The organism is Mesorhizobium sp. B3-1-7, assembly GCF_006439385.1.
Taxonomy (GTDB): domain Bacteria; phylum Pseudomonadota; class Alphaproteobacteria; order Rhizobiales; family Rhizobiaceae; genus Mesorhizobium.
In genome coordinates this window covers 1-112,275 of the sequence record NZ_VFTL01000017.1, presented here as the reverse complement: position 1 = coordinate 112,275, position 112,275 = coordinate 1, and the positions used below count along the sequence as shown (strand labels likewise).

Annotated in this window: 103 protein-coding genes and 2 other RNA genes (1 of these 105 only partly in view); 64 read left to right on the top strand and 41 right to left on the bottom strand. The window is 64.3% G+C overall.

Features of this window, described 5'->3' with window-relative positions; translation table 11 throughout:
• A protein-coding gene (locus tag FJ417_RS16015; RefSeq protein WP_140784122.1) for a CaiB/BaiF CoA-transferase family protein crosses the window boundary here: on the bottom strand, positions 1 to 900 show its 5' portion. Its footprint begins 273 nt before the window's first position; only the first 900 of its 1,173 coding nucleotides appear in the window; its start codon is at positions 898 to 900; its stop codon lies off the left edge, out of view.
• Positions 901 to 981: 81 nt separating this feature from the next.
• Positions 982 to 1,914: an alpha/beta hydrolase gene (locus FJ417_RS16010; RefSeq protein WP_140784121.1), complete on the bottom strand. Its 933-nt coding sequence runs from the start codon at positions 1,912 to 1,914 to the stop codon at positions 982 to 984.
• 249 nt (positions 1,915 to 2,163) lie between these two features.
• On the opposite strand from FJ417_RS16010, the gene FJ417_RS16005 reads away from it, so the two are divergent.
• Positions 2,164 to 3,174, top strand: coding sequence for a ribonuclease (locus FJ417_RS16005; protein ID WP_140784120.1), 1,011 nt, complete (start codon positions 2,164 to 2,166; stop codon positions 3,172 to 3,174).
• Positions 3,175 to 3,205: 31 nt separating this feature from the next.
• On the opposite strand, the gene FJ417_RS16000 is transcribed toward FJ417_RS16005, so the two are convergent.
• Positions 3,206 to 4,483: a GGDEF domain-containing protein gene (locus FJ417_RS16000; protein WP_140784119.1), complete on the bottom strand. Its 1,278-nt coding sequence runs from the start codon at positions 4,481 to 4,483 to the stop codon at positions 3,206 to 3,208.
• Positions 4,484 to 4,747: 264 nt separating this feature from the next.
• Between FJ417_RS16000 and ettA the strand changes: the two genes are divergently transcribed.
• The 4 genes from ettA (at position 4,748) to FJ417_RS15980 (ending at position 9,079) form a co-directional block, all read left to right on the top strand.
• Entirely contained in the window at positions 4,748 to 6,397 is a 1,650-nt protein-coding gene (gene ettA, locus FJ417_RS15995) for an energy-dependent translational throttle protein EttA (protein ID WP_140647586.1), read from the top strand.
• Between the two features lie 40 nt (positions 6,398 to 6,437).
• Entirely contained in the window at positions 6,438 to 7,205 is a 768-nt protein-coding gene (tam, locus tag FJ417_RS15990; RefSeq protein ID WP_140784118.1) for a trans-aconitate 2-methyltransferase, read from the top strand.
• A 230-nt stretch (positions 7,206 to 7,435) separates the two neighbouring features.
• Positions 7,436 to 7,771 carry a hypothetical protein gene (locus tag FJ417_RS15985; RefSeq protein WP_140784117.1) on the top strand — a complete coding sequence of 112 codons (336 nt, stop codon included), beginning with the start codon at positions 7,436 to 7,438 and terminating at the stop codon, positions 7,769 to 7,771.
• A gap of 186 nt (positions 7,772 to 7,957) precedes the next feature.
• Positions 7,958 to 9,079, top strand: coding sequence for a beta-ketoacyl-ACP synthase III (locus tag FJ417_RS15980; RefSeq protein ID WP_140784116.1), 1,122 nt, complete (start codon positions 7,958 to 7,960; stop codon positions 9,077 to 9,079).
• 143 nt (positions 9,080 to 9,222) lie between these two features.
• Here the strand turns inward: FJ417_RS15980 and FJ417_RS15975 are convergent, their stop codons facing one another.
• Positions 9,223 to 9,789, bottom strand: coding sequence for an isoprenylcysteine carboxylmethyltransferase family protein (locus FJ417_RS15975; protein ID WP_140647582.1), 567 nt, complete (start codon positions 9,787 to 9,789; stop codon positions 9,223 to 9,225).
• A gap of 180 nt (positions 9,790 to 9,969) precedes the next feature.
• Between FJ417_RS15975 and FJ417_RS15970 the strand changes: the two genes are divergently transcribed.
• Positions 9,970 to 10,599, top strand: coding sequence for an MOSC domain-containing protein (locus FJ417_RS15970; RefSeq protein ID WP_140784115.1), 630 nt, complete (start codon positions 9,970 to 9,972; stop codon positions 10,597 to 10,599).
• A 40-nt stretch (positions 10,600 to 10,639) separates the two neighbouring features.
• Here the strand turns inward: FJ417_RS15970 and FJ417_RS15965 are convergent, their stop codons facing one another.
• From FJ417_RS15965 to tsaA, 3 genes are all read right to left on the bottom strand, one after another.
• The gene (locus tag FJ417_RS15965) at positions 10,640 to 11,482 is read right to left on the bottom strand and encodes an SDR family oxidoreductase (protein ID WP_140784114.1); all 843 of its coding nucleotides are present in this window, start codon (positions 11,480 to 11,482) and stop codon (positions 10,640 to 10,642) included.
• Positions 11,483 to 11,750: 268 nt separating this feature from the next.
• Positions 11,751 to 12,065, bottom strand: coding sequence for a DUF2293 domain-containing protein (locus tag FJ417_RS15960; protein WP_140647578.1), 315 nt, complete (start codon positions 12,063 to 12,065; stop codon positions 11,751 to 11,753).
• Complete coding sequence (gene tsaA, locus FJ417_RS15955) at positions 12,062 to 12,568, bottom strand: tRNA (N6-threonylcarbamoyladenosine(37)-N6)-methyltransferase TrmO (RefSeq protein WP_140784113.1); 507 nt, start codon at positions 12,566 to 12,568, stop codon at positions 12,062 to 12,064. The genes FJ417_RS15960 and tsaA overlap by 4 nt, the downstream gene beginning before the upstream one ends.
• 140 nt (positions 12,569 to 12,708) lie before the next feature.
• On the opposite strand from tsaA, the gene FJ417_RS15950 reads away from it, so the two are divergent.
• Positions 12,709 to 13,716, top strand: a complete 1,008-nt coding sequence (locus FJ417_RS15950; RefSeq protein WP_140784112.1) for a metalloregulator ArsR/SmtB family transcription factor — start codon at positions 12,709 to 12,711, stop codon at positions 13,714 to 13,716.
• Positions 13,716 to 14,633, top strand: a complete 918-nt coding sequence (gene metF / locus FJ417_RS15945) for a methylenetetrahydrofolate reductase [NAD(P)H] (protein WP_140784111.1) — start codon at positions 13,716 to 13,718, stop codon at positions 14,631 to 14,633. The genes FJ417_RS15950 and metF overlap by 1 nt, the downstream gene beginning before the upstream one ends.
• 370 nt (positions 14,634 to 15,003) lie before the next feature.
• Here metF and FJ417_RS15940 read toward each other — a convergent pair whose 3' ends face one another.
• A complete protein-coding gene (locus FJ417_RS15940; RefSeq protein ID WP_140784110.1) occupies positions 15,004 to 15,924 on the bottom strand; it encodes a DMT family transporter in 921 nt (306 codons plus the stop codon).
• 215 nt (positions 15,925 to 16,139) lie between these two features.
• Here FJ417_RS15940 and FJ417_RS15935 point away from each other — a divergent pair, with 215 nt between their 5' ends.
• Complete coding sequence (locus FJ417_RS15935) at positions 16,140 to 17,360, top strand: alanine racemase (protein WP_140657476.1); 1,221 nt, start codon at positions 16,140 to 16,142, stop codon at positions 17,358 to 17,360.
• A 183-nt stretch (positions 17,361 to 17,543) separates the two neighbouring features.
• On the opposite strand, the gene FJ417_RS15930 is transcribed toward FJ417_RS15935, so the two are convergent.
• Entirely contained in the window at positions 17,544 to 18,722 is a 1,179-nt protein-coding gene (locus tag FJ417_RS15930; RefSeq protein WP_140647572.1) for a lytic murein transglycosylase, read from the bottom strand.
• A gap of 183 nt (positions 18,723 to 18,905) precedes the next feature.
• On the bottom strand, positions 18,906 to 19,697 hold the full coding sequence (locus FJ417_RS15925; protein ID WP_140784109.1) for a GH25 family lysozyme: 792 nt from the start codon (positions 19,695 to 19,697) through the stop codon (positions 18,906 to 18,908).
• A 232-nt stretch (positions 19,698 to 19,929) separates the two neighbouring features.
• Between FJ417_RS15925 and FJ417_RS15920 the strand changes: the two genes are divergently transcribed.
• On the top strand, positions 19,930 to 21,312 hold the full coding sequence (locus FJ417_RS15920) for a serine hydrolase (RefSeq protein WP_140784108.1): 1,383 nt from the start codon (positions 19,930 to 19,932) through the stop codon (positions 21,310 to 21,312).
• Between the two features lie 25 nt (positions 21,313 to 21,337).
• Here the strand turns inward: FJ417_RS15920 and FJ417_RS15915 are convergent, their stop codons facing one another.
• The 5 genes from FJ417_RS15915 to FJ417_RS15895 all read right to left on the bottom strand — a co-directional run bounded on the left by FJ417_RS15915 (position 21,338) and on the right by FJ417_RS15895 (position 27,685).
• Complete coding sequence (locus tag FJ417_RS15915) at positions 21,338 to 21,646, bottom strand: HigA family addiction module antitoxin (protein ID WP_140657469.1); 309 nt, start codon at positions 21,644 to 21,646, stop codon at positions 21,338 to 21,340.
• 8 nt (positions 21,647 to 21,654) lie between these two features.
• Positions 21,655 to 21,951, bottom strand: a complete 297-nt coding sequence (locus tag FJ417_RS15910; RefSeq protein ID WP_140784107.1) for a type II toxin-antitoxin system RelE/ParE family toxin — start codon at positions 21,949 to 21,951, stop codon at positions 21,655 to 21,657.
• Between the two features lie 103 nt (positions 21,952 to 22,054).
• Positions 22,055 to 22,720 carry a class I SAM-dependent methyltransferase gene (locus tag FJ417_RS15905; RefSeq protein ID WP_140784106.1) on the bottom strand — a complete coding sequence of 222 codons (666 nt, stop codon included), beginning with the start codon at positions 22,718 to 22,720 and terminating at the stop codon, positions 22,055 to 22,057.
• Complete coding sequence (locus FJ417_RS15900; RefSeq protein ID WP_140784105.1) at positions 22,717 to 24,015, bottom strand: DUF3419 family protein; 1,299 nt, start codon at positions 24,013 to 24,015, stop codon at positions 22,717 to 22,719. Before FJ417_RS15900 ends, FJ417_RS15905 begins: the two co-directional genes overlap by 4 nt.
• Before the next feature lie 43 nt (positions 24,016 to 24,058).
• Entirely contained in the window at positions 24,059 to 27,685 is a 3,627-nt protein-coding gene (locus FJ417_RS15895; protein WP_140784104.1) for a hydantoinase B/oxoprolinase family protein, read from the bottom strand.
• 176 nt (positions 27,686 to 27,861) lie between these two features.
• On the opposite strand from FJ417_RS15895, the gene FJ417_RS15890 reads away from it, so the two are divergent.
• The 7 genes from FJ417_RS15890 (at position 27,862) to FJ417_RS15860 (ending at position 31,831) form a co-directional block, all read left to right on the top strand.
• The gene (locus FJ417_RS15890; RefSeq protein ID WP_140784103.1) at positions 27,862 to 28,074 is read left to right on the top strand and encodes a hypothetical protein; all 213 of its coding nucleotides are present in this window, start codon (positions 27,862 to 27,864) and stop codon (positions 28,072 to 28,074) included.
• Positions 28,075 to 28,206: 132 nt separating this feature from the next.
• Complete coding sequence (locus tag FJ417_RS15885; RefSeq protein ID WP_140784102.1) at positions 28,207 to 28,926, top strand: DnaJ family molecular chaperone; 720 nt, start codon at positions 28,207 to 28,209, stop codon at positions 28,924 to 28,926.
• Entirely contained in the window at positions 28,923 to 29,699 is a 777-nt protein-coding gene (locus FJ417_RS15880) for an N-acetylmuramoyl-L-alanine amidase (protein WP_140784101.1), read from the top strand. The genes FJ417_RS15885 and FJ417_RS15880 overlap by 4 nt, the downstream gene beginning before the upstream one ends.
• Positions 29,700 to 29,875: 176 nt before the next feature.
• On the top strand, positions 29,876 to 30,580 hold the full coding sequence (locus tag FJ417_RS15875) for a transglycosylase SLT domain-containing protein (RefSeq protein WP_140784145.1): 705 nt from the start codon (positions 29,876 to 29,878) through the stop codon (positions 30,578 to 30,580).
• A gap of 126 nt (positions 30,581 to 30,706) precedes the next feature.
• An RNA gene (gene rnpB, locus FJ417_RS15870) (RNase P RNA component class A) lies at positions 30,707 to 31,103 on the top strand.
• Positions 31,104 to 31,256: 153 nt separating this feature from the next.
• Complete coding sequence (locus FJ417_RS15865) at positions 31,257 to 31,541, top strand: type II toxin-antitoxin system ParD family antitoxin (RefSeq protein ID WP_140630896.1); 285 nt, start codon at positions 31,257 to 31,259, stop codon at positions 31,539 to 31,541.
• Positions 31,538 to 31,831, top strand: coding sequence for a type II toxin-antitoxin system RelE/ParE family toxin (locus tag FJ417_RS15860; RefSeq protein WP_140784100.1), 294 nt, complete (start codon positions 31,538 to 31,540; stop codon positions 31,829 to 31,831). Before FJ417_RS15865 ends, FJ417_RS15860 begins: the two co-directional genes overlap by 4 nt.
• Positions 31,832 to 31,840: 9 nt before the next feature.
• Here FJ417_RS15860 and FJ417_RS15855 read toward each other — a convergent pair whose 3' ends face one another.
• On the bottom strand, positions 31,841 to 32,956 hold the full coding sequence (locus FJ417_RS15855; RefSeq protein ID WP_140784099.1) for a cystathionine gamma-lyase: 1,116 nt from the start codon (positions 32,954 to 32,956) through the stop codon (positions 31,841 to 31,843).
• Positions 32,957 to 33,352: 396 nt separating this feature from the next.
• Between FJ417_RS15855 and mraZ the strand changes: the two genes are divergently transcribed.
• The 21 genes from mraZ (at position 33,353) to FJ417_RS15750 (ending at position 59,369) form a co-directional block, all read left to right on the top strand.
• Positions 33,353 to 33,811 (top strand): division/cell wall cluster transcriptional repressor MraZ, encoded by a 459-nt coding sequence (gene mraZ / locus FJ417_RS15850; RefSeq protein WP_140644023.1) that lies wholly within the window; start codon positions 33,353 to 33,355, stop codon positions 33,809 to 33,811.
• Positions 33,808 to 34,824 carry a 16S rRNA (cytosine(1402)-N(4))-methyltransferase RsmH gene (rsmH, locus tag FJ417_RS15845; protein ID WP_140784098.1) on the top strand — a complete coding sequence of 339 codons (1,017 nt, stop codon included), beginning with the start codon at positions 33,808 to 33,810 and terminating at the stop codon, positions 34,822 to 34,824. Before mraZ ends, rsmH begins: the two co-directional genes overlap by 4 nt.
• Positions 34,825 to 34,828: 4 nt before the next feature.
• Positions 34,829 to 35,224, top strand: coding sequence for a hypothetical protein (locus FJ417_RS15840; RefSeq protein ID WP_140657445.1), 396 nt, complete (start codon positions 34,829 to 34,831; stop codon positions 35,222 to 35,224).
• Entirely contained in the window at positions 35,221 to 36,945 is a 1,725-nt protein-coding gene (locus FJ417_RS15835; RefSeq protein WP_140644032.1) for a penicillin-binding protein 2, read from the top strand. Before FJ417_RS15840 ends, FJ417_RS15835 begins: the two co-directional genes overlap by 4 nt.
• A 54-nt stretch (positions 36,946 to 36,999) precedes the next feature.
• Positions 37,000 to 38,454, top strand: a complete 1,455-nt coding sequence (locus FJ417_RS15830) for a UDP-N-acetylmuramoyl-L-alanyl-D-glutamate--2,6-diaminopimelate ligase (protein WP_140784097.1) — start codon at positions 37,000 to 37,002, stop codon at positions 38,452 to 38,454.
• Positions 38,451 to 39,884, top strand: a complete 1,434-nt coding sequence (locus FJ417_RS15825; RefSeq protein WP_140784096.1) for a UDP-N-acetylmuramoylalanyl-D-glutamyl-2,6-diaminopimelate--D-alanyl-D-alanine ligase — start codon at positions 38,451 to 38,453, stop codon at positions 39,882 to 39,884. The genes FJ417_RS15830 and FJ417_RS15825 overlap by 4 nt, the downstream gene beginning before the upstream one ends.
• Before the next feature lie 27 nt (positions 39,885 to 39,911).
• Positions 39,912 to 40,994, top strand: a complete 1,083-nt coding sequence (gene mraY / locus FJ417_RS15820; protein WP_140784095.1) for a phospho-N-acetylmuramoyl-pentapeptide-transferase — start codon at positions 39,912 to 39,914, stop codon at positions 40,992 to 40,994.
• A 9-nt stretch (positions 40,995 to 41,003) separates the two neighbouring features.
• Entirely contained in the window at positions 41,004 to 42,407 is a 1,404-nt protein-coding gene (gene murD / locus FJ417_RS15815; RefSeq protein ID WP_140784094.1) for a UDP-N-acetylmuramoyl-L-alanine--D-glutamate ligase, read from the top strand.
• Complete coding sequence (ftsW, locus tag FJ417_RS15810) at positions 42,407 to 43,558, top strand: putative lipid II flippase FtsW (protein ID WP_140644047.1); 1,152 nt, start codon at positions 42,407 to 42,409, stop codon at positions 43,556 to 43,558. The genes murD and ftsW overlap by 1 nt, the downstream gene beginning before the upstream one ends.
• Before the next feature lie 6 nt (positions 43,559 to 43,564).
• Positions 43,565 to 44,689 (top strand): undecaprenyldiphospho-muramoylpentapeptide beta-N-acetylglucosaminyltransferase, encoded by a 1,125-nt coding sequence (murG, locus tag FJ417_RS15805; protein WP_140784093.1) that lies wholly within the window; start codon positions 43,565 to 43,567, stop codon positions 44,687 to 44,689.
• On the top strand, positions 44,686 to 46,092 hold the full coding sequence (murC, locus tag FJ417_RS15800) for a UDP-N-acetylmuramate--L-alanine ligase (protein WP_140784092.1): 1,407 nt from the start codon (positions 44,686 to 44,688) through the stop codon (positions 46,090 to 46,092). The genes murG and murC overlap by 4 nt, the downstream gene beginning before the upstream one ends.
• A complete protein-coding gene (gene murB, locus FJ417_RS15795) occupies positions 46,089 to 47,054 on the top strand; it encodes a UDP-N-acetylmuramate dehydrogenase (protein WP_140784091.1) in 966 nt (321 codons plus the stop codon). The genes murC and murB overlap by 4 nt, the downstream gene beginning before the upstream one ends.
• 312 nt (positions 47,055 to 47,366) lie before the next feature.
• Positions 47,367 to 48,293, top strand: a complete 927-nt coding sequence (locus FJ417_RS15790) for a D-alanine--D-alanine ligase (RefSeq protein WP_140784090.1) — start codon at positions 47,367 to 47,369, stop codon at positions 48,291 to 48,293.
• The gene (locus FJ417_RS15785; RefSeq protein WP_140784089.1) at positions 48,281 to 49,225 is read left to right on the top strand and encodes a cell division protein FtsQ/DivIB; all 945 of its coding nucleotides are present in this window, start codon (positions 48,281 to 48,283) and stop codon (positions 49,223 to 49,225) included. Before FJ417_RS15790 ends, FJ417_RS15785 begins: the two co-directional genes overlap by 13 nt.
• On the top strand, positions 49,222 to 50,529 hold the full coding sequence (ftsA, locus tag FJ417_RS15780; RefSeq protein ID WP_140784088.1) for a cell division protein FtsA: 1,308 nt from the start codon (positions 49,222 to 49,224) through the stop codon (positions 50,527 to 50,529). Before FJ417_RS15785 ends, ftsA begins: the two co-directional genes overlap by 4 nt.
• Positions 50,530 to 50,596: 67 nt before the next feature.
• Positions 50,597 to 52,258, top strand: a complete 1,662-nt coding sequence (gene ftsZ, locus FJ417_RS15775; RefSeq protein WP_140784087.1) for a cell division protein FtsZ — start codon at positions 50,597 to 50,599, stop codon at positions 52,256 to 52,258.
• A 376-nt stretch (positions 52,259 to 52,634) separates the two neighbouring features.
• Positions 52,635 to 53,582 (top strand): UDP-3-O-acyl-N-acetylglucosamine deacetylase, encoded by a 948-nt coding sequence (lpxC, locus tag FJ417_RS15770; protein ID WP_140784086.1) that lies wholly within the window; start codon positions 52,635 to 52,637, stop codon positions 53,580 to 53,582.
• A 201-nt stretch (positions 53,583 to 53,783) separates the two neighbouring features.
• Positions 53,784 to 54,653, top strand: coding sequence for an outer membrane protein assembly factor BamD (locus FJ417_RS15765; protein ID WP_140705943.1), 870 nt, complete (start codon positions 53,784 to 53,786; stop codon positions 54,651 to 54,653).
• A gap of 8 nt (positions 54,654 to 54,661) precedes the next feature.
• The gene (gene recN, locus FJ417_RS15760) at positions 54,662 to 56,335 is read left to right on the top strand and encodes a DNA repair protein RecN (RefSeq protein ID WP_140784085.1); all 1,674 of its coding nucleotides are present in this window, start codon (positions 54,662 to 54,664) and stop codon (positions 56,333 to 56,335) included.
• Positions 56,336 to 56,469: 134 nt separating this feature from the next.
• Positions 56,470 to 58,677, top strand: coding sequence for an NAD-dependent DNA ligase LigA (gene ligA, locus FJ417_RS15755; RefSeq protein ID WP_140784084.1), 2,208 nt, complete (start codon positions 56,470 to 56,472; stop codon positions 58,675 to 58,677).
• A complete protein-coding gene (locus FJ417_RS15750) occupies positions 58,677 to 59,369 on the top strand; it encodes a TIGR02453 family protein (RefSeq protein ID WP_140784083.1) in 693 nt (230 codons plus the stop codon). The genes ligA and FJ417_RS15750 overlap by 1 nt, the downstream gene beginning before the upstream one ends.
• 24 nt (positions 59,370 to 59,393) lie before the next feature.
• Here the strand turns inward: FJ417_RS15750 and FJ417_RS15745 are convergent, their stop codons facing one another.
• Positions 59,394 to 60,152: an SDR family oxidoreductase gene (locus FJ417_RS15745; RefSeq protein WP_140784082.1), complete on the bottom strand. Its 759-nt coding sequence runs from the start codon at positions 60,150 to 60,152 to the stop codon at positions 59,394 to 59,396.
• A 369-nt stretch (positions 60,153 to 60,521) separates the two neighbouring features.
• Here FJ417_RS15745 and FJ417_RS15740 point away from each other — a divergent pair, with 369 nt between their 5' ends.
• Both FJ417_RS15740 and FJ417_RS15735 read left to right on the top strand, forming a co-directional pair.
• On the top strand, positions 60,522 to 61,250 hold the full coding sequence (locus FJ417_RS15740; protein ID WP_140644082.1) for an AzlC family ABC transporter permease: 729 nt from the start codon (positions 60,522 to 60,524) through the stop codon (positions 61,248 to 61,250).
• Positions 61,247 to 61,543 (top strand): AzlD family protein, encoded by a 297-nt coding sequence (locus tag FJ417_RS15735; protein ID WP_140784081.1) that lies wholly within the window; start codon positions 61,247 to 61,249, stop codon positions 61,541 to 61,543. Before FJ417_RS15740 ends, FJ417_RS15735 begins: the two co-directional genes overlap by 4 nt.
• A 123-nt stretch (positions 61,544 to 61,666) precedes the next feature.
• Here FJ417_RS15735 and FJ417_RS15730 read toward each other — a convergent pair whose 3' ends face one another.
• The 3 genes from FJ417_RS15730 to FJ417_RS15720 all read right to left on the bottom strand — a co-directional run bounded on the left by FJ417_RS15730 (position 61,667) and on the right by FJ417_RS15720 (position 65,043).
• A complete protein-coding gene (locus tag FJ417_RS15730; RefSeq protein ID WP_140784080.1) occupies positions 61,667 to 63,511 on the bottom strand; it encodes an aminopeptidase P family protein in 1,845 nt (614 codons plus the stop codon).
• A gap of 75 nt (positions 63,512 to 63,586) precedes the next feature.
• The gene (locus FJ417_RS15725) at positions 63,587 to 64,459 is read right to left on the bottom strand and encodes a 50S ribosomal protein L11 methyltransferase (protein ID WP_140784144.1); all 873 of its coding nucleotides are present in this window, start codon (positions 64,457 to 64,459) and stop codon (positions 63,587 to 63,589) included.
• Positions 64,459 to 65,043 (bottom strand): SCO family protein, encoded by a 585-nt coding sequence (locus FJ417_RS15720; RefSeq protein WP_140644089.1) that lies wholly within the window; start codon positions 65,041 to 65,043, stop codon positions 64,459 to 64,461. Before FJ417_RS15720 ends, FJ417_RS15725 begins: the two co-directional genes overlap by 1 nt.
• 230 nt (positions 65,044 to 65,273) lie before the next feature.
• On the opposite strand from FJ417_RS15720, the gene FJ417_RS15715 reads away from it, so the two are divergent.
• The 3 genes from FJ417_RS15715 (at position 65,274) to FJ417_RS15705 (ending at position 67,170) form a co-directional block, all read left to right on the top strand.
• Entirely contained in the window at positions 65,274 to 65,702 is a 429-nt protein-coding gene (locus FJ417_RS15715; protein ID WP_140644341.1) for a CreA family protein, read from the top strand.
• A gap of 60 nt (positions 65,703 to 65,762) precedes the next feature.
• Positions 65,763 to 66,404 carry a DapH/DapD/GlmU-related protein gene (locus FJ417_RS15710; RefSeq protein WP_140784079.1) on the top strand — a complete coding sequence of 214 codons (642 nt, stop codon included), beginning with the start codon at positions 65,763 to 65,765 and terminating at the stop codon, positions 66,402 to 66,404.
• Positions 66,405 to 66,738: 334 nt separating this feature from the next.
• On the top strand, positions 66,739 to 67,170 hold the full coding sequence (locus FJ417_RS15705) for a low affinity iron permease family protein (RefSeq protein WP_181182615.1): 432 nt from the start codon (positions 66,739 to 66,741) through the stop codon (positions 67,168 to 67,170).
• Between the two features lie 103 nt (positions 67,171 to 67,273).
• On the opposite strand, the gene FJ417_RS15700 is transcribed toward FJ417_RS15705, so the two are convergent.
• On the bottom strand, positions 67,274 to 68,140 hold the full coding sequence (locus tag FJ417_RS15700; RefSeq protein WP_140784078.1) for an SDR family NAD(P)-dependent oxidoreductase: 867 nt from the start codon (positions 68,138 to 68,140) through the stop codon (positions 67,274 to 67,276).
• Positions 68,141 to 68,361: 221 nt separating this feature from the next.
• Here FJ417_RS15700 and FJ417_RS15695 point away from each other — a divergent pair, with 221 nt between their 5' ends.
• The gene (locus FJ417_RS15695) at positions 68,362 to 68,643 is read left to right on the top strand and encodes a hypothetical protein (RefSeq protein WP_140644096.1); all 282 of its coding nucleotides are present in this window, start codon (positions 68,362 to 68,364) and stop codon (positions 68,641 to 68,643) included.
• A 3-nt stretch (positions 68,644 to 68,646) separates the two neighbouring features.
• Here the strand turns inward: FJ417_RS15695 and FJ417_RS15690 are convergent, their stop codons facing one another.
• Positions 68,647 to 69,222: a TMEM175 family protein gene (locus FJ417_RS15690; protein ID WP_140784077.1), complete on the bottom strand. Its 576-nt coding sequence runs from the start codon at positions 69,220 to 69,222 to the stop codon at positions 68,647 to 68,649.
• A 140-nt stretch (positions 69,223 to 69,362) separates the two neighbouring features.
• Between FJ417_RS15690 and FJ417_RS15685 the strand changes: the two genes are divergently transcribed.
• Complete coding sequence (locus FJ417_RS15685; RefSeq protein WP_140784076.1) at positions 69,363 to 70,571, top strand: MFS transporter; 1,209 nt, start codon at positions 69,363 to 69,365, stop codon at positions 70,569 to 70,571.
• 7 nt (positions 70,572 to 70,578) lie between these two features.
• Here FJ417_RS15685 and FJ417_RS15680 read toward each other — a convergent pair whose 3' ends face one another.
• The 3 genes from FJ417_RS15680 to FJ417_RS15670 form a co-directional block, all read right to left on the bottom strand.
• Complete coding sequence (locus FJ417_RS15680; protein ID WP_181183221.1) at positions 70,579 to 72,042, bottom strand: MATE family efflux transporter; 1,464 nt, start codon at positions 72,040 to 72,042, stop codon at positions 70,579 to 70,581.
• 106 nt (positions 72,043 to 72,148) lie between these two features.
• On the bottom strand, positions 72,149 to 73,630 hold the full coding sequence (locus FJ417_RS15675) for an esterase-like activity of phytase family protein (protein ID WP_140784075.1): 1,482 nt from the start codon (positions 73,628 to 73,630) through the stop codon (positions 72,149 to 72,151).
• 159 nt (positions 73,631 to 73,789) lie between these two features.
• Positions 73,790 to 74,815: a LacI family DNA-binding transcriptional regulator gene (locus FJ417_RS15670; RefSeq protein ID WP_140784074.1), complete on the bottom strand. Its 1,026-nt coding sequence runs from the start codon at positions 74,813 to 74,815 to the stop codon at positions 73,790 to 73,792.
• Positions 74,816 to 75,012: 197 nt separating this feature from the next.
• Between FJ417_RS15670 and FJ417_RS15665 the strand changes: the two genes are divergently transcribed.
• The 5 genes from FJ417_RS15665 (at position 75,013) to FJ417_RS15645 (ending at position 80,003) form a co-directional block, all read left to right on the top strand.
• Entirely contained in the window at positions 75,013 to 76,044 is a 1,032-nt protein-coding gene (locus tag FJ417_RS15665; RefSeq protein ID WP_140784073.1) for a Gfo/Idh/MocA family oxidoreductase, read from the top strand.
• Complete coding sequence (locus FJ417_RS15660; RefSeq protein WP_140784072.1) at positions 76,041 to 76,949, top strand: sugar phosphate isomerase/epimerase; 909 nt, start codon at positions 76,041 to 76,043, stop codon at positions 76,947 to 76,949. The genes FJ417_RS15665 and FJ417_RS15660 overlap by 4 nt, the downstream gene beginning before the upstream one ends.
• A gap of 109 nt (positions 76,950 to 77,058) precedes the next feature.
• Positions 77,059 to 78,072 (top strand): substrate-binding domain-containing protein, encoded by a 1,014-nt coding sequence (locus FJ417_RS15655; RefSeq protein WP_140644115.1) that lies wholly within the window; start codon positions 77,059 to 77,061, stop codon positions 78,070 to 78,072.
• Between the two features lie 87 nt (positions 78,073 to 78,159).
• Complete coding sequence (locus FJ417_RS15650; protein WP_140644117.1) at positions 78,160 to 78,957, top strand: ATP-binding cassette domain-containing protein; 798 nt, start codon at positions 78,160 to 78,162, stop codon at positions 78,955 to 78,957.
• Positions 78,954 to 80,003: an ABC transporter permease gene (locus FJ417_RS15645; RefSeq protein ID WP_140784071.1), complete on the top strand. Its 1,050-nt coding sequence runs from the start codon at positions 78,954 to 78,956 to the stop codon at positions 80,001 to 80,003. Before FJ417_RS15650 ends, FJ417_RS15645 begins: the two co-directional genes overlap by 4 nt.
• 9 nt (positions 80,004 to 80,012) lie before the next feature.
• On the opposite strand, the gene FJ417_RS15640 is transcribed toward FJ417_RS15645, so the two are convergent.
• From FJ417_RS15640 to FJ417_RS15630, 3 genes are all read right to left on the bottom strand, one after another.
• The gene (locus tag FJ417_RS15640; protein ID WP_140784070.1) at positions 80,013 to 82,649 is read right to left on the bottom strand and encodes a UvrD-helicase domain-containing protein; all 2,637 of its coding nucleotides are present in this window, start codon (positions 82,647 to 82,649) and stop codon (positions 80,013 to 80,015) included.
• A 55-nt stretch (positions 82,650 to 82,704) separates the two neighbouring features.
• The gene (locus tag FJ417_RS15635; RefSeq protein ID WP_246687468.1) at positions 82,705 to 83,985 is read right to left on the bottom strand and encodes an FAD-dependent oxidoreductase; all 1,281 of its coding nucleotides are present in this window, start codon (positions 83,983 to 83,985) and stop codon (positions 82,705 to 82,707) included.
• Positions 83,986 to 84,215: 230 nt separating this feature from the next.
• Positions 84,216 to 85,856 (bottom strand): helix-turn-helix transcriptional regulator, encoded by a 1,641-nt coding sequence (locus FJ417_RS15630; RefSeq protein WP_140784141.1) that lies wholly within the window; start codon positions 85,854 to 85,856, stop codon positions 84,216 to 84,218.
• A 234-nt stretch (positions 85,857 to 86,090) separates the two neighbouring features.
• Here FJ417_RS15630 and FJ417_RS15625 point away from each other — a divergent pair, with 234 nt between their 5' ends.
• Both FJ417_RS15625 and FJ417_RS15620 read left to right on the top strand, forming a co-directional pair.
• Entirely contained in the window at positions 86,091 to 88,403 is a 2,313-nt protein-coding gene (locus tag FJ417_RS15625; protein ID WP_140784069.1) for a glucose/quinate/shikimate family membrane-bound PQQ-dependent dehydrogenase, read from the top strand.
• 614 nt (positions 88,404 to 89,017) lie between these two features.
• Positions 89,018 to 89,218, top strand: coding sequence for a hypothetical protein (locus FJ417_RS15620; protein WP_140705889.1), 201 nt, complete (start codon positions 89,018 to 89,020; stop codon positions 89,216 to 89,218).
• A 368-nt stretch (positions 89,219 to 89,586) separates the two neighbouring features.
• On the opposite strand, the gene FJ417_RS15610 is transcribed toward FJ417_RS15620, so the two are convergent.
• Positions 89,587 to 90,024, bottom strand: coding sequence for a hypothetical protein (locus tag FJ417_RS15610; protein ID WP_140784067.1), 438 nt, complete (start codon positions 90,022 to 90,024; stop codon positions 89,587 to 89,589).
• A gap of 231 nt (positions 90,025 to 90,255) precedes the next feature.
• Here FJ417_RS15610 and FJ417_RS15605 point away from each other — a divergent pair, with 231 nt between their 5' ends.
• Entirely contained in the window at positions 90,256 to 91,158 is a 903-nt protein-coding gene (locus tag FJ417_RS15605; protein WP_140784066.1) for a dienelactone hydrolase family protein, read from the top strand.
• Positions 91,159 to 91,435: 277 nt separating this feature from the next.
• Here FJ417_RS15605 and FJ417_RS15600 read toward each other — a convergent pair whose 3' ends face one another.
• The gene (locus FJ417_RS15600; protein ID WP_246687467.1) at positions 91,436 to 92,275 is read right to left on the bottom strand and encodes a DMT family transporter; all 840 of its coding nucleotides are present in this window, start codon (positions 92,273 to 92,275) and stop codon (positions 91,436 to 91,438) included.
• A gap of 182 nt (positions 92,276 to 92,457) precedes the next feature.
• Between FJ417_RS15600 and FJ417_RS15595 the strand changes: the two genes are divergently transcribed.
• A complete protein-coding gene (locus tag FJ417_RS15595) occupies positions 92,458 to 92,934 on the top strand; it encodes an Lrp/AsnC family transcriptional regulator (protein ID WP_140655065.1) in 477 nt (158 codons plus the stop codon).
• Between the two features lie 32 nt (positions 92,935 to 92,966).
• On the opposite strand, the gene FJ417_RS15590 is transcribed toward FJ417_RS15595, so the two are convergent.
• Positions 92,967 to 93,164 carry a hypothetical protein gene (locus tag FJ417_RS15590; protein WP_027168755.1) on the bottom strand — a complete coding sequence of 66 codons (198 nt, stop codon included), beginning with the start codon at positions 93,162 to 93,164 and terminating at the stop codon, positions 92,967 to 92,969.
• Positions 93,165 to 93,309: 145 nt separating this feature from the next.
• Positions 93,310 to 93,795 carry a thioesterase family protein gene (locus FJ417_RS15585; protein ID WP_140655068.1) on the bottom strand — a complete coding sequence of 162 codons (486 nt, stop codon included), beginning with the start codon at positions 93,793 to 93,795 and terminating at the stop codon, positions 93,310 to 93,312.
• 163 nt (positions 93,796 to 93,958) lie between these two features.
• Here FJ417_RS15585 and FJ417_RS15580 point away from each other — a divergent pair, with 163 nt between their 5' ends.
• Positions 93,959 to 95,374, top strand: a complete 1,416-nt coding sequence (locus tag FJ417_RS15580) for an FAD-linked oxidase C-terminal domain-containing protein (RefSeq protein WP_140655071.1) — start codon at positions 93,959 to 93,961, stop codon at positions 95,372 to 95,374.
• 15 nt (positions 95,375 to 95,389) lie between these two features.
• Here FJ417_RS15580 and FJ417_RS15575 read toward each other — a convergent pair whose 3' ends face one another.
• Positions 95,390 to 96,358 carry a Dyp-type peroxidase gene (locus FJ417_RS15575; RefSeq protein ID WP_140784064.1) on the bottom strand — a complete coding sequence of 323 codons (969 nt, stop codon included), beginning with the start codon at positions 96,356 to 96,358 and terminating at the stop codon, positions 95,390 to 95,392.
• A 195-nt stretch (positions 96,359 to 96,553) separates the two neighbouring features.
• On the opposite strand from FJ417_RS15575, the gene FJ417_RS15570 reads away from it, so the two are divergent.
• A complete protein-coding gene (locus tag FJ417_RS15570; RefSeq protein ID WP_140784063.1) occupies positions 96,554 to 100,498 on the top strand; it encodes an AsmA family protein in 3,945 nt (1,314 codons plus the stop codon).
• Positions 100,499 to 100,535: 37 nt separating this feature from the next.
• On the opposite strand, the gene FJ417_RS15565 is transcribed toward FJ417_RS15570, so the two are convergent.
• Positions 100,536 to 100,964: a helix-turn-helix domain-containing protein gene (locus FJ417_RS15565; protein WP_140644149.1), complete on the bottom strand. Its 429-nt coding sequence runs from the start codon at positions 100,962 to 100,964 to the stop codon at positions 100,536 to 100,538.
• A 171-nt stretch (positions 100,965 to 101,135) separates the two neighbouring features.
• Here FJ417_RS15565 and FJ417_RS15560 point away from each other — a divergent pair, with 171 nt between their 5' ends.
• Positions 101,136 to 102,938, top strand: a complete 1,803-nt coding sequence (locus FJ417_RS15560) for a chloride channel protein (RefSeq protein WP_140784062.1) — start codon at positions 101,136 to 101,138, stop codon at positions 102,936 to 102,938.
• A 3-nt stretch (positions 102,939 to 102,941) separates the two neighbouring features.
• Here FJ417_RS15560 and FJ417_RS15555 read toward each other — a convergent pair whose 3' ends face one another.
• The 4 genes from FJ417_RS15555 to FJ417_RS15540 form a co-directional block, all read right to left on the bottom strand.
• Positions 102,942 to 103,169, bottom strand: coding sequence for a ribbon-helix-helix domain-containing protein (locus FJ417_RS15555; RefSeq protein WP_140705873.1), 228 nt, complete (start codon positions 103,167 to 103,169; stop codon positions 102,942 to 102,944).
• Between the two features lie 9 nt (positions 103,170 to 103,178).
• Positions 103,179 to 103,376: a DUF4169 family protein gene (locus FJ417_RS15550; RefSeq protein ID WP_140705871.1), complete on the bottom strand. Its 198-nt coding sequence runs from the start codon at positions 103,374 to 103,376 to the stop codon at positions 103,179 to 103,181.
• A gap of 8 nt (positions 103,377 to 103,384) precedes the next feature.
• Positions 103,385 to 103,915: an SspB family protein gene (locus FJ417_RS15545; RefSeq protein ID WP_140784061.1), complete on the bottom strand. Its 531-nt coding sequence runs from the start codon at positions 103,913 to 103,915 to the stop codon at positions 103,385 to 103,387.
• Positions 103,916 to 104,031: 116 nt separating this feature from the next.
• Entirely contained in the window at positions 104,032 to 104,715 is a 684-nt protein-coding gene (locus tag FJ417_RS15540) for a TetR/AcrR family transcriptional regulator (RefSeq protein ID WP_140644159.1), read from the bottom strand.
• Between the two features lie 208 nt (positions 104,716 to 104,923).
• Here FJ417_RS15540 and FJ417_RS15535 point away from each other — a divergent pair, with 208 nt between their 5' ends.
• Positions 104,924 to 106,129 carry a multidrug effflux MFS transporter gene (locus FJ417_RS15535; RefSeq protein WP_140784060.1) on the top strand — a complete coding sequence of 402 codons (1,206 nt, stop codon included), beginning with the start codon at positions 104,924 to 104,926 and terminating at the stop codon, positions 106,127 to 106,129.
• Between the two features lie 45 nt (positions 106,130 to 106,174).
• Here the strand turns inward: FJ417_RS15535 and FJ417_RS15530 are convergent, their stop codons facing one another.
• Together FJ417_RS15530 and ssrA are read right to left on the bottom strand one after the other, a co-directional pair.
• Positions 106,175 to 106,735: an AAA family ATPase gene (locus FJ417_RS15530; protein WP_140784059.1), complete on the bottom strand. Its 561-nt coding sequence runs from the start codon at positions 106,733 to 106,735 to the stop codon at positions 106,175 to 106,177.
• A 100-nt stretch (positions 106,736 to 106,835) separates the two neighbouring features.
• Positions 106,836 to 107,196, bottom strand: a transfer-messenger RNA (tmRNA) gene (ssrA, locus tag FJ417_RS15525).
• A 168-nt stretch (positions 107,197 to 107,364) separates the two neighbouring features.
• Between ssrA and FJ417_RS15520 the strand changes: the two genes are divergently transcribed.
• A complete protein-coding gene (locus FJ417_RS15520; protein WP_140644165.1) occupies positions 107,365 to 107,676 on the top strand; it encodes a DUF2853 family protein in 312 nt (103 codons plus the stop codon).
• Between the two features lie 141 nt (positions 107,677 to 107,817).
• The gene (locus FJ417_RS15515; RefSeq protein WP_140784058.1) at positions 107,818 to 108,612 is read left to right on the top strand and encodes a thymidylate synthase; all 795 of its coding nucleotides are present in this window, start codon (positions 107,818 to 107,820) and stop codon (positions 108,610 to 108,612) included.
• Positions 108,613 to 108,625: 13 nt separating this feature from the next.
• On the opposite strand, the gene FJ417_RS15510 is transcribed toward FJ417_RS15515, so the two are convergent.
• Entirely contained in the window at positions 108,626 to 108,835 is a 210-nt protein-coding gene (locus tag FJ417_RS15510; RefSeq protein WP_140784057.1) for a molybdopterin-binding protein, read from the bottom strand.
• A 167-nt stretch (positions 108,836 to 109,002) separates the two neighbouring features.
• Here FJ417_RS15510 and modA point away from each other — a divergent pair, with 167 nt between their 5' ends.
• The 4 genes from modA to FJ417_RS15490 all read left to right on the top strand — a co-directional run bounded on the left by modA (position 109,003) and on the right by FJ417_RS15490 (position 112,063).
• Entirely contained in the window at positions 109,003 to 109,797 is a 795-nt protein-coding gene (gene modA / locus FJ417_RS15505) for a molybdate ABC transporter substrate-binding protein (RefSeq protein WP_140784056.1), read from the top strand.
• Between the two features lie 22 nt (positions 109,798 to 109,819).
• A complete protein-coding gene (gene modB, locus FJ417_RS15500) occupies positions 109,820 to 110,524 on the top strand; it encodes a molybdate ABC transporter permease subunit (protein ID WP_140644173.1) in 705 nt (234 codons plus the stop codon).
• The gene (gene modC / locus FJ417_RS15495; RefSeq protein WP_140644175.1) at positions 110,521 to 111,633 is read left to right on the top strand and encodes a molybdenum ABC transporter ATP-binding protein; all 1,113 of its coding nucleotides are present in this window, start codon (positions 110,521 to 110,523) and stop codon (positions 111,631 to 111,633) included. The genes modB and modC overlap by 4 nt, the downstream gene beginning before the upstream one ends.
• 88 nt (positions 111,634 to 111,721) lie before the next feature.
• On the top strand, positions 111,722 to 112,063 hold the full coding sequence (locus FJ417_RS15490) for a winged helix-turn-helix domain-containing protein (protein ID WP_140644177.1): 342 nt from the start codon (positions 111,722 to 111,724) through the stop codon (positions 112,061 to 112,063).
• Positions 112,064 to 112,275 lie beyond the last annotated feature (212 nt).

The window sequence follows — 112,275 nt, the reverse complement described above, 5'->3', positions numbered from 1 at the left end:
CGCCTCGACGATCCGCTCGCGCAGCTTCACGCGGTTGGCGACGCGGGCAGGGTTGGTGGCGAAATCAGGATTGGCGGGCAGATCGGCGATGCCGACGGCGGCGCAGAACTTGCCGAACTGCCCGTCATTGCCGACCGCGAGGATGATGTGGCCGTCCCTCACCGGCAGGACTTCGTAGGGGGCGATGTTCATATGCGCATTCCCCATCTGCACCGGCGACTTGCCCGAGACCAGATAGTTGAGGTTCTGGTTGCCGAGCGCCGAAATCTGGCTGTCGTAGAGCGCCATGTCGACATGCTGGCCCTCGCCGGTCTTTTCGGCATGGCGAAGTGCTGCCTGGATGGCGATCACCGAATAGAGGCCGGTGAAGAGATCCGAGATGGCGACGCCGGCCTTCTGCGGCTCACGGCCGGGCTCGCCGGTAATCGACATCATGCCGGCCATGGCCTGGATGATGAAATCGTAGCCGGCGCGTGGCGCGTAGGGACCGTCCTGGCCAAAGCCGGTGATCGAGCAATAGACAAGCCGCGGATTGATCGCCTTCAGGCTTTCGTAGCCGAGGCCGTATTTCTTCAGGCCGCCGAGCTTGAAGTTCTCGATCAGCACGTCGGCCGTGGCGATCAGCCTGCGCAGCGTCTCGGCACCCTCGGGCTTGGAGAAATCGACGGCGATAGAGCGTTTGCCGCGATTGCAGGAGTGATAATAAGCGGCCGAAAGGTTCTCGCCGTCATGGCTCATGACGAAGGGCGGACCCCATTTGCGGGTATCGTCGCCCCCGTCAGGGCTCTCGACCTTGATGACATCGGCGCCGAGATCGGCCAGCAATTGCCCGGCCCAGGGACCGGCCAGGATGCGGGCAAGTTCGATAACGCGGATGCCTTTCAGAGGAGGGGCGGTCATGGATCACCGTGTTCTAACGAAACGCAGGCTCTAGCAACACGCACCGGCCGTGTCACGACCCATACGATAGGCCACGCCGGATCAGGATTTCAGCACGCCGTCGGCCCAAGCGGCGAAATCATTCATGACGGAGTCGCGGTTGATCTCGTTCAGGCTTTCATGGCGGGTTTCCGGATAAACCTTTGAAACCAGATTCGAAAAGCCCAATGCCCGCATGCGCTTTGCCAGGTGATGGACGGCCTTGCCGTAGTCCGACGCGGGGTCCTTCTCGCCGCCGACGAGGTTGACGAAGAGATCGCGGCGGACGCCGGCAAAGCTCTGGTCCTTGCCGCCATGAAGCGCCATGGTGACCACATCGCGCCACATCGAGACCGACGCATCCCAGCCGCAGAGCGGATCGGCGACATATTTGTCGACCTCGACCGGGTCGCGCGACAGCCAGTCGAACAAGGTCCGGTGATTGGGCACCGCCTTGCCCCAGGCCTGGAAGGTGAGCTTGGGCAAACGGCGAGACGGCAAGTCGGAACCCAGCCGCATCCGCTCCCAGCCGAGGATGAGCAGCGCCAATTGCCCGAGCAGGCCTTGCGAGAAATTGCCGTTCCAGATCGCGGCGGCATGGACACGCTCGGAGTGGCTCAGGACGAAGTTCAGCGCGACCGAGGCGCCGAGCGAATGGCCGAAGATGATGACCGGCAATCCCGGATGCTCGGCCGCGATCAGGTCGTGAACGGTATCGACGTCGGCGATCACCTTGGCGATGCCGTCGCTGTCGGCGAATTTGCCGAGCGGCGCGCCGGGAGCCTTGGTCGCGCCATGGCCACGATGGTCGTGGGCATAGACGTGGAATCCGCGCGGCCCCAGGAAATCGGCAAAGCGGGCGTAACGCGCGGCATGCTCGGCCAGGCCATGGTTGATCTGGACCACGGCGCGCGGATTTCCGGCGGCTTCTTTCACATAAAGGTTGAGCTCGGCCCCCGTCGGTGAGGCCAGCCTCATCTGCTTGTCGAATGGCATTGTCTTGCTCCCTCGACGACTGTTGAGCGAGGGCTTTGCCGACGTCAAGTGGACGAGCGCGCCTGACGATATGCTTACGTCGGCAATCCGTCACATCGCCAAGGCGATCGGGCAGCTTGCGGGCGCGCGGATTGCAAGCGCTCAGCTGGGGATAGTTTTTTCGCGCGACGAAAAAGATCGCAATTCTGACACGTCGGCTGTTCTAGTGTGACGAATCCAATACGGTTCAATGATCGCCGGGAGAACGGGATGCGGGTTTGGGCGTTGTGGGGTTCGATGGTGCTGGCTTTCGCCGGTGTCGGGGTGGCGCATGCCGACGTGAAGATGAGCGACACCTTCGTGGCCGACAGCGCCTGTCCGGCGACGCAGGCCATCAAGAGTGGCAAGAACCCCGGCAATGTCTCGACCGAGGCCGGCAAGAGCTACGAGCTGCTTGCCGGCAACAAGGACGAGCCCACGCACTACCTCATCCAGGTGCCGGGTGCCGATCCCGAGCGGCGCTGGGTGAAGATCAGTTGCGGCCATGTCACCGGCGGCGGCGCGTCGGTCACGCCGGCGCCTTCCGGCCAGACCAAGCCATCATCGTCTGCCTCCGGGAAACCCGAATATGTCTTTGCGCTGAGCTGGCAGCCGGCTTTCTGCGAGACCAAGGCGAGCAAGCCCGAATGCAAGGCACAGAGCCCGAGCGAGTTCGATGCCTCGCATTTCACGCTGCATGGGCTGTGGCCGCAGCCGAACGGCAATTTCTATTGCCAGGTCTCGGCGAGCGACAAGGCCAATGACAATCCGTCGCATTGGGCAGACCTGCCACCGGTCGATCTCGACGCAAAGACGCGTGCCGAGCTCGACCAGGTGATGCCGGGCACGGCTTCCAAGCTCGAGCGCCACGAATGGATCAAGCATGGTACTTGCTACGGCAAGAGCCAGCAGGACTATTTCTCCGACGCGCTCAACCTGATGCGGGCGGTGAACGCCTCGCCGGTGCGCGACCTCTTCAACAAGAACATCGGCAAGCAATTGACCTCGGACCAGATCCGCGGCGCCTTCAACGAAGCGTTCGGTCCCGGCGCAGGCGACCGCGTGCGCGTGTCCTGCCTTGTCGACCCGTCGAGTGGGCGGCGCCTGATCGGCGAGATCACGCTCGGCCTATCCGGCCCGGTCGGTCCCGACAGCAAGCTCACCGATCTCTTGATGGCCTCCGCGCCGACAGCCAAGGCCGGTTGCCCGAAGGGCGCGGTCGACGCGATCGGATTCCAGTAGGCGGGAATTCCTGGGTCCAGGCCGATCTTGGTTAGGCTGACCTTGGGGCCGCCTGCAGGATGATCGCCTCGCTGCCGGGCTCGCCGACCACACGGTCGCGGCCGCTCAGCTTGGCCTTATAGAGGCGCTGGTCGGCCAGCGCGAAGATGTCGCCGAGGCAGCGCGTCGTCTCGCCGACGGTGGAGACGCCGGCACTCACGGTGATGTTGAAGCGGTTGGTGCGTGCCGAGGTCTTGGTGGCGTTCCTGATGGTCTCGCCGAGCAGCCTGGCGGGCGCGTGCGACTGTTGCGTCAGCACGGCGAACTCCTCGCCCCCGATCCGGAACACCTGATCGTTGCCGCCGACGGTCTCGGCCAGCAGCACAGCCATCGATTTCAGCACCTTATCGCCCTCGGCATGGCCGAAGCGGTCGTTGATCGACTTGAAATGATCGACGTCGACGATGAGCAGGCTGAGCGGCTTGCCGATCCTGATGGCGGCCGAGACGGCGGACTCGCCGTCGGCGTCGAAACTGCCCCGATGCAGCAGGCCGGTGAGGCCGTCGCGGCCGACATATTTGATCAGCGCTTCATAGCGCTCGCGATAGGTGAGCGTGTCGAAGATGTCGGAGAGGCCGCGCGGAACGGCGATGTCGCTGTCCTCGACCCATTTGAGATAGGCGACGAGCATGCCGCTATAGGCAAATGCGGCGCCCATCTTGGCGAACCAGCCGCCGAAGAAGACCTCGATCGGCGCGCCGGCGACGAAATGCAGCGCGGTGAAGAAGCCGGTCTGGTCGAAGGTGAGCACGCAGGCGACCGATGCGAGGATGCGCAAGAACGGCCTCGCGCGCAGATAGGCGCCGAGCTTCTCGTAGAGCAGGATGATCAGGATGGCGTCGACGAACAGCAACGAGGTGCCCCACACCATCAGCCAGCCCATCTCGTCGATGAAGCCGATGTTGGGCATTCTGCCGTCGGGAAGCGGCGAAACGGCGTGCAGGCGCAGGATCAGCACCAGGCCGATCATCAAGGCGTTGCCGAGCAAAAGGCCGTAGATCGGCTGGCGGACCGTCGCGGCATCCTCCTTCATGTAGAGCAGAAGCAGCATGACCAGCTTGCCGGAAAACAGCACGGCTGAACCTGGCGAGACCAGGCCAAAGGGCAGCGCGACATAGAAGACGCTGGCGAGATAGGTCTCGAGGAAATGCATGACGCCGAGCGCGCAGATGAACACGCCAAGGCCAATGCGGCGCCGGAAGCGGAAAAGCGTGACCATGGCGCCGAAATACAGAACCGCTTCGGCAAGGAGCAGGACACCGTTCAGCACGTCGTCGATCCGATCTTCCCCGAAACCGCGGCACGGCCGCGATTTCCCAACCTATTAGCGTTTTGAAGGCGAATGATTAACCACTGATTTCACGCTATGGCCGGCGGCGGCGAAAAGCTGGGGGCGGAGTCGGGAGCGCAAACCGGCGAATGCGCACCGTTTGGCCGCCGGCGTGCCGAAAGCGATTGCCGTTCGTCGCTTCATCGCCTACATAGCGCGCAACCCCCATTCACCTTGACACTTCAGTTTCCAGGGAAAGCGCGCGTGGCTCGCCAGTTCATCTATCACATGTCAGGCCTGTCGAAGGCCTATGGCACCAAGAAGGTGCTCGATAACGTTCACCTGTCCTTCTATCCGGACGCCAAGATCGGCATTCTCGGCCCCAACGGCTCGGGCAAGTCGACGATCCTGCGCATCATGGCCGGGCTCGACAAGGAGTTCCAGGGCGAGGCGTGGCTGGCCGAGGGCGCAACCGTCGGCTATCTCCCTCAGGAGCCGCAACTCGATCCAAACAAGACCGTGATGGAAAACGTCATGGAAGGCGTCGCCAGGAAGACGGCCATCATCGAGCGTTACAACGAACTGATGATGAACTATTCCGACGAGACGGCCGATGAGTCGGCCAAGCTCCAGGACGAGATGGATCGCCTGAACCTGTGGGACCTCGAGCAGCAGGTCGAGATGGCGATGGACGCGCTGCAGTGCCCGCCAGGCGATTCCGAGGTGACGAACCTTTCAGGCGGCGAGCGCCGCCGCGTCGCGCTTTGCCAGCTTCTGTTGCGCCAGCCGGATCTGCTGCTGCTCGACGAACCGACCAACCATCTCGACGCCGAGACCACGGCGTGGCTGGAAAAGCACCTGCGCGATTATCCGGGCTCGGTGCTGATCATCACCCACGACCGCTACTTCCTGGACAACGTGACCGGCTGGATCCTCGAGCTCGATCGCGGCCGCGGCATTCCCTACGAGGGCAACTACACCAAATATCTCGACGCCAAGGCCAAGCGCCTGATCCAGGAAGGCCGCGAGGACGACGCCCGCCAGAAGTCGATCTGGCGCGAGCGCGAGTGGATCCAGTCCTCGCCCAAGGCGCGTCAGACCAAGTCCAAGGCGCGTATCAAGGCCTATGAGGAGTTGGTCGAGCAGTCGCAGAACCGCAAGCCGACCGACACGCAGATCGTCATCCCGTCGAGCGAGCGCCTGGGCAACGTCGTCATCGAGGTCGAAGGCCTCAACAAGGGCTTCGGCGACGAGCTTTTGATCGAGAACCTGTCGTTCAGGCTGCCGCCGGGCGGTATCGTCGGCGTCATCGGCCCGAACGGCGCCGGCAAGACGACGCTGTTCAAGACCTTCACCGGTCAGGAAAAGCCGGATGCGGGCACCGTGCGCATCGGCGAGACGGTCAAGCTCGGCTATGTCGACCAGAGCCGCGACGCGCTCGATGGCAGCAAAACCGTATGGGAAGAAATTTCCGGCGGCGCCGAAATCATCAAGCTCGGCAAGCACGAGATCAACAGCCGCGCCTATTGCTCGTCGTTCAACTTCCGTGGCGGCGACCAACAGCAGAAGGTCGGCAACCTGTCGGGCGGCCAGCGCAACCGCGTGCATCTGGCCAAGATGCTGAAAGGCGGCGGCAATGTTCTGCTGCTCGACGAGCCGACCAACGACCTCGACACCGAAACGCTGGGTGCGCTGGAAGACGCGCTCGAGGCCTATGCCGGTTGCGCCGTCATCATCAGCCACGATCGCATGTTCCTTGATCGTATGGCGACCCACATGCTGGCCTTCGAGGGCAACGCGCATGTCGAATGGTTCGAAGGCAATTTCGAGGAGTATGAGAAGGACAAGCTGCGCCGCCTGGGCGCCGAAGCGGCGGCCCCGCACCGCATGACGCACAAGCGCCTGACGCGGTAGGATCAGTCCCCAAGGGCGGCGAACAAAGCAAGGTTCTCACATGGCTGACTGGTCCGCCGTCCAATATCTGAAGTTCGAGGATGAGCGCACGCGGCCCGCGCGGGATCTGGCGGCGCAAGTGCCGGTCGATTTTCCGCGCCGCGTCGTCGATATCGGCTGTGGCCCCGGCAACTCCACAGAGCTTCTGGTCGAGCGCTGGCCGGATGCTCAAGTCAACGGCTTTGACACCTCGCCCGACATGATCGAGAAGGCGAGGGCGCGGCTGCCCAATGTCAATTTCGAGCTGGCCGACGCCGCCCGATGGCAGCCCGCGCATCCCGTCGACGTCATCTTCGCCAATGCCGTCTTCCAGTGGCTGCCGGAGCATCCGGCGGTGTTCCAGCGGCTGATGGGGCTTCTGGCGCCGGGCGGCGCCCTGGCCGTCCAGATGCCGGACAATCTCGGCGAAGCCTCGCACCAGCTGATGCGCGAGACCGCTACCGAAGTGCCGTTCGCGGCCAAGCTGAAGGGCGCCGCGCGCGGGCCGCTGCCGCCGGTGTCTTTCTACTACGATCTTTTGTCGCCGCTCGCCGACCGGCTCGACATCTGGCACACGATCTACAACCATCCGCTGGCCGATGCCGAAGCGATCGTCGAATGGGTCAAGTCGACCGGGTTGAAGCCCTTCCTCGATCCGCTCGAAGCGGATGAGAAGAAGCTGTTTCTCGACAGCTACACCGCCAAGATCGCCAAGGCCTATCCGAAGACGGCGAACGGCAAGGTGCTGCTGCGCTTCCCGCGGATCTTCATCGTCGCCAAACGCGCTTAGGGTGTGTTGATATTCAGGTGATGCCGGCCTGCAAATGGCGGTTTCCTGCGCTTCCGGTGCTCACGTACTTCAAGTACGCTCCGCTCCGGTTCTCGGAAGCCACCATTTTCGACTCGGCCTGACCTGAATCTCAACACCCCTCGCTCGCCCGCTCTTTGACCGGTTTGCGCCGTCATGCGCATTTCATCGATGTGGACCATGGTCCTTCGTCCACGGGGTAGGGGTAAGCGATGACACTGGGCAAGATGACGCTCGCAACCAGCGTGTGCGTGGCTGCGGTGGTTCTTCTTTCAACGGCAGCCGAGGCCAAGCCGGCACGCTGCTTCACCACGGATGACGGCTATTATCCCTGCAACTACAAGGCTTTGGACGGCGAGGGCAGTTTCCGCATCTCGGCGCCGGGCTATCCCACGATCACGCTTGAAATCGACCAGCCGGGCTTTGCCTTCGGCTATGCCAGGTTCGGCAGCCGCAACCGATCGCTGCCGGGGCAGTTCGTGCGCAGCCGCGACGACGGCGCCTGCTGGAACAATCCGCAGACCAACACCAAGCTTTGCGCCTGGTGAACGCCCTCGCGGATTTGTGGGGTCACGAGTTTAAGCTGGCATAAACCGGCCAAATGCGACAAGGGTTGCGCCGGGCCATTTCCGCGCCCACATCAAAGCCGCAAGGCCCGCGCCATTTGTTTCAACGCAATTCCGGACGGAAAACCGGTTCCCACTTTTCCTGGAATTGCTCTAGACGGATTGGACATGCATCGCGTCATCATCAGCGGCATCGGCGCCGAAATCCCTGAACCCGTCATCACCAATGAAGAGCTGGTCGAAAGCTTCAACAGCTGGGTCGACACCGAGAATGCGCGCCGCGCCGACACCGGCGAACCGCTTTTGCAGAAATCGGACAGCGACTTCATCGTGCACGCCTCGGGTGTGAAGAGCCGCCATGTCGTCGAGCGCGAGGGCATCCTCGATCCGACCCGCATGTCGCCGCGCATTCCGGCACGGCCGGACGACGCGCTGTCATTGGAGGCGGAGTTCGGCATCGCCTCGGCCAGGAAGGCGCTTGCCCATGCCGGGGTCGACGGATCGGACATCGATCTGGTGATCTGCTCGGCCTCGCATCACCAGCGGCCCTATCCGGCCATCGCGATCGAGATGCAGGAGGCGCTTGGCACCAAGGGCGCCGGCTTCGACATGGGGCTTGGCTGCTCTTCCGCCGCGGCGGCGCTGCATGTCGCCGTCAACCTGGTGAGAGCGGGGGCGCACAAGCGCATCCTGGTGTCGACGCCCGAGATCATCACGGGCCATCTCAACTTCCGCGACCGGCAGACGCATTTCATCTTCGGCGACGCCTCGGTCGCCATGGTCGTCGAGGGACTGGCGCAGGGCGAAAAGCGGCCGGGGCGTTTCGAGGTGCTCGACACGCGCACCTGGACGCAGATGTCGAACAACATCCGTACCAATCTCGGCTACCACACGCGCACGGCCCAGGACGATCCCTACATGATCAACCTGGAAGGCAACCTGATCAAGCAGGTCGGCAACAAGGTGTTCAAGGAAGTCACCGTCGCCGGCCAGAAATTCATCGTCGAATTCCTGGCCGAGCACGGGCTGACGCCGGACGGCATCCGCCGCTTCTGGCTGCATCAGGCCAATGCGCGCATGAATGCGATGATTCTGAAACTGTCCTTCGGCCACGACGTCGACCATGACCGCGCGCCGATGGTGCTGGAGCGGCTCGGCAACACCGCCGGCGCCGGCGCGATCGTGGCGCTGTCGGAGAACCATGCCGACATGAAGGCCGGCGATTTCGGCCTGATCTGCGCCTTCGGCGCCGGCTATTCGATCGGCGGCGCGTTGCTGCGCATGCTTTGAGGATGTGTTGAAATTCAGATCAGGCCGAGTCGAAAACATCGGGTTTCGAGAACCGGAGCGGAGCGTACTTAAAGTACGTGAGCACCGGAAGCGCAGGAACCCGTTGTTTGCAGACCGGGCTCATCTGAATGTCAGCACATCCTTCAGGCCGGCGCGAACGGTACCAGCATCGGCACGCGCCTGGCGTAATCGTCATAGGCCGGGCCGAGCTCGCCGCGCAGGAAGCTCTCTTCCAGCCTCGCCTTGACGACGACGCCGACGAGCAACAGGGCGGCGCCGGCAATGCCCCAGACCGTGCCCTTGACCGCCATGGTGGCGAGGACGGACAGCAGCAGTCCGGTATAGATCGGATGGCGGACCAGGCCATAGGGGCCGGTATCGACGACGCGATGATCGGCCTTGGCGGTGACGTTGGCCGACCACAGCCGGCCGAGATGCAGCCGTGCCCACCAGGCGAAGGCGATGCCGATGGCGATCAGGGCAACGCAGATCCAGGCTCCGGCGAGCGTCGGCGTCCAGAGCCGCAGCCGGCCGACATAGCCGTGCGCCGGCACGAACAGCAGGACGGTACCGGCCAGCCAAAGGACCCGGTAGCGTGCCTCCGACTTGAGATCCGCGCGCTTTTGCGCGGGGTCGGCCCAGGACGCGGCAAGAAGCCAGGAAACCAGCCAGAACAGCCAGAGTGCGGCGACAGCTTGTCCAACCTGCATGATCGAACCTTCCCGATTGCGCGCGTGACCGTCCATGCAGCCGTCGCGGCAGCATCGCGGCTTGCGGCGACTGGCGAAAGGGATTTGCGGTAAGAAAATCGTGATCACCATCAAGCGGCGTGATCGGATCATCAGCGCTTTCGACTGGACCGCATTCTTCGGCACCATTAGACCAGCGGCATGCAGGAAACGAACCTGGAACTTTTTCCCGTAGCGGAACCGGCGGTCGACATCGTGCCGGGCCGCAAGCTGACGGCAAAGGCAGCGGCGCTCTATGCCGCTCCGCACGATCATTTCGAAACGAGTGCGGTCGAGGAGTTGCGGCTCGGCTTCGACGGTATCGCGGGCGACTTCCATGGCGGAACGACGCGGCGTTCCGGCGGACGCGAGCCCTGGTACCCGCGCGGCACCGAGATGCGCAACGAGCGGCAATTGTCGCTTGTGGCCGCGGACGAGCTCGCCATCATCGCGCAACGCATGGGGCTCGAGGAGATCAAGCCGGAGTGGATCGGCGCCAATCTTGTGGTCGAGGGCGTGCCGCAGCTTTCGATGCTGTCGGCCGGCTCGTTGCTGTTCTTCAAGGGCGGGGTGACGCTCAAGGTCGACGGGCAGAACAAGCCCTGCCGCGTTGCCGGACAGTCGATCGCCGAGCATGTCGGCGCCGCCGATCACAATGCCACCGCGCTGCTCTTTCCCAGGGAGGCGAAACGGCTGCGCGGCCTTGTCGCCTGGGTCGAGAAGCCGGGCGTCATAAGAGCTGGCGAAGAGATTTCCATCCGGGTGCCCGAGCAGTGGATCTATCAGGCCTGAACAAAGAGGCCGCGCCGCTCTCGCGGCGCGGCGTTCCCGGTTAGGCCGCCTTGCGGTTCTTGTTGGCGCCCTGCGCCATTACCGAGACGTGATCCCATTTCTCCCAAGTGGCGATGCGGTTGGCATATTCCTGCCGGATCATCGGCAGTCCGCCGTCGCCGAAGAAGACCCTGAGCGGCGGCTCGGCGGCATCGACGATCGCCAGCATCGCCGGGCCGGTCGCTTGCGGATCGCCAGCGACGGAACGGCTGCGGCGCTCGGCCATCGCTGCGCGGACCGGCTCATAGGCGTCCAACGGCTTGGAGACCCTGGCCGACGGCCCGGCCCAGTCCGTGGAGAAGCCGCCCGGCTCGACAAGGGTGACGTGGATGCCGAACTCCGCGACTTCGAGGCTGAGCGACTGACTGAAGGCTTCCAGCGCCCATTTCGAGGCGTGGTAAAGGCCGATCGAGGCGAAGGCGTTGACGCCGCCGATCGAGGATATCTGGATGATGTGGCCGGAGCGCTGCGCCCGCATGATGGGCAGCGCGGCTTGCGTCACCCAAAGCGCGCCGAAGACGTTGGTCTCGATCTGGTCGCGCGCTTCCTGCTCGGTGACTTCCTCGATGGCGCCGAAATGGCCGTAGCCTGCATTGTTGATGACGACGTCGAGCCGGCCGAAACGCTTGTGCGCTTCGGAAATCGCGGCGTCGACAGCTTGCTTGTCGGTGACGTCGAGCTTTATGGCGGCGATCTTGTCGCCATATTCCTCGACGAGATCGGCGAGCGAGCCGGCATCGCGCGCGGTGGCGGCGACGTGGTCGCCACGGGCGAGCGCGGCCTCGGCCCAGACGCGGCCAAAACCCTTCGACGATCCGGTGATGAACCAAACCTTATCAGTCATGATCTGTGATCCTTGCCCCTGGAGCCGTGCGGCGCTCTCAGGATCGCCGAGCCACTCCAAGTCGTTGTTTTTGTGTAATTCCGGGCGGAAACCGCTGCGCGCTTTCCCTGGAATTGCTGTGGTGACGGTGTATTCCGGATGCAAACGGAGGATGCTCCGTTTGCTGCATGTACGGCGCCTTGGGCGTTTTTCCAGAGGCGCTGCCGGATTTATTTGGCGGCAGGGTCAGGGATAGAGCACGATCAGACGTCCGGTGATCGCGCCGACCTCACTCGTCCTCGTCGTCTTCCTCGAGCAGGCGCGTTGCCCGCCAGCGGGTCAGCACCATATTGGTCTGCTCGATGACGAAGAAGCGCGCCGAATCCCGATCATAGCCTTCGGCCAGAAGCTTTTCGTAATCGGTGTGGACATGGCGGATATGGGCGATGGCGGCCAGCCACACCGCGATCGTCGGCGGCAAGCTCTTCATATGCACCGAACCGGCGTCGGCGCGGATCTTTTCCATGTCGGCGTAAGGGGCGAGCGGCAACAGTGCGGTCAGCGCCTTGGCAATCGCGCGGCGGCGGCCGGTGGGGGCGCTCATTTCTCGTCGCGCCCGGCGATGGTCGCCTCGGGGAACGCATCGGTCGAGGCGTAGTAGGGCTTGATGTCGATGACCGGCGTGCCGTCGAGCACATCGATGGCGTCGATCTCGATCCGGCCGGCCTGGATGTCGAAAGCGACGAGCTTCGCCACATGCAGGCCGACAGGGTTCGGCCGGGCAGGGGAACGCAGCGAGAAAACGCCTTTCGGTTCAGCCGCATGGCGCGGTTTTTGCACAATCAGATTCCGCGGCGCGTGATGGAGCCAGGACAGGATGACGATGTGGCTGGCGCGTTCCAGGTTTTGCAGCCCCGGGCGATAGGGCTCGTCGATCAGGATTGTCGCGGGCCGCCTGGTTTCGCGGGCGGCGCGCATGTTCTTCGGGCACTCCTTGCGGACCGCCCAGGGCGAGACAATGCGGCCGATGAAGACGACATGACCGTCCGGCCGCAGCTCCGCCGGGTCGGCCGCAAGAAGTGTTTCGCCTTGGCGCGTCTCAAACATCCTGTTCATCCCGCGGAAGAGCCGCTTGCCCGGCGCGAATCGCGGCTGCGCCATTTTCTTGTCCGGAAGCGACATAGCGCTTGCCAGGGTTTCAAAATCGACATAAACATATCTTTATATCTTTCAACGAGAACCCGCTCATGCATGTCTCGCTCGACACAATGGTAGATACATTGAAGGCGGCGGCCGAATCCAGCCGGCTGCGCATCCTGGTGCTGCTTTCGCGCGGCGATCTTACCGTCTCCGACCTCACGGAGATCCTTGGACAGTCGCAGCCGCGGGTCTCGCGTCATCTGAAGCTGCTGCTCGATGCCGGGCTGATCGGCCGCTACCAGGAAGGGTCCTGGGCCTTCTTCAGGCTGACCGATACGGATAATTCGCGCGATTTCGTACAGCGTCTGGTCTCGGCCATAAGAGAGGCCGATCCGCAGGTGGTGCGCGATCTCGAGCGTTTGGCGGCGGTGAAGCGCAAAAGGCAGGACCGGGCTGCCGAATATTTCTCCGAGAATGCCGCGAGTTGGGATCATATCCGCTCGCTCCATGTACCGGACCGCGCGGTGGAAGCGGCGCTCATCAAGCTTGTCGGCAAGCGGCCGTTCCAGTCGATGCTCGATCTCGGCACCGGCACCGGCCGGCTGCTCGAAATCTTCGCGCCGCTCTACCGGCGCGGCGTCGGCATCGACATGTCGCGCGAGATGCTGACCGTGGCGCGCGCCAATCTCGACAAGGCCGGCATCGCCAATGCGCAGGTGCGCCAGGGCGATATCTTCTCGCCGCCGGTCGAGCGCAACGCCTTCGACCTCGTCACCATCCACCAGGTGCTGCACTATCTCGACGATCCGGCCCGCGCGATCGCCGAAGCGGCGAGGCTGCTGCGGCCATCGGGCCGACTGATCGTCGTCGACTTCGCGCCACATGAGCTTGAATTCCTGCGCGACCAGCACGCTCACATGCGGCTCGGCTTTTCCGACCGGCAGATTTCGGAATGGTTCGGGGAGGCCGGCCTCGACCTCGAGGACAGCCAGGAATTCGAGCCGCGTGGCGGCAACGAGGCAAGGCTCACCGTCAAGCTCTGGCTCGGCCGCGACCGCCGGCTGCTGATCGCCGATCCATCCAACGATTCCTTGCCAGTGAGGGAAACAGCCTGATGAACCAGTTCCGCTTTTCCCGCCGTCCCGACATCGGCGACAAGGTCCGGGTTTCGTTCGAATTCTTTCCGCCGAAAACCGACGAGATGGAAGTGAGGCTCTGGGACACGGTCACAAGGCTGGAGCCGCTCAAGCCGAAATTCGTCTCGGTGACCTATGGCGCCGGCGGCTCGACCCGCTCGCGCACGGCGCGCACGGTCAAGCGCATCCTCAACGAGACGTCGCTGACGCCCGCGGCGCATATGACCTGCGTCGATGCCGCCCGCGATCAGGTCGACACGGTCATCCGCGAGTTCGCCGACATGGGCGTCAAACGCTTCGTGGCGCTGCGCGGCGATCCGGCGGCAGGTGTGGGGACAAGCTACCGTCCGCATCCCGACGGCTACGCCAATGGCGCCGAACTGGTCGGGGCGCTGAAGAGCGTCGGCGATTTCGACATCTCGGTCTCCGCCTATCCGGAAAAGCATCCGGAAAGCCCGGATTTCGCCACCGACATCGACATGCTGAAGCGCAAGGCCGACAATGGCGCGACGCGGGCGATCACCCAGTTCTTCTTCGACAATGACCTTTACGAGCGCTATGTCGAGCGGGCGCGGCGCGCCGGCATCTACATCCCGATCGTGCCGGGCATCCTGCCGGTGCACAATTTCACCCAGGTCGCCAATTTCTCGTCGCGCTGCGGGGCGCTGGTGCCGGCCTGGCTGGCCGAGCGTTTCGAGGGGCTGGAGAACGACCCGCAGACGCATGCGCTGGTGGCTTCGGCCGTGGCGGCCGAACAGGTGCTCGACCTTGTCGAGCGCGGCGTTGGCGATTTCCATTTCTACACGATGAACCGCGCCGATCTCGTCTTTGCCGTCTGCCACATGATCGGCATCCGCTCGCATGAGGCTGAGGCGGCCGGTTCGGCCGCGGCTTGAGCCCGGCGGAAACGGAAAAGGCCGGGTAGAACCCGGCCTTTTCGAACTGTTTGGACTATTCTCGGTGCTGGTCTTCCCGGCTTTGGCGGGTCAGGGAAGAACGCCTATGATAAGGGCACCGATGAATGCGAATGCGGCACAAATCATCAAAGCGTTGATCGGCCTCGTCAGTCCCATGTCATAGCCTCCTCTTCAGAGCTATGGCAGGAGTCTAGGGTCATTTGTGCCACAGGCAAGCGGAAAACGTGCTGCAATGCGACATGATTGTGGAATTTGCGACCTGGGATTTGCCATTAGCCGTTGAAACTCTTCGGCAAAAACCGGCTCGGGGGTTGTGAATAAATTGTGGCGGCGGTGTGGCATGACACCGCTACCATTTGCCGAACAGCCGCCCATCGATGGTGATGAGGCCGAGGCCGATCAGCGTCATGCCACCGACCTCGAACAGCGCCAGCCGCTCGCCGAGGAACAGGAAGCCGAGCAGCACCGCGCTGACCGGCACGACGAGGGTGACCAGCGAGGCATTGGTGGCGCCGGCCGAGGCGACGAGGTTGAAATAGAGGATGTAGGCGAAGGCGGTGGACAGCAGCGCCAGGCCCAGCACCGCGGCCCAGACGGGCGGCGAGGCCGAGAACAACCCCGCCGGACCATAGGCGATCAGCACGATGGGGATCATGATGATGGTCGATGCGGTCAGTTGCCCGGTGGCGATGACCGGCGAAGGCACGCCCTTGAAGCGGCGCGCGATCATCAGGGCGACGGCGTAGGAGAGCGACGCGCCGATCAATGCGAACTTGGCCCAGACCGGTCCGCCAAGCCCGGCAAGCAGGCCAGGTCCGATCATCACCGCGGTGCCGGCGACACCGAGCGCGATGCCGGCCAGCTTGTTCCAGGACAGCTTCTCGTCGGTGGTGAGCGCATTGGCCAGGATCAGCGTCCAGAACGGCGTCGTCGCATTGAGCACCGAGGCGATGCCGGCGCCGAGTTGCGTCTGGCCGGCGAAAATCAGCGAGAACGGCACGACATTGTTGGTGAGCGCCAGCAGGAAGAACAGGCCGGCATGCGGGAAGGCGAGCCGGAACGAAGGGCCGCGGACCGCCAGATAGAGCTGAAGCGCTGCCGCGGCGATAGCGACGCGGAACAGCACCAGCGCCAGCGGGTGGATTTCCGATACTGCGATGCGGGCAAAGAAGAACGAACCGCCCCAGATCGCGCCGAGCAGGAGAAGCTGCGCCCAATCCTTGAGCGCCATCGGTCCGCGCGTCGGCGCGGCGCCGGCCGTAATCGACATGTCGTGTTCCTCCCCGGAGCCAATCGCAATCTCAGCCCGTCAGACATCTCAACAACCGTTATCGGGTTCGGCGGCAAGAGCCACCCGAAACCTGACCGGTGGTTTAGCGTTGGCAAAAAGTGCGGCCGGCCGCGCGGTATGGCGAGACACAGAACTGTTTTCTTTGGCAGCTAGCTAGGATTAATTGTGCGCGCTCCAGACCTGAGGATTCGTCCATGCAGCGATTCGAAAATGCCCGTGAGGCGGCACTGGCGCTTCGTCCGGACGACCCGGTCTACTGTTTCCGCCCGCAGGTGCTGAAGGCGGATGCCTTGCAGTTCATGGGGATGTTCCCCGGCAAGACCGCTTATGCAGTGAAAACCAATGGCGAGCAGATCGTGCTGAAGACATTGGTCGAGGCCGGCGTCAGCACTTTCGACGTCGCTTCGCCGGGCGAGTTCGCCGCCGTGCGCGCGGTCTCGGCGGATGCCGAGATGCTCTACATGCATCCGGTCAAGGCGCAGTCGGATATCAAGCTGGCGCTGGAGAAATACGGCATCCGGGTGATCTCGCTCGACCATGAAGACGAGATCACCAAGCTGACGCGCGTTGTGCGGGCGCTCGATATCGATCCGGGCGCCATCACCGTCTTCGTGCGCATCCAGACCAAGGGCCATGCGGCTTACGAATTGTCGAAGAAATTCGGCGCCGGGCCGGCCAACGCGGTCGAGCTTGCCGAGCGGCTGAACCGCACCGGTTACAAGGTGGGGCTCTGCTTCCATGTCGGCAGCCAGATCGAGGATCCCGATACCTATGAGCGGGCGCTCGCCTCGGCCGACTGGGTGCGCAACCGCTTGACCTTCGACATTGCCGGGCTCGATGTGGGCGGCGGCTTCCCCGCCGAATACGGCCACGATCCCAATCGCAAGCAGGTCGAGATGCCGTCGCTCGGCCAACTGATGTCGCGGCTTGCCGGCGACCTGAAAGAGTATCAGTTCGACCAGATGCCGCTGGTGGCCGAGCCCGGCCGCGTGATCGTGGCGCGCTGCCTGTCGCTGATCGTGCGGGTGCTGTTGCGCAAGGGCAAGCGTCTCTACATCAATGATGGCATCTGGGCCTCGCTGTCGGATTCATGGACCGGCAAGATCACGCTGCCGGCGCGCTTCATTCCCGATCCGGCGATCCGCACACGCAACGGCGCGGAAAAAAACATCGTGCCGTTCAAGGTCTGCGGCGCGACCTGCGATTCCGTCGACATTCTGTCCAGGCCATTCTGGCTGCCGGAAACGGTCGACACCGGCGACTGGATCGAGATCGGCCATATCGGCGCCTATTCGCTGTCGCTCAGGACGCGTTTCAATGGGTTCTATCCCGACACTTTCGTCGAGGTGACGACGCCGTTCGACGAAGGCGACGCGCCGCAGGGCTTTGCGAGTTTGGAGACGATGGCGGATTAGTGAATGGGGAATAGTGAGTAGTAGTGAGTAGTGAGTAGTGAGTAGTGAATAGTGAGTAGTGAGTGGTAATTCGGATTGACCTCACTCATATATGGGTGATTTTCCTGCTATTCACTATTCACTATTCACTATTCACTATTCACTATTCACTATTCACTATTCACTATTCACTATTCACTATTCTCACAATTTCGCCAGTAATTCCGGCGTCGGCCAACCATCGACCGGCAACCCGAGCCGCGTCTGCTCCTTGCGGACAGCTTCGCGCGTGTTGGTGCCCAGGATGCCGTCGACCGTGCCCACGTCATATCCCTTGGCCTCGAGCTTGGTCTGCAGCGCCTTCATCTGGTCGCCGCTCAGGCCTTGCTCGGGCATACGCGGGTCGAATTGCGGCGCGCCGGCAAGGCGCGTGGCAAGCACGGCGGCCGTCAGCGCGTAGGTGAAGGACTGGTTCCATTCCAGGTAGACGTCGAAATTGTCGTAGGCCAGGAAGGCAGGCCCCTTGCGGCCCATCGGCAGCGCCAGGCCGGCTTTCAGTCCGTTGTCGACGAGCGGCGTGCCGTTCGGGTTGGTCACGCCCCATTGCGCCCATTGCGATAGCGGCAGCTTGTTGGTGCGGCCAGTCTGATCCCAGGGCATGTCGTCGGGGACGCGCACTTCCTGGATCCAGGGCTGGTCGCGCTTCCAGCCGCGCGACATGACCTTGTTGGCGGTCGTCATGATGACGTCCGGCACGCTGCCCCTGAGATCGACCTTGCCGTCGCCATCGCCATCGACGCCCTCGGCCAGATAGTCGGTCGGCAGGATCTGCGTCTGGCCGATCTCGCCGGCCCAGGCGCCCTTGACGTCAGCCGGCAGCACGCCGCGGTCGATAAGCGTCAGCAGCGGCACCAATTGCTGCCGGAAAAGCTGCGGGCGGCGGCAGTCATGCGAGAGCGTCACCAGCGCATTCAGCGTATGGAAGTCGCCCTGTACGGCGCCGAAGTCGGTCTCCAGCCCCCAGAAGGCGGCGATGATGGCCGGCTGGACGCCGAACTCCTTGTCGGCGCGGTCGAAGACCTCGGCATATTTCTTCAGATTGGCCGCGCCCTGCTTCAGGCGGTAGGCCGAAATCATGCGGTTGGAGAATTCGGTGAAAGTCTGGGTGAAGACGCCCTGGGCGCGGTCGCGCGCCAGCGCCCGCTCGTCGATGGTGGCGTCCTCCAGCGCGTCGAGGCCGACGGCGCCGACCCCGGCGGCCTTGGCTTCGGCCGCCACGCCCTGCTTCCAGGTCTCGAAATCGCCGCCGCATTCCTGCGCCGCCGCGGGCAGTGCAAGCGCGCCGACAAAGAGCGCCGCCAGGATTTCAACGCGCAATCGCATCGCTTTCCTCTCGAGACCGGCGCATGGCCCCATCGTGACCCCGGACGGGATCGGACAGGCGCATGCGAGGATTTCAAAGCCCAGGAGCCGCGCCAGGCACTCGCGTGAGTGCGCCGCTCCGGATTACCAGCGGTTGCATGTTTCGCCGCCCGCCGTGTCGAAAAGCAGGCGGGACGGCCGATGTCAACGGGTGTTCTGCCGCAGCCACTTCTTCCAGGCGGCTTCCGAGCCGTTGAAGACGTTGATGTCGGATTTGCCGGTCATGCCGGGCACGATGCCGGTTCCGGTGTACTGCCAGAAGGTGAAGGGGTGGCTGCCGTATTTCTCGCGCGGATGGCCTGCGACCGAGCGCAGCCAGTAGGGATAGCCGCGGAAGGTCGCCAACTGGTTGTCGTCGAAGAAGTCGAGCGAGGTGTAGATGATCGGCTTCTTGCCGTAATGGCGCTCGACCATTTGCAGAAAGACGGTCATTTCGCTGCGCACGGTGGCCGGATCGGGGCGCAGCCTGCAGGTCGGCGATTTCGGGTTCCATTCCATGTCGAGCACCGGCGGCATCGCCGACGGGTCCCTTGGGACATTGGCGATGAACCAGCGCGCCTGGGTTTCGGACGGCGTGCAGAAATAGAAGAAATGATAGGCCGCGCGCGGAACTCCGGCGGCCCTGGTGCGCGACCAGTGTTCGTTGAAATAGTCGTCGAAGCGGTCGCCGCCTTCCGTCGCCTTGATGAAGGCGAAGGAGATGCCGCTGGCCCTGGCTGTCGGCCAGTCGACGGAGGTCTGGTATTTGGAGACATCCGTGCCGTGGATGGCATAATTCCACGGCGCGCCGCTGTCCCATTCATGCGGCTTTGAGTCCTCGAATTTGGGCGCTCGCACGGCCACCGTCTGCGTAGACGGCGACAATGGCGAAAGATCGTCCACCGTAGAGCAAGCGCCCAGCAGCGTAAGCATCAGGATGGCCGCAAGACGGCGCATGGCATTTCCCAAGCCGGGTTCAGCCGGCCGCTGATGGGTCCTTCACTGGTGGTGGTCGCTTGCGCAAGCCCCTTCCGGATTGTCGCCCCACAAGACTATCCGGCTCCTCCGTTGATCGCCGAACATGGTTGATAATCCATTGACGGCGCTCGACAACACCGATGATTTTGCGGAAGCAATGGCGGCAAATCGATGACATAAATCGAGCCATAGACTCCAAAGGGCGGAAATGATGCGGGCTGTCGTGAAGTTCATCAAATGGCTGCTTGGCCTTGTGATCCTGGCCGTGGTCGCGCTCGTTGCCTGGCTTTATTTCGCCCCGCCGGAACTCATCCGCGTCGGTTCCGGCTATTCGGCCAAGATCGTGTGCTCGAACGTGTTCATCGCCGGCCGCGACGCCAAGCAGGTGCTGGCTGTCGACGTGCAGGCGCCGGGCCATCCGCTGCTCAAGCTGATGAAGGTCTCCGTCGACAAGGAGAGGGGGCTGGTTTCGGCCGGCCTGTTCTGGGTTCTGGGCAAGAGCGTCGCGGTCGAGCGCGACGGCGTCGGCTGCGCGTCGCTTCCCGATGGTGACACCGGCAAGGCAAGGCAGACGTCGCTGCGCGCCGCGGCCTCCACGCCGGCGCAGCCGGACGCGCTTTGGCCCGATGGCGAGCGCGTGGACGCTTCCCAGAATCCGGACGTGGCGAAGATCGTCGACGATGCCGCCATGGCCGGCACGGGTATGCGAGCGATCGTTGTGGTGAAAAACGGGCGCGTCATCGCCGAGCGTTATGGCGAGGGCTTTTCGGCCAAGACGCCGCTGCTCGGCTGGTCGATGACCAAGACGGTGAATGCCGCGATCGTCGGCACGCTGGTCAAGGACGGCAAGATGGCTGTCGACAAGAACGGCCTGTTCGCGCCGTGGAAGGCCGATGGGCGCGCCGCCATCAGCCTTGCCGACATGATGGCGATGTCGAGCGGGCTCGAATTCAACGAGGATTATGGCGACGTCGCCGACGTGACGCGCATGCTCTATCTCGAGCCGGACATGGCAGGCTTCGCCGAGGCCAAGCCGCTGAGCGGCGAGGTCGGCAAGGTGTTTTCCTATTCGAGCGGCACCGCGGTGATGCTGTCGCGCCTGTGGCAGGACGCGGTCGGCGACAAGGCCAAGGCGCTGGCCTGGCCGCGCACGGCGCTGTTCGAGCCGCTCGGCATGCACAGCGCGGTGCTCGAGACCGACGAGCAGGGGACTTTCGTCGGCTCGTCCTATCTCTACGCCACGGCGCATGACTGGGCACGCTTCGGCCAGTTCCTGCTGCAAGGGGGCGTCTGGAACGGAAACCAGATCCTGCCTGCCGGTTTCGTCGACTGGATGCGCGAGCCCGCGCCGGCTTCAAAGGTGTACGGCAAAGGCCAGGTTTGGATCGAAGGCCCGGGCGATGAGGAAAATCCCGGCGCAGGCGTCGCTGCAGGCCTGCCCAAGGACACCTATTGGATGGAGGGCCATGACGGCCAGACGGTGGCGATCATTCCGTCGGAGCAGTTGGTGGTGGTGCGGCTTGGATTGACGCCGGCCAAGTTCGGTTATCGTCCACAAGCGATGGTTGGGGCGCTCGCAAAAGCGCTCCATTAGAGGCGTGGCGGTCAATCGCCGGCCTCTATGCGGCGGTCGGCAAAGGTTTGGCGCGATCCACGCGCGCCCGCTCGTCAGGCGAGTTCATGACTTGCCAAAGATCGCTGCGGCGCTGGACGTTCAGCCAGAAATCCGGGCTGTTGCCGAACACCCGCGCCAAAATGAGCGCGGTCGCTGCGGTAATGCTGCGGCGATCGTTGCACAATTCGTTCACATGCTTGCGCGGGACTCCCATCGCCTCGGCCAAAGCGGCCTGCGTCAGGCCGAGCGGCTGCATGAATTCTTCCGTGAGGATTTCCCCAACCGTTGCGGGCTTGCGTGCGGTCATCAACATGTCTCACCTCACTTATAGCTGTGGTCGTCCAAGTAGATGTCCGACGCCTCACCCCGGCCGCCATCCCAGCGGAAAACCAACCGCCATTGCTTGTTGACCCGTATGGAATGAAAGCCTTCGAGATTGCCGCGCAGCTTTTCGAAGTGGTTGCTGGGCGGCACTCGCAAATCCTGGTCGGTAGCAGCGTCGTCGATCATCTGGAGCTTGCGAAACAAGCGGCTTTCGAGATCGGACGGAATGTTGCGGGAGTGGGTATCATCCACGAAGAAGGCTCGCAGCCATCCATCTCTAAATCCAACGATCATCACATGTTTCCAAGCAGGGTCAGTGTACCACTCCTTGGGTCATGGGTGCAATTGTTCAGTTAATTGCGTTCGATACAGCCACAGGCGCCTCAAATTGCGAAATTCAGTGGGCGATCTTGATCACCGCCAGCCAGGCATAGCCGCGATAAAGCGTTCTGAAACGGAAGGTTGCGCCGGTGCGCTCGGATTCCGATTCAAGCACGTCGCGCAGCGAGGCGCGCGGCGTGACATGGAATTTCCGCAGCCAGCCGCGCAGCAACGCGCTGAACCAGCGTGGCAGGCCTTCCTGCTGGCCGAAATCGACGACATGGAGCGAGCCGCCGGGCGCAAGCGCGGCGAGGGGAGCCGATACGGTATTCTCCCAGCGGGGGATCATCGACAGCGAATAGGAGACGAAGACCCGGTCGAAATGCTCGATGCCGAAAAGAGCCTTGGCGTCGAAATCGGTGGCGTCGCCGCGTGCGAGGTTGACCTTGTCCGTGAGACCTTCGCGAGCGACGGTCGCGTTCGCCGTCTCCAGCATCTCGGTCGAGATATCCAAACCGAAGAAGCGGGCGTCCGGGTAGCGGCGGGCGGCGAGCACGATGTTGCGGCCGGTGCCGCAGCCGAGCTCCAGCACGGTGCCGCCTTGCGGCACGTCCAGCCCGTCGATCAGCCGGTCGCGGCCGAGCAGGTAGTATTTGCGGGTCAGGTCGTAGATGTGGCGCTGCCAGCGGTAGACGCCGTCCATCAGTTCGGCATGGCTGGCAGGCAGCTCCGTCGTGCTCATGCGGCGCGCTTCACGTAGAGGTGGAAGCCGCCATAGATCGCCGAGCGGTCCTTTGCGGAGAATTCGCGCGAGGCATCGCCCTCGTAGGTCCACTGGTCGAGAAGCGAACTGGAGACGCGGCCGGGCAGCAGGCTGGGCTCGGCCGCGGTGCGGAAGATGACGCGGGCGCCGGCCGAAGCCGTGCGGGTGATCTCGGTCCACAGTGCGTTGAGCAGGTCGTCGGTCATCCAGTCCTGCGCGTCGAGCAGCACGAAGCGGTCGACGCTGCCGGCGTCCTTGGCACCCAGGAACTTGATCAGGTTGGCGTGGTGGATGACGACGCGGTCGATGTTGTCGCGGATCGTCTTGTAGTTGCTCTGTTCCAGATAGGCAGGCAGCGCCGCCTCGCCGGGTTGCGGATAACGTCGGGCAAAGGCCTGCCAGGCAAAATAGTTGTTCTTGAGCGGGAAGTCGCAGGCGAGCTTTTCCAGGCGCGCCTTGAGCACGCTCGCCATCGAACCGTCGCCAGACGTGATCAGCGAATCGTACTGGGCCGGCGGGATGCCGAGGCCGAACAGCGAGGCTTTCCGCGACGTCGCCCAGCGCAACAGCTTCTTGTCGAAAACGGGCGCCAGCTCCTCGTTGAAGAAACGGCGCTGCTCGCCGATGTTCTCGGCCTTCATGATGCCGGCCGGGTCGACACCGAACAGCTTGCCGACGCGATGGCCCATGGCGATGAAGAGGCCTAGCAGGCCGGTCTGGTAGAAGTTGCGGTCGAAGACCGAGATGCGGCGGCGACCGCGCCAGCTGCGGCGCTCCCAGTAGTGGCGGCTGACCGCATCGAGATGCGGCGCGATGAAGCGATCATAGGCGTCGGAATTGTGGCTGGTGCCGGCGGCGCCGAAGAAGCGGAAGAGATCGCCCTGCGACGGCAGGTGGCGCACCGCTTCCAGCTTCATGCGGTTTAGCGCGATGTGCGCGGCATTGAGATCGACGGCATCGATCCTGGCCGGCGAGCGGGTCAGGTAGGCCAGAATGTTGCAGCCGCCCGAGGCGATTGTGACGATGCGGTGGCCCGCGCCGAGCTGCATGGCCTCCATGTCGACATCCGGGTCTTCCCAGATCTGCGGATAGACGAGGCCGGAGAACAGAAAGGCGAACAACCGCTCGGAAATGCCGTCCTTCGACAATGCCCGGTTCTGGTAGACCGCCTTTCCGACTTCCTTGCCTCGACGATAAACGAGTTCTCCGGATACGTCCGACATGGAAAGGTGATTCCCCGTTTGCGTTGGCGCAAGCGGGTAGCGCAGCGGCATGACAGGCAGGTGACAGCCTGTTGACGGCAAGCTGACGTTGATTTCACGCTTTTCCGAATGCTCCCGGCGTCGGCGTGGTGACGATGACGGTCTCGCCGGCATCGAGCGTGGTTTGGTCGCAGGCCTTCAAGATGTCGACCGATCCGTCATTGCGCCTGACCTTGGTCGAGCCCGCCTCGCCATCGCCGCCGCCGTCGAGGCCCTGGGGCGGCCGGTTGCGGTGCGAGGACAGGATCGCGCATTCCATCTTTTCGAGGAAGCGGATGGTGCGCCTGGTGCCGTCGCCGGCGTTCCACTTGCCCTTGCCGCCGGAGCCCTCGCGGATGTGGAAGTCCTCCAATACCACGGGGAAGCGAAGTTCGAGCACCTCGGGGTCGGTGAGGCGCGAATTGGTCATGTGGGTATGGACACCGGACGTGCCGGCAAAGCCGCGTCCCGAATTCATCCGGCCGGCCGGCGAGCCGGAGCAGATCGTCTCGTAATACTGGTATTTCTTATTGCCGAAGGTGAGGTTGTTCATCGTGCCTTGCGCGTTGGCAATCGCACCCATCGCGCCGAACAGCGCATTGGTGACGTGCTGCGAGGTCTCGACATTGCCGGCGACAACGGCGGCCGGGTAGGCGGGCTTCAGCATCGAGCCTTCGGGGATGACGATGTTGATCGGCCTCAGGCACCCGGCATTCATCGGGATCATGTCCTCGACCATGACGCGGAAGGCGTAGAGCACGGCGGCGCGGGCGACGGGCTCCGGCGCGTTGAAGTTGTTCTTCATCACCGGCGACGTGCCGGTGAAATCGACGGTCGCCTCGCGTTTTTGCCGGTCGACGGTGATCTTCACCCTGATCACCTGGCCGGTGTCGGTGGGGTATTCGTACGCCGCGCTGTCGGGGAGCCGCTCGATCACGCGGCGCACGCTCTCGGCGGCATTGTCCTGGACATGGCCCATATAGGCCTCGACGACGTCGAGCCCGAAATGCGCGACCATCTTGCGCAGCTCCGCCACGCCTTTTTCGTTGGCGGCGATCTGTGCCTTCAGGTCGGCGATGTTCTGGGCCGGATTGCGCGCGGGGTAGGGGTGGTCGGTCAGCAGCGTCTCCAGCTCCGTCTCGCGGAAGCGGCCGCGGTCGACGATGCGGAAATTGTCGAACAGCACGCCTTCCTCATCGACCGTAGTCGCAAGCGGCGTCATCGAGCCGGGCGCGGTGCCGCCGACATCGGCGTGATGGCCGCGCGAGGCAGCCCAGAACAGGATCTCCTTGCGCGCATCGTCGAAGACAGGCGTCACCACGGTGATGTCGGGCAAATGCGTTCCGCCATTATAGGGCGCGTTGAGGGCGAAGACGTCGCCGGGATGGATGTCGGCCGAATTCAGGCGGATGACGGTTTCGACCGAGCGGTCCATGGAGCCCAGATGCACCGGCATGTGCGGCGCATTGGCGACCAGTGCGCCATGGCGGTCGAACACGGCGCAGGAAAAATCGAGCCGTTCCTTGATGTTGACGGAATAGGCGGTGTTCTGCAGCGTCACGCCCATCTGCTCGGCGATCGACATGAAGAGGTTGTTGAAGACCTCAAGCATCACCGGATCGGCCTCGGTTCCGAGTGCGGCCTGCCGTCGTTTCTTGCTCGTTCGGCGCAGGAGAATATGGTCCTTTGCGGTGATCTCGGCCTGCCAGCCCGGTTCGACAACAACGGTCTGGTTGGGTTCGATGATCAGGGCTGGGCCGGCAACCTTGTTGCCCTGCCTAAGGGCTTCGCGACGAAAGACGCCGGCCTCGCGCCATTCGCCTTCGGCGAATATTTTCCGCTTCTCGGAAGGAACAACGGCAAGATCCTGCAACTCCGCTTCGGTTTCCGCGCGGCCCGCGCCGCCGGCATCGCTGCCCTCCACCCCTACAGCCTCGATAATCATCGGCTTGTTTTCATAGACGAACCCGAACTGCGCCTTGTGCGCGGCCTCGAAATCGTCCTTCGCCCGCAGGATCGAGCCGTGCTCGAAATTCACCGGCAGAGCCGTGTCGGTGCCATCGTAGCGGATCTGGAGGATTGGCCTGGCGGTAATCCCGCTCTCGGCGATGCCCTGAGACACAAGTTCGGCGACCACAACTCCGCGCAGGGCGCCTATGAGATTTTCGATCGCCGGCCTGGATGCGTCCGCGAGCGGCTCCAGCAGCGCCTGCTGGCGCGAGGCGAAGACCGACGAGAGGCCGATGCCATAAGCGGAAAGCAGCCCCGAGAAGGGGTGGATGAGCACGGCTTCCATGCCGAGCGCATCGGCAACCAGGCAAGCATGCTGACCGCCGGCGCCGCCGAAGCAGTTGAGGAGATACTCGGTGACGTCGTAGCCGCGCTGCACCGAGATCTTCTTGATGGCGTTGGCCATGTTCTCGACGGCGATAGTGACGAAACCTTCGGCCACCGCCTCAGGCGTCCGGCCGTCGCCGATTTCGGCGGCAAGTGCGGCGAATTTTTCGCCAACCGTGCCGACATCGAGCGGCTGGTCCTGGCCCGCGCCAAAGATCGCCGGGAAGAAATCGGGCTGCAATTTGCCGAGCATGACGTTGGCGTCGGTGACGGCAAGCGGACCGCCGCGCCGATAGGCGGCGGGGCCGGGATTGGCGCCGGCGGAATCCGGACCGACGCGGAAGCGACCCGCTTCATAGTGCAGGATCGAGCCGCCTCCGGCGGCGACGGTGTGGATGCGCATCATCGGCGCGCGGATGCGCACGCCGGCGACCTCGGTGTCGAAGGCGCGTTCGTATTCGCCGTCATAATGTGCGACGTCGGTCGAAGTGCCGCCCATGTCGAAGCCGATGACCTTTTCGAAGCCGGCGAGCTTCGCCGTCTCGACCATGCCGACGACCCCGCCGGCCGGTCCCGAAAGCAGCGCGTCCTTGCCCTGGAACAGGTCGGCGGCGGTAAGACCGCCCGACGACATCATGAACATCAGGCGCGGTCCGGCGCCAAGTTCGCCGGCTACCCGCTGCACATAGCGCGACAGGATCGGCGACAGATAGGCGTCGACCACGGTGGTGTCGCCGCGGCCGACCAGCTTGATGAGCGGCGAGACCTCATGAGAGACCGAAATCTGGCTGAAGCCGATCTTGCGGCAAACCTTGGCCACGGCCTTTTCGTGATCCGGATATTTCCAGGCATGCATGAAGACGATGGCGACCGCGTCGATGCCGTCGGCCTTGGCCTGTTCGATCGCCGGGCGGCAGGCCGCGATGTCGAGCAGGCGCTCGACGCAGCCGTCGGCGCGCACGCGCTCGTCGATCTCGATGACGCGCTCGTAAAGCTGCTCCGGCAGGATGATCTCCTTGGCGAAGATGTCCGGCCGCGCCTGGTAAGCGATGCGCAAGGCGTCGCGAAAACCCTTGCTGATGAGCAGCAGGACGCGGTCGCCCTTGCGCTCGAGCAGTGCATTGGTGGCAACGGTCGTGCCCATTTTGACGTCGCCGATCGCGTCTGCGGAAATGGCGGCGCCGGTTTTCAACCCCAACAGGTCGCGGATGCCCTGGATGGCGGCGTCCGCATAGGCCTCGGGATTTTCGGACAGGAGTTTTCGGGGATGCAGCCGGCCTTGCGGGTCACGGCCGATGACGTCGGTGAAGGTGCCACCGCGGTCGATCCAGAAGTCCCATTTCCCAGTCCCCACGGCTGCCGGCATTTTGCTTATCCATCATGTCTTCGAGCGTATGTTCTGTTAGTTCGGGATTTCGGCGCCAGCAATCGCAAGTTGATGTTACACATGGAAATGCAACGTTACGAAACCGGCGGGCCTGCTGATGCATTTCTCTTGCGACCGCTCACCGAAATGTGAGCGTCTGTTGAAGGAGAGATATCATGAAGAAGCTCATTCTGGCGTCTGTTTCGGCGCTCGCCCTGCTGGGGGTCGCGGCTTGCAGCGACAGTGGCACCGGCACCGACAATACCACCACGCAAAGCACCAATCCGCCGGCCAACGAGCAGCCCATGAAGCCGGCTGCGCCCGACGCTTCGAAGCCCGCTGAACCGGCTCCGGCAACAAATCCGGCTCCTGCCGCGCCTGCGCAGTAAGAGCCTGACAGACAATATCGAGGGAGGCCGGCCGCGCCGGCCTTCCCTTTTCGCTCTCGATCCCGCGCAGCGGATCGCCTGCGGCATCGTCCAGGCTTGATAGAACCGCCCGGTTCGCACTATGAAGCCGGCATGTCGATTTGGGACCGTCTTGGCGACTTCATCGCTCGTGTTTCGTCGTCGGCGTCCTCGGGCGTCGCGGATGTCGTGGAAGCCGTGCGCACCGTGTTTTCGGGCGATCCGGACTTGCGCCGGCGCGTGGCCTTCTCCGTGGCCATGATCGCGCTCTCGGCCAAGATGGCCAAGGCCGACGGCATCGTCACGCAGGATGAGGTTCGCGCCTTCCAGGAAATCTTCGAAGTGCCGCCGAGCGAGACACGCAACGTGGCGCGGCTTTACAACATCGCCAAGCAGGACGTCGCCGGCTTCGAGATCTATGCCCAGCGCATGGCGCAGCTCTGCGGGTCCGGCCATGCCAACTGCATGATGCTGGAAGATATCCTCGACGGCCTGTTCCATATCGCCAAGGCGGATGGCCTGATTCATGAGCATGAGGGCCAGTTCCTGCATCGGATAGCCGAGATCTTCCGGATCGACGAGGTGCATTACGAAGCGATCCTATCGCGGCACGTCGATCTCGGCGCCGCAGACCCCTATGTCGTTCTGGGCATCGAGCGCGGCAAGCCTTTCGAGGAGATCAGGAAACGCTACCGCAAGCTCATCTCGGACAATCATCCCGACAGGCTGATCGCACGCGGCTTGCCGCAGGAATTCATCAAGATCGCCACGACCAGGGTCGCGGCGATCAACGCCGCCTATGAGATGATCGAGCGGGGCCTCAGACACGTATGAGCGGGTTCCTGCCCGACCAGCCAGGCGCCGAGGTCCGGGTGTCGCCGAATTTCGGTCCACGCTGCGAGACGCTTCGACCGGACATGATCGTGCTGCATTATACCGGCATGGCAAGCGGGGCCGGCGCCGAGGCGTGGCTATGCGATCCGGCGAGCGAAGTGTCTTCGCATTATCTCGTTCATGAGGACGGCCGCATCGTCCAGATGGTACGCGAGAGCGACCGGGCGTGGCATGCCGGCAAGAGTTCCTGGCTCGGGCGTACCGACATCAACTCCTGTTCGGTCGGCATCGAGATCGTCAACCCCGGGCATTCGCTGGGCTACAAGGCTTTTCCGAAGCGACAGATCGATGCCGTGGTCGAGTTGAGCGCGGGCATCGTGGGCCGTTATTCGATCCCCGCGGCAAGGGTGCTCGCGCATTCGGACGTGGCCCCGGGCCGCAAGGTCGACCCTGGCGAAAAATTTCCGTGGAAGGCGCTGTTCGTGGCGGGCGTCGGCCACCTCGTGCCGGCGGCGCCTATAAAGCCCGGCGCCGCACTCAAGGCCGGCGATACCGGCGCCGATGTCGAGGCGCTGCAGTCGATGCTGGCGCTCTATGGCTATGGCGTCGAGATGTCGGGTATCTACGACAAGCGGACGGAAATCGTGGTAGCGGCCTTCCAGCGACATTTCCGGCGGCGGCTGGTGGATGGTGCAGCGGACAATTCGACGCTCCGCACGCTGGAAAGGCTCCTCGCTTCCGTAAAGGCAGCCCCCGCCAAGGGGTCGCGATAAGTTCCTTAAATTACAATCTGTCATTTAAAGTGAATTGCGTCGCCTTCATTGCCGCCAATTCCGCCTTCAAATGCCTCTCCCGCAAGTCGTTGGGCATCTATCCCCCCGGATGATCCGATGTTGAATTGGCACAACTGCGCGAAATTCTTCGCGCGGTTCTAACAGAACAGGACTACATGCAAAAATTGACCGTTGTAGCGGCAGCTGTTGCTGCCGGAGTGATAAGTTTTGCCTTCAATCCGGCAAGCAGCGCCCCTCTAAGCCTTCGGGCGGATAATGGCCTTGCCGCTGCCCCCGTAACGACTAAGGCTGTACCGGGCAGCAAAACGCCAAAGATCAAGAGAGCCCCGGCAAAGGTGCAGAAAGCCGCCGCGACCAGGGCGGGGAAATCGACGGCTAAGCGTGCCAAACGCGGCAGAAAGGCGATCGATCTCACCACGACCGCTTCTATCAACACCGGCAAGATCGCACCGGCGGCGCCCGCCGCGGCCGGCGGGGGCCAATATTCGGCGATCGTTGCCCGCTATGCCGCAAGCTACGGCGTGCCGGTGTCGCTGGCCAAAGCCGTCATCAAGATCGAAAGCAACTACAGGCCGAGCATGGTCGGCAGCGCCGGCGAGATCGGCCTCATGCAGATCAAGCCGGCCACGGCGCGCATGATGGGTTATACCGGTTCGACCAAGGGACTGTTCGATCCCGACACCAACATCAAATTCGGCATGAAGTATCTTGCGATGGCGCAGGGTCTCGGCGGCGGCACTACCTGCGGCACAATCCTGAAATACAATGCCGGTCACGGCGCCAGGCGGATGAATCCGGTTTCGGCCGCTTATTGCAGCAAGGTGAAGGTGCAGATGGCGGCGCTTGGTTCGCCGGCTTAAGCCGGCCCACCGAAATGGATTTGGGCAATGCGTGTCGGCTTCATGCACGTCGTTGTCCCAAATCGCCGCGCATCCGGGCGCTTTTTCGTTTGCGTTTTCGGGCGGGAATCCCTTTATACGCGCTTGCCAGCTGGCCGGGCGGCCGCACCCGCGAGAACCGAAAGGTTGCGGGTGAGGAAAGTCCGGGCTCCATGGAGACACGGTGCCGGCTAACGGCCGGCGGGGGCGACCCCAGGGAAAGTGCCACAGAAAGCAAACCGCCACGGCATTTGCCGGGGCAAGGGTGAAAGGGTGGGGTAAGAGCCCACCGCGCGACTGGCGACAGGAGCGGCAGGGCAAACCCCACCGGGAGCAAAACCGAATAGGGGCGGTGCGAGGGGAAACCTTCGAGGGCTGTTTCCGGCCCACCGTCCGGGTAGGTTGCGTGAGGCGCATGGCAACATGCGCCCAAGATGAATGGCCGCCACGTTCTCGCCGCAAGGCGAGGGCCATACAGAACCCGGCTTACAGGCCAGCTGGCATTTTTCAAATCGCGGTAGCGGCACGAAATCAGAAGGTTACGCCGGAAGGCGTGCCTTTTGATTCAAGGTGAGGCGCAATCGCCCTGAACGCGATGACCTGTTCCTTGAAGTTGGTGCGATTAAATCGTACCATAAAGGGAGAGCAGGAGCGCATCATGGGCCAGGTCGATAAACGCAGCATCACACTTTCGCCGGAGCTGGCAGCTGCGGTTGACGATGTGGTCGCGGCCGGCGAATACGCCTCGGCCAGCGAAGTGATCCGCGATGCGCTCAGGCAATGGAAGGAGCGGCGCGATCTGCTCGGCTACAGTGTCGAAGAGCTGCGGAAACTGGTGCAGGAGGGGATCGACAGCGGGCCGGCCCTCGACGGTCCGTCGGTCATCGAACGAGCGCGTGCCAAATATCGCAAGATGGCTGAAGCGAAAGGCTTCGAAGAGTGAGATATCGGCTGCTTCCTCAAGCGGCGGTCGATCTCGAAGACATCGGCGACTACATCGCCAGCCATAGTCCCAATGCCGCGGTCCGGTTCGTAGACGCCATGGAGAGGAGGTGGAGCTTGCTCGGCCCGCATCCTTTTTCAGGTGCTCCACGCGACGATATCGCGCCCGGTATCCGCCATCTGGTGGTTGGCGAATACCTTACCTTGTACCGGGTCGATCACGATGCGATCGAGATTGTCCGCGTATTACACGGTCGACGCAAGATCGACGCGGATGATGTGAACCCGTGACAGATCTGCTCAGCTTGCAATCTTGTCCAGGGACGCCTCGATCGCCTGCCACAGTTCCTCGACCGGCTCGCAGCCGATCGCCAGGCGAACGAAGCCGGGCGGCACGGCATCGCCGCGTTTCGAGCGCCGCTCCGCCGATGTGTGCACGCCGCCGAAGGACGTTGCCGCTTCGATAAGCCGACAGCCGTCGATGAACGCCTCGGCCTGTTCTTCGGAGGCGATTTCAAAGGAAATCAGGAAGCCGAAGCGCTCCATCTGGGCGCGCGCCAGATTGTGCGAGGCATCGCATTCGAGTCCCGGAAAGCGCAGGCCGCTGACGGCGCGATGGTCCTTCAGGCGGCGCGCGATCGTTTCGGCCGACGAGCACATGCGGTCGAAACGCACTTCCAGCGTTTCGAGGCCGCGATGCACGAGCCAGGCCTCGAACGGACCGGGGATGCCGCCGGCCGTCTCGCGCCAATCCTTCACCCTGGCGACAATGTCCGGATCGCGGCTGGCGACATGGCCGAAGAGCACGTCGGAATGGCCATTGATCGCCTTGGTGTCGGCAGAGACCACGATGTCGGCGCCAAGATCAAGCGGGCGCTGGCCGAAGGGCGTCATCGTCGTGTTGTCGACGATCAAGGTCCCCCCTTGCAGATGGACGGCCTTGGCGACCGCGGTGATGTCGCAAATGTCCAGTCGCGGGTTCGACGGACTTTCGACGAAGACCGCCCGGTAGCCGGCGAAGCCGCCATCGAGCATGCTTGCCGTGGGCCTCACGTCATAGGCGACGCCGAGCGCTTTCAGGAAACGCTCGGCCAGCGCGCGCGTCGTGTGATAGCCGTCCGACGGCAAGAGGATGCGGTCGCCTGATTTGACGAGCGCGAAGAAAGCCGCGGAAATCGCGGCCATTCCCGACGGGAAGGCAACGCATTGCGCATCTTCCAGATGGCCAAGCGCATGCTCGACCGCATGCCAGGTCGGGTTGCTGAAGCGGCCGTATTGATCGAAGCCCGTCGCGTCGCCCGGCGCGTGGAAGATCGAAGCCATGGTTAGCGGCAAGGGGATGGGATCGCCCTTGGCGAAATCGGCGCTGCGCAGATGGGCAAGTGTCGCGGCGCGTGACTTCGCAGTGTCGGACATCAGTTGGATCCTTGGTTGGGGCAGAAAACCTCAACCGACGCTATGCGCGCCGGCTGTGCGCATCAAGCCGCGTCTTTTTGGGCCAGAGGGCTCTAAACGCTTCGTTAGGCTTAATAGACGATAAAGACGAGACGTGCCTTCAGCCTGCGCTTTCTGGTTGTGGTGCGCGTGTTTGTGATACCTATTCCCGTTGACGCCCATAGTACCCCATGATATCCCATTCGCATCATCAAGCTTTCGTTCCGCGTCAGGGTGAAGCGTACGCCAATCGGGCAGCCGCGGCGGCTGTGCGTTTGTCGGTTTTCGCCCCGGTGAATGAAGCGATTTGCCGCAAGCGCGGCGAGGGCGCGGAGAACAACATGAGGGGTGCAGCGGCGCCAGCGGCTGTAGAGTCTATTGGACCGGTTTCTGTCGAACACGGTGAGCAGGATCGATGCGAAGGGACGGGTGTCCGTTCCGGCGCATTTCCGCGCCGTGGTGCAGAAACGCGGCTATTCGGAACTCTACGCGCTGCGCTGCCTGGACCTGTCGGCGATGGATGTCGGTGGGCTCGACCTGCTCGACCGCTACGAGCAGCGGATCGCGCTGGAGGACCCGTTCCTGCAGACGGCGGACGACATGTCGTTCTTCTGCCATGGCGACGGGACGTTTCTGAAGCTGGACCAGGACGGCCGCATCACCATGACCGATTTCATCCGCGAGCATACAGGCATCTCGAACGAGGTGGCCTTTGTCGGCCGCGGCAATTTCTTTCAAGTCTGGGAGCCGGGACGGCTTGCCGCCTATGGGGCGCAGGCGCGGGCCAGGCTTTTGCAGCTTCGGCAGGGGACGAAGCCCGGGGAGCGATCGGAATGATGGCTGGCCACGGCGATGACCCTCACGCCGTTGGCGGACTGGCCCGTCACATTCCGGTCCTCCTTGCCGAGGTGCTCGACGCGCTTGCGCCGAAGGCCGGCGAGACGATCGTCGACGGGACATTCGGCGCCGGCGGCTACACCAGCGCCATCCTCGACCGCGGCGCCTCCGTCGTCGCCATCGACCGCGACCCGGACGCAATCGCGGCGGGCAGGGCGCTCGAACGACAGGCCGGCGGCCGGCTGAGACTTGTCCAGGCGCCGTTCTCGACGCTGGACGAGCATGTCGAGAGCGCCGATGGCGTGGTGCTCGACATCGGCGTTTCCTCCATGCAGCTCGACCAGGCGGAGCGCGGCTTTTCCTTTCGCGCCGACGGGCCGCTCGACATGCGCATGGCGCAGGCGGGGCTCTCCGCCGCCGATGTCGTCAACACCTTCAAGGCGGGCGACCTTGCGCGTATCTTCGGCTTTCTCGGCGAGGAGCGCCATGCCGGCCGCATCGCGCGCATGATCGAAAGCCGGCGCGAGAAGAGGCCTTTCGAGCGCACGCTCGATCTCGCCGACGCCATCGAAACGCATATCGGAAGAGGGCCGAAGGACAAGATCCATCCGGCCACGCGCGTCTTCCAGGCGCTGCGCATCTTCGTCAATGATGAGCTTGGCGAGCTGGCAAGAGCGCTGCTGGCCGCCGAGCGGGCGCTGAAACCCGGCGGACGGCTCGCCGTGGTGACGTTCCATTCGCTGGAAGACCGCATCGTCAAGCGCTTCATCGCCGACCGTTCCGAAGCAGCCAGCGGCTCGCGACATATGCCCGACGCGCCCGTGCGCATTGCCACCTTCCGCAAGGCCGGCGGCGGCGTGACGCCGGGAGAGGCCGAGACGGAGGCCAATCCGCGCGCGCGCTCGGCCAGGCTGCGCGCGGCGATACGCACCGATGCCCCAGCGCGCGCCGGCGACTTTTCGATTTTCGGCCTTCCAAAGCTTCCCGCCGTCGAGCGGCCGGGAGAGAGGTGAGCACGTGTTTCGTACCAGCGACATAGTCCTGATCGCCGTCATGGTCTCGGCCGCCGCCCTGACCTACAAGACGAAGCGCGAAGCCGAAGAACAACAGGCGGCTGTGCAGAAGATCCAGGCGCAGATCCACTACGAGGAAGAGACGATCGATCTCCTCAAGGCGGACTGGAGCCTGCTCACCCAGCCGTCGCGGCTGCAGAAGCTTGCCGATGTCTATAAGAGCCAGCTCGGGCTCGAACCGGTCAACGCGCACCAGATCGGCAGCCTCGACGACATCCCCGTGAAACCCCTGACCATCGAGGACCTCTCCTCGCAGCGGCTTGGCGGCATGGCCGACAATTCCGGGAAGGAGCCATCTGAAGACAAGGATCCGGTGGTCACCGGGAGCACCGTTCAATGATCGGTGGGCTTCCAAGGATCGGCGACCTGCTGAAGCGCCGGAAGAAGCAGGCTGAGGATGGCTCGATCGTCGTCGACGCCGCGCGCAAGGCGACTGGCGGCAAGGCAAGGACGCGCATCGTCATGACGATGGCGGTGTTCTTCACCATCTATTCGACCATTGCCGGCAGGCTCGTCTATCTCGGCATGCAGAATCCCGATCTTTCCGGCGGCCCGGAGAACCGGGTCACGGCATCGCGTCCGGATATCGTGGATCGCAATGGCGAGGTGCTGGCGACCGACATCAAGACGGCGTCGCTGTTTGCCGAGCCTCGCCGCATCGTCGACGCCGACGAAGCGATCGAGAAATTGTCGACCGTGTTGCCGGAGATCGATTACGAGCAGACTTATCGCAAGCTCAAGAGCGGCGCCGGCTTCGTCTGGCTGCAGCGGCAGCTGACGCCGAAGCAGCAATCCGACATCATGGCGCTGGGTGTCCCCGGCCTCGGCTTCCGCACCGAAAAGCGCCGCTTCTATCCGAGCGGCGAGACCTCGTCCTACATCGTCGGCCTCACCAACATCGACAACCAGGGCATCTCCGGCATGGAGAAGTATATCGACGAGCAGGGGCTGAGCGACCTGCAGGCGTCGGGGCTCGCGGTGGCCAAGGATCTCAAGCCGGTCAAGCTTTCGATCGATCTGCGCGTCCAGCATGTGGTGCGCGACGAGATCGCCGCCGGCCTGGAGCGCTATCGTGCACTGGGCGCCGGCGCCGTCGTGCTGAACATCAAGACGGGCGAAGTGATGGCCATGGCCTCGGTGCCGGACTTCGACCCGAACAATCCGTACAACGCGCAGGAAAAAGACCGGCTGAACCGTATGTCGGCCGGTCTCTACGAGATGGGCTCGACCTTCAAGAGCTTCACCTCGGCCATGACGCTCGATTCGGGCAAGGCGACGATGAACAGCCGCTTCGACGCGTCGCATCCGATCCGGGTCGGCCATCAGGCCATCCACGATTTCCATGGCAAGAACCGGGTGCTGTCGCTGCCGGAAGTGTTCCTCTATTCGTCCAACATCGGGTCGGCCAGGGAGGCCGAACTCGTCGGCATCGAGGGGCACCGCGAATTCCTGCACCGCCTCGGCATTCTGGACAGGATGCAGACCGAACTGCCGGAAGTCGCCCGCCCGACCGAACCCAAGGTCTGGAAACAGGTCAACTCGTTCACCATCGCCTTCGGCCACGGCGTGTCGACGACACCTCTGCAGGCTGCCGTCGGCTGCGCGGCGCTGATGCAGGGCTATCTGATCGAGCCGACATTCCTGGTGCGCAGCGAGCAGGATGCAATGGCGGTGGCCAAGAAAGTGGTCAGCGACAAGACGGTCGAAGGTATGCGCTATCTCTATACGCTGAACGCCGAGAAGGGCTCGGCCAGAAATGCCAGGGTCCCCGGTTACCGCGTTGGCGGCAAGACCGGAACGGCCGAGAAGGTCATCAACGGCCGCTACTCCAAGGACTTGAATTTCAACACCTTCGTCGCCGCCTTCCCGATGGACGATCCGCAATTTCTGGTGTTCACGATCGCCGACGCCCCGCATCCGGAAAAGCCCGGGATGACGGACGTTGCCGCCAACAATGCGGGGGTTATGGCCGGCAACATCATCAGGCGCTCAGCGGCCATGCTTGGCGTGAAGCCAGATTTCAGCCATGAAAATGGTGCAACGCTGGTTTCCTATCAGTGATTCTTGGGGCGCGCCGGCAACTGCGCGCTATTTTGTTGCGGTGAACGGGACTCAATGCATCTAAAAGATCTAGCCGGTGTCCTGCCTGTCGAGGGAACAGCTTCCCGCGATCTGGAGGTGACCGGGCTTTCCTCCGATTCCCGCTCGGTCAAGACCGGCGTCGTCTTCTTCGCCCTTGCCGGCAGCAAGGCCGACGGTTCGACCTATGCGGCCGATGCCGCGGCCCGAGGCGCCGCGGCGATCGTCACCGGCCGGGGCGCGGCCGTCTCCGGCCTGTCGATCCCGGTTCTCGCCGTCGATGATCCGCGCCTGGCGCTGGCGCTCAGCGCGGCACGCTTCTTCGGGCGCCAGCCGCAGACCATGGTTGCCGTCACCGGCACCGCCGGCAAGACATCCGTCGCCGCCTTCACCCGCCAGATTTGGGAGCAGGCGGGTTTTGCCGCCGCTTCGATCGGCACGACCGGTGTCGTTGCGCCCGGCCGCAACGAATATGGCTCGCTGACGACGCCCGATCCGGTGGCGCTGCACCGACTGCTCAAGGAACTGGCGGATGCTGGCGTCACCCACGCCTCGATGGAAGCCTCGAGCCACGGTCTCGACCAGCGCCGCCTCGACGGGGTGAAGCTGGCGGCCGGCGCTTTCACCAATCTCGGCCGCGACCACATGGATTATCATCCGACGGTCGAGGATTATCACCGCGCCAAGCTGCGCCTGTTCGACACATTGCTGCCGAAGGGCGCCCCCGCGATCGTCTTTGCCGACGACCCGTGGTCGGAGCCCACGATCAGGGCCGCAAAGGCGGCGGGCCTGAAGGTGCTGACCGTCGGTCGCCATGGCGATTTCCTGACACTCAAGCGGGTCGAGCATGAGCGCCATCGCCAGCGCGCCGAGGTCGTGGCGGACGGCGTGCTGCACGAGGTCGACCTGCCTTTGGCCGGCGATTTCCAGATCGCCAACGCGCTGGTCTCGGCCGGCCTTGCCATCTCGACCGGAACGCCGGCAAGCAAAGCCCTGGCGGCGTTGGAAAAATTGCAGGGCGCGCCGGGCCGGCTCGACCTCGTCGGCACCACCGCCGCCGGCGCCCCCGTCTATGTCGACTACGCGCACAAGCCCGATGCGCTGGAGAATGTGCTGACCTCGGTCCGGCCTTTCACCACGGGTCGCGTCGTCGTGGTGTTCGGCTGCGGCGGCGACCGCGATCGGGGAAAAAGGCCGATCATGGGCGAGATCGCGACGCGGCTCGCCGATGTCGTCATCGTCACCGACGACAACCCACGCACGGAAGTGCCCGAAACGATCCGCGCGGCGATCCTCGCAGCGGCGCCGGGCGCCATCGAGATCGGCGATCGCCGCAAGGCAATCCACGAGGCGGTTGCGATGCTTCGCGCCGGCGATACGCTCATCGTCGCCGGCAAGGGGCATGAGGAGGGCCAGACCGTCGGCACCGAAACCTTCCACTTCTCCGACCATGAGGAAGTGCGCGAGGCGCTCAAGGAGCGCGTCGCATGAGTTTGCTGTGGACGTCGGAAGCGCTGGTCGAAGCCATGGGCGGCAGGCCGATCGGCTCGCTGCCGGAAGGCATCACCGGCATTTCAATCGACAGCCGCAGCCTTGCGCCCGGAGACGCCTTCTTCGCCATCAAGGGCGAGGCGATGGACGGCCATGATTTCGCGACAGCCGCGGTCAAGGCCGGAGCGGCCGTGCTGGTCGTCGCCGAGGGCAAGCTGCCCTCGCTCGGTCGGCTGACGGCGCCGATGATCGTCGTGCAGGACGTGCTTGCGGCTCTCGAGAAGCTCGGTGTGGCCGCCCGCGCCCGCTCGAAGGCCAGGATCATCGCGGTCACGGGCTCGGCCGGCAAGACGACCACAAAGGAAGCGCTGCGCCATGTGCTGTCGACGGTTGGCAAGGTGCACGCCTCGGCGCAGTCATTCAACAACCATTGGGGCGTGCCGCTGACGCTGGCGCGCATGCCGCAGGACTGCGACTACGCGGTCTTCGAGATCGGCATGAACCATCCGGACGAGATCAGGCCGCTGGGCAAGATGGTCAGGCCGCATGTCGCCATCGTGACGATCATCGCCGCCGCCCATCTCGGCTTCTTCAAGAATCTCGACGAGATCGCCACGGCCAAGGCCGAGATTTTCGAGGGGATCGAGCCCGGCGGCGCCGCGCTGCTCAACCGCGACGATCCACGCTGGAAGCTGCTCGGGAAAATGGCGAAAGAGGCGGGAGTCGAGCATGTCTTCGGCTTCGGCGAAAATCCCCGTTCGGCCTTCCGCCTTGTCGGCTGCGAGCTTCATGCTGACCATTCCGACATCGCCGTCAAGCTCGGCAAGAAGGACCTGACCGCCCGTGTCGGGGCGCCCGGCCGCCATATTGTGCAGAACGTGCTGGCGGTGCTCGGCGCCGCGCAACTTGTCGGCGCAGACCTCGACAAGGTCGGGGCCGCGCTTGCGGATCTTTCGGCCGAGCGCGGGCGGGGCCGGCGCCATGTCCTGCATCATCCCAACGGGCCGATCACGCTGATCGACGAAAGCTACAACGCCAATCCGGCGTCGATGGCGGCGGCCATGGCGCTGCTCAACGCCACGCCTGTCTCGGGCGAGGGCCGGCGCATCGCGGTGCTCGGCGACATGCTGGAGCTCGGCAGCCATTCGGCCAAGCTCCACGCGGCGCTTGCCGGGCTGATCGTCGGCACGGGCACGCGCAACGTCTTTCTCGGTGGGCCGGAAATGCAGGCGCTGGCCGACGTCCTGCCGTCAGACATCGCAACCGAGTATCGATCGGAAGCGGAAGAATTGAAGCCGATCGTGATCTCCGCGCTCAGGCCCGGCGACGTGGTGATGGTCAAATCATCGAAAGGTATCGGGTTTTCAAAGCTGGTCGAGGCATTGCTCGGCAAATTTCCGGCGGAAGCCACAAACATTAAGCCGACCTAGGTCGGGCTCCGGGGGACGGAAAAAACCATGTTCACATTGCTCGTCGATTTCGCGGACAAAATCTCGTTCTTCAACGTCTTCCGCTACATCACTTTTCGCACCGGCGGCGCGCTGATCACGTCGGCGCTGATCGTCTTCATCTTCGGGCCGACGATCATCAATTCGCTGCGCCTGCGGCAAGGCAAGGGCCAGCCGATCCGCGCCGATGGCCCGCAGACCCATTTCAAGAAGGCCGGAACGCCGACCATGGGCGGGCTGATGATCCTGTCCGGCATCATCGGTTCGTCGCTCTTATGGGCTAACCTGTCCAGCATCTATGTCTGGGTGGTGCTGCTGGTCACCGTCGGCTTCGGCTCGATCGGCTTTTACGACGACTATCTCAAGGTCACCAAGCAGTCGCATCTGGGCTTCTCCGGCAAAGCGAGGCTGGCGATCGAGTTCATCGTCGCGGCAATCGCCGCGTGGGTGATCATGCACAACGGCCAGGCGCCGTTCTCGTCGTCGCTGACCTTCCCCTTCGCCAAGGAATTCCTCATCAACCTCGGCTGGTTCTTCATCCCGTTCTCCTGCCTCGTCATCGTCGGCGCCGGCAATGCGGTGAACCTGACCGACGGCCTCGACGGACTGGCGATCGTGCCGATCATGATCGCGGCGGCGTCCTTCGGCGTCATCGCCTATCTTTCGGGCAACGCGGTCTTCGCCGAATATCTGCAGATCCACTTCGTTCCCGGCACCGGCGAGCTCGCCGTCGTGCTCGGCGCGGTAATCGGCGCGGGCCTTGGCTTCCTCTGGTTCAACGCGCCGCCGGCCGCGATCTTCATGGGCGACACCGGCTCGCTGGCGATGGGCGGCCTGATCGGTACCATCGCGGTCGCCACCAAGCACGAGATCGTGCTGGTCATCGTCGGCGGCCTGTTCGTGGTCGAGATCCTGTCGGTCATCATCCAGGTCGGCTACTTCAAGATGACCGGCAAGCGCGTTTTCCTGATGGCGCCGATCCATCACCATTTCGAAAAGCTCGGCTGGACCGAAAGCCAGGTGGTAATCCGCTTCTGGATCATTGCCGTCATCCTGGCGCTGGTCGGCCTCTCCACCCTCAAGCTGAGATAGGACACCCGCTTGATCCCCGCCTTTTCCTTTTCAGGCAAACGCGTTTCGCTCTTCGGGCTTGGCGGCTCGGGGATCGCCACCGCGCATGCGCTGATCGCGGGGGGCGCCGAGGTGCTGGCGTGGGACGACAATCCGGACAGCGTCGCCAAGGCGGCGGCCGCGGGGATTGCGACCGGCGATCTGCACGCCGCCGACTGGCAGTACTTCGCCGCCTTCGTTTTGTCGCCAGGGGTACCGCTGACGCATCCCAAGCCGCATTGGACGGTGGAGCTGGCGCGCGGCGCCGGCGTCGAGGTCATCGGCGATATCGAGCTGTTCTGCCGCGAGCGCATCAGCCGCGCGCCGGCAGCACCTTTCATCGCGATAACCGGCACCAACGGCAAGTCCACGACGACGGCGCTGACGGCGCATATCCTGAAATCGGCGGGCCGCGACACGCAGATGGGCGGCAATATCGGCCGAGCAATCATGACGCTCGATCCGCCTGAGCCGACACGGCATTATGTGGTCGAGTGCTCGTCCTACCAGATCGATCTCGCGCCCTCGATCAATCCGACCGCCGGCATCCTGCTCAACCTGACGCCGGACCATCTCGACCGGCATGGCACGATGGCGCACTACGCCTCGATCAAGGAAAGGCTGGTCGCCGGCTCAGACACCGCGATCATCGGCGTCGACGATTCCTGGTGCGCCCAGATCGCCGACCGCCTGGAGCGCGCCGGCCGGCAGGTCATCCGCATTTCCAAGCGCCTGCCACTGACCGACGGCTATTTCGCCGACGGCACCAATCTGATGGAAGCCGTGCATGGCCGCTACAGCCGCGTCGCCTTCCTCGAAGGCATCGGCTCGCTGCGCGGCCAGCACAATGCGCAGAATGCGCTGGCCGCCGTTGTCGCCTGCCTGAAGGTCGGGCTCGATCTCGGCGAGATCCAGGCCGGGCTCGAAAGCTTCCCCGGGCTGGCGCACCGCATGGAGCAGGTCGGCCGCAAGGACCATGTGCTGTTCGTCAACGATTCCAAGGCGACCAATGCCGATGCTGCAGCGCCCGCGCTGTCGAGCTTCGCCAACCGTATCTACTGGATCGCCGGCGGCCTGCCCAAGGAAGGCGGCATCGAGCCGCTGCGCGGCTTCTTCCCGCGCATCGCCAAGGCCTATCTGATCGGCGAGGCGGCGCCCGCCTTTGCGGCGACGCTCGGCGAGACGGTGCCTTACGAGATATCCGGAACGCTGGCGGCGGCGGTCGAGCATGCCGCCGCCGACGCGGCAAAGGACACCGGCGGCGAGGCCGTGGTGCTGCTTTCGCCGGCCTGCGCCAGTTTCGACCAGTTCAAGAATTTCGAAGTTCGCGGCGAAGCCTTCAGGCAAGCTGCGACTGCTATAGATGGTGTGAAACCCATCGGAGGGCCACGTTGATGCAAAGCCGTCTCGACAAAAGTCCTGTCGCAACCTGGTGGTGGACGATCGATCGCTGGTTCCTGGCCGCGTTCCTGTCGCTGATGGGGCTTGGCATTATCTTGTCCTTCGCGGCGAGCCCCGCGGTGGCCGAGCGTATCGGCCTCGACAGCTTTCACTTCGCCACCAGACAGGTCATCTTCACCATCCCGGCGCTGATCGTCATGCTTGCGGTCTCCTTCCTGGAGGCGCGGCAGATAAGGCGCATGTCGCTGGTGATGCTGTGCATCATGCTGGTGCTGATGGTGGCGGTGCTCTACGTCGGCGTCGAGGTGAAGGGGGCGCGGCGCTGGGTGTCGCTCGCCGGGCTTTCCATTCAGCCATCCGAATTCCTGAAGCCGGCCTTCGTCGTCATCTGCGCCTGGCTCTTTGCCGAGCATAAGCGCCAGCCCGATATTCCCGGCAACCTGTTCGCCCTCCTGCTGCTTGTGCTGGTGGTCTCTCTCCTGGTCGCTCAGCCCGACCTCGGCCAGACCATGCTGGTGACCGGCACATGGGGCGTCATGTTCTTCATGGCCGGCCTGCCATGGCTGTGGATCATGGCCCTCGGCGTCATCGGGGCGAGCGGCCTGTTCGCGGCCTATTCGGTGTTCCCGCACGTTGCCTTGCGCATTGACAAGTTTCTGACCGGCGAAGGCGATACCTTTCAGGTCGACATGGGCCGCGAGGCACTCATCAACGGCAGTTGGTTCGGCGTTGGGCCGGGCGAAGGAACCGTCAAGCGCATTGTTCCGGATGCTCATACCGACTTCGTCTTCTCGGTCGCGGGCGAGGAGTTCGGGCTGATCATGTGTTTCTTCATCATGTCGATCTTCGCCTTCATCGTGCTGCGCGGATTGAGCATCGCGCTCAAGGAGCAGGACGATTTCACCCGCTACGCGGTTGGCGGCCTCGTCACCGTCTTCGGCCTGCAATCGGCCATCAACATGTGCGTGAACCTGCAGCTGATGCCGGCCAAGGGCATGACGCTGCCCTTCATTTCCTATGGCGGGTCCTCGCAGATCGCCATCGCCGTCTCGATGGGCATGGTGCTCGCATTGACGCGCAAGCGTCCGGAAAAGCGCAAGCAGATGGGCTTCGTCCTCTCGCAGCGCGCAATGCCGGCGGAATGAGGCAGGATGGCGAAGGGTGTGATCCTGCTTGCAGCCGGCGGAACGGGCGGACATCTGTTTCCGGCCGAGGCGCTGGCGCATGAGCTGATCGAACGCGGCTGGAAGGTGCATCTCGCCACCGACCGTCGCGCCGAGCGTTATTCCGGCCAGTTTCCCGCCGCCGATATCCACGCGATCGCCTCGGCGACGCTGGGATCGAGGAATCCGGTCGCGGTGATCTCGGCCTTCTGGAAAATCTGGCAGGGCGTGCGCGAAGCGGGAAGGATCATCGCCAGGATCAAGCCGGAGGCGGTCGTCGGCTTCGGCGGCTATCCGACGCTGCCGCCGCTCTATGCGGCGACAAGGCGAAGAGTGCCGACGCTGATCCATGAGCAGAACGCCGTCATGGGCCGCGCCAACAAGGCGCTTGCCAGCCGCGTCGATGCGATTGCCGGCGGCTTCCTGCCGGAGGGCGCCAGCGCTGACGGCGCAAAGACGGTGACCACCGGCAATCCGGTCAGGCCGCAGGTCCTCGAGGCAGCGAAGACGCCTTACGTGGTACCGAACGAGGGCGAGCCGTTCCGTTTCCTGGTGTTCGGCGGCAGCCAGGGCGCGCAGTTCTTTTCCGATGCGGTTCCAGCAGCGATCGCGCTTTTGCCGCAAGACCTGCGCAAGCGGCTGGCGATCACCCAGCAGGCGCGCGCCGAGGATGTGGCGCGGGTGAAGGCCGCCTATGCCGAACTCGGCGTCGACGTCCAGGTTTCGCCCTTCTTCACCGACATGGCGGCGCGCATGGGGGCGGCGCATCTGGTGATGTCGCGCTCCGGCGCCTCGACGGTTTCGGAAATCGCTGTCATCGGCCGGCCGGCGCTGCTGGTGCCCTATCCGCACGCGCTCGATCACGACCAGGCGGCGAATGCCGCGGCCCTTGCCGCCGCCGGCGGGGCCGAACTCCACCCGCAATCGATGCTGTCGGCGGAGCGGATCGCCGAGTTGGTCGGTGGGCTGATGAAGGCTCCGAACCGGCTGGCGACCATGGCCGCCGCCGCCCGCTCGGCCGGGAAACCGAACGCGGCGCAGTTGCTCGCCGATCTGACAGAGGCTATTGCGTCCAGCAAAACGGTTTCGGACTACAGGAGGACGCGCGCATGAAGATGCCGCAGACGATCGGCCTTGTGCATTTCATCGGCATCGGCGGCATCGGCATGAGCGGCATCGCCGAGGTGCTGCACAATCTCGGCTACAAGGTGCAGGGGTCCGACCAGACCGACGGCGCCAATGTGCAGCGGCTGCGCGACAAGGGCATCGAATGCTTCGTCGGCCACAAGGCCGAGAATCTCGGCGACGCCGAAGTCGTGGTCGTTTCGACCGCTATCAAGAAATCCAACCCGGAACTGAAAGCCGCGCGCGAGAAGTTGCTGCCTATCGTCCGCCGAGCCGAGATGCTGGCCGAGCTGATGCGCTTCCGTCAGGCCGTTGCCATCGGCGGCACACATGGCAAGACGACGACCACCTCCATGGTGGCGACGCTGCTCGAGGCCGGCGGGCTCGACCCGACCGTCATCAATGGCGGCATCATCAATGCCTACGGCACCAATGCGCGCATGGGCGATGGTGAGTGGATGGTGGTCGAAGCCGACGAGAGCGACGGCACCTTCCTGAAGCTGCCGGCCGACATTGCCGTCGTCACCAACATCGATCCCGAGCATCTCGACCACTATGGCAGCTTCGACAAGGTGCGCGAGGCCTTCCGCCAGTTCGTCGAGAACGTGCCGTTCTACGGCTTCGGCGTGATGTGCACCGACCATCCGGAAGTGCAGGCGCTGGTCGGCCGCATCGAGGACCGGCGCGTCATCACCTATGGCGAGAACGCGCAGGCCGATGTGCGCTTCACCAACCACCGGATGCAAGGTGCGATCTCCGAATTCGATGTCGTGATCCGCGATCGTAAAGGACGTGGTACCTCGACGATCGAGGATCTGCGCCTCCCGATGCCCGGCCGGCACAACGTCTCCAACGCGACGGCGGCGATCGCGGTGGCGCATGAGCTTGGCCTCTCGGCCGAGGCGATCAAGAAGGGCCTGTCGTCCTTCGCCGGCGTCAAGCGGCGCTTCACCCATACCGGTTCGTGGAACGGCGTCGAGGTGTTCGACGATTACGGTCACCATCCGGTCGAGATCGCGGCGGTGCTGAAGGCCGCGCGCAGCGCGACCAAGGGGCGTGTGATCGCCATCGCGCAGCCGCATCGCTTCACCCGCCTGCACGATCTCTTCGAGGAGTTCTCGGTCTGCTTCAACGACGCCGACACGGTGATGGTGGCGCCGGTCTATGCGGCAGGCGAAGAGCCCATCGAAGGCGTGACCTCCGACGCGCTGGTGTCGCGCATCCGCTCAGGCGGCCATCGCGACGCGCGCTATATCGATGGCGCGGCGGCGATCGCGCCAGTCATTCGCGAGCTTGCCAAGCCTGGCGACTTGGTCGTCTTCCTCGGGGCCGGCAACATCACGCAATGGGCCTATGCGCTGCCCAAGGAACTGGGTGGGACGCCCTCATGATGCGTGGCCAGGACTTGATCGACAAGCTCGGCGACAAGCTTTCCGGCCTGCGCGGCCGTATCACGCCGAACGCGGAGATGGACAAGATCACCTGGTTCCGGGCCGGCGGCCTGGCCGAGGCGCTGTTCCAGCCGGCCGACGAGGAAGACCTGGCGGCCTTCCTGCGCGCGGTGCCGGAAGAGGTGCCGGTTACGGTGGTCGGCGTCGGCTCGAATCTTCTGGTGCGCGACGGCGGCATTTCGGGCTTCGTCATCAGGCTCTCGGCCAAGGGTTTTGGTGAGGCCGAAGTTGTTTCGTCGATCGGCATCAAGGCGGGCGCTGCGACGCCCGACAAGCGCCTCGCAGCGGTTGCCCACGAGGCCGGTATCGGCGGCTTCCATTTCTACCACGGCATCCCCGGCGCCATTGGCGGCGCGCTCAGGATGAACGCCGGCGCCAACGGCGTCGAGACCCGCGAGCGGGTCGTCGAGGTGAGGGCGTTGGACCGCAAGGGCAATCTCCATACGTTGCTCACTGACGATATGGGCTATGCCTATCGCCACTCATCCGCGCCTTCCGGCCTGATCTTCACCTCAGCTATTTTCGAAGGGTTTCCGGAAGACAAGGCCGCGATCAAGACCGCGATGGATGCCGTGCAGAGCCACCGCGAGACGGTGCAGCCGATCCGCGAGAAAACCGGTGGCTCGACCTTCAAGAATCCGGAAGGCACCTCGGCCTGGAAGGAAATCGACAAGGCGGGCTGCCGCGGGCTGATGATCGGCGGCGCGCAGATGTCGCCGATGCATTGCAACTTCATGATCAACACCGGCACGGCCACCGGCTACGACCTCGAATATCTCGGCGAGACGGTGCGGGCGCGGGTGCTCGAGAACTCCGGCATCCGGCTGCATTGGGAGATCAAGCGCCTCGGCAATTTCCGCCCCGGCCATGCGGTGCAGGAGTTCCTCGGGCAGCTTCTTTAGCTTGGGCTGAAGTTCATGTGATACTTGAACTTCCAGCAGTCTGAAATGGCCGCAAACCGTTGCCTTAAAGACTCACAATTCACTTTTTGCGGCTGTTTTCGCGGAAAGTGAATCTCTCGGAATCATAGGCACTTGCCAGCGAATCAACTCTCTGATTCTCTGCCCTAAAGCGTTTCCTGATTTGAGTCGTTCGACGCGTGAATCCGCGTTTTCCGTCTGGGGGGGCAACCTGCCGGAAGACTCGGACTCAATGTTTGGAAATACGGTGCGGGAATATCGGTTGCAGACCCGGCGTGAGAGGGGATGACGGGAATGAAGAACAAGCATGTGGCTGTCCTCCTGGGTGGATTCTCCTCGGAGCGGCCCGTGTCTCTGTCCTCGGGGAAGGCGTGTGCGGATGCGCTCGAGAATGAAGGCTATCAGGTCACCCGTGTCGATGTTTCACGCGATGTCGGGTCTGTGCTTGCCGAGCTCAAGCCTGATGTCGCCTTCAATGCGCTGCATGGTCCGTTTGGCGAGGACGGCACCATTCAGGGAATTCTCGAATTTCTCGGAATTCCGTACACCCATTCTGGCGTGCTCGCTTCGGCGCTGGCCATGAACAAGGAACTGGCCAAGAAGATTGCCAAGGCGTCCGGCATTCCGGTCGCGGAATCCAAGGTGGTCAATCGCTTCGCCGTCCAGAACAAGCATCCGATGAGGCCGCCTTATGTGGTCAAGCCGGTCAATGAGGGATCGAGCTTCGGCGTAGTCATCGTGCATGAGGGGCAGTCGCATCCGCCTCAGGTGATCGGTTCGACCGAGTGGCAATATGGCGAGACCGTCATGGTCGAGCGCTACATCCATGGGCGCGAATTGACCTGCGCGGTGATGGGCGACGTGGCGCTCGGCGTCTGCGAGATCATTCCGACCGGGCATTCCTTCTACGACTACGATTCAAAATATGTTCCTGGCGGATCAAAACACGAAATCCCTGCTAAAATTTCACCGAATATTTACCAAAAAATACAGACACTGGCGCTCAAGGCTCATCTTGCCATTGGTTGCCGGGGCGTTTCCCGATCGGACTTCCGTTACGACGACCGTCACTCCGAAAACGGCGAGGTTGTCTGGCTCGAGGTCAACACTCAGCCGGGCATGACGCCGACGTCTCTGGTGCCTGAAATCGCCGCGCAAGCGGGGCACTCGTTCGGCGATTTGTTGAGTTGGATGGTGGAGGACGCTTCGTGTCTGCGTTGAGGTGGGGACAGGGTAATGGCGGTGGCGCGGCTGGTTTCGCGCTGTTCGGCATGTCGCTGTCATTCGACCGTTTCGTATTGCCGCGTCAGCTCCGCCGGCCGATGCGCGTGCTGGCGCGCCTGTGCGGCGGCGAGTATGAGGCGCCGCGCTTTTCGGCGGCGATCCTTTCCGCCGCGTTGATCGCATCCAGCAGCGCCTATGGCGCCTATCTTGGCGGCTACACCGACAGCATCGTGCAGGGCATCACGGCCCGCACCGGTTTTGCCGTCGACCAGATCAAGGTGGTCGGCAATCGCCAGACGTCCGAGATCGATGTGCTGGACCGGCTCGGCCTCGACGGCTGGACCTCGCTGATCGGCTTCGATGCCGAGGCTGCGCGCGAGCGCATCGCGACGCTGCCTTGGGTCGAGGGTGCCGCTGTGCGCAAGATCTACCCGCATACGCTGGAAGTGCGCATCGAGGAGCGCCAGCCCTTCGCGCTTTGGCAGCAGGGCACCTCGGTTTCTGTCATCGAACGGTCGGGCGAGATGATCGCGCCGTTCTCGGGTGGCAAGCAAGCGCTGCTCCCGCTGATTATCGGCACGGGCGCGCCGGCGATGGCGCCGGCCTTTCTCGCCAAGATCGAGCGCTACCCCGCGCTGGCGGCGCGGGTCAAAGGTTACATCCGTGTCGGCGAGCGCCGCTGGGACCTGAGGCTTGAGAACGGCATCACGATCAAGCTGCCGGAAGACGGCGAGGACCAGGCGATCGCCGAGCTCGTCAAGCTCGACCATGACAACGGGTTGCTGACCCGCGACATCGCCGCCGTCGACATGAGGCTCCCCGACAGGCTGGTCGTGGAGCTTTCGCCGGAAGCGGCGACGCAGCGCGAAGCCGCGCTCAGCGAAAAGCCGAAGAACCTGGCCAAGCGCAAGGTGGAGAGAAAGATATGAGCTGGCTTGGCGGCAGCGGTGACGTTTCTTCGCGCCGGTCGGGCACGCTCACGGTGCTCGATGTCGGGTCCAGCAAGGTTTGCTGTGTCGTGGCGAAGCTCAAGCCGAACGAGGACGGCAAGCTTCTGCGTGGGCGTTCGCATCGCATCCAGGTGATCGGCATCGGCCACCAGAAGTCGCAAGGCGTTAAGTCCGGCGTGGTGGTGGATCTCGATCGCGCCGAGCATGCGATTCGCCTCTCCGTCGATGCGGCCGAGCGCATGGCCGGGCTCACGGTCGATTCCCTCATCGTCAACATGACGGCCGGCCGGCTGAAGAGCGAAGCCTTTTCGGCGACGATCAATCTCGGCGGTCATCAGGTCGAGGAAGTCGACATCAAGCGGGTGCTCGCCGCCGGTGCCAAGCAGGCGCTGCGGGCCGAGCGCGAGGTGATCCATTCGCTGCCCGTCGGTTTCTCGCTCGATGGCGAGCGCGGCATACGCGACCCGCGCGGCATGGTGGGCGACGCGCTTGGCGTCGACATGCATGTCTTGACTGGCGATGCCGCGCCGATGCGCAACCTCGAGCTTTGCATCAACCGCTCGCACCTGTCGGTTGAGCGCATGGTGGCGACGCCCTATGCCAGCGGACTTGCCTCGCTGGTCGACGACGAGCTCGAAATGGGCGCCGCCTGCATCGATATGGGCGGCGGCACGACGACCATCTCGGTGTTCTCGGAAGGCAAGTTCGTCCACGGCGACGCCATCGCCATCGGCGGCAACCATGTGACGCTCGACATGGCCAAGGGCCTGTCGACCTCGCTCGATGCCGCGGAGCGGCTGAAGGTCATGCATGGCTCGGCGCTGCCCGGCAGCGCCGACGACCGCGACCTCGTCTCGATCCAGCCGATCGGCGAGGAAGGCGATGTGCCGCTGCAGATTCCGCGCTCGGTGATGACGCGCATCATCCGCGCCCGCATCGACGAGACACTGGAGCTTTTGCGCGACCGGCTGAACAAGTCCGGCTACGGCAATGCCGTCGGCAAGCGCGTCGTGCTCACCGGTGGCGCCAGCCAGCTCGCCGGCCTGCCGGAAGCGGCGCGCCGCATCCTCGGGCGCAATGTGCGCATCGGCCGGCCGCTCGGCGTCGCGGGCCTGCCTGAGGCGGCCAAGGGACCGGCGTTCTCGACCCCGGTCGGACTGATGATCTATCCGCAGATGGCGAGCTTCGAGAGCCATTCGGCGAAAGGACTTTCCGGTTTCAGGATGACCGGGACGGGCGGAAAACTACATCGCATGAGTCAGTGGTTGAGAGACAGTTTTTAATTTGACGGGGACAGCCCCATAGGCGGCCGCAGCGGCGAGGCGGCGGGAAAGGCAAAGGACGGAGACAATGACCATCAATCTGCAGAAGCCGGACATCACCGAGCTTAAGCCCCGTATCACCGTGTTCGGTGTCGGTGGCGGCGGCGGCAATGCCGTGAACAACATGATCACAGCCGGCCTGCGCGGCGTCGAGTTCGTGGTGGCCAACACCGACGCGCAGGCGTTGACCATGTCGAAGGCCGAGCGGCTGATCCAGCTCGGCGCGCATGTCACCGAAGGCCTCGGCGCCGGCTCGCAGCCGGAAGTCGGCCGCGCGGCGGCGGAAGAGTGCATCGACGAGATCATCGATCATCTCTCCAACACCCATATGTGCTTCGTCACCGCCGGCATGGGCGGCGGCACCGGCACGGGCGCTGCTCCGGTCGTTGCCCGCGCGGCGCGCGAGAAAGGCATCCTCACCGTCGGCGTCGTCACCAAGCCGTTCCATTTCGAAGGCCAGCGCCGCATGAAGACGGCCGACATGGGTATCGAGGAGCTGCAGAAGTGCGTCGACACCCTGATCGTCATCCCCAACCAGAACCTGTTCCGGCTGGCCAATGACAAGACCACCTTCGCCGATGCCTTCGCCATGGCCGACCAAGTGCTCTATTCGGGCGTCGCCTGCATCACCGACCTGATGGTCAAGGAAGGCCTGATCAATCTCGACTTCGCCGACGTCCGTTCGGTGATGCGCGAGATGGGCAAGGCGATGATGGGCACGGGCGAGGCTTCGGGCGAGGGCCGCGCGATGGCAGCGGCGGAAGCCGCGATCGCCAACCCGCTGCTCGACGAGACCTCGATGAAGGGCGCCAAGGGCCTGCTGATCTCGATCACCGGCGGCCGCGACCTCACCCTGTTCGAAGTCGACGAGGCAGCGACCCGCATCCGCGAGGAGGTCGACCAGGACGCCAATATCATCCTGGGCGCCACCTTCGACGAAGAGCTGGAAGGCGTGATCCGCGTGTCGGTCGTCGCCACGGGCATCGACAAGTCGGCGGCCGAAATCGCGGCTGCGCCGATCTCGATCCGCGCGCCGCAGAAGCCGGCCGCCCGCCCGGCGGTGGCTCCGGTTGCCGAAATCCGCCCCGCGCCGGTTCAGCCGCAGGCCTACGAGCCGCGCGCGGCCGATCCGGTCGCCGAGGCGATCCAGCTTGCCGAGGCGAACGCTGCCGCCATGGCGCAGCCGCGCGCCGCGCCGGTCGACGACTTCCGGCCGCAGAGCAAGATCTTCCAGGCCCCGCCGGCCCAGCCGCAGCCGCAGCCGGTGGTGCCGCAGCAGGTCATGCAGCAGCCCGCGCCGCAGCGCGAGATGCCGCAGCCGATGGCCGCTGCCCCGCAGCGCATGCCGCGCGTGGAGGACTTTCCGCCGGTGGTAAGGGCTGAAGTCGAAGCCAAGACCCGGCCGGCGGACCATGAGAACAGCGGTCCGATGGGGCTGATCAAGCGGCTGACCAACGGCCTGACCCGCCGCGAGGAAGAGCCGGCCCGGCTCCAGCCGGCGCAGCCGCGCGAGCCGAAGCTGCGCCAGGCCGCGCCCGAGATGCGCCGTCTCGCCAGCCAGGATCCGCAGCTCTACGCGCCGCGTCGCGGCCAGCTCGACGATCAGGGCCGGCTGACGCCGCAGGCCCGCACTGTCCAGGAAGACGACCAGCTGGAAATCCCGGCTTTCCTGCGCCGCCAGGCCAACTAACAATATAGCGGACCGGCCGATCGTCGATACGGGCCGCCGATCGTTAACGATATATAACGGTTGTTAACAGGCAGACGAGGTATCGTCTGCCTGTTGCTTTTATAAAATTCATTGAAAACAGCGGCTTATGAGCTGCTTCTGACGCAGTCGCGCAGTTACACGGGGAAAGAAACCGTGATTTGGAGTCTCCAAAGCGGGCCATTATCTTCGCCACGGACTAAAGTCGGTTTGCCGGGATTCGGGGAGTAGCCCTGCCTGCCGATCACACAGAGCCGCATGCTCTTGACTATTTTGCCGCCTTTGTGCGAGCGCCAGACCATTCGACTGGCTGCAAGATACCCAAGGCCGATGGAGCGGACGCAGGCATTTTGGGCGTATGGGGTTACTCTTGCACGACTATCAGACGACAGTGAAATCGCGCGCGACGCTGGCTGGCATCGGCGTTCATAGCGGCAAAACCGTCACCGTTCATTTCCTGCCGGCCGACGCCGACACGGGCATCGTCTTCCATCTTTCGAACGGCGGCGAAGCCCGAGAGTTCCGCGCCCTGGTCGCCGAAGTCGGCGCCACGGATCTCTGCACCATGCTTGGCGATCCGGCCGGCGAGCATATCGGCACCGTCGAGCATCTGATGGCCACCGTGTTCGGTCTTGGCATCGACAACCTCATCATAGAAATCGACGGTTCGGAAGTCCCTATCCTCGATGGCAGCGCCATGGCCTTCGTCGAAGCCATCGACCAGGCCGGTATCGAGACGCTGGCGGTGAAGCGTCGCTACATCCGCGTCGTCAAGCCGGTGCGGGTGGAAGCCGGTGCGTCCTGGGCGGAGTTCCGCCCCTATGACGGCACGCGATTCGAGATCGAGATCGATTTCGAGAGCCCGGCGATCGGCCGCCAGCAATTCGCTTCCGACATCAATCCCGACATCTTCCGCCGCGACATCGCGCGGGCGCGGACCTTCGGCTTCATGAAAGACGTCGAGCGGCTTTGGGCCGCCGGCTACGCGCTTGGCTCGTCACTGGAAAACTCGCTGGTCATCGGCGACGACAACCGCGTCATCAATGTCGGCGGGCTGCGCTATCCCAACGAATTCGCCCGCCACAAGACGCTCGATGCGATGGGCGACCTGGCGCTGGCCGGTGCGCGCTTCATCGGCTGCTTCCGGTCCTATCGCGGCGGCCACCGGATGAACGCCTCGGCGCTACGCCGGCTGCTTTCCGACCACACGGCCTTCGAGATCGTCGAAACGAGGCGCCGCGAGCGCGGCCGTGTCGCCGAGATGATCGCCGTCAGCCGGCCGGTCTACGCACCCTGGGTGATCTGATTTTTAACCGTTTTCTGGCTTTGTGGTCAGGCTTGTGTTGCATGGCTGCATCACAGAGGTGTCAAAACGCGCGGCTTTGGCCATAGCGTGGGCTTGCCACAAAAATGTGCGATTGGCCGGACATAGCGTTGCCGGGCAAGGGGATAATGGTTTAAGGCTTCGGCCCGGACCGAAACGACGCCGAAGGGGCGGAATCCAAACATGTTTTTTTCGCGAGTTGGTCAATCGGCAACGCCGCGTCGGGGTGTTTTGCTGGCGCTGTCGGTGATTGCTCCCGCGCTCGTGCTTTCAGCCTGCATGTCCTCCGAGAAGGATGTCAACCTGGCGACCTATGTCGACCAGACCGAGCCGGCCGACGTTCTCTACAACCAGGGCCTGGCCAACATGAATGCCGGCCGCCTCGACGAGGCGAGCAAGAAGTTCGACGCGGTCGACCGCCAGCATCCCTATTCCGAATTCGCCCGCAAATCGATGGTGATGGGCGCTTTCGCCGACTACCGCGCCGGCAATTATGACGAGGCGATCGGTTCGGCCAAGCGCTACCTGACCCTCTATCCCTCGACCGACGACGCGGCATACGCGCAGTACATCATCGGCCTCTGCTACTATCGGCAGATCAAGGACGTCACCCAGGACCAGAAGGAAGCGCGCCAGACCATCCAGACCATGCAGGATCTGGTGACGCGCTGGCCGAACTCGGAATATGTCGGCGACGCCAAGGACAAGATCCGCTTCGCCAACGACCAGCTCGCCGGCAAGGAGATGCAGATCGGCCGCTACTATCTCGAGCGCCGCGAATACATCGCCGCAGTGAAGCGGTTCCGCACCGTGGTCGAAAACTATTCCAACACCCGCCATGTCGAGGAGGCGCTCGCGCGGCTGACCGAGTCCTACTATGCGATGGGCCTGACCTCGGAAGCGCAGACGGCCGCGGCGGTGCTCGGCCACAATTATCCGGACAGCTCGTGGTACAAGGATTCCTACAAGCTCTTGCAGAGCAACGGGCTTGAACCGCGCGAAAATGCCGGGTCGTGGATTTCCAAGGCCGGGAAGCTGATCACCGGCGCCTGAAGCTTGCGATGCTGTCCAGACTGTCGATCCGCGATATCGTCCTGATCGAGAAGCTGGACATCGACTTCCTGCCTGGGCTTTCGGTGCTGACCGGCGAAACCGGCGCCGGCAAATCCATCCTGCTCGATGCGTTGTCGCTGGCGCTTGGCTCGCGCGGCGATGCCTCGCTCGTCCGCCATGGCGCCGCGCAAGGCCAGGTCATCGCCGTGTTCGACGTGCCGCGCAACCATCCGGCACGCGCGTTGCTCGCCGGGAACGATATCGAGGACGATGGCGACATCATCCTGCGCCGCGTGCAGACGGCCGATGGCCGCACCCGCGTCTTCGTCAACGACCAGCCCTCCAGCGTCACCCTGATGCGCGATGTCGGCCGCGCGCTGGTTGAGATCCACGGCCAGCATGACGAGCGAGCGCTGGTCGATCCCGACGCGCATCGCGAATTGCTGGACAGTTTCGGCGGCCATCTGGGCGCCGTGCGCGGCACGGGCGAAGCCTGGCGGTACTGGCGAAACTGCGAGCAGGAGCTTTCGCGGCATCGCGCCAAGGTCGAGGCGGCGGCGCGCGAGGCCGATTATCTGCGCGCTTCCGTCGCCGAGCTCGCAAAGCTCGACCCGCAGCCAGGCGAGGAAACGGAGCTTGCGGAATTGCGCGCGACGATGATGCGCGTCGAAAAGATCGCCGCCGAAATCCATGATGCGCAGGATGTGCTGTCGGGGCCGTCCTCGCCCTTGCCGCAGCTCGCCAGCCTGTTGCGGCGGCTGCAGCGCAAGTCCAGCGAAGCGCCTGGCTTGCTCGACGATGTGGTGAAATCGCTCGATGAAGCGATGATCTCGCTCGACGCCGCGCAGTCCGGCGTGGAAGCAGCGCTTCGCGCCACCGAATATGATCCGCAGCGTCTGGAGAAGGCGGAAGAGCGTCTGTTTGCGCTGCGCGCCGCCTCTCGCAAGCACAGTGTCGCGGTCGACGATCTGGCGCAACTGCGCGACACGATGGTGGCCGATCTTGCCGACCTCGATGCCGGCGAGGAACGGCTGCACGCGCTGGCCAAGCAGGCCGCCGCGGCGCGCGAGGCCTACGATATTTCCGCGGCGCAGCTTTCGTCGCTGCGCCATGCGGCGGCTGGGGGACTGACCAAGGCGGTGATGGCGGAACTGCCGGCGCTCAAGCTCGAGCGGGCCGAGTTCATCGTCGAGATGGGAAGCGATGCCGAAAGCCGCATGGAAGAAGGCATCGACCAGGTCGAATTCTGGGTGCGGACCAATCCAGGCACCCGGCCGGGACCGATGATGAAGGTCGCCTCGGGCGGCGAGCTCTCGCGCTTCCTGCTGGCACTGAAGGTGGCGCTTGCCGATCGCGGCTCGGCGCCGACCCTGGTGTTCGACGAGATCGATACCGGCGTCGGCGGCGCGGTGGCCGACGCCATCGGCCAGCGGCTGGCGCGGTTGTCGAAGCGGGTGCAGGTGCTTTCGGTCACGCATGCGCCGCAGGTCGCGGCACGCGCCGCGACGCATTTCCTGATCTCGAAATCCGGCGGCAAGGAGCGTGTGGCCACCGGTATTGTCGAAATGGACCGTGCCGCGCGCCAGGAAGAAATCGCGCGCATGCTGGCCGGCGCCACCATCACCGACGAGGCCCGCGCGGCGGCGGAGCGGTTGCTGCGCGAGAATACCGCGGCGGCTTAAGATTTCTGGACGCTGGCAGGCTGAGTCAGCAGATGGCTGCATCCCGCTGTTCAGCAATGATTTCTTCGCAACCCGACTCCCTCGCAGCGAATCCTGATTTATAGTGGCCAGCCACAATTCGAGGACCGCGTTTCATGTCGGAAAAACCAGTCGAATCGCTGACCGAAGGCGAGGCCGCGGAGGAGCTGAAGCGGCTGGCGGCGGAGATCGCCGAGCATGACCGGCGCTATCATGCCGAGGATGCACCGACGATCACCGATGCCGAATATGACACGCTGCGGCGGCGCAACCTCGCTCTTGAAGAGCATTTTCCTGGCCTGATACGTGAGGATTCGCCGTCGCTGCGGGTTGGCGCCGCGCCCGCGGAGGGCTTTACCAAGGTGCGGCACGCGGTGCCGATGCTCAGCCTCGCCAAGGCCTATACCGACCAGGACGTTGCCGATTTCATCGAGCGCGGCCGGCGTTTCTTCGACCGCGACAAGGATCTCGATATCGCCTTTACCGCCGAGCCGAAGATCGACGGGCTGTCGGCTTCACTGCGTTACGAGAACGGCGTGTTCGTGCAGGGCGCGACGCGTGGCGACGGCGCCGTCGGCGAGGACATCACCGCCAATCTGAAGACGATTGCCGACATTCCGAAGACGCTGAAGGGGTCGGGCTGGCCGGAGACGATCGAAATCCGCGGCGAAGTCTACATGACCTATGCCGAATTCGAGGCGCTGAAGCAGCGCTCGGCGGCCGTCGGCGGCCAAGATTACGTCAATCCGCGCAACACGGCTGCCGGATCGCTCCGCCAGAAGGACCCGTCGGTCACCGCCAGCCGCAATCTGAAATTCTTCGCCTATGCCTGGGGCTATACGACGGCGGATCCGGCTCCCACCCAGTACGATTCGGTGCAGAAATTCGCCGAGTGGGGGTTCAAGGTCAGCCCGCTGATGGTGCGGGCGAAGTCGATCGACGAACTCATCGCGCACTACCATCGCATCGAGGAGCAGCGCTCCTCGTTGGGCTACGATATCGATGGCGTCGTCTACAAGGTCGACCAGTTGGAGCTGCAACGCCGCTGGGGTTTCGTCACCGGCGAGCCGCGCTGGGCGGTCGCCCACAAATTCCCGGCCGAGCAGGCGATGACGACGGTCGAGAAGATCGACATCCAGGTCGGCCGTACCGGCACGCTGGCGCCGGTGGCGCGGCTGGCGCCGGTCACAGTCGGCGGCGTGGTGGTCGAGAACGTCACGCTGCACAACGAAGACTACATCAAGGGTTTCGACAGCAACGGCCAGCCGATCCGCGACGGTATCGACGTGCGCATCGGCGACACGGTGGTCATCCAGCGGGCAGGCGACGTCATCCCGCAGATCGTCAGCGTCGTCATGGACAAGCGGCCGGCCGGCGCGGTGCCTTATGAATTCCCGCATACCTGCCCGGTCTGCGGCTCGCCGGCGACGCGCGAGATCAACGAGAAGACGGGCAAGGAGGATTCGCGGCGGCGCTGCACCGGCGAGCTGATCTGCGCCGCGCAGGCCGTGGAGAGGCTGCGCCACTTCGTGTCGCGCGGCGCGCTCGATATCGAGGGCTTGGGCGCGGAAAACATCGACCTCTTCTTCAATTCGGGGCTGGTGAAGACGGCCGCCGACATCTTCACGCTGAAGGATCGCCGCCCGGCCGTCACCAAGGCGCTGGCCGAGCGGCGCGAGGAGCAGGCTCGGCTGCGCGAGGAAGCCTCGGGCAAGGCGCGCAAGAATGTTCGCAGCGTCGAGGAGCGTAATTATGAAGGTCTCGACAAGCTGTTTTCGGCCATCGACGCGCGCCGCGAGCCGGAGCTCGACCGTTTCATCTTCGCGCTCGGCATCCGCCATATCGGCGAGACCACGGCGGCCGTGCTTGCCCGCCAATTCTCGACCATCGAGGAGCTGATCCGTATCGGCAAGGAGACGGCGAAGGCCGAGGATCCGCACAGCGTGTTCCCATCGATCAACGGCATCGGCGATACGGTGATCAACGCGTTGCGCGACTTCTTCGGCAATGAGCGCAATGACGATGTGCTGGACGCCTTGCTGGCGCAGGTTCATCCGAAACCCTACGTCATGGAAATCTCGGCCGGCAGCGAAGTCTCGGGCAAGACGGTGGTGTTCACCGGCTCGCTGGAAAAGATGACGCGTTCGGAAGCCAAGGCGATGGCGGAGCGGCTCGGCGCCAAGGTCGCGGGCTCGGTTTCGGCCAAGACCGACCTGGTGGTGGCGGGTCCTGGCGCCGGCTCGAAGCTGAAAGTTGCAAGCGACCTCGGCATCGAGGTGATCGACGAGGACACCTGGCTGCAGCGCATCGGCAGGGGCGGCTGATGACTGGCGCGTTCAAGGGTTTTGGGCCGAAGGCCATTCCGTTCCTGAAGGCGCTCGACTTCCACCAGAGCCGCGAGTGGTTCCAGGAAAACCGCGACCTTTACGACAGCGAGCTGCACGGGCCGTTCTGCGATCTGGTCGAGACGCTCACAGAGCGTTTCGAGGCGGCCAAGCTCGGCCTGCGCGGCGACCGCAAGAAATCGCTGTTCCGCATCAATCGCGACGTGCGCTTTTCCAAGGACAAGCGGCCCTACAACCGGCATCTCTCGGCGATCCTGTCGCCCGACGGCACCAAGATGGAGCAGGGGGTCTTCTACGTGCATATCGGGCTCGAGCGCTGCTTTGCCGGTGTGGCCTGGTGGCAGCCGGCGCCGGAACTGCTGCAGGCGATGCGCAAGGCGATCGTGACCAAGCCGGCCGCGTTCCGCGGCATGGTCGCATTGCTCAACAAGGCCGGCCTCGCGCTCGATGCGGAAGACCGCCTGAAGCGGGCGCCGCGCGGTTTCGAGGATGTCGGTGACGAGGATCTCGCCCAGGCGGTGCGCAACCGGCATTTCGTGGTCCGGCACGACATCGATCCGGCGACGATCCATTCGCCGGCGCTGGTTGACGATCTCGTCGGCTTCACGCTTGGCGCCAAGCCGCTGCTCGACTGGGGCCGGGCGATCCAGGGGACGGCTGTCGCGGCCTGACGCCGCCTCCGGCTGTCGCCGGGCTTACATCCGCATCAGCAGGCCGCCGTCGACGGCAAGCTCGATGCCGGTGATATAGCTCGCGGCGTCCGAGAGCAGGAAGAGCGCGGCGTTTGCCATGTCCTGCGGCGTGCCGATGCGGCCGAGCGGCGTATAATTCGCCACGGCGGCGCGCTTTTCTTCGGTGTCCCAGCGCGCCTGCAGCGGCGTCAGCGCCATGCCGGGGCAGATCGCGTTCGAGCGGATGCGCTCGCCGGCAAGCTGCATGGCGAGCGACTTGGACAGCGCGCACACGCCGGCCTTCGACGCCTGATAGGCGTCCTGCGGGTTCGGGTCGCCGCGATACCACTGGATGGTGGAGAAATGCACCATGGCGCCGCCGCGGCCGCCGGAACGCATGTAAGGAACGACGGCGCGTGCGGTGTGCACGAAGGATTTCAAATTGATGTTGAAGACCTGGTCCCAGACATCGAGGTCCATATCGAGCGCAGACTTGTCGCGGCCGAACCACAGCACACCGGCGACATTGGCGAGATAGTCAATGCCGCCGCGCTCGCGGCCGGCGGCGCCGATGACCTGTTCGACGAAAGCGGCGTCGGTCAAATTACCCTGCGCGAAGGTCAACCTGTCGTCGTAGGCGGCAAGCGAGGCTGGGCGTGGCTTGATATCGATGGCGGTGACGGAGGCGCCGGCATCGAGCAGCGCCAGCGCGATCGCTTCGCCCATCCCGCCGCCAGCCCCGGTGACGACCGCATGCCGGCCCGTGAAATCATAGACGACCATTCATTTCCCCTCGGTTTTTGCTGCAAGGCCCGATACTATCTCTGCGCCAGGGCGCGATCGTTCGACAATAGGGGCGGACAAAAAATCCCTTGGCAGGCGTCGCACATCAGGGACTTCGAATGGCAGCGCTATTTCGGCAGCTGAGGCGTGGAGAACTTCCAACGCTTTGCAACGCCAGCGATCAGTTCCGCTGATCATTGGGTCAGGCGAATTGGTGTGACATTGAAAGCGACGCTCCCTAAATGAGGCCGCTCTTAAAGCGCGTCTCGTTGAGCGGATTCAGGCGACGCGCGTTAAGTCTTTGGTTGATGCATGTCGTTGTCCCAGAACCGCTGCGCACTTCTGGGCGACATGCTTAAGGAGCGGCTGATGGCGGCGGAAGCAATCTCCGGAGGCAGGACCGGCGGCGATTTCTGGGACGGCGTGCGATTGTCGATGCCGGTCGTCGTCGCCTCGGCGCCGTTCGCGATCCTGTTCGGCGCGATCGCCGTCGACAATGGTTTCTCCGTGCTCGAAGCTTTTCTGATGAGCGCCATGATCTATGGCGGCGCCAGCCAGATGGTCGGCATCGAATTGTTCGGCCAGCATGTCGCGCCATGGCTGATCGTGCTGTCGATCTTCGCGGTGAATTTCCGCCATGTGCTCTACTCGGCCGGCATCGGCAGGCGCATCGCGCATTGGCCCGTGCTGCAGCAGGCGCTCGGCTACTTCATCCTGACCGACCCGCAATATGCCATCGCGGAGGCAAGGGCCGAGTCCGGCCGTCCCGTCGGTTTCGTCTGGTATCTGGGTCTCGGCCTGCCGGTCTACGTGTTCTGGGTGATCGAAAGCGGCTTGGGTGCTGTGTTCGGCAAGATGATCCCGGATACGCATGCGCTGGGCATCGATTTCCTGCTGCCGATCTATTTCCTCGGCCTGGTGCTTGGCTTCCGCAAGCGGCCACTCTGGGCACCCGTCGTCGCCGCCAGCGCCGTCGCCTCGATCATCGCCTACAGAACCGTCGGCTCGCCCTGGCATGTCTCGATCGGCGCGGTCGCCGGCGTCCTCCTGGCGGTGATCCTGCCGCCACACCACAGCGGCGTGGGCAAGCGGCCATGAGCACGACCTTCTGGATCATCCTCGCCGGCGCCGTCGCCACCTATCTCACGCGTGTCGGCGGCCATCTTGTCATCTCGCGCTTCGAGACCATCCATCCGCGCGTCGAGGCCGGGCTCAACGCCGTGCCGGCGGCGGTGCTGACGACGCTCGTCGCGCCGGAACTGCTGCATGCCGGACCGGCCGAATGGGCGGCGCTGATCGTCACCGTGCTGGTATCGCTGCGCGGCGGGCTGATGGCGATGTTTTTGGCGGGCGCGGCGGTGTTGATTATCGCGCGCCGGTTTATGGGTTAGCTTTCCATCCTGAATGGTTGGCGCTGCCCTCACTGCCTGCCCGTCCTCCGCAGCAGCGGCGCTGCGGCTACGGAGGATAAACTGGGCATTTCTCCCCGTGAACGGGGGAGAAAGAGGCTGTTCTCAAATCTTCGCGTCGTGCGGCAGCGGGGCGGTGGCTTTTTCCAGCCAGGCCAGCGTTTCGCCGTCGACCATCGGGCCGATCTCGGCCAGAACCCAGGCGTGATACCGGTCGAGCCATTGCAGCTCGTCCCGATGCAGCAGGTCGCTGCGGATGAGCCGCTTGTCGATCGGCGCCAGGGTCAGCGTCTCGAAGCCGTGCATGGCGGTGTCGCCGCCTTCGATCTGCTCCGCAGGCGTCACCAGGATCAGGTTCTCGATGCGGATGCCGTAGGCACCTTCCTTGTAATAGCCCGGCTCGTTGGACAGCATCATGCCAGCCAGCAGTTTTTCGGTGCCGGTGCGGGCGATGCGCTGCGGCCCTTCATGCACGGCAAGGTAGGAACCGACGCCGTGGCCGGTGCCGTGGGCGAAGTCGCAGCCATGCTTCCACAGCGCCACGCGGGCGACGGCGTCGATCTCCGAGCCGCGCGTGCCGGCAGGGAAACGCAGCGTCGAGATCCCGATCATGCCCTTCAGCACGAGGGTGAAGCGTTCGCGCATCTCCTCGGTCGGCTGGCCGATCGGCACGGTGCGGGTGATGTCGGTGGTGCCGTCCTGATACTGGCCGCCGGAATCGAGCAGGAACAGTTCGCCGCTTTCAAGCTTGCGGCTGGTGGCGCGCGAGACGCGGTAATGCATGATCGCGCCGTTCGGGCCGGCGCCGGAAATCGTGTCGAAGGAGACGTCGCGCAGCGGCATCTGCGTTTCCTCGCCGGTCTGGCGGCGCACTTCCTCGAGCTTGGTGACGACGGCGATCTCGTCCAGCGAGCCGGGCTTCTGGCGATCCAGCCAGCAGAGCAGCTTGGCGACCGCGGCGCCGTCGCGGCGATGCGCGGCGCGGCTGCCGGCGATCTCGGCCTGGTTCTTGGTGGCGCGCGGTATGCGCGCCGGGTCGGCGGCCAACACGACGGTGCCGCCATTGTCCTCGACCAGCATCCTCAGCTTGTCCGCCGCCAGCACAGGATCGAGCGCGATTTTCGCGCCGCCCTTGGCGAGCTCGATGATCGCGGCTTCGAATTCGCCTGGATCGTGCAGGTCAGCCAACTGCGTGAGGTAGGCCGCGACCTGGCGCGGGAATTTACGCTGGTCCATGAAGATCTGATGCTTGCCGTCGGCGGCCAGGATTGCGAAGCCGAGTGCCAGCGGCGTATGCGGCACGTCGCCGCCACGGATGTTGAAGGCCCAGGCTATCGAAGAGGGATCGGTCAGCACTGCGTGGGTGGCGCCGTCCTTTCCGATCGCGCCCGCCAGCCGAGCCAGCTTGTCCTTGGCGAGCTCGCCGGCGAGGTTTTGCGGATGGATTTCGACAGGCGCGCGCGGCGGCTCCGGCTGGTCCTTCCAGATGATGTCGATGGGATTCTTGTCGAGCGGCACCAAAGTGGCGCCGGACTGCTCGGCCGATGCCTTGAGCGCCTTGATCTCGCCGATCGTGTGCAGCCAGGGGTCGAAGCCGAGCCTTGCGCCCTTGCCGAGATTGTCCTTGATCCAGGCGGCCGGCGGATTGTCGATGAGGCTCTCGATGGTGAAGATCGAAAGGTCGACCTCGTTGCGCACCTGCAGCGTGTAGCGGCCGTCGACGAAGATGAAGGCGCGGTCGCGGAGCACGATGGCGACCCCGGCCGAACCGGAAAAGCCGGTCAGCCATTTCAGCCGCGCCGAGCGGTCGGCGACATATTCGCCCTGATGCTCGTCGGCGCGGGGGACCATGAAGCCGTCGAGGCCGTTCTCGGGCAGCCATCGTCGCAGCAGCGCCACGCGCGGCTTGCCGACGGCCGGATCGCCAGCGGAATCAAAGGTCTGGAACATTTTTGGCGTCTCCCTCGAAATGGCTATCGCGACCGTAGCGCATGGCCCTGGAAACCGGAATCGATTTCGCCGGTCTCAACGCTTGAGGTGGATGGTCACCCAGCCTTCGCGATGCAGCGTGCGGACGTGCCGAAAGCTCTGGCCGACATAGGCCGAGATCACCGCGTCGCGCTGCCGGTCGAGGATGCCGGAGAGCACGAGCGAACCGCCGAGCCTGATGTGCTTGGCCATCTCCGGCGCCAGCCGCATAAGCGGCCGGGCCAGGATGTTGGCGACGATGAGGTCGAAAGGCGCGCGCCTGGCGAAGATCGGATTGTGGAAGCCGGCCGCCGTCACCGTCTCGACCAGCGCCTTGACATGGTTGAGGCGGGCATTGGCGGCGGCGACGCGGATGGCGACCGGATCGATGTCGGTCGCCAGCACCGGGATATGCGCGAGCTTGGCGAGCGCGATGGCGAGCACCGCGCTGCCGGTGCCGAGGTCGAGCGCGTTGCGCGGCCGCTCGCGCAGCACCACCTGCTCCAGCATTTCGAGGCAGCCGGCGGTGGTGCCGTGATGGCCGGTGCCGAAGGCAAGGCCGGCCTCGATCTCGATGGCGAGGTCGCCGGCGTGGCGCTTGGCGCGGTCGTGCGAGCCGTGGACCAGGAAGCGGCCGGCGCACACCGGCTTCAAGCCTTCCAGCGAGCGCGACACCCAGTCCACGTCGGGAAGGACCTCGCGCGCGACGGGCTTCGGCAGTCCGAGACCGGCGAGGAGATCCTTGACCCGCGCTTCGACGGGATCGACGTCGCCATCGGCATAGAGCGACACTTCGTGGATGTCGTTGTCCTCGTCGAGCTCCAGCACGGCGATCGGCAGGCCGTCATCCTCGAAAGCGGCGTCGAGCGCCGCGAAGATGCGGTCGGCCTCGACCTTGTTGGCAGTGAGATGGAGCCGGGTCTGGCTCATCATGTTTGCCCGCCCGCTGCCAGCCGCTTCAGCTTGGCGACAGCGGTGTCGGCGCTCTCGCCATAGGCGATGGTGCCGGCGAAATCGCCCTTGGCATTGAGCAGCAGCACCGAAGCCGTATGGTCCATCGTGTAATCGCCGTCGCCTGTGTCGACCTTCTTCCAGTAGATGCCGAAGGCCTTGGCCATGGCATGCACCTTGTCCGGATCGCCGGTGATGCCGGTGATGCGGTCGGAGAAGTTGCTGACATAGGTGTTCATCGTCTGCGGCGTGTCACGCTCCGGATCGACGGTGACGAAATAGGCGTTGAGGTTCTTGCCGCTGTCGCCCATCGTCTTCAGCCAGCCGGCCAGCTCGAACAGGGTCGTCGGGCAGACTTCCGGGCAATGGGTGAAGCCGAAGAACACGACGCTCGGGTGCCCTCTGAACGCCGCTTCGGTGATCGGCGCGCCTTTCTGGTCGACCAGCGTGAAGGGCGCGCCGAAGGGCTCGCCGCCATAATGGCCCCGGTACCAGTCGAATGTCAGCCAGCCGATACCCGCCGCCATCAGGACGAGAATGCCGACCAGGATTGAACGCATCATCAGTGAATGTCCATTGCTTTGGCTGGAAGCCAGTTTGGCCACAGTCTTAGCGGGTCCACGCCGGGCGCGCAAAGATGTCGCGTTGCCGCAAGCGGCCGGCAGGCCGATCGGCTTGTAAACGCCACGATCCTGTCCCACCTGACATCGGCAAAAACCGAACCGAGGAGGCCTCCTTGCGAAAATTGATCGGCTTGTTCGCCGCCTGTCTTGCCCTGAGCGCCAGCGCGGCCATGGCTGACGAAGTGGGTAAAGTCGGCGTCGACTGGATCGGCAACGACATCATGATCGACGCGATCAAGGACCCGAAGGTCGACGGCGTCACCTGCCATGTCGCCTATTTCGACCGCAGCATCATCGACCGGCTGCATAAGGGCAACTGGTTCGAGGATCCTTCCGATTCCTCGATCTCCTGCCGCCAGACCGGGCCGATCACCATCGGCGACATCGACATGAGCGAGGGCGGCGAGGAGGTGTTCAAGCAGGGCCTCAGCCTGATCTGGAAGAAGCAGGTGGTGAACCGCATCTACGACAAGAAGAACGAGACGCTGATCTATCTGTCGCATTCGCGCCAGGTGCAGAACGGCTCGGCGAAGATGTCGGTCACGACCGTGCCGCTTTACGGCCAGAACGTGGTCTGGACCAAGGGCAAGCCGCAATAGACCGAAGCGGACGATCGGCCCCGCTTGCGGGACCAATCGCTCGGGCGTAAAGCCCGAGTTATGGACCACCCTGAAAATCTTGTCCTGAAAGATGCCGAGCCGCGCATCCATCCGACCGCGGAGTTGAAGGCGTGCAAGCTCGGCCGCTATGCCTCAATCGGCGAGCGGGTGATCCTGCGCGAAGTGAGCGTCGGCGACTTTTCCTATTTCGAACGCCATTCCGAGGCGATCTACACGACGATCGGCAAGTTCTGCTCGATCGCCGCCAACAGCCGCATCAACGCGCTCGAGCATCCGATCGAGCGGCTGACGCAGCACAAGATCAGCTACCGCCCCAACGAATATTTCCGCTGGCTGGGCGTCGACACCGAATTCCGCGCGCGGCGCCAGGCAAAATCGGTGAGCATCGGCCATGATGTCTGGATCGGTCACGGCGCGGTCATCATGCCGGGCGTCGCGATCGGCAACGGCGCCGTCATCGGCGCCAATGCCGTGGTGACGCATGACGTCGCGCCTTACACGATCGTCGCTGGCGTTCCGGCCAAGCCGCTGCGCCAGCGGTTCCCGGCCGCCGTCGCGGCGCGCATCGAGGCGCTCGCCTGGTGGGACTGGACGCCCGAGAAACTGGCGAGCGCAATCCCCGACATGCAGGCCGTGCCGATCGAGGCCTTTCTCGACCGTTGGGAAGACGGCACCCTCTAAAGGCGAACCAGCGGCGGAGCGCCAGAGGACGCTGAGGGGCGCTACTTGGATATTACGCTTCGCTCTCGGGAATAGTTGCCCCTTCCGCCATGCGGGGGTGGCGCAGCGGAAGGGGCTGGAGGTAAACCGCCGTGAAGCGGAAGGAACAGGCTTTCGGCCTGCTCCGGCACTATCGCAAACAAACAAATAAGGTGTGTTTTCCCCTGTTCGCGCCTTTCGCGTGCAGCCGATTGTGGACGCGCGCATGCGAGAAAATCCAACGACTTGGAACCGGAAGCCGCGGCTGTCTGTTTTCTGTGAGCGCCGCGCCGATGCGGCCTGTTGTGGGATCCAGATGATAGAGAAACTATTCACAAGGGTTGCCAATTGGGTGGCACATCTCGCCGGCATGCCACCGACTTTCGCCGTCTGCGTGTTGATCGTGGTGGTCTGGGCGGCAACCGGCCCGCTGTTTGGCTTTTCGGACACCTGGCAACTGGTCATCAACACCGGCACCACCATCATCACCTTCCTGATGGTATTCCTGATCCAGAACACGCAGAACCGCGACGGCGCGGCGATCCAGGCCAAGCTCGACGAGCTGATCCGGGTCGGCCGCGCCCAAAACCACTTCATCGGCATCGAGCATCTGACGGAATCGGAGGTCGAGGAGATCCGCGACAAATGCGAAGCGGCGGCCAAGCGGCACGACCGCAAGATTGCCGAGATGGCGGCGAAGAAGGCTGTGGCGGGCAAGGCTGGTTCCAAGAAGAAAGCAGCCGCCTGAGCCTGGTCGGCTCGAGCGTTTCGCAGAAACGTCGAACCGCTCTAGATATTTGCTTTTGCGCAATTCCGGACGGAAAACCGCTACGCACTTTTCCTGGAATTGCTTAGCGGCCCATGAAGGCCGCGAAGGCGTCCTTGTGATCGGGATGCCAGCGCGACAGAGCAGGGCGGTTCTCGATGATGTCGCCGATCGCCCAGGCCATGCGCTTTTCATCCGTCGGCCGCGCCACCTCGTTGTCTGGGCACAGGATGTAGAAGTCGCCGTCCATCAGCGATGCCAGCATGAAGTCGATCACCTGCTCGCCAGTCCAGGCGCCGGCGGGCTTTTCCGTCGCGCCTTCGGTCAGGCCGGTAAAGGTGAAGCCGGGGATCAGCAGATGCGCCGACACCTTGGCTCCCGGCTCGTTGCGCAGCGCGTGCGCCAGCCCTTCGGTAAAAGTCTTCACGCCGGCCTTGGAGACGTTGTAGGCGAGGTTGCCAGGTGGCGTGGTGATGCCTTGCTTGGACCCGGTGTTGATGATCGTGCCCGGCTTGCCCGCCGCGAGCATGCGCGGCGCGAAGGCCTCGACGCCATGCACGACACCCCAGAAATTGATGTCGAGCAGCCGCTTCCAGACGTCGCGGTTCTCCCAGGGCTTGCCCGGATTGTTGCCGACGCCGGCATTGTTCATCAGCACCGACACCGCACCGAAGGCGCCGTTGGCGAGATCCGCCAACCGGTCTACCTCGTCCGCCCTGGAGACGTCGGTGGGGATTGGGAGCACGGCGTCGTCGCCGGCGATCGCCGCGACCGCCTCTCTTGCCTGGTTGAGGCGCACGCCGCCGATATCGGCCAACACCACCTTCATGCCCATCGCCGCGAACCGTTTTGCGGCGGCAAGGCCGATGCCGCTCGCACCGCCGGTGATGACGGCGACGTTGCCGGAAGCGAAAGCGGGCAGGGCGATCTGGATCTGGGCGTCGCTGGTCATGGTTTCCATCCTTATGAGGGTCGGGCCGAACTTAACGCCGGACGTCGCCGAGGCAAGCCCGGTTCGTCCCGCATGTGACCGCAACAACAGCCGCAACGGGTTGACGGCAACAGCCGCAACGGGTTGACGGCAACAGCCGCAACGGGTTGACGGCGATGGCCGCAACGGGTTGACCATGGCGGCGCCCGCCGCGCATGGTGTCCCAAAAAGGAGTTCGGCATTTGACCGACTGGATCGGAATCCTGAAAGAGCAAACCGTCAACGGCGATCAGATGGGTCGCGAGGTGCCGAAGATGCTCGCCAATCCCGACATCAGCGAGGCGCAGGTGAAAACGCTGTTCGCGGCGCTGGAGAAGCAGGCGGATTTCGCCGAAAAGCTGCGGCTGGCGCTGGAGAAGTTCGGCCATGACTTCCCGATCATCAAGGCGGCAGAAAGGCTGGAGGAACGCTATGCCGATCTTGCCGCCTCTGTGGCGGAAAAGCTGAAAGTGATGCGGAAATAACCGTTATTTCTCCACCAACCGCTCGAAGCGCTTGTCCGGCGCGAACCAGACGGTCGCCACCAGCACATAGATCGCCACGCTGACCCACTGGTTGAAGAAGCTTAGCAGCACGGCAACGATATAGAGCGCCAGCGAGATCTTGCCTTTTTTGTCGTGGCCGACGGCCTTGGCGAAGGTCGTGTCGGCGCCATGCAGATGGCGAAGTTTGATGACCAGGATGGTGTAGGCGACGGCGCAGAGCGCGAGGTCGATGCCATAAACGGCGACCGGCGCAGCCGCGAAATGGTTCTCTCCCATGAACGCCGTGGTCACCGGGATCAGCGACAGCCAGAACAGAAGGTTGAGATTGGCCCATAGCACGCGTCCGTCGACGCGCTGCACGGTGTGGAACATGTTGTGCAGGTTGTTCCAGTAGATGCCGACATTGATGAAGGAGAGCACGTAGCAGAAGAAGATCGGCCACTGCGGCAGAAGTGTTGAAAAATCCTCGCCGTGCGGCACTTTCAGGTCCAGCACCATGATGGTGATGATGATGGCGACGACGCCATCGGTAAATGCCTCGACCCGTCCCTTGCCCATGATTCCTCCCTCTCGGTGGCTGACGGACGTTACGAGAGGATTTTGCGCCTGACCATCCTGCCAGAATTGTCAGGAGGGCGTTCGGCAACCGGAACAGCCGTCATTACATAGGCGTTGGGCTTGCAACGCCGGAGGTGCCGATGGCCAGCGACGCTCAAACCATGACGCGTGAGAATGAACTTGACGGGACCGCCGCAAAGGCCGCCGTCGCCGCCATGATCGCCGCGCTCTTTGCCGGCAGCACCGCGCTGACCCCGCTTTACGTGATCTACAAGCAGGAATTCGGCTTTTCGCAGATCACGCTGACGCTGGTCTATGCCGTCTATGTGGTCGGCAATCTGGCGGCGCTGCTGTTTTTCGGCCGTCTCTCGGATGCCGTCGGCCGCCGCCCCGCCGCGCTTGCCGCGATGGCCGTTGCGGTGGTCAGCGCGTTGTCCTTCCTCTTCGCCGAAGACCTCGCCTGGCTCGACATCGCCCGCATCCTGAGCGGGCTCGGCATCGGCGTCGGCGCAGGCGCCGGCACCGCCTGGCTGGCCGAACTGATCGAAGGCAAGGACAAGTCGCGCGCCGCCGTCATCGCCACCAGCACCAACTTTGTCGGCCTCGGGGCCGGCGCGCTCGTGGCGGGGGTGCTCGCCCAATTCGCGCCATGGCCGCTCAGGCTGACATTTGCCGTCTATCTCGTCCTGCTTGGGCTCGTCACCCTGCTGATCTGGCGCACGCGGGAAACCGTCTCCAGGCCTGGACGGTTCTCCGACGTCTCGCTGCGGCCGCGGCTTTCGGTGCCTGACGGTATCCGCGCGCAGTTCGTGGCGCCGGCGGTGACCGGTTTCGGCGCCATGGCGCTGGTCGGCTTCTATGCCGCGCTGGCGCCGAGCATTCTCGCGCAGCAGCTGCACGTGACCAATCATGCCGAAGCCGGCGGGCTTTTCTTCGAGCTGTCGAGCGTGGCGGCCATCACCATCGTCGGCACCGCCTGGTTCTCCAGCCGCTCCACCATGCTCGCGGCGCTGGCGCTGATGATCCCCGCCGTGGCGCTGATCGTGGCGGCGCAGGTCTACGCCTCGATGGCGCTCATGATCGCCGCGACGGCGGTCTGCGGCGTGGCGGCGGCGCTTGGCTATCGCGGCGGCCTGCAAGTGGTCAATCAGATCGCGCCGGCCGACCGCCGCGCCGAGGTGGTGTCGGCCTTCTTCATCTGCTGCTTCTGCGGCAACGCGCTGCCGGTGATCGGCATCGGCATCCTGTCCAGCCTGGCGAGCGCCACCGTGGCAAGCCTGGCCTTTGCCGGCATGATCATCGTCTTCTCGCTGGTCGCGCTCGGCTTTGGCGTCAGATATGCACGGTAGGTCTTGGCTATTCGGTCTCCGGCAGGAGCTGCGCGCGTTGGCGCGGCATGCCAAGGCCGGTGTCGGGCGGCTCGCCCGCCGCCGGCCGATCCTCGATCATATGCATGGTGCGCCAGCGGCCGAAGCGATAATAGGCGGCGGCCAGCACCAGCGAAGCGATCGAGCCCGCCGGAAAGCTCCACCACAGCGCCTCCTGGCCGATGACGCTGCGCATGGAATAGGCAAAGCCGGTGCGAATGATCAACACCGAGATGATCAGGATGATGAGCGGCGGCATGACGGCGCCGGTGGCGCGCACCGTGGCGAACAGCACGATCGTGATGCCGAACAGGATGAACGACCAGGACGCTATCCTGTTGATGTGGGCGGCGATGTCGATCGCGGCGCTGTCGTTGCTGAGGAAGAGGCTGAGCACCGCGCGGTCGAAGACGAAAAGCAGCGCCACCAGCGCGCCGGTCAGCACCAGGTTGAAGCCGACGCCGGACGCCGCGACCTTGCCGATGCGGTCCCAGCGCCCGGCGCCGACATTCTGCGCCGCCATCGAGGAGACGGCGGCGCCGATCGCCAGAGCCGGCATCTGGATATAGGTCCAGAGCTGCGCGGCGATGCCGTAAGCGGCAGCGACCTGCGAGCCGTAGGAATTGACGATCCCCATCACGGTCAATGCCGCGGCCGAGATGACGATCATCTGCAGGCCCATCGGAATGCCCTTGAAGACGACGATGCGCAGCAGCGCCGGGTCGGGCCTGAGCAAGGCGAGGTCGGCGCCCGCCAGCCGCAGCGGGTGTTTTCGCACATAAAGCACGATCAGGATGGCGATCACGCTGACCGTCTGGCCTATGAGCGTCGAAGTCGCCGAGCCGGCGATGCCGAGCTCGGGGAAGGGGCCGATGCCGCGGATCAGCAGGGGATTGAGCACGACGTCGAGAACGACCGCCAGCGCCATGAAGACAAACGGCGTGCGCGAGTCGCCGGCGCCGCGCAGCACGGTCATGACGAAGGACAAAAGGTTCATCATCGGCACGGCGACAAAGATGATGCGCAGGTAGGCGCGCGCCAGCAGCAAGGCATCCGCCGGCGTGCCGAGCCCGGTGAGGATGGCGTCGACCCAGACCCAGCCGCAGACCGCGAACACCACGGAAACCAGGAAGAAGAAGGTGGCGCTGGTGCCGACGATGCGCTTGGCTTCCGGCAGATCGCGGGCGCCGACGGACTGCGCGACCAGAATGGTCGCCGCCATGCCGATGCCGAACACCGTGCCAAGGATCAGGAACAGCACCAGATTGGCGTTGGATGTCGCCGTCAGCGCCGCCTCGCCAAGGAAGCGCCCCACCCAGACGGCATTGATCGAGCCGTTCAGCGACTGCAGCACGTTGGAGCCCAGCACCGGCAGGGCGAACAGAAGCAGCGTGCGCGGAATGGGGCCGCTGGTCAGGTCGCCGGGTCCGCCGGCGGGTGGGCTTCTTGTCATCCATGGCAGCACCGAAAATGAATCAGGCCCGCGATGGTATCGCAGGCCTGATGGTCATGCATCCTTTTCAGGATCAGCGGGATGACGGGCATTCGCCCGTCGCCGGTTACTGGCCGGCGACAGTGTTCCCAGACAGGCCGGGGATTGTCACCTGATAGACGAGGAAGGTGGTGTCGACATCGGCGCCATCCTCGGCCTTGTACGAAGCGCCGACCTGGAAGCCGTCCTGGGTGAGGAAGTCGTTGTCGTTGGCGACGAACAGGAAATAGTCGTCGGGCAGCTTCGGATCGAGCACGGAGACCAGCGACATCGCCTCCCACTTCTCCGAAAGGTTGTCCTTGTCGTTCGGCTCGCCATTGTGCAGGCCGAAGCGGCCGAGCTCGCCCTTGTCGTTGATGTCGATGAACGAGGTAAGCTTGGCCGGCGTCACCGACGGGTCGAGCACGCCCTTCGGCGCGACCGGCTTGTCGGCCGCGTCGAACGGACCGTTGGCGATATCGGTGGCGGCGGAAAGGTCGACGATCTCGATCTTGCGATAGAGCGACTCGTCGCCCTTGAGACCCTGGCCGTTGCCTGAGTCGCGCGCCAGCATCAGGAAGCTCTTGTCGGAGAGCGCGACGATCTCGCTCTGCGCGGCCACCTTGGTCTTGCCTTTGGCATCCTTGAACACCGGCAGGGGCACGACATATTCGTGCGCCAGCTTGAGGTGGGCGAGGTCGGAAGCATCATAGACCAGCGCGCGGGTGTTCTGGCGGGTCGAGCCGGAATCGCCGCCGTCCTGCCGGGCCGCCGATTGCAGCACGGCGATCAGAAACTTGCCGTCGGGCGTCATCGACATGCCTTCGAGGCCCTGGTTGTTCTGGCGGCCGGTCTCCGGGTCCTTCGGATCGGGCTCGGCGGCGCCCGGGCCGGGGTTGTCGGAAGCGAAATTCGGCTTGCCGTGGCGCATCGGCACAAGGGCCGCGGGCGGTTGCGTCGCCGACATCAGGTGGCCGTCGGCCGAAAAACGGTAGATGTTGGGGCCATATTCGTCGGAGATGAACATCGTGCCGTCCGCCAGCCGTGCGATCGCTTCGTTATCCAACGCCAGCTTGCCGTTGTCGGCCTGCGGCAGGATCGGCATGTCGCCGGCGGCTTCGCGCACGCCGTTCAACGGATCGAGGCCGGTGGCGTCGGCGCCCTTGTCGTCGGTCAGAAGCATCGTGTCGGCGAGCGTCGCTTTCACGCCAGACTGTTCCTGTCCGGCGGCGGGCGCCGCGCCGGCGGCGGTCGGGGCCAACTCGATCGAAATGGTGTTGAGGCGCGGGCGATAATCGGTGGTGCCGACGACATTGTAGCCGCGGTCCGGCAGCAGCCAGAGCGAACCCTTGTAGCCGGCGCCGTCACGCACCCAGGACTTGGTGTCGATCGCCATGCCGGAGCCCGAACCGAAGGTCTCGCCGAACTTGTCCTTCTGGCTGGCCGGGATGCGGCCGATGCCGACCAGCCCCTTGTTGACATAGGCGACGCCATCGGCGAGTGCCGGGGTGAGGGCGGTGAACAGGGCAAGCGCCGCGCCGAGCGCGACGGTTCGGTTAAGGTGTTTCATCGATATCCCCTTCTTGACGAGCAGAGCGGCCAGTGGCTCAAAAAGGCGCGGCATCGACGATGCGGCCAGCCCTAGCCTTCGAGCGGTCTAGGACGTGAACGTGATGGTTGCGTGACAGGCGGAGGTTCTTTCCTTCTCCCCCTGGGAAACCGCTTCCGCTCAATCGCTCTCCCGAACGACCAGCTCCAGCGGCCAAACCTCGCGGATGATGCGTGTGCCTTCGGGGCCGGCGAAGGCGGGAAGCGAGGCGAGCAGCATCTCGGCCAGCCTCCGGCCCATCGGCTCCAGCGATGGACGGAAGGCTGTCAGAGTCGGCGAGAAATAGCGGCAGAGCGGCGTGTCGACGATGACGGTCACGGCGATGTCGTGGCCCGGCCGGATGCCCATCTCGGCCAGTGCCTTGCAGCCGCCGAGCGCCATGGCGTCGTTGTTGAAGATGATTGCCGTCGGTCGGTCCTTTGAGAGCATGACGCGCGGCGTCACCTGGTAGCCGCCGGCCTCGTTGATGAAGCCGTCGGCGATCAGGCCGAGGTCAACCTCGATGCCGTGCCGTTTCAGCGCCTTGCGATAGCCGTCGAGGAAGAGATATCCGAAATTGAGGTTGAGCGCCGGGCGGATGGCGGCGATGCGACGATGGCCGCGCGCGACCAGCCGGTCGACCGCGTCGCTGCCCGCCTTCTCGAAATCGAGATCGAGCGAAGGGTAGGACTTGCCGCCCGAGCGGCTGCGGCCGAGCGTTGCGAAGGGAAAGCCTCGCTCGGTCAGATAGTCGATGCGTTCGTCCTCGCGCCGCGTCCAGGCCAGCACCACCGCGTCGGCGCGGCGGGTCTCGACGACGCGGCGCAGGCGCTCCTGCTGGTAGTCGCCAGGCGCGCCCATCACCACGATCAGGTCGAGCCCGCTTTCGGCCAGCCGCGCCTGCAGGCCGGTCAGGAACGGGATGAAGAACGGCTCGCCATATTGCTGGTCACCCGGATGCGGCTGCAGCATGAAGGCGACGGAATGGGTGGCGCCTTGCCGCAAGCTGCGGCCGGACTGGTTGGGCGCGTAGTTCAGCAGCTTGGCGGCTTCCAGCACGCGCCGGCGGGTGTCGGCATTGACGTCGGCGCGGCCGTTCAGCGCCCGCGACACGGTGCCGATCGAAATGTTCAGGTGACGCGCAAGGTCGTGGATGCTGGACGCCAAGGACGGTTCTCCCCCTGCCTTGGCTAGCACCGGCTGCCGCTCAGGCCAAGGCTTCGGGACAATTTTCGACAAGCAGCCGATTGACATTCTACGCCATCGGGTGTGTTCTCGTAAACGTTTACGGAAAAACGTTTACGGTTGATGCCGTGGACGCCGTGACACTTCGGCCTGGAGGGGCCGGACGGGAGGAGTGCTGGATGATGAAGGTCGTCCTGGTCGGATGCGGAGCCATGAGCAAGCACTGGCTCGATGCCGCAAGGCGGATCGACGGGCTCGCCATTGCCGGCCTTGTCGACCTCGATGCCGACCGGGCGCAAGCGAGGGCGCGCGAATACGGGCTCTCCAATGCAGTGGTCAGCACAAGCCTCGACGCCGTTCTCGATGAAACGAAGCCCGACGCCGTATTCGATGTCGTGGTCCCGGCTGCCCGCCGCGAAGTCGCGCTTTCTGCCTTTGCCCATCATTGCCATTTGCTCACCGAAAAGCCGCTGGCTGACAGCCCGGACAATGCACGCGCCATCATCAAGGCGGCGCGCAAGGCCAGGCGCGTCCATGCCGTCGTCCAGAACCGGCGCTACGTCGCCAATGTCAGGCGCATCAGGCGCTTCCTAGACTCCGGCGCCATCGGCGCGCCGACCAGCATCCACGCCGACTTCTTCGTCGCGCCGCATTTCGGCGGCTTTCGCGAGGAGATGCGCCACGTGCTGCTGCTCGACATGGCGATCCACACTTTCGACGCCGCGCGCTACATGGTCGCCGGCGAACCGGCCAGCGTCTACTGCCAGGAATGGGAGCCGGCCAGTTCCTGGTATCGGCAGGGCTCATCGGCGAGCGCCGTCTTCGATCTCGGCGGCGGCAAGGTGTTCACCTATGCCGGCTCCTGGTGCGCGGACGGCTTCCGCACCAGCTGGGAAGGCAGCTGGCGCATCGTCGCCGAGCGCGGCAGCGTGCTGTGGGATGGCCATGACGGGCTCAAGGCGGAGGTGGTTGCGTCCGGCCGCGACGGTATCATAGACAAGACCCAGCCGATCGAAGTGCCGCCGCTCGATCCGACCGACCGCGTCGGCGGCCATCTCGGCATCATCGAGGATTTCATGCACGCGATCGAGACCGGCGCCGAGCCGGAGACGCGCGGCGCCGACAACATCAAAAGCCTGGCCATGGTCTTCGGCGCGATCGAGAGCGCGGAGAGCGGGCGGCGCGTGGCAATCGTCAAGGAAGCACAATGATGGCAAATCCGCTGCTCGACATCAGGATCGGCACCATGGTGCGGGCCAATCTCGACGACCCGGGCGCCTATGTCAGGCAGATCCTGCCGCTCGGCTTCGAGAGCATCCAGCCTTTCTTCTGGCAGACGCTGGGCGGCAAGGACCTGAAGCGCCTGGCGGGCGAAATCCGCGAAGCGATCGGCGATGCCGACGTTACCGTGTCGTCGATCGGCGTGTTCGGCAACCCGCTGGAAGGCGGCGAGGTCGATCGTGGCGTGCTCGCGGCCTGGGAGACCGTCATCGACAATGCGCATCTGTTCCGGACATCCATGGTCAGCGGCTTCACCGGCCGCATCCGCGGCAAGAAGCTGACCGACAGCCTGCCGCGTTTCCGCGAGGTCTGGGGGCCGTTGGTGAAACGCGCCGCCGACAAGGGCGTGCGCATCGCCTTCGAGAATTGCGCGATGGACGGCAATTGGGCGAGCGGCGACTGGAACATCGCCCACAACCCGGATGCCTGGGAGCTGATGTTCAACGAGTTGCCCAACGACAATCTCGGCCTCGAATGGGAGCCGTGCCATCAGCTCGTCTATCTGATCGACCCAATCCCGCAGATCCGCAAATGGGCGCCGCGCATCTTCCACGTCCACGGCAAGGACGCCACCGTGCGCTGGGACGTCATCCGCGAGCACGGCGTGTTCGGCCGCCTGCCGTTCGTGCAGATGCGTACGCCGGGTTTTGGCGACAGCGACTGGGCGCGGGTGATCAGCGAGTTGCGGTTGGCCGGTTACAAGGGCGCCATTGACATCGAGGGCTGGCACGATCCGGTCTATCGCGGCGATCTCGAGATCACCGGCCAGGCGCGCGCGCTCGACTATCTGAAGCAATGCAGGGGAGGGTCCAGCTACCTGCCCAATCCGGCTTGAGGCCAAATTGAGGATTGGTCGGCGGGAGGAGCCGGCCGGCACTGCGGCGCGCCGCGCCGAGCGATTGTCGAAACCCTCCGATGCGAGGGATCAAAAGGGAGGAACGTGCATGAGCATGACGACCAGAAGGACTGTTCTGCGCTCGACCGTCGTGGCGGCCGCCACGGCGCTCTGCGCCTCGATCTCCACTTTGCCGGCACAGGCGCTGGACGCGCAATGGTGCAAGGACGTGCACATCCGCTTCTTCGTCGGCGGCGCCGAGGGCGACGCCTTCGGCACCATCGTCTACAATGGCGCCAAGCAGGCGGCCGCCGATCTCGGGCCGAAGGTCGACTACATCTTCTCGCAGTGGGACGTCGAGAAGATGGTGCAGCAATTGCGCGAGGCGGTCGCTGTCAAGCCGCAGGGCATCGCCATGATGGGCCATCCGGGCGATGCCGCGATCATGCCGCTGGCCGAGCAGGCGCATAAGGACGGCATCAAGATGATGTACCAGAACGTGCCGGTGCCGAAGGTGGTGGAAGCGTTCGGCGGCGGCTATGTCGGCGCGCAGCAGGAGCAGCAGGGCCGCGCGCTCGGCGCCGAGGCGTTCAAGCTTGGCAAGCTGAAAGCCGGCGACAAGGCCATCATGATCGGGCCGTTCGAGAATGAAAACCGCGGTGCCCGCGAACGCGGCACGGTGGCTGCCTTGAAGGAGGCGGGCGTCGAGGTGATCCAGCTCTCCTCGCCGCCGAGCGGCGAATGGGCTTCCGATCCCAATCTCGCCATTCCGGTGATCACGGCAGCACTTCTCAACCATCCCGACGTCAAGGCGGTCGGCTATCCCGGCGGACAGATGCTCGGCAATGTCGCCACCTACATGCAGGCGGCGGGGCGAAAGCCAGGCGACATCTTCAATTTCGGCTTCGACACCAGCCCGCAGATCGTCGAAGCCTTCAAGGGCGGCTGGGTGCAGCTGACGGCCGACCAGCAGCCGTTCCTGCAAGGTTACCTGCCTATCCTCAGCCTTTGCCAGCAGGTCGTGCTGGGACTGGCGCCGATGAATGTCGATACCGGCGCGGGTTTCGTCACGCCGCAGAATTATGAGATCGTCGCCGAGCTCGCCAAGCAGGCGCTGCGTTGACCTCCCAAGCCGCCGGCCGGGATTAGGCCCGGCCGGCCGGATCGCCGGCGCAAAGGCCGGCAGATGGACAATTCAAGCGAGGATCGCATGGGCGAACGCATCATCGAACTGCGCGACATCAAGAAATCCTATGGCCAGGTCTATGCGCTGGGCGGCGTCAATCTCAGCGTCGACCGCGGCGAGGTGGTCGGCCTGATCGGCGACAATGGCGCCGGCAAGTCGACGCTGATCAAGATCCTGTCCGGCGTGGTCAAGCCGACCAGCGGCGAGATCCTGGTGCGCGGCAAGCCGGTCAGCGGATGGAGCGCGGCGCGCTCGCGCGACGCCGGCATCGAGACGGTGTTCCAGGACCGGGCTTTGGCCGTGCAGCAGACGATCGTGCGCAACATCTTCATGGGCCGCGAGCTCACCAGCTTCATGGGCTGGCTGAAGGTCAACAAGGAGATCGAGGAAGCGAGCCGGCTGATGCGCGAGATCGGCTTCACCTCGAAAGTGTTCACGCCGCAGTCGATCGTCGGCCAGCTTTCCGGCGGCGAGCGCCAGGGCGTGGCGATCGCGCGCGCCATCTACAAGCAGGCGGAGCTGATCATCCTCGACGAGCCGACGACGGCGCTGTCGCTGACCGAGACCGCCAAGGTCTTCCACTTCGTGCGCCAGGTGCGGGCGAGCGGCCGCTCGATCCTGTTCATCGGCCACAACATCCACCATGTCTTCGATATCGCCGACCGTTTCGTCGTGCTCGACCGCGGCAAGGTGGCGCTCAGCGCTGACCGTAGCGACGTCAAGTCGGCCGACGACCTCATCAATTTCATGGAAGACGTCGCGCATCCGGGCGGGCTGCCCGGACTGCAGGAAGCCGGCGAAGCGGAGCACGGAGCGCGATGAGCAAGGCCATGGAACCCGATCTGCAGAAGCCCCTTGCAAGCGCGCGCGGCGGGGCGGTCGGCAAGGAATGGAACCATCCCTCCGATCACTGGCTGCGCGGCTTCGTCCTCGACAACCGTGCATCGCTCGGCACGCTCGCCGTCTTCGTCGTCATGATGGCGGTGTTCATCATCGCCAACCCGACCGTGTTCTCCACCTGGTACCTTTACAGCTCGGTGCTGACGACGCTTCCGGTGGCGCTGTTCGTGGTGGTGCCGCTGGTCTTCGTCGTCACCTGCGGGGAGATCGACCTGTCGTTCCCGGCGACGATGGGCTTCGCCTCCTGGGTCTTCGCGCTGGTGGTGCAGGCCGGCTACGACCCGTTCCTCGGCATCGCGGCGGCGCTCGTCACCGGCACGCTGCTCGGCTTCCTGGTGGGATCGCTGGTCGTCTATGGCGGGCTGTCGTCGCTGATCGCCACGCTCGGCATGAATTTCCTGCTGCGCGGCCTGATCCAGATTATCAACGAGGGCAAGTCGATGGCGCTGACCGGCCTTGCCGACAGCTCGGCCTACAGAATCTTCTCCAGCCAGGTCTGGGGCATCCCTGTGCAGATATTCTGGGCCATCGCCTTCGTTGTGTTTTCGGCGCTGCTCTACAACCGCCATCGCTTCGGCGCGCAGGTCAAGGTGGTCGGCGACAATCCCGACAGCGCCAGGCAGATGGGCATCGACGTCAAATGGGTGCGGGTGAAAGTGTTCGTTTTCGTCGGGATCGGCGCTGCGATCGCCGGCACGTTTTCGGTGATGATCAACTTCACCTGGTGGCCGACGGCGGGCGACGGCTATCTGTTGCCGGTGCTCGCCTCGGTGTTCGTCGGCGGCACGCCGACCTGGGGCGGCATTGGCACGGTGGTTGGCGGCGCGATCGGCGCGGTCACCGTGTCGTTCATCCAGACCGGCGTGGTGGCGGCGGGCCTGAGCGGCTTCTACGTGCAGTTCTTCAACGGGCTGATCATCATCCTGTCGCTGCTCGGCCATAAATGGAACCAGGCGCGGTATCGGTAGGAAGACCGGTCACACCGGCGCGACAAACCCGTCCAGCACGCGTTTCTGGCCGGCCTTGTCGAAGTCGATGGTGAGCTTGTTGCCGTCTATGGCCGCGATGTTGCCGTTGCCGAATTTCTGGTGGAAGACGCGGTCGCCGACATTGAAGGCGGATGGCGTGTCGGCGACGGATTTGGCGACCAGCTCGCCCTCGATGGTGCGGCCCTTCACCGAGGTGCGGCCGGCACCGTAGCCGGAGTCTGTCTCGCCATAGCCGATGCGTTCCACCTGGTGGCCGGAGCGGGTGCCCCAGTTGCGGTCGGTCGCCTCGGTGCGGTTCGCCTGCGCCCGCTGCCAGCCGGGCGTCGCATAGGTGTTGGAGAAGCTGCCCTGGTCCTTGGCGCCGATATTGTCGAAGCGCGAGGCGCCGTAGGGATTCTGCCGACCGCCACCGCGCCCGGAAGCGAAGGCGCCGCCGCCATAGGGATTGCCGTAGCCGCCGTAGCTGTTGCCGCTGTCGGCGATATCGACATGGGTTTCGGGCAACTCGTCGACGAAGCGCGACGCGATCGTCGATTGCCACAGGCCGTGAATCTGGCGGTTGGAGACGAACCAGATGTGCAGGTTCTTCTTGGCGCGCGTCAGGCCGACATAGGCAAGCCGGCGCTCTTCCTCGAGGCCGGAGCGTCCGCCTTCATCCAGCGCGCGCTGATGCGGGAACAGGCCTTCCTCCCAGCCGGGCAGGAAGACGGTCTCGAATTCGAGGCCCTTGGCCGAATGCAGCGTCATGATCGAGACCGCATCTTGCGACTCGCCTTGCTCGGCCTCCATCACCAGCGCGACATGCTCGAGGAAGGAACGGAGCGATTCATACTCCTCCATGGAGCGGATCAGTTCCTTGAGGTTTTCCAGCCGTCCGGGCGAATCCGCCGAACGATCGTTCTTCCACATGTCGGTGTAGCCGCTCTCCTCCAGGATGGTCTCGGCGAGTTCGGTGTGCGGGGTGGTTTCCAGAGCCTTCTGCCAGCGCTCGAAATTGGCTGCGACCTCGCGCAGCGCCGCGCGCGGCTTCGGCTTCAGCTCGTCGCTTTCGGCGAGCGTCGCGGCGGCCTCCAGCATCGGGACGCGCATGGCGCGCGCCGTGTCATGGATCTGGCGGATGGTGGCTTCGCCCAGCCCGCGCTTCGGCACGTTGACGATGCGCTCGAAGGCGAGGTCGTCGCCGCCGTTGGCGACGACGCGGAAGAAGGCCAATGCATCGCGGATTTCCAAGCGCTCGTAGAAGCGCGGGCCGCCGATGACGCGGTAGTTCAAGCCCAGCGTGATGAATCGGTCTTCGAAGGCGCGCATCTGGAACGAGGCGCGCACCAGGATCGCCATGTCGTTGAGGTTGTGCTTTTGCCGCTGATAGGCCTCGATGGCATCGCCGATGGCGCGGGCCTCTTCCTCGGAGTCCCAGGCGGCGTGGACGTGCACCTTGTCGTCCTCGGGGTCGTCGCGGTCGGTGAACAGCGTCTTGCCGAAGCGGCCCTCATTATGGGCGATGAGATGCGAGGCCGCGCCCAGAATATGCGCGGTGGACCGGTAGTTGCGCTCCAGCCGGATGATGGTGGCGCCCGGAAAATCCTTGTCGAAGCGCAGGATGTTGTCGACCTCGGCGCCGCGCCAGCCATAAATCGACTGGTCGTCGTCGCCGACGCAGCAGATGTTGACTTTGTTTTCGCTCACGGCCGCGCGCTCGCTCCGCTCGCTGGCCTCCGCGGGGGCGGCCTGACCGGCCGGCGCCCGGTCGGGCTTGCGGCCTTCGGCCGATGGCGCGCGCCCTGACTGAGGTCTTTGCGCCAACAGGCGCAGCCACATATATTGCGCGGTGTTGGTGTCCTGGTACTCGTCGACCAGTATGTATTTGAACCTGCGGTGGTACTCCCTCAGCACGTCCGGATAGGCGCGGAAGATGCGGATCGGGTGATAGAGCAGGTCGCCGAAGTCGCAGGAATTCAGCGTCTGCAGCCGTTCCTGATAGGCCTTGTAGAGCTGGCGGCCCTTGCCGTTGCCGAAGCTGCGCGCATCGCCTTCCGCTATCTCGTCGGGTCCGAGACCCTTGTTCTTCCAGTTGTCGAGCATCTGGGCGAAGGTCTTGGCCGGCCAGCGCTTGTCGTCCAGCCCTTCGGCCTGGATCAATTGCTTGATCAGCCGCACCACGTCGTCGGTGTCGAGGATGGTGAAATCCGACTTCAGCCCGGCAAGCTCGGCGTGGCGGCGAAGCAGCTTCACGCCGATCGAGTGGAAGGTGCCGAGCCACGGCATGCCCTCAACCTGTTCGTGAATCAACAGGCCGATGCGCTGCTTCATCTCGCGCGCGGCCTTGTTGGTGAAGGTGACGGCCAGGATCTGCGAAGGGAAGGCCCTGCCGGTGGCAAGGATATGGGCGATGCGGGTGGTGAGCACCCGCGTCTTGCCGGTGCCCGCGCCGGCCAGCACCAGAACCGGGCCTTCGGTCGTCTCGACGGCGAGCCGCTGCTCCGGGTTGAGGCCCTTCAGATAATCGGGCGCGCCGGTCTGGCCACTGCGCGCCGCCATGGCGCGCGCGGCTATGCCGGATGGAGCCGCTGCCGGCCGCGCATTCGGTTCATCGAAAAAAGGCATGTCCTCGGAAAAGCCCGACATCGCCCCCGAATGTAGTGATTCGGCAGCGAAAGACCAGAACTGTCTACGTTTTGTTCTAGTTTTTGGCGATCCGCATCCGCTCGCTTATCGCATCCGCCACGTAGCCGGCGTCCCTTTCCGCGCCGTGGATCATTGTCGAGGAGGGGGAGTGCTGGAATGGCAGGCCGCAGACGTAGAGCCCAGGTTCGCCGGTAACGGACCCGCGATATTGCCCCGGCCGGCCGCTTTCATCAAAAACCGGCAGTTTGATCCAATCCAGTCCGGGCCGGAAGCCGGTGCACCAGATTACGTTCTCGGCCTCGAGAGCCTCGCCGGTCTCGAGCACCGGCTTGCCGTCCTTGACGGTGGCGACGCGCGCAACCCGGTTTATCCCGGCCGCATCCATGTGTTGCGGCTTTACCCGGATCAGCGGAAGGCCATGGACGAGATGTGCTGGTCTTACCCTGCGCCCGATCGGCGTATCCACGGAAAGCAGACGGTGGAGAAGGACGCGGAAAACGAACGGTATCACCACACGGAGAGCGATGGTGCCGTTGTAGGCCACGGGAATGTGGCCTGGATGCCGGCCGGCCAGCCAGACGCGGTGCGTGCCGGCCAGATCCATGGCAATCTCCGCACCTGAATTGCTGGCCCCGACCAGAAGTACCCCGCCCGGCCTGAGCTGCGACGGGTTTTGGTAGGCGGATGAGTGGAATTGCCGTATCGCGGGATCAAGCAGCGCGGCGAAATCCGGAAGCTTCGGCTTCTGGTAGCTCGCGGCGGCAATGACGACATGATCGGCGGTGAAACGGCTCGCGCCGGCGGTGACGACATAACGCCCGCCGTGGCGATTAACCTCGTCAACCTTGGCGCCCGTGCGTACCGGCAAGGCGAATTTCTCGGCATAGGCTTCCAGATAATCGGCCATTTCATCCTTGGTCGGGAAGGAATGGGCCGGGGCCGGGAAACGCATGCCCGCCAGTCCGTCGAAGCGCGCCGGCGTGAAAAGGCGCAGCGAATCCCATCGCGCGCGCCAAATATCCCCGACGCGCTGGCGAGCTTCCAGGATGACGAATTTTATCCCCTTGCGGGCCAGATAGTAACCGACGGAAAGGCCGCTCTGGCCTGCGCCGACGATGACGACGTCGAAATGCTCCTCTCGCGGCGCGGGGCGCGGCTCGCTGTCGATGTTCGCGTCGCCCAGCTGCGTCTGCGCGGTGTCAGCCTGAAGTTTCATGAAGGCTGTCCCGAGTTCGAGCAGCGCGCCGGCACGCGCCTTCGTCTCCGCTATGCCGATTGCGCCCGTGCCTTGCGGATTTGCCTGTTGAATTGAAATCACTTCCGTTCGTCCGTTCATCTCTGTCTCCATCGGCTTGGTGAGCCATGGGAGAAGAGTAGCGAACCAGCCCGTCGACACGCTTCGGGGATAGGCCCCATGCGGCAAAGGAAAGATGATGGGGATTTCTCCCCACGGGCGCCAGTAGTGGCCTACAGCGCGTCGCGACGAATGGATTCGGTCGACTCTGTCAGTCTTTGTTTCGGTACCGGTCGTTGCCTCAAAACACTGCGCAATTTGGGCGACATGCGCTAGAGCAGGCCGTGCTGGAAGGCGTAGGCGGTCGCTGCGGCGCGCGAGTTGACCGCGAGCTTGTCGAAGATGTTGGAAACGTGACGGTCGACGGTCTTTTCGCTGAGGCCAAGTTCAACCGCTATCGTCCTGTTTGTCTTGCCGGTGGTGATATGGGTCAGCACCTCTATCTCGCGCCGCGTCAGGCCGTGCGCCGATGAGGTGGTGGGCCTGGCCAATGCGTTAAGGCGATCGAGATCAGGCGCGGCGCCGAGTTCCACAAAAACCGAACGCGCGGCGTCGAATTCGAGTCCCGCGCCATCCTCGTCCGCGAGCATACGGCAGGCCTGGCCGGCCAGCACGCGCAGCCGCGCCTCCAGATAGGGAGCGCCGGCACGTTGCCAGATCGCGAGCGCCGCGCGGAAGTGACCGAGCGCAGCCGCGGCGTTGCCGTCGTGCATTTCGATTTCGCCTTTTGCCTGAGATGCGATCGCACCCAGTATCTCGGTCGCGAACCGGCTGGCGGTCGTTTCCAGCTCACGGCAGGCGTTGCGGGCCTCCTCGATCGCCCCGGCGGCGATTGCAATTTCGATCATCGCCGGAAGCAGGCGGGCACGGCTGAGCGGTGCTTCAGTGGTGGCGAGCACACGGCGCAGGGTCGCTGCCGCCTGCTCCGTGCGACCTTGCATCAGGCGCAGCAAGGCCATGCCCGGCTGCGGCTCGAGTCCTAGCCGGCTGGCATTCCGATACATCTCCTCGGCGGCGGCGAATTCGCCGCGCAGGCGGTGGATTTCGGCTTCTTGATAGGCGGCGCCCGCGATCGTGTTGTCGCGAGCCGCCTTGGCAACAGGAGAAGATGCCGCACGGCGCGACTCCGCGATCGCCTCCGGCCAATTGCCGTTCATTTCCATGATCTCTGCCCGGTGCAGCATGCAGGCACCGTTGAATTGAACCAGTTGCGGCTGCGCTCCGCACCAGGCCGACAGCGCATCCGTCCATTCGCGGGAGCGATCGAGCGCATAGACCTGGCGGCACTCGGCGATGAGATTGCAATAGACCAGCCCGGTGACTACCGGCGAGAGCTCGCCGCCGATGACGGGCAACATGGCTTCATCCAGAGAGGCGATGCCTTCCTCGACGCGCCCTTGCCGTACCAGCGCGCGACCGAGAACGTACCTGGCGAAAGCGACCAGGTCGATATCGCGACAGCGCTCGCCTATCGCAAGCGCCTGCCTTGCATGCGCAGCGGATGTTTCATCACTGCCTGCCCTGAGATCTTTCTGCGCCGCCAGCAAAGCCAGATAGCCTTGTGTCGAGCATTCGCGACCAAAGCTCTCCACAAGGCGCTGCGCCCGCTGCAGCCATGCGGTTGCGCGGCCCTGCTCGCCCAATGCCAGAAGCCGGGAGCCATGGAAGCAGGCCCAATATGCCGCTCTGTCGTCACGGCCCGCATCGCTGTGCGCTTTGACCAGGCGTTCGGCTGCGGCAACGATATCGGGATCGCGGTCAAGCATTCCAGCCGACCAGAACATGCGCTCCAGATCGTCTGTTCCCAAAGCGGTGACTTCGTCCGTGGCCCGCAGTAACTCCAGCGCATCCGCCCAAGCCCGCTTCTCATAGGCGTCGCGGGCGCGTCGGAGCATTGTGGCAACGCTGTCCATCGACAAGACATAGCACCGGCCGACGGATTTCCGGAAGACCGTCCGGCATGCGCACGCGCTCACGCACCGGCCAGCGGGATCGAAACGCCGATTGCGCAGTGGGAGGACCGGCGCCATGAATTGACACGGCGCACGGGCCAACCGAAACTGCCGCTGCAGAAGAGAATCGGAAGCATACTGGTTCCAGGTTTGTAGCGGGGATCTTTCTGCTGCGCATAACTGCGGGAGTCTTTCGTGGCCACCACCATCACCTCCCTTGTCCTCTTCCTCATCGGTCTCATTCTTGGCGGCGGCGGCATCTGGCTCATCGCGCTGGGCGGCAGTTGGTATTACCTGATCGCCGGCCTGGTCTTCCTGATCACCGCCTGGCTGCTGTTCAGGCGCAGGTCGACCTCGCTTTGGCTCTACGCGCTGTTCGTGCTCGCCACATTGTGCTGGGCGGTCTGGGAAATCGGCTTCGACTGGTGGCAGCTCGGTCCGCGCGGCGGTGTCATCGTGCTCATCGCCCTGTGGTTGCTGACGCCATGGGCAAGGCGAGGCCTGCGGGGGCCGGACGGACGCGCGCCGCTGATCCTGGCCGTGCTCGCCTCGCTCGCGGTCGCCGGTTATTCGATGACCGCCGATCCCAAGGATACCGGCGGCACGCTGGGCACCGAGAAGGTGGCGGCGGCGGCCAATCTCGGCGGCGACATGCCGGCCGGCGAGTGGCGCTTCTACGGCCGCACGCCCTTCGGCCAGCGCTATTCGCCGCTCGACCAGATCACGCCTGACAATGTCGCGAAATTGCGGCCGGCCTGGACCTATCGAACCGGCGACGTGAAAGGCCCCGACGATATCGGCGAGACGACCTACCAGGTGACGCCGCTGAAGATCGGCGACGCGCTGTTCATCTGCACGCCGCATAATTTCGCCATCGCCATCGATGCCGCGAGCGGCAAGGAGAAGTGGCGCTACGACCCGAAGATCAAGCTCGACCCCGACCGCCAGCACCAGACATGCCGCGGCGTGTCCTATTATGCCGACGCCAAGATCGCCGGCCAGCCTTGCGCCGCGCGCATCTATCTGCCGACTTCCGACGCGAGGCTGATCGCGCTGGACGCCGCCAACGGGCAGGTGTGTCCGTCCTTCGCCGAGGAGGGCACGTTGAACCTGATGGCCAGCATGCCCTATCCGAAGTCGGGCTATTACTATTCGACGTCGGCGCCGCTGATCGTCGCCGGAAAGATCATCGTCGGCGGCGCGGTCAACGACAATTATTCGACCGAGGAGCCGTCCGGCGTCATCCGCGCCTTCGACGTCGATACCGGCGCGCTGCTGTGGAACTGGGATTCCGGCAATCCGGATGTGACGACGCCGCTACCGGCCGGGCAGACCTACACGCACAACTCGCCCAACATGTGGTCGACCGCGAGCGCCGACGAGAAACTCGGGCTCATCTACGTGCCGCTCGGCAACCAGACGCCGGACCAGCTCGGCATGGGCCGCAGCGCCAATGTCGAGAAATTCTCGTCCTCGATCACCGCGCTCGACCTCAACACCGGACAATTGCGCTGGGTGCGGCAGACCGTGCACCACGATCTGTGGGACATGGACGTGCCGGCGCAGCCGTCGCTGGTCGACATCACCACGGCGAACGGCGTGGTGCCGGCGCTGGTCGGGCCGACCAAGCAGGGCGATCTCTACGTGCTCGACCGGCGCACGGGCGAGCCGATCATTCCGGTGAAGGAAGTCCCGGCGCCCGGCGGCGCGATCGAGGGCGATCATGCCTCGCCGACGCAGCCGGCGTCGGACCTTTCATTCAATCCGAAGCCGCTGACCGGCGCCGACATGTGGGGCATCACCATGTTCGACCAGCTGGCGTGCCGGATCGAGTTGAAGAAGCTGCGCTATGAGGGACGCTACACGCCGCCCTCGCTGCAGGGCTCGCTGATCTATCCCGGCAATTTCGGCGTCTTCAACTGGGGCGGCGTCGCGGTCGATCCGGTGCGGCAGGTGATGTTCGGCATGCCGACCTACCTCGCCTTCACCTCGAAGCTCATTCCGCGCGCGGACGTGCCGGTGCCGGGCGACAACAGCAAGGGCAGCGAGCAGGGGCTGAACCGCAACGACGGCGCGCCTTACGCGGTGGTGATGGGACCGTTCCTGTCGCCGCTCAGCATTCCCTGCCAGGCGCCGCCCTGGGGCTATGTCGCCGGCGTCGACCTCAAGACTGGAAACATCGCCTACAAACACCGCAACGGCACCGTCTACGACATGACGCCGCTGCCCTTGCCCTTCAAGGTCGGCGTTCCAGGCATAGGCGGACCGATGATCACGGCGGGCGGCGTCGCTTTCCTGGGCGCCGCGGTCGACGATTATCTGCGCGCCTATGATCTCACCACCGGCAGGCAGCTCTGGCAGGCGAGGCTGCCGGCCGGCGGCCAGTCGACGCCGATGACCTATACGGTGGCCGATGGCCGCCAGTTCGTCGTCATCGTCGCCGGCGGTCACGGCTCGGTCGGCACCAAACCGGGCGATTACGTGATGGCCTATACGCTGCCGAAATAGGTGCGGGTGAGGCCGGTCTGCTACGAAAGCAAGAAGCCCGCCAGCAGGACGGTCAGGAGAAGCGACACGGGTACGGCGAGAAGCCAACGAGCCTCCAGGACACTGTTCCGATAGTCTTCCATTTTCTCGCTCCACCTTTTAAGACGGCTCCAGCGCGTAACCCGCCAGCGCTGGAGCCTCTGCTCGTGCTCAACCGCCGTCGCGGGAGCTTCCGGCAGTCGGTCAACGGAGGGTCGGTTGGTTCGTTCCTGGCGCAAGTCCCCAGTCCGCTATCGGTTCCGACTGAAGTCGCACATCACAAGCATTGGTCCCAAGGACGAAACATATAGCCCGCTATCTCATTGTGTCCCGACTGGCGGCCATGAGTCCCTTCATCGCCAGTTTATGGATGCCCGTCACCCCAGCAGGATGGCGGGCATCCGTTGAGGGGCGGGCAAGAGGTGGACGGTGTCGATTTCCAATGAGTTGCGAGATGTGAGCATCCGTTACGAGCGCCCTAGCCGCCACTCGCCGACCATCAAAACTGGTTTATGGTTCAAGGCGGTAAGCATCTTCAGCTGCGATGACTGCAAGACCAAATTGACGTCTGGCACACATACTAACGGAGGCAAACCATGATCGAAACTTCCAGATCCCTGGAAACCAAGGTGGCGGGTCTGCATGAGAGGATGCAGACGGCCAACGTCAGCGTGGATGATATGGTCGCATTTCAGAAGGTCGCCGACATTTTGGACAATGGTCGCGGCGGCATCGACGTCGATGACCTGATCGCACTGTCCTTTGTCACGTCGGATGAGTGCTCAGGAAAATGCTAAATGGGACCGGAGGCGTCAGCGATAATGGTTTTGCTTTCGTGCAGTCCGGAGTGGGCTTGTCGGCCGCTCGAAATCGCGCGTCAAATCTACTCCGTCGATAAATGCAGAGCGGCCTTGGCGGATCGTTTGGCCAAGTCCCCTGTCGGCGAAATTATTGGCCAGTGCAGGGAGGTTGACGCCACGTTCACCGATTCGCTGCCGCCTGGATATTCCGCCCTAACAATCACCCGAGGCACAAAAACTACGAACTATCTTGTTCCCCATAAGGCGGACTAAGCGGCTTCGCCAGTGGGACGCCTTCGGTCGTCAGAAAGCGGATCGGCCCCGCCGTCGAATGGCCGAGCCGCTCAAGACCTGTTCGGAACGCTTCAAAGCCCGAGATGGCCCCTCAGGCTCGGCACCTGGTCCAGCACCTGATTGGTCAGGTCGGGGCCGGCGGCGGCTTCCGCCTGCTGGATCAGGGTCTCGCCGGCCTTCTGGATCTGCGCCATGTCGAGGCCGGATGCCTTGAGCGCGGCGACGCCGTTGATCAGCGCGCCGGCTTTTTCGCCGAGCACGCCGCCAAGCGCGCCCTGCAGCGACGACAGAAGTCCGCCGCCCGAATTGGCCGTCGCGCCGGCGGCCATCACGTCGTATTTCTGCGCCAGCGCACCGGCGCCGGGGATCTGGTCGAAGAAGGACGAAACGCTGGTGCCTTCCGCTTCGTGCTCGAGCACGGAAAAGATGGTGCCGACAACCTTTTCGGTGGTCGGCTCGTCGAGGCCGGCCTTCGAGGAAACGGTGTTGATGATGTCCTGGACGTTCATGGCATTCCCCTTTTTCGTCATTCGTATCGGCAAGGCGGCTCGGCCAACTTCGTGTCCTAATGTGACAGCACCATCAAGACTTTCGGAAATGACCAAACTGTGATGAATCAAGCTGCTTGTCGGCGCAGCGGCTCTACTAAGATTCCCCAAGGGATCATCACCCGGGCGTGACTGGACCGTGCAATTCTCGACCCTATCTTGCGGATCACCCGCCAATCGTCGAGGACAGCCATGACCGAACCCGTTGCCAAGCCCGTCATCACTCAGCCTGTCATCAGTCAGGCGATGATCGATGCCTATGACGAATACACGCATCTGACGCTCGACCGCCGCCGCTTCATGGAGCAGTTGACCAAGCTGGCGGGCTCGGGCGCCGCGGCGGCCGCGATCGCGCCGATGCTGGCGGCCAATTCCGCCCAGGCCGCGATCGTCGCCGAGGACGACAGCCGCGTTCAGGGCGAGGACGTCACCTATCCCGGCTCAAGCGGCGAGATGAAAGCCTATCTGGTCAAGCCGGCGGATCAGTCGGGCAAGCTCGGCACCGTCATCGTCATCCACGAGAACAGGGGTCTCAACGCGCATATCCGCGACGTCGCCCGGCGCGTGGCGCTGGAAGGGTTCGTCGCGCTGGCGCCGGATTTTCTGTCGCCGCTTGGCGGTACGCCGTCCGACGAGGACAAGGCGCGCGACATGTTCACCAAGCTCGACGCTGCCCAGGTCGCGGCCGACGGCGTGGCGACGATCGCCTACCTCAAGGGCCTCAAGGACGGCAACGGCAAGGTCGGGGCGGTCGGCTTCTGCTGGGGCGGCGGCGCGGTCAACCAACTTGCCGTCCATGCGCCGGACCTCAGCGCAGGCGTCGCCTATTACGGCATGCAGCCCAAGGCCGAGGACGCCGCGAAGATCAAGGCGCCCTTGCTTCTGCATTATGCCGGGCTGGACAGCAGGACCAATGCCGGCATCGACGCCTACAAGAAGGCGCTCGACGCCGCGCATGTCGAATACACCGTCTATGTCTATGACGGCGCCAATCACGCCTTCAACAACGACACCTCGGCCGCGCGCTACGACAAGAAGGCCGCCGATCTCGCCTGGGGGAGGACGATCGCTTTCCTGAAGGAGAAGCTGTCCTAGCCGAGCGGTCCAGAGCAATTTCCAGGAAGAGTGACAAACGGCAACCTTTCAAAATCCCTATGTCGGGGAACCAGGGCGTTTCACTGTCTCACGGAAACGGCGCCAGGGATTGGTTGAAGCCGCCCAACCTCGTCATTCTATGGTCTGCGCCGCGTCGCTTCGCTCCTGCTCCGCCCTAGAATGACGATCGTGATGGGCGTTTCGGCCAATCTCCGAGGCATGTCGCCTGCCGACAACGCAAACAGAGCCGACCGGTCAAAATCCCTGCGCAGTGCCACTAGGCGTTTGCCGCCGGCTTGTGGAAGGCGACGCCGGCGATGACCAGCGCAATGCCGATGCAGTCGGTGACGCTGGGCACCTGGCGCAGCACGACGACGCCGATCAGCGTTGCCGTGAGCGGCAGGAGCGAGAGCATCAATGCGAAGCTCGCGCGCGGCAACCGCGCCATGGCGAACTGGTCGCAGATGTAGGGGATGACCGAGGAGCAGACGCCGACGCCGATCGCGGCGACGAGGAGTCGCGGCGACGAGAAGGCAGGCAGCGCCTCGCGAAAGCCAATGGGCAACACAATGAGGAAAGCGACTGCCATGGCGGTGCCGAGGCCGGCGATGCCGATGCCTGCCTGGGCGACGCGGTGACCGATCACGATGTAGCCGACGAAGAGCGCACCATTCAAGAAGGCCCAGAACAAGCCGACCGGGTCGCTGGACCATTTCACGTCGATGAGCAGCAAGGTGCCGACAACGGCAATGGCGAGCGCAGCAAAGTTGCGCCGGCTGCGCAGGCCGACCAATGCGACCGTGATCGTGCCGACGAATTCGATCGCCGCCACCAGCGAGATCGGCAGGCGGTCGAGCGCCAGATAGAACGAGCAGTTCATCACCGCCAGGCAGATGCCGAAGGCCAGCAGCAGCAGCCGCTGAGCGCGATCCGCGCGGGCGAAGACGCGCCAGGGCTTTGTCAGCGGGGCGAAGATGACAGCGGCGGTGGCGATGCGCAGCCAAGCCATGCCGAGGACGCCGACCTGAGCGAAAAGCAGCACCGCGAAAGCCGGGCCCAGATAATGGAACACGGCGCTGACGCAGAACCAGACATGCGGCGGCAACGCGTTGGCCATTCCAGCAAGTGTGGTGGGGCCGGCGAGGGCGGGGCGTGTATCGAAATCACCGCTGGCCTGCTTTGCAGCCGGAATTTGCGTTTGAGCTTTCATAGGAGCATTATCGCAGGCAAAATTCACGGAATATATGCGCAATGAACGGCTGGGTGCCTGGTTTCGCTTTCTGATGGAAGAGATTCGGTTTGAAAAACCTTCGAAGTGAAAATGTCGACATCGACGCGATCGATCTGAAGGTCCTGCGTCTGCTGGAAAAGGACGCGCGCATCAGCACGGCGGAGCTGGCGCGCGCGGTCGGGCTGTCGGCGCCGAGCGTGGCGGAGCGCATCCGCAAGCTGCAGGAGAACGGCGTGATCGAGGCCTATACGGTCAGGATCAATCCGGCCGCGCTCGGCATGAAGCTGTCGGCATGGCTGAGAATAAGGCCCGTGCCGGGACAGCTTTCGGTGGTGGCGGACATCATCCGCGAGCTGCCGGAAATCGCGCAATGCGACCGGGTCACCGGCGAGGACTGCTTCATCGCGCTTGCCCATGTCGGCTCTGTGAGCGAGCTCGAGCGGGTGATCGACCGGATCATCCCCTATGCGATGACCAACACCGCCATCATCCAGTCGTCGCCGGTCGAGCCGCGCTCGCCGCTGGGCGGATTCAAGCAGCTATGACTGGGCAGAGATGGCTGGGCAGCGACGATGGATCAAGCGTGGCCGCGTTTCATGCGCGCCTGCTTCAGAATCGCGCGCCAGCGGATCATGTCGAACGGGATAGGTTCGTTGTTGTTGGCGATGTGGAAGATCTCGTTGTTGACGTTCTTCAGCGATCGCCAGAAATCATAGTCGGTGATGCGTGGATCGGCCGCCAACCGTTCCACTTCGACCTTGATGTCGGTTTTCATGCACTGTCCTCGCACCGCATTCCGCCAGCCGCCCGCGCGTAAACCCGGTAGGGCGGTTTTCGAACGCACCGGTGAGTCGTTCAACGGACTCAACCGACTTGTTCACGTTAAAACCTTGGTAAGGTTAACGCGGGCGCGCGGGTTTTCAAGCGCCCTTGCGCTTGATGCCGATCGAGCGGCCGGCGCGCTCGGGCATCGGCAGCGCCGCATGGGCGGCGCGCACGGCCTCCAACTTGGCCATCACGTCGGCGGGGAAGGGGGCAACCTTCGGTCCTTCCATGTCGACATGCAGCGACAGCGTTTCCGATGTGGCGGCAAGCCAGCCGTCGACATGGCGGATTTCCTGATAGGTTCTCAACCGCTTGTCGTCATGATCGATGAGCTGGAACGATACCTTGACCGTGTCGTGGAGATGCAACTCGCGTACGTAGCAGACATGGACTTCCGCGGTGTAGACGCTGAGGCGGCGCTCCTTGGTATAGCTCGAGTCCACTCCCATCATTGCGAACGCTTCGTCGGTGCCGCGATCGAACAGCACGTTGTAAAAGGCCATGTTGAGATGGCCGTTATAGTCGATCCAGTCCTTCTCGATCGCCAATGGGCGGGAAATGATGGGCGCGGGGATCGTCATATGGTTTCCTTGATCGTCGCTGGACAGAGCGTGGTTGGTGAGGTTCTGTTCATGTGGCGCAATTCCGGACGGAAAACCGCTTCACACTTTTTCTGGAATTGCTTTAGGCATCATCCATAGCTGCATAACAAGGGTGGCCGCTGGTCCATTCGCGGAGGAATTCATGGCTTTGAGCGACCTCAACCCCGTCGAACGCAACGAGGAAGGCATCGCCGCGGTGCTCGGCATCCTCAAGCAGCGCTTCGGCGAGCGCTTCCAGACCGGCGAGGCGATTCGCGGCCAGCACGCGCACACCACCACCTATATCCCGACCCAGGCGCCCGACGGCGTCGCTTTCGTCGAGACAGCCGCGGACGTGCAGGAGATCGTACGCGCCTGCGCCGCCCACCGCGTGCCGGTCATCGCCTTCGGCGTCGGCTCCTCGCTCGAGGGCCACACCAACGCGCCGGGCGGCGGCATTTCCATCGACACCTCGCGCATGAACCGGATCCTGGCCGTCAATCCGCAGGATCTCGACTGCAGCGTCGAGCCCGGGGTGACGCGCGAGGACCTCAACAGGCACCTGCGCGACACCGGCCTGTTCTTCCCGATCGATCCCGGCGCCAACGCGTCGCTGGGCGGCATGGCGGCAACGAGGGCTTCCGGTACCAACGCGGTGCGCTACGGCACCATGCGCGAAAACGTGCTGTCGCTGACCGCCGTCATGGCCGACGGCGAGACGGTGACGACCGGCAAGCGGGCGAAGAAGAGCTCGGCCGGCTACGACCTGACGCGGCTTTTGGTCGGTTCGGAAGGCACGCTCGGCGTCATCACCTCGCTGACGCTGAGGCTGCAGGGCATTCCGCAGGCGATCTCAGGCGGCGTCTGCCCGTTTCCAAGCCTGGAGGCGGCCTGCAACACGGTGATCGCCACGATCCAGATGGGCATCCCGGTGGCGCGGATCGAACTGGTCAACGCGCTGCAGATGCGGGCGATGAAGAACTATTCCAAGCTCGACTATCCGGAGAGCCCGTGCCTGTTCGTCGAGTTCCATGGCAGCGACGCCGGTGTTGCCGAGCAGGCCGAGATGTTTGGCATGATCGCCGAGGAGAATGGCGGGGGGCCGTTCCTGTGGACCAGCGTCGCGGAGGAGCGGACAAAACTCTGGAAGGCGCGGCACGACGCCTACTGGTCGTCGCTGACGCTGCGCCCCGGCGCCAAGGGGCTGTCGACCGACGTCTGCGTGCCGATCTCGCGGCTTGCCGAATGCGTCACGGAAACCGAGGCCGACATTGCCGAGATGGGGCTTGTCGCGCCGATCGTCGGCCATGCCGGCGACGGCAATTTCCATGTACTGGTGCTGATGGATGTCGACAATCCTGAAGAGATCGCGCTCGCCGAGAAATTCGTCGCCCGGCTCAACATGCGCGCGATCGCCATGGAAGGCACCTGCACCGGCGAGCACGGCATCGGCCAGGGCAAGGTCGGCTTCCTGCGCCACGAACTCGGCCATGGCGTCGATGTCATGCGCACGATCAAGCAGGCGCTCGATCCGCTCAACATCATGAATCCCGGAAAGATACTGCCGGCGGCGGGGTAACCCGCCGACCTGAGGCTATTCCTGAACGCCCTCGACCAGCTTCTGCAGCATGGGCCGCGTCGGCGCGAAGAAGGTCGTGCCGGTATGCGGCGTCGAGAAGTCGAGCAGCCGGTCGTAAGCGCCTGGCGGTTCACCGACATACATGCGCTGCAGCATTTTTTCGATCACCCACAGATAGCGCGTGTAACCGATGAAATAGGTGCCGAACTCGTTCTGCCCCGGACGGCCGAACGGCATGTTGTCGCGGAGGATGTCGTATTCGTTGCCGGCGTCGTCCTCGATCGTGGCCAAGGACTTGTGCGACTTGCGCGGCTTGTCGTCGTCATCGATCTCGATGTTGTCGATCTTGGTGCGGCCGATGATTTCTTCCTGGACATGGGTCGGCGTTTTGCCCCAAGCGGCCATGTCGTGCAGGTATTTCTGCACGACGACATAGCTGCCGCCGGCAAAGTCGCCGTCCTCGTCGCCGACCAAAGCGGAGGCGGGCAGGTCGAGGCCGGTCGGATTGGCTGTGCCGTCGACGAAGCCCAGAAGATCGCGCGCGTCGAAATAGCGAAAGCCGGACACCTCGTCGGCGACGGTCACGCTGGCACCAAGACTGTTCAGCAGGACGCGCTCGAACTCGAAGCACATGTCGGGCCGCTCGGCGCGGATGTGGAACAGGAGATCGCCCGGCGTCGAGGGCGCCGAATGCGCCGCTCCCTCGATCGGCGCGAAGGGTTTCAGCTCGCGCGGCCGGCGGTTGGGCGACAGTCGGTTCCAGAGCCCGACGCCGATGCCGGCGATGCAGGACAGCCGGCCCGACAGGTCGCGGAAGCCGACATTCTTGACGAGGTCGTCGAGCTCGCCCAGCACTGAAGCGACGGTCGAAAGCGCCGCCTTGTCGCCGCCGACCGTGACGACCAGGAAAATCGCGGCTTGCGACAGCGGCGCGTCGACGCTCTGCGCGTCGATCGGCACTCTATCCCAGTTCTTGCCTGACATCGGGGACGCTCCATGTTGGGTTCAGATTCATGGCGGCCAAGGACGCGGCCGGAAGGGCAGGGATTTGCAAAAGAGATATCGCGACCGCGAGCGGTCACGCAACTGGAGACATTGGCGGCTGTCGCACGCTGAATTGCCTCTTTATCGACACGCGGATGCGGGTAGAGTGCGGCTGACTTTCAACCCGGGAAACAGATGCTCGCCCGCCTGTTCGTGATCTTCGGTGGCCTGTTCGTGCTGGTGCTGTGCGCGGCGCTGGTGGTGCCGTATTTTATCGACTGGACAGGTTACCGGGGCGATTTCGAGCGCGAGGCGAGCGCCATTCTCGGCCGCAAGGTGACGGTGAGGGGCGACGCGACGGCACGGCTGTTGCCGTTTCCGTCGGTGACCTTCTCCAATGTCGAGGTCGCGGGGGGGCCGGAAGGCCAGCCGGCAATGACGGTCGAGACCTTTTCCATGGATGCCGAGCTCGCGCCATTCCTGCGCGGCGAGGTGCTGATCTTCGACATGCGGCTGGTGCATCCGAAAGCCACCATCAATGTCGCCGGCGACGGCACCGTCGACTGGACACTCCGGCCCTCGACGCCCTTCAACCCAGGCCAGATCGCGATCGAGAAGCTGTCGGTAACCGAAGGGCAGATCGAATTGCGCCACGCCGCCGGCGGACGCAGCCATCTGATCTCGGAGATCAACTCGACCATTTCCGCCAAGGCGCTCACCGGCCCATGGCGCATGGACGGAACGCTGCGCTTCGACGGCCTGCGCGCCGACGTCTCGGCTTCGACCGGCAAGGTGGAGCCGGACGGCCAGATGCGGCTCAGGCTGAAAGCGGATCCCGATGCCTATCCGCTGATCATCGAAACCGACGGCAATGCCGGCATCGTCAAGGGCGCCGCGGTCTATTCCGGCCAGTTCAAGATTTCGGGTGACGACAGGAATTCGGCCGAACTGCGCGGCAACGAGGGCCAGCCGGTCAAGATCAGCACCGGCAAGCCCGACCCAGGCTTCCGGCTGAACGGCAAGTTCGCGCTCGACCACCAGAAGCTCAATTTCGACGAGTTCCGCTTCGAAACCGGGCCGCTCGACAATCCCTATACCGCCGACGGCAAGGCATCGGTCGATCTCGGCCTGAAGCCGCATTTCTCGGTCGAGGCCAGCGGCGCGCAGGTGCAGTTCGACGAGGCCGTCGGCGGGGCCGCTGGCGCCGGCTTCACGCTCGACCAGCGCATCGCGGCATTGGAGCGGACGCTGCAGCACATGCCGAAGCCGACCATACCGGGCACGGTCGAGGTCAGGCTGCCGGCGGTGGTGGCGGGCGACACGACGGTGCGCGACGTGCGGCTGTCGGCCGAGCCGGTCGAAGGGGGCTGGTCGGTCAAGTCGCTCGCCGCGACGCTGCCGGGCCGCACGACGCTCGAAGCCGACGGCATGCTGAGCGTCGAGGACCACTTCGGCTTCACCGGCTCGTTGCTGCTCGCCGTCGGACAGCCGTCCGGCTTTGCCGCCTGGCTGTCGAAGGATGTCGACGAGGCGATCCGCCGGCTGCCCGCGGCAGGCTTCAAGGCCAAGGTCGATCTCAGCGAGAACCGGCAGTCCTTCAGCGATCTCGAGCTCATCCTCGGCAAGGCGAAGTTTGCGGGCAGCATCGATTCCAGCCAGCAGGATGGCGCCAGGCCGTCGGTGCTGATGCGGCTGACGGGCGGCGAGATGGACCTGGACGGGCTCGCCGCCTTCGCCTCGATCTTCGTCAGCGACAAGGGCGCCAACCGGTTTTCGGATCGCGATCTCGATTTCCAGATCAAGGCGGGTCCAGTCAGCGCTGCCGGGCTCAGCGCCGACACCGTCGACACGGCGCTGCGGCTGCGCGAGGGCCTGCTCGAGATCGATCGGCTTTCGATCGGCGGCCTGGCTGGCGCCTCGATCAGCGCCACGGGCCGGGTCAAGGATTTCCCGCAGAGCCCGACCGGCAAGCTCAACGCTTCCGTGGTGGCGGTGGACCTCAAGCCGCTGATCGATGTCGCCGCACAGCACTATCCCGACAATGGCGTGCTCAAAGGCCTGGCCAGCCGCGCGGCGGCCTATCCCGAACTGTTCCAGGACGCGCGCATCGATCTCTTGACCAGTGCCGCCGACAATGGCGACGGCACCACGGGCTTGGCGCTGTCGGCCAAGGGCAAGGCCGGCGGCTCGGCCTTCTCGGCGTCGCTTTCCGGCAAGGGGACCGTGGACAAGCTCTCCGAGGCGCCGGTGTCGATCACCTTCAACGCCCGCAACGACAACGCCACCACGCTGCTTGCGCTTTACGGCCTGCCTGCGCTGCCGCTCGGCATGCTCGGCCACGCCAACACCGACGTCTCGGCGAAGGGCTCGGTTGCTGGCGGTCTCGCGACCAGCTTCAACCTGACGGCCGATGATTTCAGGGCAGGCTTCGACGGAACAGTCGCCTCGACGGCGCAAGGCCCGACCGCCAAGGGCAAGGTCAGTCTCGATGCCGCCGATATCGAGCCGTGGCTGATGACGACGGGTGTAGGCCTGCCCGGCATGGGAACCGGGACGGCAACGTCGCTGGCGGCCGATGCCGATTTCGGCAATGGGCTCCTGGTGCTGAGCGGTCTTACCGGTTCGATCAACAAGGCGGCGGTTTCCGGCGACGTCAACATCGACGACGCCAAGGATGGGCTGCCGCATCTTGCCGGGGCGCTGGTGCTCGACGAGCTCGACCTTGATCCGCTGGCGGTCTCGCTGTTCGGGGACCAGTCTTTCGCCCCCGCCAAGGGCGGCTGGCCGACGACGCCGTTCAGCCAGAAGTCGACGCTGCCGTTCAACGCAGATCTCGATCTCAACACATCGGCGCTCGCCGTCGGGCCCTTCGCCACGGCGCATGACGCTTCATTCTCGCTGAAGCTCGACCGCGAAGGCATCCACGTCTCCGACCTCAAGGCGAAGCTCTACGGCGGCGACCTGACCGGCCTGTTCGACCTGAAGAACACGGAGGGCACCGGCCTGTTCTCCGGCCAGATGAGGCTGGCCGGCAGCGATCTTTCCGCGGTTCTGCCCGGCGCCGGTATCGGCGGCAGCGGCGATCTTTCGACGGCGCTGTCGACCAGCGGCAAATCCGTCGACGCCATGATTGCAGCCCTGTCCGGATCCGGCACAGCGGCGCTGAAGGGATTGAAAGTGGACGGCATCAATCCGGGCGGCTTTGCCGCCATGATCGCCAAGGCCGACGCGATCGGACGCGACATCGACACGGCCAAAACCGCGGAGTTCGCGCCCCAGATCGCCGGGGAGGGCAGCTTCGCCGCCGGCGATACCGATGTGGCCTTCACCGTCGCCAACGGCACGTTGCGGGTGCCGCCAATGAGCCTCGACAATCCCGGCGCGACCTTGTCCGCCGACGTGACGGCCGATCTCAACACGAGCACCGTCACGGCAAAAGGGGCGCTGACCTACCACGCTGGCGACGAGGCGCTGGTCGGTTCCGAACCGGCCGTCAATTTCAGCCTGGCCGGTCCGCTTGGGGCGACCGCGCCCCAGTTCGACAGCGGCCCGCTGGCGCAGTTCCTGACGCAGCGCGCGCTGGAGAAGGAACAGCAGCGGGTCGAGGCAATGCAGGCGGCGCTCTTGGAGAAGCAGCGGCTGCGGCGCGAAGTGCGCTATTACGCCTCGCTGCAGACGGAGCGCGACAACGCGGCCGAAGAGTTGCGCCGGCAAGAGGAAGAGGCGCGGCAGAAGGCCGAGGCGGAAGCCAGGGCGAAAGCCGAAGCGGAAGCGCAGGCACAGGCTGAAGCGCAGGCAAAGGCTGAAGCTGAAGCAAAAGCCAAGGCCGACGAAGAGGCCAGGGTGAAGGCGGAAGCCGACGCCAAGGCGCAGGCCGAAGCGGACGCCAAGGCCAAGGCCGATGCACAGGCGAAGGCCGAGGCCGAGCAGCGGGCCGCGGACGAGGCGGCCAAGGCACAGGCCGATCGCAAGAAGGCCGAGCAAGCGAAGCTGGAAGCAGCACGCAAGGCGGCCGCGCAAACGCCAAAGGCCGAGGGGGCGCTGCCCGGCGTCAATGATGGTTCGACTTCAGCGCCGGCGAAGCCGAAGGCCAACCCGTTCACGATCGACAATCTGCTGAAGTCGCTCGACGGCGGTTGAGCTTCGCGTCGCACACGTAGCGAATTAGCCACCGCGCCTAGGACTGTTCCTGGCGCGAGAGCAGGCGCCGCAGCATCGGCTCGATGCGCGAAAGCTCGTCGAGATGCGCGGCCGACAAGTCGGCCAGGCGATCGTCGGCCAAAGGGGTGAGCTGCAGCAAGACGCGGCGGTGATCGCTCTTGTCCTGATCGCGTATCACCAGGCCTGCCTCGGCAAGGCGGTTCACCAGTTCCACCGCGCTGTGGTGGCGGATGCGTAGCCGCTCGGCAAGCTCGCCCACCGTCACCGGTCCGCCGCCGGGAAATCCCTTGATCGCCAGCAGCGCCTGGTGCTGGCGCGGCGTGAGGCCCGCCTCGTTGGCCTGGACCTGGCTGAATTCGAGAAAGCGGCGGATCAGATAACGGAACTGCGACAGCCGCTGGTAGTCGGCCTGGCTGATGGCGGGGCGTGGTTTCGGCGGCGTCATTTCCCGACTTATGGTCTTTTCCCGCAAAAGCTCAACTGGCCGTCCCGATCCCTGTCCAAAATGACGCGGTGCAGCGATTGAAAACAGCCTTGCAGATTTATATCGTATTACGATATTAGGCCGCCTGAAACCGGACGGCCTTCGCGCCGCCAGAAAGTTCAGGCTCCCAAAATGAAACCTGCTCACGCCGGCAACGGCAATCTCCGCGACTTCACGACCGATCCGCGTGTTCTGCTGATCGCGGCCATTGCCGTCGTGGTGGCGACCGCTGGGCTCTTCGCCGGCATCGTACTCCTGCAGCTCATCCGTCTTGCCACCAACATCGCCTATTTCGGCCAGTTCTCGCTGGCCGAACTCAAGCTCGAGGACTCGCCGCTGGGCTATGCCGCCGTGATCGTCCCGGTGATCGGCGCGCTGATCATCGGCCTGATGGCGCGCTTCGGCAGCGAGAAGATCCGCGGCCACGGCATTCCCGAGGCCATCGAGGCGATCCTGCTCGGGCGCTCGCGGCTCGACGCCAAGGTCGCGGTGCTGAAACCGCTGTCTTCGGCGATCTCGATCGGCTCGGGCGGACCGTTCGGCGCCGAAGGCCCGATCATCATGACCGGCGGCGCCATCGGCTCGCTGATCGCGCAGATGCTGCCGGTCAGCGACAATGAGCGCAAGACGCTGCTGGTGGCGGGTGCGGCGGCCGGCATGACGACGGTTTTCGGCACGCCGATCGCCGCCATCATGCTCGCCGTCGAATTGCTCCTGTTCGAGTGGACGCCGCGCAGCTTCATCCCTGTCGCCGTCGCGGCAATCGTCGCGGAAGTCGAACGCAGCTTGCTGCACCTGCCGGGTCCGATCTTTCCGTTCTCGGGCAGCATGGATTCATCGATTGCAGGATTGGGCGGCTGGGTGCTGGTGGGCATTGCCGCCGGGCTGCTTTCGGGCCTGCTGACGCAACTGGTCTATGCCTGCGAGGACGCCTTCCTGAAGCTGCCGATACACTGGATGTGGTGGCCGATGATCGGCGGCCTGGTGGTCGGCATCGGCGGCCTGATCGAACCGCACGCGCTTGGCGTCGGCTACGACAACATCGCCAATATGCTCGACGGCCGCACCGTCGCCACCGCCGCGCTGCTGCTTCTGGTGGTGAAGGCCATCATCTGGTCGGTGGCGCTGGGGTCCGGGACCTCGGGCGGCGTGCTGGCGCCGCTGCTCATCATGGGCGGAGCGATGGGTGCGGTGCTCTCGGGCATCCTGCCCGAGGCAAGCCCCGGCTTCTGGCCGCTGCTGGCGATGGCCGCGACCATGGGCGGCACGATGCGCGCGCCGCTGACCGCGACTTTCTTCGCCACCGAGCTCACCGGCAACACGCATGTCCTGGTGCCGCTGATCGCGGCCTGCGCCACCGCTCACGCGGTCACCGTGCTGTTGATGAAGCGCTCGATCCTGACCGAAAAGGTGGCGCGACGCGGGCATCACCTCGTGCGCGAATACCGCGTCGACCCTTTCGCTTTGACAAGGGTCAAGGAAGTGATGACGACGAAGGTCGAGAGCGTGCCGGCGACGATGACGCTGCACGGCGCGGCAACGTTCCTGACCGCGCCGGACACGCGGCACCCGAGCTTCCCGGTGGTCAACGGGGAGGGGCATGTGCTCGGCGTCATCGATCCGCCCGCGATCCTGCGCTGGCGGCGCGCCGGCAAGCATCGCAGCACGACGCTCGGCGAATTGCTCGCCGGCAGCAAGATCACGCTGGCTTATCCGGACGAATATCTGGAGGCGCTTTCCGACAAGCTTCTGCTCGCCAATGTCTCGCATCTGCCGGTCGTCTCACGCGACGATGAACGGCTTGTCGGCTATATCGGCTGGAAAGACATGATGCGGGCAAGGTCGAAAAAGCAGGCGGAGGAGCGCGACCGGTCGGCCCTGCTCAGCTTCGGCGCCAAGCGCAAGGCAGGGCAAAACGTGGGCGATCCGGCTTAGGCATCACGGCGCCGCGCCGCCGCGCTTCGCCCAGGCCAGCACATAGAGCCTCAGCGCGGACGACAGGTTGGCGTCGCGGGTGCGCGTCTCGTCGATCTCCGCGACCAGCGCCGCGAGCGACAGCGAGCGCTGCGCGGCTATGGCGATGAGATCGTCATAAAAAGGCTGTTCCAGGGAAAAGCTGGTGCGGTGACCGCGGATCGTTACCGAACGTTTTTCGACCGCGGCCATTGCAGGGACTCAGCGCTCGCCGGGGTCGTCGGGTTTTTCCCGGCGATGGCCGGCCACGAATTTCCCGGCCTTTTCCGATGCCAGCCGGTCACGCTCGCGCTCCGTCTTCGAGCGGCCGTGCAGCGCCCGGTTCTCGCCGGCCTGGCGTTCTTTCTCGATGCGCGCTTTCTGCTTGCGGGCCTGGCGGAGATTGACGACCTCGCCCATGGCGCTGGCTACTTCTTGCGGAAGGCGTCGAGCGAAACGACGTCGGCGCCCTTGCCGCCGGTCTCGGCGACCGCCGGCTTCTTCTCGGCCTCGGCGGCCTTCTTTTTGGATTCCGGCCTCTTCTCGGGGACGACGGCGACCGGCTCGGGCGCCGGAGCGGCGGCCTCGTCTTCGGCGCTCTCCGTCTTGACGTCGAATTCGAGCTCGAAATTGACCGACGGATCGTAGAAGCCGCGCACGGCCGAGAAGGGGATTTCGAGCTTCTCCGGCACGTCGGAGAAGGAAAGTCCGACCTCGAAGCCGGCATCCGTCACCTTCAGGTCCCAATACTGGAACTGGATGACGATGGTCATCTGCTCCGGATAGCGCTCGCGCAGCCTGGACGAGATGCGCACGCCCGGCGCGCCGGTCAGGAAGGTGATGAAGAAATGATGATTGCCCGGAAGGCCCGTGCGCGCGACTTCGGCCAGGACCTTGCGCATGACGCCGCGCAGAGCCTCCTGGGCCAGAATGTCGTAGCGGATGTGGTCGTCGGCCATCTGATGGTCGGGTTCCGTTGAATCGTCCGCATAGCTGTAATCAAGCTTGAGCGCGGCGTAAACCGCATATAGGCGCAAAGCCGTGAGGCCAAGAGGGGCGTCGGCGATTTGATCGCTCAGGCGTGAACGAGCGCCGCCTGTTTGCCGGCCGGCAATTTCTTCCTGGCGAAGGCGCCGAGAAAGGTCCGCACACCGTTGGCGGCGGAGCGCAGCACCTCTTCCTCGGTTGGTAAGCCGCCCAGCATGAAAGTGATCTGAAGCTCGGCGTTGACGAGGGCGAGGAACTGACGCGCCGCGACGTCGGGGTCGCCGATCGACAGGTGACCGGCGAAGGCAAGCCGGGCGAAGCGCGCGGCAAGCGCCGACCAGGTGCGGCCCGGGCCTTGTTCGCGCCATTCGGCAAACAATTCCGGATAGCGCTCGCCTTCGGCCTGGATCAGCTTGCGCAGGAAACGGCCGTCGCGGTTGCAGATGCAGTTGCGGTTCATGCGCACCGCAAAGGCGACCAGGTCGGCTTCCAGGTCCGTAGGCTGGTCGGGAAAGGTGGCGATGGTGGCGAAGATGCCGGCATTACAGCGCTCCGTCAGGTCGCGCACGACGGCGACGAAGAGCTTTTCCTTATCGCCGTGATGGTTGTAGACAGTCTGGCGTGAAACGCCGGCCTCGGCCGCGATCAGGTCGATATTGGCGCCGGCATAGCCTTCCCGACAAAAAACCGAAGCAGCAGCCTCCACCACCGACACCCGCTTGGCCTCGTGGCTGCGTGGCGGGAAAGTGTCAGGAGAAATGCCGTGCTTCATGAAAATCTATATAGCGGTGATTGACGAATTGGACAAGCCTGTCTAAATTTGTGGACACAATAACGGGAAGTCTGCGCTACCGAGACGAACAAGTTCGCTCTAGTGACGAATGAATTCGCTCTCAGGTGTCGGATTTCCGCGGGATGGAACGTCCTGGGTTCAGACGCCGATATTCGCGGCGGCAACCATATCCGAAAAGAGCCTTATCATGAGTCCAAAATTCCTCCGCATCGCGGTCGTGCTCGGCTTGTTGTCCGCGATCGGCCCGTTTGCGATCGATATGTATCTCCCCGCGCTGCCTTCGATCGGCCAGGATCTGCATGCCGGCACAGCCGCCGTGCAGATGAGCCTTCTGATCTTCTTCCTGTCGATGGGCTTCGGGCAGATCGTCGTCGGCCCGATCTCCGACATGGTCGGCCGCAAGGCGCCGCTTTATGCCGGCCTTGCGCTGTTCATGGCCGGCGGCGTCGGCTCGGCGATGGCGCCGACCATCGAGTGGCTGATCGCCTTCCGCTTCCTTCAGGGTCTCGGCGCCAGCGCCGGCATGGCGGTGCCGCGCGCCATCGTGCGCGACCTGCACACCGGCAACGAGGCCGCCAAGCTGATGTCGCTTCTGATGCTGGTGTTCTCGGTGTCGCCGATCCTGGCGCCGCTGACCGGCAGCCAGATCATCGAGAGTTTCGGTTGGCGCGCCGTGTTCTGGACGGTGACGGGTGCCGCTGCTTTGGCCACCATCCTGCTTGCCACCTCGCTCAAGGAGACGCGGCCGGTCGAAGAGCGCGCCGGCTCGTCGTTCGGCACGGCGCTTGCCGGCTACCGCTACCTGATGGGCGACCGCAACTTCCTTGGCCTTGTGGCGATCGCGGGCTTCGGCATTGCGAGCTTCTTCGTCTATCTGTCAAGCTCGTCCTTCATCCTGATCGACCACTACGGCCTGTCGCCGTCGGTCTACAGTGTGTTCTTCTCGATCAACGCGGTCGCCTTCATCGGCATGTCGCAGCTGACCGGGATGCTGGCCGACCGTTTTGGTTTGAAGCGTGTCGTCTGGGTGGCGGTCACCGGCTATGCCACGGTCATGGTGGCGCTGTTCGCCATCATGGCCTCGGGTGTCGACCGGCTCGACGTGATGGCCGCGCTGCTCTTCGTCGGCTACGGCTTCCTTGGCCTGGTCATCCCGACAACCTCGGTGCTGGCGATGGAAGAACATGGCGAGATCGCCGGCACGGCCTCGGCGCTGATGGGCACGCTGCATTTCGCCATCGGCGCGCTGGCGATGGGCGTCGCCGGCATCTTCTTCGACGGCACGCCGCTGCCGATGGTGGCGGGCATAACGCTCTGCGCGGTGATTTCCTTCACGCTGGCCAAGCTGACGCTCGGCCGCGAGCGCGAAGCGGTCGAGGCGCCGGCGGAGTAGGCAATCACAGACAAGACAGAAAAGGCCGGGCGTGCCCGGCCTTTTTCATGTCTGTTGCAAGCCGGCCTGATCGATGACGAAGCGCAACCGTTCCTCGACCGGAGCGAGGGGCAACGGCACCAGTTCGTAACCGAGCTCCACATAGACGCCGGTCACCGAGCGGAATGTGCGCTCGGCCTCGTCGAGCGTCTGCTTGCGCTCCTCCTCCTGGGTGAAGATCTCCGGCCAGGGTGGCGCGACGAAGACGCGGCGCGCGTAGCGGAATTTCCTCGCAGCGCTTGTGAGGTGGTCCGGCACCGGCAGGCCGCAGAGTCTGAGATAGCCAATGGTGTCGGGCGCGCCGCGGTCGAAGAAGACCGGGCCAGGAGGTTCGGCATGCGCGGCCTGCCAGGAGCGCAGCTCCCACGACAGCATCAGCTCGGCAAAGAGCGCGCGATCCTGCCAGGGTAGGGCAGGGCCGCCGATGGCCATCTGGTCGCGGATGATGCCGCGCCCGGCCTCAGGCGCCGTCGCGAAGCCCTGGGCCCGCAGCGCTTCGATCAAGGTGGTCTTGCCGGAACCTGGACCGCCGGTCAGCACGAAGAATCGGCCGCAATCGTTTTGCATCGCTTGTCCCTTGAGGATGGGCGGCAAGGCTGTACGCCGCGCATCAAGCGCCGGACGAGCCTTGGCCGTTCGGTTGGTGGGAAGAAGCAAAAGAGGGGAAGGTGGAGGTTTCTGTTGCCAGGTACCTCCGAACCCCGCCTAGAAGTGCGAACCGCTAGGGCTTGATTTGAAGCGTTCGCGCCGCATTAAGCAGCGAGACGAGCTTCCGCATAGTTGTCGTTGGCAACTATAAGTTTAGCCCGATGACGGTGGTACAATGCCGGGCAAAAGTACGATCTTTACACCTTCGTCGATCCTATTTCGCCCCCAGCAAAAGCCGCTCCGTCAGCCAGAGCGGTTTTTGGTGGAGGCGCCGGGTACCGCCCCCGGGTCCGAACGGCTTATTTCATCGCCTGTTTATCGCCATAGTCGGTCAAGCCGACGAAACGAATATAGGGATCGATAACGGAAAAAGAAAGGCCAAACCGGCGCTTGTCCGGTTATGCCAAACTGCGCAGCCAAGGGTTGACTTGCGCGCCCACTCAATCAAATCTCGCTGCCGGTGAGGAGTCTCTGATCTAACGCACAGGTTGCGTAGCGCGCCACAACCCTCACCGATCGGATCGGTGGCGCCGACGAGGGGAAGTTTGATGGCCGACTATCTTGCGGATGTGAAGAAATACGATGCCGGCGCCAGCGCCGACGCGGTCGATAAGATCGTCAAGCATCTGGGCATTGCGCTCAGGAACCGCGATTCTTCGCTGGTATCCTGCACCGACCCGAAGGAACTCGACCGCGTGCGGGAGAACTGGATCGGCAAGAAGCTCGGCATCGCGGATGCCGCAAAGGCGAATGCCTCGATCGAGAAGACCTGCAAGGCGATGCATGCCGACAACACCAAGAGCCGCGTGACCTTCTACTATCTGGTCGCCAAGGACCTCGGCAAACTCGGATCTCTGTAAGGCACTGCCATCCGGCGGCCGGCACGAAACCGTGCCGGCGCCGTTGGTTTTTGGCGCGACCCACATCCGTGCCTGCTTTGCAGTGTTCGATCGGCTGTCGGTCGGGTATGATTGCCTGTTACTCGAATCGAGGCGGAGCCGATGCGCCAATATCTCGACCTGTTGAAGCATGTGCTGGAAAATGGCGCCGACCGCGGCGACCGCACTGGGACAGGCACGCGCTCGGTATTCGGCTACCAGATGCGCTTCGATCTTTCGCGCGGCTTTCCGGTCACGACGACAAAGAAGCTGCATCTGAAGTCGATCATCCACGAGCTTTTGTGGTTCCTGGCCGGTGACACCAACATCAAATATCTCAACGACCACGGCGTGACCATCTGGGACGAATGGGCCGACGAGAATGGCGATCTCGGCCCGGTCTACGGCAAGCAATGGCGCTCATGGCCGGACGGTCACGGCGGCGCGATCGACCAGATCGCGGGCCTTTTGAAGGAGATACGCAGGAATCCTAACTCGCGCCGGCTGATCGTCTCGGCCTGGAACCCGGCCGAAGTCGAGGCGATGGCGCTGCCGCCCTGCCATTGCCTGTTCCAGTTCTATGTCTCGGAGGGCAGGCTCTCGTGCCAGCTTTACCAACGCTCGGCCGATATCTTCCTCGGCGTGCCATTCAACATCGCTTCCTATGCCTTGCTCACCATGATGGTGGCGCAGGTGACCGGGCTGAAGCCCGGCGATTTCGTCCACACGCTCGGCGACGCGCATCTTTATTCGAACCATTTCGAGCAGGCGCGCGAGCAGATGCTGCGCACGCCCAAGGCCTTACCAACGATGTGGATCAATCCGGAGGTGAAAGACCTCTTCGCCTTCCGCTTCGAGGATTTCCGGCTCGAGAATTATTTCGCGGATGCGAGCATCAAGGCGCCGATCGCCGTATGAGCCAGCCTTCGGCTCAGTCGATGCCGACCATGACGTCCGAGGCCTTGATCACCGCATAGGCCTGCTTGCCTTTCTCGAGCGCGAGGTCGGCGACCGCTTCGTTGGTGATCGAGGCGGTGACGATGACGCCGCCGCCGATGTCGATCCTGACATGCGAGGTGGTGGCTCCCTTGACGATCTCGGTGACCTTACCCTCGAGGATGTTGCGGGCGCTGACCTTCATGCGTCTCTCCTTTAAGCTTCGCCGTTCCGTTTCGCATTCATCGTAGGCCGAGACCACGCCGGCGCACAATGTCATGGCAGGCGAAAAGCCTTCCCTTGTTATGTTCATGCGGATATATCGATGCGAGGCTTTGCGCCGTACGGATTTTGAAACCAGGGAGAGATTCCATGACGGGCAAGGGTTTTGGGTTGAAGGCGGCTGCTATTGGCGGTCTGGCGACAATGCTGATGGCGGCGGTACCGGCGGCCCATGCCGACGACAAGGTGATCGTATTTGCCGCGGCGAGCCTCAAGGACGCGCTCGACGCGGTCAACAAGGCCTGCGAGCCGGAAGTCGGCGAAGCCGCTACCATTTCCTATGCGGCGAGCTCGGCCCTGGCCAAGCAGATCGAAGGCGGCGCGCCGGCCGACGTTTTCGTCTCGGCCGACCTCGACTGGATGAAGTATCTCTCCGACAAGAAGCTGACCAAGCCGGATACCGAAGTGAAGCTGCTCGGCAACCAGATCGTGCTGGTGGCGCCGAAGGATTCCACGGTCGAGACCAAGGTCGAGAAGGGCTTCGACCTCGCCAAGCTGATCGGCGACGGCAAGCTTGCCATGGGCGATTTCAAAGCCGTGCCGGCCGGCAAATACGGCAAGGCGGCGCTGGAATCGCTGGGCGTCTGGTCGTCGGTCGAAGGCAAGGTCGCGCAGGCCGAGAATGTGCGCGCCGCGCTGAAGCTGGTGTCGACGGGCGAGGCGGCGCTGGGCATCGTCTATGCCACCGACGCGCATGCCGAAAAGGGCGTCAAGGTCGTCGGCACCTTCCCGGAAGATTCGCATCCGCCGATCGTCTACCCAATTGCCCAGACCGCGGATTCGAAGGAGAAGGATACGGCTGGCTTCCTGAAATGCGTCGAGTCGGCCAAGGCCGCCGAGCTCTTCAAGGAGCAGGGTTTTACGGTGCTCGCGCCGAGCAACTGAGAAAGACCGCGCAGACATAGCTATGAATTGGCTGCTGGACCTCACTCCCGACGAATGGAATGCGGTGCGGCTGTCGATCAAGGTGGCTACGGTGGCGATGCTCGCCAGCCTGCCGCCCGGCATCCTGCTCGCGCTCCTGCTCGCGCGGGGGCGTTTCTGGGGCAAGACCCTGCTCAACGGGCTGGTGCATTTGCCGCTGATCCTGCCGCCGGTGGTGACCGGCTATCTGCTCTTGCTCACCTTCGGCCGGCGTGGCCCGGCCGGCGCCTTCCTTGCCGAGCATTTCGGCATCGTCTTCTCGTTCCGCTGGACGGGCGCGGCACTGGCCTGCGGGGTGATGGGCTTTCCGCTGATGGTGCGGGCCATCCGGCTGTCGATCGAGGCTGTCGACCGCAGAATCGAGGCGGCGGCCGGCACGCTCGGCGCCAATCCGCTCTGGGTGTTCGCCACCATCACGCTGCCGCTGATCCTGCCCGGCGTGATCGCAGGCGCGGTCCTTTCCTTCGCCAAGGCGATGGGCGAATTCGGCGCCACCATCACCTTCGTCTCCAACATCCCCAACGAGACGCAGACGCTGCCCTCGGCGATCTACACCTTCACACAAGTGCCGGGCGGCGATGAAGGCGCGCTCAGGCTGACGCTGATCTCGATCGTCATCTCGATGGTCGCGCTGGTCGCTTCGGAAGTGTTGGCGCGGCGGGTCGGCCGGCGAATGGACATCGAATGACGCTCTCCGTTGATATCCAGCATCGCCTCGGCGATTTCGCCGTGGAGGCGCGTTTCGAGAGCGCCGGCCGGCTGACGGCGCTGTTCGGGCCGTCCGGTTCGGGCAAGTCGACGCTGATCAATCTGATCGCGGGTCTGATCCGTCCGGACAAAGGCCGTATCTCGGTCGACGGCAAGGTGCTGGTCGACACCGCCGCGCGCATCTTCGTGCCGATGCACAAGCGGCGGATCGGCATGGTGTTCCAGGATGCGCGGCTGTTCCCGCATATGAGCGTCGCCGGCAATCTGCGCTACGGCCGCTGGTTCACGCCGGCTTCCGAGCGCTACGCCAGGATGGACGCGGTGGTCGACCTGCTCGGCATCGGTCACCTGCTCGACCGGCGGCCCGCAAAACTGTCGGGCGGCGAAAGGCAGCGGGTCGCGATCGGCCGCGCGCTGCTTACCAGCCCGAAAATGCTTCTGATGGACGAACCGCTCGCCTCGCTCGACGAGGCGCGCAAGGCCGAGATCCTCCCCTATATCGAGCGGTTGCGCGACGAGACGAAGATCCCGATCGTCTATGTCAGCCATTCCGTCGCCGAGGTGGCGCGGCTGGCGAGCGACGTCATGGTGCTTTCGCAGGGCAAGGTTGCGGCCGCGGGCCCGACAGAGGCGATCATGCGGCGGCTCGACCTGTTGCCGGCGGAGGAACGCGGCGAGGGCGGAGCGGTGCTCGACACCAAGGTCCTGCGTCACGACGAGGCTTTCGGCATGACGGTGCTTGCCTCGCAGGCCGGCGAGATCCGCGTGCCGAAACTGGCGCGGCCGGCCGGAGCTTCGGTTCGCATACGTGTCCGCGCCCGCGACGTGATGGTCGCCATCGAGAAACCCGCCGGACTCAGCGCGCTCAATATCCTGGAGGGAACAATCGTCAGCATGAAGCCCGGCGAGGGGCCCGAGGTCGAAATCGGCATCGATTGCCACGGCGCGGTTGTGATCGCGCGGATCACCGAACAATCGCGGCAGGCGCTTGGTCTCAAGCTGGGAAGCGAGGTCTTTGCGGTCATCAAGACGGTGAGCTTCGATCGCGCAAACACCGGCGCCGGCCTGCCGGCCGAAGCCGACGTTTGAGGATCTCGATCATGTCGCTATGTATATTTGGAATAGCGCTTGCTTCGCATAGAGACTATTGTCGTGCCGTGGAAGCCGAGGAGATGAAATGCCGTCGCTCAGCCTGCGGATAAATCTCGACCCCGACGGCCGAATCGGCCCGGGCAAGATCGAACTTCTGGAGCAGATCGCCGCCTTCGGCTCGATCTCGGCCGCGGCACGCGGCATGGAGATGTCCTACAAGCATGCCTGGGATCTGGTCGAAGACATGAACCGCGTGTTCGGCAAGCCGCTGGTCGCGGCGCAGACCGGCGGCCGCAAAGGCGGCGGCGCGCAACTGACGCCGGTGGGTTTGGCGGTCGTCAGCCGGTTTCGCGCCATAGAGCGAGCCGCTTCATCGGCCGCCGCCGTCCATATGCAGGCCCTGCAGGCGGAGATCGACGCGGGATGAGGGAATAGGCAGTAGGCAGTAGGCAGTAGGCAGTAGGCAGTAGGCAGTAGGCAGTAGGCAGTAGGCAGTAGGGTATGATGTCCTGGATGCTCGAAATCGAGGCCCCTATCGCCTCCATTATCTTACTGCCTATTCCCTACTGCCTACTGCCTACTGCCTACTGCCTAATCCCCTGGCTTCCTCAGCAGATAGGTGTCCATGATCCAGCCCTT

Bases quoted from the DNA above. Each gene is read 5' to 3' on its own strand.
- FJ417_RS15825 (WP_140784096.1), top strand. From the start codon at position 38,451: ATGAGTTTGCTGTGGACGTCGGAAGCGCTGGTCGAAGCCATGGGCGGC.
- FJ417_RS15740 (WP_140644082.1), top strand. From the start codon at position 60,522: ATGGCGGCGGAAGCAATCTCCGGAGGCAGGACCGGCGGCGATTTCTGG.
- ftsZ (WP_140784087.1), top strand. From the start codon at position 50,597: ATGACCATCAATCTGCAGAAGCCGGACATCACCGAGCTTAAGCCCCGT.
- FJ417_RS15630 (WP_140784141.1), bottom strand. From the start codon at position 85,856: ATGGACAGCGTTGCCACAATGCTCCGACGCGCCCGCGACGCCTATGAG.
- FJ417_RS15540 (WP_140644159.1), bottom strand. From the start codon at position 104,715: ATGAAGCACGGCATTTCTCCTGACACTTTCCCGCCACGCAGCCACGAG.
- FJ417_RS15790 (WP_140784090.1), top strand. From the start codon at position 47,367: ATGAAGAACAAGCATGTGGCTGTCCTCCTGGGTGGATTCTCCTCGGAG.
- FJ417_RS15950 (WP_140784112.1), top strand. From the start codon at position 12,709: ATGCATGTCTCGCTCGACACAATGGTAGATACATTGAAGGCGGCGGCC.
- FJ417_RS15635 (WP_246687468.1), bottom strand. From the start codon at position 83,985: ATGAACGGACGAACGGAAGTGATTTCAATTCAACAGGCAAATCCGCAA.
- modC (WP_140644175.1), top strand. From the start codon at position 110,521: ATGACGCTCTCCGTTGATATCCAGCATCGCCTCGGCGATTTCGCCGTG.
- metF (WP_140784111.1), top strand. From the start codon at position 13,716: ATGAACCAGTTCCGCTTTTCCCGCCGTCCCGACATCGGCGACAAGGTC.
- FJ417_RS15685 (WP_140784076.1), top strand. From the start codon at position 69,363: ATGGCCAGCGACGCTCAAACCATGACGCGTGAGAATGAACTTGACGGG.
- FJ417_RS15835 (WP_140644032.1), top strand. From the start codon at position 35,221: ATGATCGGTGGGCTTCCAAGGATCGGCGACCTGCTGAAGCGCCGGAAG.
- ligA (WP_140784084.1), top strand. From the start codon at position 56,470: ATGTCGGAAAAACCAGTCGAATCGCTGACCGAAGGCGAGGCCGCGGAG.
- FJ417_RS16005 (WP_140784120.1), top strand. From the start codon at position 2,164: ATGCGGGTTTGGGCGTTGTGGGGTTCGATGGTGCTGGCTTTCGCCGGT.
- FJ417_RS15590 (WP_027168755.1), bottom strand. From the start codon at position 93,164: ATGAAAACCGACATCAAGGTCGAAGTGGAACGGTTGGCGGCCGATCCA.
- FJ417_RS15745 (WP_140784082.1), bottom strand. From the start codon at position 60,152: ATGGTCGTCTATGATTTCACGGGCCGGCATGCGGTCGTCACCGGGGCT.
- ftsA (WP_140784088.1), top strand. From the start codon at position 49,222: ATGAGCTGGCTTGGCGGCAGCGGTGACGTTTCTTCGCGCCGGTCGGGC.
- FJ417_RS15935 (WP_140657476.1), top strand. From the start codon at position 16,140: ATGCAGCGATTCGAAAATGCCCGTGAGGCGGCACTGGCGCTTCGTCCG.
- FJ417_RS15665 (WP_140784073.1), top strand. From the start codon at position 75,013: ATGATGAAGGTCGTCCTGGTCGGATGCGGAGCCATGAGCAAGCACTGG.
- FJ417_RS15650 (WP_140644117.1), top strand. From the start codon at position 78,160: ATGGGCGAACGCATCATCGAACTGCGCGACATCAAGAAATCCTATGGC.
- FJ417_RS15555 (WP_140705873.1), bottom strand. From the start codon at position 103,169: ATGGCCGCGGTCGAAAAACGTTCGGTAACGATCCGCGGTCACCGCACC.
- FJ417_RS15970 (WP_140784115.1), top strand. From the start codon at position 9,970: ATGCAGGAAACGAACCTGGAACTTTTTCCCGTAGCGGAACCGGCGGTC.
- FJ417_RS15915 (WP_140657469.1), bottom strand. From the start codon at position 21,646: ATGTTGATGACCGCACGCAAGCCCGCAACGGTTGGGGAAATCCTCACG.
- FJ417_RS15830 (WP_140784097.1), top strand. From the start codon at position 37,000: ATGCATCTAAAAGATCTAGCCGGTGTCCTGCCTGTCGAGGGAACAGCT.
- FJ417_RS15620 (WP_140705889.1), top strand. From the start codon at position 89,018: ATGATCGAAACTTCCAGATCCCTGGAAACCAAGGTGGCGGGTCTGCAT.
- FJ417_RS15865 (WP_140630896.1), top strand. From the start codon at position 31,257: ATGGGCCAGGTCGATAAACGCAGCATCACACTTTCGCCGGAGCTGGCA.
- FJ417_RS15705 (WP_181182615.1), top strand. From the start codon at position 66,739: ATGATAGAGAAACTATTCACAAGGGTTGCCAATTGGGTGGCACATCTC.
- FJ417_RS15560 (WP_140784062.1), top strand. From the start codon at position 101,136: ATGAAACCTGCTCACGCCGGCAACGGCAATCTCCGCGACTTCACGACC.
- FJ417_RS15490 (WP_140644177.1), top strand. From the start codon at position 111,722: ATGCCGTCGCTCAGCCTGCGGATAAATCTCGACCCCGACGGCCGAATC.
- FJ417_RS15655 (WP_140644115.1), top strand. From the start codon at position 77,059: ATGAGCATGACGACCAGAAGGACTGTTCTGCGCTCGACCGTCGTGGCG.
- FJ417_RS15600 (WP_246687467.1), bottom strand. From the start codon at position 92,275: ATGGCCAACGCGTTGCCGCCGCATGTCTGGTTCTGCGTCAGCGCCGTG.
- FJ417_RS15890 (WP_140784103.1), top strand. From the start codon at position 27,862: ATGAAGAAGCTCATTCTGGCGTCTGTTTCGGCGCTCGCCCTGCTGGGG.
- FJ417_RS15550 (WP_140705871.1), bottom strand. From the start codon at position 103,376: ATGGGCGAGGTCGTCAATCTCCGCCAGGCCCGCAAGCAGAAAGCGCGC.
- FJ417_RS15675 (WP_140784075.1), bottom strand. From the start codon at position 73,630: ATGAAACACCTTAACCGAACCGTCGCGCTCGGCGCGGCGCTTGCCCTG.
- FJ417_RS15680 (WP_181183221.1), bottom strand. From the start codon at position 72,042: ATGACAAGAAGCCCACCCGCCGGCGGACCCGGCGACCTGACCAGCGGC.
- tsaA (WP_140784113.1), bottom strand. From the start codon at position 12,568: ATGTTTGAGACGCGCCAAGGCGAAACACTTCTTGCGGCCGACCCGGCG.
- FJ417_RS15580 (WP_140655071.1), top strand. From the start codon at position 93,959: ATGGCTTTGAGCGACCTCAACCCCGTCGAACGCAACGAGGAAGGCATC.
- FJ417_RS15720 (WP_140644089.1), bottom strand. From the start codon at position 65,043: ATGATGCGTTCAATCCTGGTCGGCATTCTCGTCCTGATGGCGGCGGGT.
- ftsW (WP_140644047.1), top strand. From the start codon at position 42,407: ATGCAAAGCCGTCTCGACAAAAGTCCTGTCGCAACCTGGTGGTGGACG.
- FJ417_RS15585 (WP_140655068.1), bottom strand. From the start codon at position 93,795: ATGACGATCCCCGCGCCCATCATTTCCCGCCCATTGGCGATCGAGAAG.
- murB (WP_140784091.1), top strand. From the start codon at position 46,089: ATGATGCGTGGCCAGGACTTGATCGACAAGCTCGGCGACAAGCTTTCC.
- murC (WP_140784092.1), top strand. From the start codon at position 44,686: ATGAAGATGCCGCAGACGATCGGCCTTGTGCATTTCATCGGCATCGGC.
- FJ417_RS15920 (WP_140784108.1), top strand. From the start codon at position 19,930: ATGCGGGCTGTCGTGAAGTTCATCAAATGGCTGCTTGGCCTTGTGATC.
- FJ417_RS15530 (WP_140784059.1), bottom strand. From the start codon at position 106,735: ATGCAAAACGATTGCGGCCGATTCTTCGTGCTGACCGGCGGTCCAGGT.
- FJ417_RS15545 (WP_140784061.1), bottom strand. From the start codon at position 103,915: ATGGCCGACGACCACATCCGCTACGACATTCTGGCCCAGGAGGCTCTG.
- recN (WP_140784085.1), top strand. From the start codon at position 54,662: ATGCTGTCCAGACTGTCGATCCGCGATATCGTCCTGATCGAGAAGCTG.
- FJ417_RS15640 (WP_140784070.1), bottom strand. From the start codon at position 82,649: ATGTCGGGCTTTTCCGAGGACATGCCTTTTTTCGATGAACCGAATGCG.
- murG (WP_140784093.1), top strand. From the start codon at position 43,565: ATGGCGAAGGGTGTGATCCTGCTTGCAGCCGGCGGAACGGGCGGACAT.
- FJ417_RS15905 (WP_140784106.1), bottom strand. From the start codon at position 22,720: ATGAGCACGACGGAGCTGCCTGCCAGCCATGCCGAACTGATGGACGGC.
- FJ417_RS15965 (WP_140784114.1), bottom strand. From the start codon at position 11,482: ATGACTGATAAGGTTTGGTTCATCACCGGATCGTCGAAGGGTTTTGGC.
- mraY (WP_140784095.1), top strand. From the start codon at position 39,912: ATGTTCACATTGCTCGTCGATTTCGCGGACAAAATCTCGTTCTTCAAC.
- FJ417_RS15930 (WP_140647572.1), bottom strand. From the start codon at position 18,722: ATGCGATTGCGCGTTGAAATCCTGGCGGCGCTCTTTGTCGGCGCGCTT.
- FJ417_RS15605 (WP_140784066.1), top strand. From the start codon at position 90,256: ATGACCGAACCCGTTGCCAAGCCCGTCATCACTCAGCCTGTCATCAGT.
- FJ417_RS15515 (WP_140784058.1), top strand. From the start codon at position 107,818: ATGCGCCAATATCTCGACCTGTTGAAGCATGTGCTGGAAAATGGCGCC.
- FJ417_RS15710 (WP_140784079.1), top strand. From the start codon at position 65,763: ATGGACCACCCTGAAAATCTTGTCCTGAAAGATGCCGAGCCGCGCATC.
- FJ417_RS16010 (WP_140784121.1), bottom strand. From the start codon at position 1,914: ATGCCATTCGACAAGCAGATGAGGCTGGCCTCACCGACGGGGGCCGAG.
- FJ417_RS15875 (WP_140784145.1), top strand. From the start codon at position 29,876: ATGCAAAAATTGACCGTTGTAGCGGCAGCTGTTGCTGCCGGAGTGATA.
- FJ417_RS15960 (WP_140647578.1), bottom strand. From the start codon at position 12,065: ATGAGCGCCCCCACCGGCCGCCGCCGCGCGATTGCCAAGGCGCTGACC.
- FJ417_RS15730 (WP_140784080.1), bottom strand. From the start codon at position 63,511: ATGTTCCAGACCTTTGATTCCGCTGGCGATCCGGCCGTCGGCAAGCCG.
- FJ417_RS15910 (WP_140784107.1), bottom strand. From the start codon at position 21,951: ATGATCGTTGGATTTAGAGATGGATGGCTGCGAGCCTTCTTCGTGGAT.
- FJ417_RS15510 (WP_140784057.1), bottom strand. From the start codon at position 108,835: ATGAAGGTCAGCGCCCGCAACATCCTCGAGGGTAAGGTCACCGAGATC.
- FJ417_RS15660 (WP_140784072.1), top strand. From the start codon at position 76,041: ATGATGGCAAATCCGCTGCTCGACATCAGGATCGGCACCATGGTGCGG.
- FJ417_RS15855 (WP_140784099.1), bottom strand. From the start codon at position 32,956: ATGTCCGACACTGCGAAGTCACGCGCCGCGACACTTGCCCATCTGCGC.
- FJ417_RS15520 (WP_140644165.1), top strand. From the start codon at position 107,365: ATGGCCGACTATCTTGCGGATGTGAAGAAATACGATGCCGGCGCCAGC.
- FJ417_RS15565 (WP_140644149.1), bottom strand. From the start codon at position 100,964: ATGACGCCGCCGAAACCACGCCCCGCCATCAGCCAGGCCGACTACCAG.
- FJ417_RS15575 (WP_140784064.1), bottom strand. From the start codon at position 96,358: ATGTCAGGCAAGAACTGGGATAGAGTGCCGATCGACGCGCAGAGCGTC.
- FJ417_RS15985 (WP_140784117.1), top strand. From the start codon at position 7,436: ATGACACTGGGCAAGATGACGCTCGCAACCAGCGTGTGCGTGGCTGCG.
- FJ417_RS15735 (WP_140784081.1), top strand. From the start codon at position 61,247: ATGAGCACGACCTTCTGGATCATCCTCGCCGGCGCCGTCGCCACCTAT.
- FJ417_RS15925 (WP_140784109.1), bottom strand. From the start codon at position 19,697: ATGCGCCGTCTTGCGGCCATCCTGATGCTTACGCTGCTGGGCGCTTGC.
- FJ417_RS15765 (WP_140705943.1), top strand. From the start codon at position 53,784: ATGTTTTTTTCGCGAGTTGGTCAATCGGCAACGCCGCGTCGGGGTGTT.
- FJ417_RS15535 (WP_140784060.1), top strand. From the start codon at position 104,924: ATGAGTCCAAAATTCCTCCGCATCGCGGTCGTGCTCGGCTTGTTGTCC.
- FJ417_RS15750 (WP_140784083.1), top strand. From the start codon at position 58,677: ATGACTGGCGCGTTCAAGGGTTTTGGGCCGAAGGCCATTCCGTTCCTG.
- FJ417_RS15980 (WP_140784116.1), top strand. From the start codon at position 7,958: ATGCATCGCGTCATCATCAGCGGCATCGGCGCCGAAATCCCTGAACCC.
- modB (WP_140644173.1), top strand. From the start codon at position 109,820: ATGAATTGGCTGCTGGACCTCACTCCCGACGAATGGAATGCGGTGCGG.
- lpxC (WP_140784086.1), top strand. From the start codon at position 52,635: ATGGGGTTACTCTTGCACGACTATCAGACGACAGTGAAATCGCGCGCG.
- FJ417_RS15700 (WP_140784078.1), bottom strand. From the start codon at position 68,140: ATGACCAGCGACGCCCAGATCCAGATCGCCCTGCCCGCTTTCGCTTCC.
- FJ417_RS15715 (WP_140644341.1), top strand. From the start codon at position 65,274: ATGGCTGACGAAGTGGGTAAAGTCGGCGTCGACTGGATCGGCAACGAC.
- FJ417_RS15610 (WP_140784067.1), bottom strand. From the start codon at position 90,024: ATGAACGTCCAGGACATCATCAACACCGTTTCCTCGAAGGCCGGCCTC.
- FJ417_RS15895 (WP_140784104.1), bottom strand. From the start codon at position 27,685: ATGCCGGCAGCCGTGGGGACTGGGAAATGGGACTTCTGGATCGACCGC.
- rsmH (WP_140784098.1), top strand. From the start codon at position 33,808: ATGATGGCTGGCCACGGCGATGACCCTCACGCCGTTGGCGGACTGGCC.
- FJ417_RS15880 (WP_140784101.1), top strand. From the start codon at position 28,923: ATGAGCGGGTTCCTGCCCGACCAGCCAGGCGCCGAGGTCCGGGTGTCG.
- FJ417_RS15725 (WP_140784144.1), bottom strand. From the start codon at position 64,459: ATGAGCCAGACCCGGCTCCATCTCACTGCCAACAAGGTCGAGGCCGAC.
- FJ417_RS15885 (WP_140784102.1), top strand. From the start codon at position 28,207: ATGTCGATTTGGGACCGTCTTGGCGACTTCATCGCTCGTGTTTCGTCG.
- FJ417_RS15900 (WP_140784105.1), bottom strand. From the start codon at position 24,015: ATGCCGCTGCGCTACCCGCTTGCGCCAACGCAAACGGGGAATCACCTT.
- tam (WP_140784118.1), top strand. From the start codon at position 6,438: ATGGCTGACTGGTCCGCCGTCCAATATCTGAAGTTCGAGGATGAGCGC.
- FJ417_RS15570 (WP_140784063.1), top strand. From the start codon at position 96,554: ATGCTCGCCCGCCTGTTCGTGATCTTCGGTGGCCTGTTCGTGCTGGTG.
- modA (WP_140784056.1), top strand. From the start codon at position 109,003: ATGACGGGCAAGGGTTTTGGGTTGAAGGCGGCTGCTATTGGCGGTCTG.
- FJ417_RS15690 (WP_140784077.1), bottom strand. From the start codon at position 69,222: ATGGGCAAGGGACGGGTCGAGGCATTTACCGATGGCGTCGTCGCCATC.
- FJ417_RS15975 (WP_140647582.1), bottom strand. From the start codon at position 9,789: ATGCAGGTTGGACAAGCTGTCGCCGCACTCTGGCTGTTCTGGCTGGTT.
- FJ417_RS15645 (WP_140784071.1), top strand. From the start codon at position 78,954: ATGAGCAAGGCCATGGAACCCGATCTGCAGAAGCCCCTTGCAAGCGCG.
- FJ417_RS15940 (WP_140784110.1), bottom strand. From the start codon at position 15,924: ATGTCGATTACGGCCGGCGCCGCGCCGACGCGCGGACCGATGGCGCTC.